We start from the raw sequence: 115,343 nt of genomic DNA, 5'->3' as shown, positions 1-115,343 counted from the left end.
TCCGCGTTTGCTGTCACGTACGCTTGAAGATAGCGCAACACTTACATCGGCATTAATACCATGGAATACCTGTGGTGCATTTATGATGGGTGCGCTTGGCGTAAGCCCATGGATTTATGCGCCGTTTGCATTCTTTAATTGGATAACCCCATTAATCGCATTATTTTATGCCTACACAGGTATTCGTATATTGCGTTTACCAGCGCCCAAAAGCGCCACTTAAATTAGTCAGAATATAGGTCGTTATGACAATAACAGCAGCAAAATTCCGGAGCGATTACCGCGCTCCGGAATTTCTAATTCAGAGTATTGATTTAACCTTTGAACTTGATGAACAGTGCACACGGGTAACGAGTCGTATGCGTGTTGTACCGCAACAACAAAGCGCCATGCTTCGTTTGCATGGTGAGCACCTGTCATTGCAAACGGTTATTATTAATGGCGACGCGTTAAGTTCAGATGAGTATGTTGTTAGCGATAAGTATCTTGAGATTCGTCAAGTGCCAGACTCGCCATTTGAACTAGTGATTACCAATACGATAAATCCAGCTGCTAACACAGCCTTAGAAGGGTTGTATAAATCAGGTGGTGCATTCTGTACGCAATGCGAAGCGGAAGGTTTTCGACGTATTACCTATTACCTCGATCGTCCGGACGTACTAGCTGAGTTCACCACAACAATCATTGCGAACAAGCAAGACTATCCTTATTTACTGAGTAACGGCAATAATGTCGAACAAGGTAATAATAACGACGGCACGCATTGGGTGAAATGGCATGATCCACACCCAAAACCGGCATATTTGTTTGCGCTCGTTGCCGGTGATTTCGATGTATTAAAAGATACGTTTAGAACACGCACCGGTCGCGACGTTAGTCTTGAATTGTTTGTTGATAAAGGGAATCTCAAACAAGCCGATTACGCCATGCTCTCGCTCAAAAATGCGATGCGTTGGGACGAACAACGATTTAATCTCGAATACGACCTCGATATTTATATGATTGTCGCGGTGGATTTTTTCAACATGGGTGCCATGGAGAATAAAGGGCTGAATGTGTTCAATTCGCGCTATGTATTGGCCGATGCTAAAACCGCGACAGACCAAGACTTTTTAAACGTTGAGTCGGTGATAGGACACGAGTATTTCCATAACTGGACGGGGAACCGAATTACTTGCCGTGATTGGTTCCAGTTAAGTTTAAAAGAGGGCTTAACCGTCTTTCGAGATCAAGAATTTAGTTCTGATTTAGGTTCACGCTCAGTGAATCGTATTGACGCTATTCGCATTATGCGAACGCATCAATTCAACGAAGATGCGAGCCCGATGGCGCATCCAATTCGACCTGACAAAGTGGTTGAGATGAATAACTTTTATACGGTGACGGTATATAACAAAGGCGCCGAAGTTATTCGAATGTTACACACTTTGCTTGGGGAGGGTGGTTTCCAAAAGGGCATGCGGCTATATGTTGAACGTCACGACGGACAAGCGGTAACGTGTGATGATTTCGTGGCCGCCATGGCAGATGCGAATCAGGCCGACTTACAAACGTTTAAGCGGTGGTATAGTCAAGCCGGCACGCCGACTGTTCGCGTTGAGCAAGTATATGATGAGCACGCTCAAACATTAACGTTAAACTTCAGTCAGACAACGCCACCAACGCCAGGCCAAGCAACTAAACTACCAGTTCATATCCCAGTACTTTTAAGCGCCTACTCAAAAGAGGGAGAAAAACTCACGCTGGTAAGCAACCAGCTACGAGAGCATGAATCTGGTAGCACATTGTTTGAATTCACCGAAGCGCAAGCAACCGTTGTTATTCCGAATCTGCCTGAGCGCCCAGTGGTGGCCTTATTAGAAAACTTCAGCGCTCCAATTAAATTAGATGCCGTACAATCTTTTACAGATAATCTGGTTTTATTAAGCCACGCGGATCAGGAAGTTTCTCGTTGGGAGGCTGCACAGCATATTTATGTAAAATTAATTTGCGACGCAGTGGCGCAACAATCACCATTGGTATTGCCGGAGTCAGTGGCTGAAGCGTTTACAAAATTTGCGCAAGCGAATGTAGATCCTGCGTTGAAATCGTTCGTGTTTACACCACCGACCGTTGAAGAAATAGCAGAGTATTATTCGACAGAAATTCCGTTGGATGCAATTTTTACTGCTGTTCAAGAATTACGCCAACAGTTAGCTGCAAAGCTATTTGATGTTTTTAAAGGCGTTTGGGATGCTAGAAACATCGCAGAATATCAATTAACTGGCGCTGAAATTGGGCAGCGTAGCTGGTTGCACACGTCACTGTACTATATCGCTTTGCATGCGCCTGCACAGTATAGTGCCGTGGTCGCCGAGTATTATCATCAGGCAGATAATATGACCGCACAACAAAGTGCATTGCAGATAGCCGTTCACTTACAGCTGTCCTGCCAACAACAATTGCTTGATGCTTTTGAAAAGCAATGGCAGGACACCCCGTTAGTTTTAGATAAATGGTTTGCCATTCAGTCCAGTGCACCACAACCAGAAGTGGTTGAACGTGTTGCGGAGCTACAACAACATGCGAAGTTCGATCGTAACAACCCGAACCGCCAATACGCATTAATGGCCAGTTTTGGTCGTAATATGACGCAGTTCCATCGTCAAGACGGAGCAGGGTATAGAATGACAAGTGCCATGATTCGTTATTTGAACGATAAGAATCCGCAAGTTGCAGCGCGTCTCGTGACACCGTTAACACAATGGCGCCGATTTGATTCGCATCGACAACAGTTGTTAAAAGCAGAACTAGAGCAACTACAAAAAATACCCAATTTAGCGACCGATTTAGACGAAAAAATCAGTCAAAGTTTAGCGACAAATTAGACTAATAATTGGCGCTTTTGTAATAAACATGCAAAGCATCTTCATAATCATGTTCAGACCCCGAATTTCGTGGTCTGAACACTGATTTTTTCATGACAATAAGCATTGAATAACCAACCTAAATGTCCGACAATGATAGTAATTATTTCGTTGGGTAATAGTTACGCTTGGTAACTATTGCAGCTTCGTTATATCTATCACGTAAAAAGGACACCATCATGAATGCGTTTGGCGAAGGCCAGATCCCCGTTGTATTGCAGAAGGTGGCTGATCTGATTCAGCAGCGCGCCACCAATCGAGCCGATTTGATCACCGATTTTGCGATGAGGTTATTCCGCAATATCTCACCGGATGATCTGTCGCTGCGCAATGACAGCGATATGTATGGTGCGGTGATGGGGTTGTGGCATAGCTTCAACGATTACATTCCTGGTGAAAAAGCACTCATCAAAATTTATAACCCAGAAGTGGCACGTCACGGCTGGGAGTCAGCGCATACCATCATTGAAATTATTCAATCGGATAGTCCATTTATGGTGGACTCAATTCGTATGGCGTTGTCACGCCTAGGCATCACTTCGCATTTATTGTTGCATTTACCAATTAGCCACAAGCGTGATGCTGATAACAATATTGTTGAGTTATTAAAAGCCGGCACGCGTAATGACGACAATGAAGTCGATACGGTATTTTTGATTGAGGTTGATCGCCAAACCAGTAAAGAAGCAATTACCACGCTTAAAAAAGAATTAGCGTCGGTCATGGATGAAATTAATTTATCCGTTTCAGACTGGTTACCAATGCGTGAGCGCTTGAGTGAAATAGCGCAAAGTCTCAGTGACATTAAATACCCTGGCGACCAACAGCAATTAAAAGAAGCGCAGCGTTTTTTAAGTTGGTTAGCGCAAGATAATTTCACCTTAATGGGTTATCGTCGTTACGATTTGAAGCCAGTTGAAGGCGATTACGTTATTCGCCAAAACGTTGAATCTAGTCTTGGCTTAATGCGCAAGAGTGCAACCAACAAAGACCGTTTGGTTTCTTCATTGCCAGAAGTTGCGAGAGATATGACGTTTGATGAGAATATTCTATTACTCACCAAAACCAACACCAAATCACGTGTACACCGTCCTGCTTATTGCGACTACATTGGTGTGAAACGCTTTGATAAGAACGGTAAAGTTATTGGCGAAGATCGTTTCATTGGGCTGTATTCAAGCAGCTTCTACAACAATAGTGCCCGCGATGTTCCATTAGTTGGCGATAAAATCCGTCGCGTCATGGAAGATTCAGGCTTCGCTCCAAACTCGCATGCAGCGAAAGCACTGCTAAATATTCTTGAAACTTACCCGCGTGACGAAATTGTTCAAGCTTCTGAAGATGATTTGCTCGAAGTAGGGCTGGGCGTTTTGCAGATGCAAGAGCGCGATATGACGCGCGTATTCGTGCGTCGCGATATTTTTGGTCGCTTCGCTTCGTGCATGGTCTACGTTCCGAAAGAGCGCTACAACACTTTGTTACGACAAAAGACGCAGCAAATTCTTGCACGCACGTTAGCAAGCAACAGTGAAGTCGATTTTACCACCTATTTCTCAGAATCATCGCTGGCTAGAACGCATTATACCGTTCGCCTTGGCGCACACGTACAGGACATTGACGTGAAAGAACTTGAACAGAATCTAATTGAAGCGGCACGTACTTGGGAAGACAATTTCGAGCGTATTTTAAGTAGTACTTTCGGTGAAGCAAAAGCGAATGCATTAAATAAAAAGTATGCCAACGCGTTCCCACGCGCCTATAAAGAAGAAGTTTTGCCTTCTGTCGCAATTGCCGATATTGCGCAGGTAGAAGCACTCGATGACGATCACAAATTGGGAATGTTGTTCTATCGTTCGCGTGAAGAGAACGAAACAAGCAAAAAGATTCGTCTGAAATTATTCCATAAAGACGAGCCAATTCACTTGTCTGACGTACTGCCAATGCTCGAGAATTTCGGGTTACGCATTATCGGTGAAAGCCCATACCAAATTAAAACCTCGGATGGTGGCGTTTTCTGGATCCTTGATTTCCAAATGCTACACAGCAATGCCAAGCTTGATTTGGAAGCCAGCCGTGACGTGTTCCAGAATGCATTTGCTCAGGTTTGGGATGGTCACTACGAGGACGATGGTTTCAACCGGTTGGTATTAAGTGCTGGTTTAACAGGTCGCCAAGTTGTTATTTTGCGTATGTTCGCCAAGTACATGCGCCAAATTGGCACCACATTCAGTCAATCATACATTGAAAGCACGTTCAGCAAATACCCATTGATTGCAAAATTAATTGTTAAACTGTTTTACTCAAAATTCGATCCGAAAGAAAAGAGCCGAGACAAGAAAATTGAAGCGTTGGAAGCTCGTATTAGTTCTGAGCTAGAAAACGTCGCTAACCTCGATGACGACCGTATCATTCGTCGTTATGTTGAATTGATTTTGGCGGCACTTCGCACCAACTTCTTCCAAGCCGATGCACAGGGTAACGAGAAACCATACATTTCTGTGAAATTTATGCCAGAAATGATTCCAGAAATGCCTTTGCCATTGCCGAAGTATGAAATTTTTGTCTATTCACCACGCGTTGAAGGTGTTCATTTGCGCGGTGGTAAAGTTGCTCGTGGTGGTTTGCGTTGGTCAGACCGTCGTGAAGATTTCCGTACTGAGGTGCTTGGGCTAGTTAAAGCGCAACAAGTTAAGAATACGGTGATTGTACCAGTAGGCGCGAAAGGTGGTTTCTTCTGTAAACACTTGCCAGAAGAGCGTGATGCGTTTTTTGAAGAAGGTAAAGCATGTTATCGCACCTTTATCCGCGCTTTACTTGATATCACCGATAACATTGTCAACGGCGAAGTTGTGCCACCAACCGACGTTGTTCGTCACGATGAAGATGACACCTATTTAGTTGTTGCAGCCGATAAAGGTACCGCAACGTTCTCAGATATCGCGAACGGTATTTCGGCTGAGTATAATTTCTGGTTGGGCGATGCTTTTGCCTCTGGTGGTTCAGTTGGCTATGACCATAAGAAAATGGGGATTACCGCACGCGGTGCATGGGAGTCAGTTAAGCGTCATTTCCGTGAAATCGGAATTGATTGCCAAACAACTGATTTTACAGCGGTAGGTATTGGCGACATGGCAGGTGACGTATTTGGCAATGGCATGCTGCTATCAAAGCATACGCGCTTAGTTGGTGCGTTTAACCACATGCACATTTTCGTGGACCCGAACCCAAATGCGGAAAAAACTTATGCTGAACGTCAGCGTATGTTCCAATTGCCACGTTCATCGTGGGAAGATTTCGACAAGTCATTAATTTCAGAAGGCGGTGGTATCTTCTCGCGCAGCGCAAAAGCGATTGAGCTGTCACCTGAGATGAAGAAGCTGTTTAATACGCAGAAGAAATCATTCACGCCAAATGAATTAATCAAAGCATTATTAACGCTGAACGTTGATTTGTTATGGAACGGCGGTATCGGTACTTACGTTAAATCAGCCAAAGAAAGTGACAGTGACGTTGGTGACCGCGCTAATGATGCTTTACGTGTGAATGGTAAAGAACTGCGCGCGAAGATCGTGGGCGAGGGCGGTAACCTAGGATTCACCCAGTTAGGCCGTATTGAATATGCACGTACCGGTGGACGTATCAATACTGACGCAATTGACAACGTTGGTGGTGTCGACTGTTCAGATAACGAAGTTAACATTAAGATTTTGCTGAACGGTTTAGTTGCGAATGGTGATTTAACTCGTAAGCAGCGCGATCAGTTACTTTACGATATGACCGACGAAGTATCGCAAATTGTAATCAAAGATTGTTTCCGTCAGTCCCAATCAATTTCAGTGACCGCGATTCGTGGCTCTGATCAGGTGAAAGAATTACAGCGCTTTATTCATCATTTAGAACGTGAAGGGCAGTTAAATCGTGCCTTAGAATTCTTGCCAGATGACGATGAGCTAGCTGAACGTCAGGCGCAAGGCAAGGGCTTTACCCGTCCTGAGTTGGCTGTTATTACAGCCTACGGCAAAATGGTTCTAAAAGAGCAGTTGCTTGATGATGCGATTATGTCGGATCCATTCCACGCGCGCTCATTGATTAATGCGTTCCCTAAACCGTTACAAGAGAAGTATGCAGATGCAATGGAAAATCACCCATTGCGTGCGCAGATTATCGCAACGCGCTTAGCGAATAACATCGTTAACGACATGGGGCCTAACTTTGTTTACCGCAAAGTAGATGCGACCGGCTCAACTGAAGCTGAAGTTGCCTCAGCCTACGTGGTTGCGCGTGAATGTTTCGATTTGCGCGGTTTGATGGAACAAATTGAAGCTGGTAATAACAAGATCCCTGCTGACGTACAGAATAACATGTTATTCCAGTTACGCCGTGTCGTGCGTCGCGCGACGCGTTGGTTCCTGCGTCATCGCAACCCGAATTTGACAACGATTCAAGAGCATTTGGATTTCTACAAGGCAAGTTTTGACGACTTGCGTAAGAATGTGCTGAATTATTTGGTCGATGATGAACGTGCGCAAATCGAAAAACAAATCGATAAGCTGCAAGCGCAGGGCGTACCAGCAAAATTGGCGCATAATATTGGCACCTTAAGCACTTTGTTCTCGGCGTTGGATATTGCTGACATTACCAATGAAACTGGACGCAAAGTGGGCACCGTTGCACAAGCGTACTTCAATCTGGGTTCTCGCGTGTCGTTACACTGGTTCCTTGATCAAATTAATAGTCAACCGGTGGATAACCATTGGCAAGCACTTGCTCGAGCGGCCTTCCGCGAAGAGCTTGATTGGCAGCAACGCTCATTGACCATGAGTATGTTAAAAGCTGCAGATGCCAAGAGCGATGCTGTTGAAATAGTTGAATCATGGCTGTCTGACAACAAAGTGTACGTCGACCGTTGGTTAGTTATGTTGTCAGATTTCCGCACAACAAAAACGCATGAGTTCGCCAAGTTCTCGGTCGCGTTACGTGAGTTAATGTTATTAAACCATAACTGTACGGCGGTCAGCGCTTAATATGTATGGATTAATGCGCAAGTGGCTGTTCAGCAAAGATGCTGAACAGTCACATGACTTCACGCTAAATATGCTCAAACGGTTTGCGCACACGCCTGTATCATTGGCATGGCGCCAACGGTTGCAAAGCAAACCGGTTCGCGTAATAGGTATCGATTTCCCGAATCCGGTTGGATTAGCTGCCGGACTGGATAAAAATGCCGAGTGTATTGATGCGTTTGCACAAATGGGCTTTGGTTTTATAGAAGTAGGAACCGTGACACCGCGACCTCAGCCGGGGAATCCAAAGCCTCGTTTATTTCGCATTGTTGAAAAGGAAGCCATTATTAATCGAATGGGTTTCAACAATTTAGGTGTCGACCACCTAGTAGAGCAGGTGCAATTAGCACAGTACAAAGGCGTGTTAGGTATCAATATTGGTAAAAATAAGGATACCCCCGAAGCCGAAGCCGTTCAGGACTATTTGCATTGTATGCGCAAAGTATATTCACTGGCGAGTTATATCACCGTGAATATATCATCGCCGAACACGCCAGGATTACGTGAGTTTCAACATGGAAGTGCGTTACACGATCTACTTTCGGCGTTGAAAGAAGAACAGAATCAGCTAGCTCAACAGCATGATAAATATGTACCTATTGCAGTTAAAATTGCACCTGATTTAACTGATGAAGGCATTCGAGCAATTACAGACGCACTCATTACACACGAAATCGATGCAGTTATCGCGACCAATACGACCTTGAGTCGCGATGCCGTGGCTGGCTTGCCTTATGCTGATGAAGCGGGTGGCTTAAGTGGTCGAGTGCTATTTGATAGCAGCACGCATGTTGTAAAAATTATTGCCGAGCATGCGAACGGCAAACTGCCGATAATTGCTGTTGGCGGTATTGATAGTGCAGAGGCTGCGCAAGCGAAGTTACAAGCGGGTGCTAGTTTAGTACAAATCTATACTGGCTTTATCTATCATGGTCCGCAATTAGTTCGCAATATTGTGAATGCCTTGTAAAACGAATTAGATTTCGATATTTTAACGGTTATCTAACAACACATAGCTAATTACAACTATAAAGGTAATCGTGTGCACACAACTTCGCAATGGCGATGGATTTACGATCCAGAGCAACAACAATTGCAAATAGAGCTTGAACAAGGCGTATTTCATAATGCGCCTTACAAGCCTTCGAAGTTGGTTCCGTTGTATGCCATGAATGCTGCATTTTCCATGGAGGATGCGGCAACTTTTCAAAGCTTTTTTGATGCATTAGAAGCATCCAACTGCCTATCACCGACGGTCATTCTTGCTGCGGCACTAAATCACACCATTTATCAACGCTTCGGGCGGCCGCAAATGCCGCAAAGCTGGTATTTTCAAACAGCTGAACATCCCCTTGATAGCGCGTTAGAAATTGGCACATTAGTTCGGCTTAACTCGGGTTTGGCCGATGTTCTTTGTGCTATCAGTTCAATCGAAGGCGAGTTTGTCGAATGTCTTGTATTAGCCGACGAATTTCCGCTGTCAGACATTAAAGTATTACGTCAATACGATGTGATTAAAGTAATGCCCAATCGTCTTCAACCTGCATTGAGTCAATCTCAATCGACTACTGACACCCTACGACAAGCTTAATTTGCTATGTGGTATCGCAGTTTAATCGCCGGAATTTGCTGTATGACCAGTTATACCGTCAGTGCTGAATCAATCACTCTTCGCATAATGGCAACCAGTGATGTGCATGGTCACTTCACCGGATATAACTATTTCACTCGGGAACGTGAGTCGAAAGGACTCGTTCATACGGCTGCTTTAATCGACCAACAACGAGCATCCGCAGATATCAGTCTATTAATTGAAAACGGTGATTTAATTCAAGGCTCACCGTTTACAGACTATATGGTTGCTGCAGCGACTTCTGAAACACAGTTGCCATTAGCCGAGTTGCTGAATCGAATGCAATATGATGCCGTTAATCTGGGGAATCACGAGTTCAATTATGGCTTAGAATATTTGTCGCGTGCATACTCTGGTGTATCAGCGCCCATTTTAAGTGCCAATTTAACAGCTACCTCAGAATTCGCTAAGCAACATTTAAATCATCAACCATTTGTTGTGATTCCGAGAACGGTATCCACAAGTGTTGACGATACCGCACAAGCATTCACCGTTAATATAGGTTTAGTCGGTGTTTTACCACCGCAAATCATGCAGTGGGATGCCCATCATTTGCGCAATCATGTCAACGTCGAATCGATGGTCGCTGCCGCCCAGCGAGCAGTTGAAGGAGCGCGCCAAGCAGGTGCGGACGTCGTTATTCTGGTGGCACATACGGGAATGCCAAAGCAAACTTCAAACGGGCAAGATAGTGAACAGGGCGTTTGGGGGCTTGCTCAGTTAGACGGCATAGATGCGATTATATTCGGCCATCAACACGAAATATTTCCTGGCACGGATAGCTACGATTTACTCGCGCATGTTAATAGCGAAAAGGGAACGATCTTTGGGATTCCGGCCGTTCAACCTGGCTTACATGGCGAGTATTTGGGTGTTATCGATTTCGTGTTTCATTACGCCGCTGCCGAAAAGCGTTGGGTAGTGAAATCTAAATCGGCATCAGTAAAACCGGTGACAGCTGAACGCGATGGGGAACTCACTGCACAGTTAGAGCCTGCGCATCGAGCGACTTTAGCTTTCATGCAACAGGCCATCGGGCAAACTCAAGCGCCTTTGAGTCAAGAGTATGCGCGATTAGAGCCTACGTTAGCGATGCAGTTTATACACGATGCTCAACTTTGGTATATCGAGCGCTATGCACATACAAACGCCGAACTGGCGTGGACAAATTTACCACGATTAAGCGCGGTCGCGCCGTTTCATGCGGCTATTAATGAAGCGACAAGTGCTAATGGTGCCTACACTGCAATTGAAGCTGGGCCAGTAACCCTTGGCGACATTGGCGATTTGTACCGTTATCCCAATACATTGGATGTCGTTGTGGTTAGCGGAGCAAATCTAAAACAATGGTTAGAACAATCAGCAAAAGCGTTACAATCTGGCAATCAAGACGACCCTTGGAGCTGGCTTGACTCTGAGATTCCGTCTTATCAATTCGATACATTTAGCGGGATCAATTACCGTATCGATCCAACCCAGCCAATTGGTAAACGCGTGCAGACAATTCCTGCTTTGAATGACGAGCAACAGTACGCTGTAGTTACAAATAATTATCGCGCGAATGGCGGTGGCGATTTTGCTGGGTTAAATGGTAAGCAGATTGTTTATAGTAGCCCAGATCAAATTCAGCATATTTTGATTGAATATATGCGGTGGTTAGGCGAGGAGGGCTATGCCGCCACGCTAAATAAAAACTGGGAAATTGAAAAGCAAGAGCGTTATTAGATATTGGATATTGGATATTAGATATTGGAAAGTGATGTTTGGATTTAGCTAATATCTAATATCTAATAGCTAATATCTAATATCTTATTTTGAGTATTCGAAAGGATTGGTTGCGGGGGCAGGATTTGAACCTACGACCTTCGGGTTATGAGCCCGACGAGCTACCAGACTGCTCCACCCCGCGTCCGATGCTGCGCATGTTATAGCGTGATATAGGCAAACGCAAGTAATGATTGAATCGTTCGCCTAATAAATAAACGATTCCCGTTCAACCGCTTAATAAACCATCAATTCCGATAATACACACAATACATGGCAGTGTGAGTCCGTTATAATAAGGGCATGTTACACAACTTAGAAACATCCATGACCACAACGTCAACGTCACTTCGCTTATTTGCAACTTGCGCCAAAGGGCTTGAACCTCTTTTATTTGATGAATTAAACCAACTTGGTGTCAACGAAGTTCGGCAAACTGCCGGCGGTTGCTGGTTTCAGGGTGTTCTAACAGATGCATATCGTGTTTGTTTATGGACACGTTTAGCTAACCGCGTGTTATTGACCCTTGGCGAGGCGTTTATAAAACGTGCACAAGATATTCCTATTGCAGTTGCGCAAACGCCGTGGGAGCAAGTCTTTCGCTCAGATCAAACCTTCGTAATCGATTTCAGTGGACGTAGTCATGAAATTCGCCACACACAATTTGGTGCACAGCTGATTAAAGATGGCATTGTTGACCGTTTTCGTGAGCAAGAATTATCGCGGCCGAATGTATCCAAAGAATTGCCAGACATTCGAATTAACGCACATATTCAAAAAGATAAATTAACCTGGTATCTGGATCTTTCTGGTGAAAGCTTACACAAACGTGGTTATCGCCAGCAGCAGGGAACGGCACCGCTACGCGAAACACTTGCCGCAGCTGTGGCTATACGTAGCGGCATGACGCAAAACACGAATGTGGTACTTGACCCGTTTTGTGGTTCAGGCACCATTCTGCTTGAAGCGGCCATGATTCGCCTTGACCGTGCACCTGGTTTAACTCGCGCCGAGTGGGGGTTTCAACAGTGGGCGGGTCATGACGAATCAGTGTGGCAGCAGGTATTAAGCGCCGCGCAGCAACGCTTTGAAACAGCACTTGCGCAATCTAAAGCGCGTTTTATTGGCTATGACAGTGATGCCAAAATGCTTGCCATCGCTGAACAAAACGCAATGCGACTTGGCATTGAAGAATTATGTCATTGGCAAACGATGAATGCCGAACAAGTAACTGCACCGCTTGAATTAACTGCTGGCGACAGCACGCCACTACTTATTTGTAACCCGCCTTATGGTGAACGATTAGGCGAGGAGATAGAAACGCTTCTATTATATCGGCGTTTCGGTGCACAACTGCGTGAGCATTTCCAAGGTTGGCAGGTAGGTGTGTTAGCGGGAGATGATACGCTGTTAAAACGCATGAAGTTACGAAGTCAGCGTAAATATAAGCTGTTTAATGGTGCTATCGAGACCACTTTAGCGCTTTATGACTTAACTCAAGAGCAACCAGAGTTTACTACAACGCAATCCAGCGATTTGGCGAATAGACTCCGTAAAAACTGGCAAAAATTCGAAAAATGGGCGGCAAAAGAAGGGGTTAACGCATGGCGGCTATATGACGCTGATCTCCCTGAATATAACGCGGCCGTTGATGTTTATGATGATTGCTTGGTTATTCAAGAGTATGCAGCACCCAAAGATATTCCTGAGGCGGTCGCGAAGGATAGACTGTGGTATTTGATCGATACGCTTGCGCAAGAATTACCATTTGCGGCTGAAAATATGACATTGAAAGTCCGTCAGAAGCAATCGGGTAAGCAACAGTATCAAAAACAAGAGCCGCGCGGCTTGGTTCGTGTCGTTCATGAGTACGATGCGCAATTTGAAGTGAATTTAAGCGATTACCTCGATACTGGTCTATTTCTTGATCATCGCTGGGCTCGTCGTGAACTCGGTAAACTGAGCCATGACAAATCGGTACTTAATTTGTTCGCTTATACCTGCTCAGCTTCTGTGCATGCCGCTTTAGGCGGCGCAAAAGACGTCACCTCGGTTGATTTATCAAAGACTTATTTGGCATGGGGGCAGCGTAACTTTACCCTCAATAAACTATATGGTCGCCAATATCAGTTCGTACAAGCAGATTGTCTACAATGGCTACGCGAACAACGTCCGCAACAACGTTACGATGTAATTTTTCTTGATCCGCCAACATTTTCTAATTCAAAACGTATGGAAGATGTTCTCGATATTCAGCGTGATCACGTCATGCTGCTTAAATTAGCCGCACGTTTATTAAAAGATAACGGAGTTATTTTATTTTCGAATAATAAACGGCGTTTCAAGTTAGATGAAGAATTGCTATCGGAGGCTTATCTGGTCGCAGATGATTTAACCAAGCGCTCAATCTCTCCTGATTTCGCGCGTCACAAAGGCATCCATCATTTGTTCAAGGTACGCCAGAGTGACTGATTTTTATTTATTAACCAAACCGAATTGTCCGTTGTGTGATGAAGCTCTACGAATGCTACATCAAGCACAGCCAGAGCACCCGATTCGATTGCATATCGTAGATATTTCAGAGCAACAAGAGCTCCAACAGGAATATGCTTGGTTAATTCCGGTATTAATTCGCGCCCGCGATGACGCCGAAATGCGCTGGCCGTTTGCACAACCGCTCGAGGAATTTTTGAATTCATGAATTTAGTCCGTTTACATCAAGCACAACTGGCCTTTGGTAACGATCCAATTCTCGATCACGCCGATCTTGTCATCGAATCAGGCGAACGGGTCTGTATTGTTGGCCGTAATGGGGCGGGCAAATCAACTTTATTGAAAGTTATCGCCGGCGAGGTGTTACTTGACGACGGTGAAGTGCAGGTGGTCGGCGAGACCGTTGTAGCGCGCTTACCACAAGATCCACCGGCCAATTCATCGCAATCAGTTTACGACTATGTAGCTGAAGGACTGGCTGATGTTGGCGCTGTGCTACAGCAATACCATCATGCAGTGCTTGAGTTAAATGAAAATCCGACCAACGACGCGATATTACAGCGCATGGCGAGCTTACAAACGGCAATCGAGGCCGCGGATGGTTGGCAATTACAGTCGCGAATCGAGAGTATTTTAAGCCAACTGGAGTTACCGGAGGATGCGACCATGGATTCGCTCTCGGGTGGTTGGTTACGCCGTGTTGCTTTGGCTCGTGCGCTTGTCGTGAATCCAGATTTGCTATTGCTTGATGAGCCAACCAACCATTTAGATGTGGAAATGGTGACATGGCTTGAATCAATAGTGAAAGAATTTCGTGGTGCGGTGCTCTTTATTAGTCACGACCGAGCATTTATTCGTAACTTAGCAACGCGCATCATTGACCTTGATCGAGGTAATTTAACGAGCTTTCCAGGTAACTACGAAAAGTACTTAACAGCGAAACAAGAACAGTTAGAAATCGAAGCCAATCAAAATGCTGAATTTGATAAAAAATTAGCCCAGGAAGAAGCTTGGATTCGACAGGGTATTAAAGCGCGACGTACTCGTAACGAAGGCCGGGTTAGGGCACTCCAAGCGTTACGTAAAGAGCGTCAAGCTCGCCGTGCGCAGCAAGGTTCTGCCAAATTAGCAGTTCAAGAAGCTAATCGTTCAGGTAAGTTAGTATTTGAAGGTGAAAACCTACAACTTCAATTTGATAACAAAGTTATTCTTCGTGATTTTAATTTAACCCTACAGCGGGGCGACAAACTTGCACTAGTTGGTCCGAACGGCTGTGGTAAAAGTACATTAATTCGTGTGTTATTGGGTCAACAAGAGGTTGATTCAGGCAAGGTCAAGCATGGTACGAATTTAGAAGTTGCATACTTTGACCAACACCGCGCGCAATTGAATCCTGAACTTTCAGTTGCCGAAAATATCGGTGATGGTAAACAGGATGTGACCTACAACGGTAAAACTCGCCATATATTAAGTTATTTACAGGACTTTTTATTTTCTCCCAAGCAAGCGCGGACACCGGTCAAAGCATTGTCTGGTGGTGAGCGAAACCGAGCATTATTGGCGCGATTATTTCTGCAACCGAGTAACTTTTTAATTCTGGACGAACCAACCAACGATCTAGATATTGATACGCTTGAACTGTTGGAGCAAATTGTCGCCGATTATCAAGGAACAGTTATTCTGGTTAGTCACGACAGAGAGTTTGTTGATAACACCGCCACCAGCGTGCTGCTTTTTGAAGGCGAGGGCGTTATTACAGAGATTTTTGGCGGCTTCACTGAAATTAATCATTATCTCAATGAAAAGCAGGGAACTAAATTATCGGAAACTCGGTCAGACAAGCCAGAATCGAAGCCGCGGGCTTCTGCTGAGCCAAAGAAAAAGTTATCCTACAAGTTGCAACGTGAGTTGGATATGCTTCCCGAACACATTGCAGCGCTTGAACAAGAACAAGAACAATTAGAGCAACAAGCAAATAAGCCTGATTTTTATAATCAGCCGCATACGGTAACTGCGCCTGTGCTAGAACGCTTAGGTGAGTTAGAGAATGAGCTGATGGCAGCGCTAGAGCGCTGGGATGAATTAGAAAATTTACAACAAGAGAGCAGTTAAGCCGTCTATGAAACAGTTTAAAACCCAAATACTTGTCGCAACCATTGCCGCATCATTAAGTGGTATGGCTGCGGCTCAAAATTACACCGTTCAACGGATTACCACACCAGACACAGTGCAAAATGCCTATGGCGTTGCAATCAATGATCAAGGCTTAACAGCTCTACATATGCGTATGCCGTTGGCGGCAGAGCTTGATTTCAATTTAATTAGTGACTCGTTACTGGCTGAATCTGGAATTTCAACCGAATTCGACCCGACGACTGATGAACTGACATATCGCCAATACTTAGCGTTAGTGCAACGGTTAGACGATCGGTTTAATGGTGCGTTAACATCGCTGCGATTAGCGGTTAATTTTGCCGGTGATTACGATGGACAATCCGTATCCATGCCAGCATTGCTCAACACCGCTGGTGATGGTGCATCAAGCCAATTAAATTCGGCTGATCATCAATTTTTGGGTTTGAATCAAAATAATATTCGCGTTGGCATCGCTAGTGCGCCGTATACGCGCTTTGATCATACCTATCAACCAGAAGCACAAGAAGGGCAAGAAACGCCTGATCCGGTAACCATTAATTACGCAAGACGTGACTTCACCAGCCGTGCTTTATGGTACGACGGTACCAATCATCAATTGCTAGAACCAACTGAGCAAACACTTTTAGGTGGTGAGTCAGGGCTTTTCGATATTAATGAAAATAACGTTGCGGTTGGTTTTCAAAGTGTTGCATTAACGCCACAGGCACAAACACGTATTGCGTCGTGTTTAGAGCTTGAGAGTGACCCATCATCGGCGGCAACGCCTTATACCTGTGCATGGGGGGCTTGGCATACTTATCAAAATGGAACGGCAAGTAACTTAAGTTCATTTAATGGCGCACAGTTATCAACAAATAGCACGATTTATGACGTTCACGCCACAGTTTGGCAACTTGATGCGCAAGGCGGTGTTGTGAGTCAAACAACTTACGCCCCGTTAATGGAACGTCTTGAAGACGATGAGTTTGTATGGTCGACCTACGCGTACGCAGTAAATAACAACGGCATTGCTGTTGGCCAGAGTTGGACCTACTTTGGTGCGGAACCAGTAGTTGGTGGGCGGATTAAAATGCCGGCGATATTTGTCGACGGTGAGACACGCCCAGTAACTACGAATGAGGATTACCTGTGGGGTGCAGCGACCGATATTAACGATGACGATATTGCCATCGGTTATGTGTTGCAGAACATCCAAGGCACGCGTCGTGCGGTTCCGTTCACTTACTCAGTACAAGATGATACGTTTACAACGTTACCAACCTTATTTAACGGGTCAGCAACGTATCCAAATGCGATTAATAATCAGGGCATCATCGTTGGCAGTGCTGAAGTTGATACGCAGATTGATTCGACACGTCGCCGAGCTGGTTACTATTTTGACCTAAATAACCCTGAACAGGGGTTAATTAATCTTAATGAAGCTATTGGCTGTGATTCGGATTACTTTATTGTATCGGGTGATTCAATCAACGAACAAAACCAGATTTTGGTCACGGCGACAACCGAGCGCGAATATACCGATGAAAATGGTGATGTTCGCCGCGAGCAGGTTGCTGAAACACTGATTTTGAATCCTGAAAGTGGCGAGTTTACGGGTTGCACAACCGAAGAAGATAAGATTGTTCGTCAAGGTGCGGCAGTGAGTCCTTGGGGTATCTTTTCTATGTTATTGATTGGTGGTCTTATTACACTTAGACGCAAATTTACCGCCTAACTAAACAAGTTATTCTAAGTAATTTATCATTAATAAACGGCGTGTTTTCATTGACTTAAAAGGTCGCTCGAAAATACGTCGTTTTTTTCGTTTGAACTCCCGTACAGAATTGCTATCTATTAAATAGAGCGTCAAAAAATCTCGCGAACTTTCTAAGAAATATTGCTAACAGAAACATCGTCGACGCTCTCTTAAAAATAGTTAGATGAACAAAAACTGGACGAGGAAGTGAACTATGAAACGACAAAAACGCGATCGCCTAGAACGTGCGCATGCACAAGGTTTTAAAGCCGGAGTATCTGGTCGTTCAAAAGAACTATGTCCCTACCAGAATCAAGACGTACGGTCACAGTGGTTAGGCGGTTGGCGAGATGCCATGGAAGCGCGAGGTGGCGGTTTATTCCGCTAGAACCAGAATCTAAAAAATCCTAAATGAAAGCCCGCGAAGCGGGCTTTTTACATTTTTGAATCAATTAAAATGTTGAGGTGTCGGTGAATAAACCAACTTTGAGATCTTTTGCGGTGTAAATTGTTTTCCCATCAACTTCCACACGTCCATCAGCAATCCCCATATACAAAGAGCGCTTGAGTACGCGTTTCATATCAATGAAATAGCTGACTTTTTTGGCGGTTGGCAAGATTTGCCCAGTGAATTTAACTTCACCCACACCCAGCGCACGACCACGGCCAGGACCACCCAGACAAGCTAAAAAGAAACCAGTGAGTTGCCACATTGCATCCAAACCTAAACAGCCAGGCATAACAGGATCGCCAATAAAGTGACAATCGAAGAACCATAGGTCTGGATTGATATCCAATTCTGCATGAATATAGCCTTTACCATAGGCGCCGCCGTCTTCCGTAATTTCAACCACGCGATCCATCATCAGCATGTTAGGTGCGGGGAGTTGGCTATTGCCTGGACCAAACATTTCGCCGCGGCCACAGGCAAGGAGTTCTTCGCGAGTAAAGCTAGATTGTTTCATAAATACCTTGTTGAGTGTTGCGTTTCACAGATCTAACGCCTATCGAGTGATACGGATAGGCGCTAGATTAGCGAACACGTGTACGCTTAACAAGTCCGACTAGTATTAAGATGACCTAAAGATATCACTATCCTTAAAACCAACGTCGCCACCAAGACACTTCGCGCTCGATTTGTTGGAGCTCGTTTAACCGTTGTTCGATACGCGCATATAATTGTTTTTGCTCAGCTTGTGTCAACAGTTCAAGCGCTTCGCCAACGTGTTCAATCGCGTATACGTGAAATATTTCGTTATTCACAGCCTGAATAACATCGTCAGAAAGATTGAGCTGACTCAAATTCGCTGCAGGTATGATAACGCCCTGTTTGCCCGTTAAACCACGCGTACGGCACAACTCGAAATATCCCTCGATTTTTTCATTTACTGCACCAATAGCTTGGACTCGACCAAACTGGTCGACAGCACCAGTGATGGCCAAGCCCTGCTGAATGGGGGCTTCGGCAAGCGCTGATAACAAACAGCACAACTCCGCCAATGAAGCGCTATCGCCATCGACTTCATGGTATGACTGCTCAAATACAATAGTCGCTGAAAGCGCCATCGCTTCATTGCGTGCAAAAACATTGGCGATATAAGCGCTTAAGATCATCACGCCTTTGGTGTGAATACTACCGCTTAACTCAGACTTTCTATCGATATCGATAATGTCGCCGTCACCATAATGAACGGTGGCGGTGATGCGCGTCGGCTCGCCGAATTCATGACCACCTGCGGTAATCACGGTAAGCCCGTTAATTTGACCAACCACTTGGCCTTCAGTCGCAATATAAACTTGGCCTTCTATAATCGCGCGTCGACTCAACTCGGCAATATATCCGTCACGTTCGTGGCGTTGTTTCAAGGCTTGATGAATGTCTCGTGCCGAAATTTTGTCATTCCCGATCGCTTGCGCAAGCGCACAGGCTTCGCGCATCAGTTGCATGATAGCTATCGTATCGAGTGATAATTCAGTTTGAAAATCGGTGATACGCGTGACAAATTTAAATAATGCTGCGTACGCATCAGGCTCTAGCGGCAATACGGCTGATTCACGTTCAACATAGCTCAAGTAATCAAAGTAGGGGGCTAGTGGCGCGTTTTGTAACGAGTAATGACTCGAAAAATCAGCCAAATATGGAAATAAATTATCAAAATCGCGATCAAGCTCGCGTAATTGGGCATAAATATCGCGCTCACCCAATAACAGTACTTTAATATGCACCGGAATAGCTTCCGGTTGATAATAAGCTGCAATATTAGCGTCGCCTGGCTGTGGCCAATGAAATTCGCTGGTGCGCAAGATGTACTTTAGCTTTCGCCATAAACCTGGCTGAATTAATAACTCTTCCGCATCAATCGCAAGAACACCACCATTGGCTTTCAAAACCGCACCAGCTTCAATCAAGTGTAAGTCGGAAGAGATTGTGCCTTCCACACTTTGGAGTCGAATACTGCCAAATAGGCTGGCTTCAGTAACGCGATCGCACAAAATAAAAGGCTCATTTTCGCTGTGCGTCACAATGATTGTTGCCAGTTCAGAGCCAGGTAAATCTTCGAAAGTTTTATCAATCACCAACGCGATGTATTTGGCGACTCGCTCGCTTGGAAATGTTTCTAGTATGAAATCACGTAAAGGGCTACGAATAGAAACATCTGCTTGCAATAACTCCCATAATTTCACTAAAAAATCGTTGGCTTTACCACTCGGTAAATTAACGCATAGCGGTTCATATGCTGATTCTGGATTGGCAACGTATACCCAATCGAATTTATTTGCGTGTAACCATTGTTGTTTCGATTCAACCTCATTGAGAACGTCATACGTGCGCATGCCGGCGGGTGTGACGACAAACCCATGAGCGTAACGTCCGCCAATGCTCAATGCTTGTTGTAACGCAGACAATGCCCGCTGTTGGCCCACTAGGGCGCTTGGCGACGTTGTCGAAGGGCGTTGGCTTGCCCATTCATTAATTTGTGGCTGTAGTGCTGTAGCAGCAATGCGCATATCTAATCTCCCTTATATGCTCTCATGATACCACCGTACGCGACTGAAGCCATGCTTTGCGTTTATTGCTGCGGAATAAATTCAAGCGGAATTGGCGTGATGTCATAGCCTTGCTGACGTAACAAGCTCAATAAACCATCAGTACCGCTTAAATGCCCAGCACCAACAGCAATAAACGTCGATTTTGCTGCAATTAGCTCAGGTAAATCCATCATCCAATTCTTATTTCGCTGGCTCAAAAAAGGTTGCTCGAACGTATCAAAATCATCTTGGGAGCGCATTACCTGAAAAAGTTTTTCACTATTATCTTCGAGATAAATCGCTTGTAGTTGTTGCAAATCTTCACGACTTTGCGAAGGTTCTACCGCCATGTCATATAACGCTTGAACTTGCTCTTGAAGCGGGATGCGGTCAAATAATGCGAGTTGCATGGCGACTGTTTCGAGCCCAACAATTGGTTTTTTAGTCACCTGAGCTTGTTGTATAAACAGTTCATCTAACAACAACGGATCTTGCTGGCAATTTAAAAAATGTTGGAGAAATAGGGCGTTGATAAAGATCGGCCGTAAGCTTTTGATTTGTTGATACCTATAACCCAGTTGATCTTCAATGATTGTCTTTAAGCGCTGTTGTTGTTCATTACTTAGGTGCTTCTCAAGGTAATTTGCTGGATGTTGTGCAACATTTTGCTGTAAGAAACGTTGTTGCTCATGATCCGTTAAATCAATTTCAACGACCAGTTGCTCGGAGTCGGCAAATGCGTCAATAACAGAATCGGGTATTCGAACATCGGCATTGCAAATCATATGCATGGTGCCAAATAGATAAGCTGTTGGTTGCGTCTGATGTTCAACTTTAAAAAAGACGTTCGCAAAACTACAAGAACTAACAAACACAAACACTAAACCAATCACATATCTCATAACTGCGCTCCAGCTTTAAATTTAGCAATTCAATATAACTGACAGGGCTCAGATTTCGAATACGAATCCTCACCCAAATACCTTTATTATCCATTTCGCATAATGTATATTATGTTAAATTAATAGTTATTAATTGCTATTAACGAATGTGATGACTCACATTTATCTGTAATTCCTTGCGTAATTTTAAAAAATAGACAGCTCACCACGCAAAACCCTCTCAGATTTTACGTAGCGAACGATTTTTGAAATGAATTAAGTTAAGCGCTCAAGGAAAGCTTTTGTAATCGATGAAACAATGCAATATATCGTTTCTGTGCAAGTGTATTAAATCCCATCTTTGCCAGCAGCGCATTTGGTAAAATATCGAACCAGTAAGTTTTAAGCCAAACCCGTCTCGCGTGACTCAATTGATTAATACGCCGTACGATTGTTGGAGCTTCAGCATAATACTGCTCAATGAGTTCTCTACCGAGAACAGTTCGTTTCATGACGTTATCACGAAACGCACGTAATTGCGTGAGCTCCCAGCAGTCATCAGCTAACCCAATTGTATGCACAGCAGCTGTGGTAAAAAAGCATGCGTAATCTGCTTGGCACTGCCCAGCAATATATTTATCAAATAATGATAATGCATCTCGCTCCATGACATTTCCAAACTTCGCCCAATTCGACGCCAACATTTGTATTTCGGTAACAAACGCCTCGTCAGTTATTTGTAGCGAAATGCTTGTCGGTTCGCCCTGAAGCCAAGCGGTTGAAGATGCGTGAGCGAATGCGGCCGTCATTGGATATTCATAAAAATTATTGTACGGTATTTGGGGTTCGACTTGATAAACATACTGTTTCTCGCCAACCGCAATTTGGTTTATCTTCGCAAACCGCTGAAGTTTTTCGCCCGCGGCGTTTGTATTTGAGTAGCTCGGCAATAAAAAATAAGCTGATTCAAATCGATACGTTCGTTCGCCCTGCTCATTATCGCCAATATACATTTGGAAGTGAAAGGATGATTGATTCACAAACTTCTCGATAAACGCCATGTTTTGCTCATCTGAAGTCATGATCTTGGTGTCTTGAGATAACACACGTTGACCATCAATAGAAAGATAAACACTTCCCATATCATCTTCGAAAAGAGTTGCTTTTAGAGAGAACGGCAACAAGGTAGCTTCTGCTTTGCAGGTCGGTAGTGATTTGCTGTCGTCGGCGGCTTGTGCATGAACGACGCCAATACCGCACAAAGCGAGAGCGGCTGTTAATCTTGGAAGTTTGTGTAAAAACATAATTGCACTCGGCTAAGAAAGTATTCATTAACCTTACGCAATATTTAAAAAAAAACCAAATAATCAAAAGTATTCGGCGAAATTATCGAGCTCCCAAATCATTTTCAACAAAAGTTTTCATGGCTGCCATTTGCTGTTGCAGAACGCTTTCAACCGCAGGAGCCCATTGGCTTAAATCATTTGGCGTATAACCACCAACACGATAAAACACAGTGAGCTCGGTTGACGTCTCCGCAAGATTATTGAGTCGCCACTCCATAACACCGCTCACACCCTCACCCTGCAACGGCCCTAAACCACCGAGTAAACGCACCAATTGATTCGGAATAATCATCGCAACTTGCAAATGCTGCGCTTGTGAATCGCCAAAAATCTCACAAAAGCAACCACCAGCTCGTGCATCGAGTTGCATGTTCTGACCATTACCAAACCAGGTATGGTCATCGAGCCACCATTCTCCGACATTTTCAGTCAAGCCACTATATACATCGACAACGGAAGCATTGATGGCCTGCTTGAATTCAATGGTAAAGCCCTGCTTTGAGCTGTCTACAACCTCGGCTACTGCGCTTGGCACAAAGCTAGCGCCAGTAATTGCGAATGTTCCATACAACAATGCTTTAACCAAGTGACCCATTATAGCTCCCCTGCTCGTTTCATCTCACTCTCAAGGCGATTCGTTTCGTCAGCACGTGGTTTGGTGAAACGTGCAATCGCTAAGTATAGAACCGGTGTTAAATAAAGGGTAAATAAAACCGCAAAAGCTAACCCGCCAAACACCACCCAACCAATGGCATTGCGTGATTCCGCGCCTGCACCAATTGATAGAATCAGCGGCAGTGCCCCGAGTAGCGTTGAAACGAGCGTCATCATAATTGGGCGTAATCGAATTTCGGCTGCATTTTCAATCGCTTCACGCACTGATTCACCTTGATCTCGGAGCTGATCGGCAAACTCCACCAATAGAATCGAGTTTTTCGCGATCAGACCAATCAACATCACTAAGCCGATTTGCGAAAAGATATTGATCGAGGTTCCGGTAATATATAGCGCAAAGAATGCGGCGGCGATTCCGAACGGTACCGTTGCCATTACGACGATTGCTGAGTTTACGCTTTCAAACTGAGCTGCCAACACTAAAAATACAATCAAAAACGCTAATATATAAGTTAACGCAACTTCGCGTGAAGTTTCTTCGTAGGCTTCAGCTTCACCAAGTAATACGAGGCCAACGCCGTTAGGTAGTTCTTCTGCTGCCAACTCTCGCAAGCGCTCGACAACTTGCTCAAGCGGAATCGACGTTGGCAACTGCATATCAACTTGAATGGCACGGCGTTGTGAACGACGCTCCAATTCGGCTGGAACCCCTTCTTCCGTCAGAGTCGTTAAACTAGACAGCGGCACCAAACCCGTCGCTTGAGAACCTACGTATAAATTCATGATATCGGTCGGATCGCGAATCAAATCACGTTGCGCTTGCAACATGATCGGAACCGCTTGGTCACCGATATTCAAATCAGTCACGTCGAGTCCGTTAATCGCTGCACGCAAGGTTGTTGAAATGTCATTTAACGGAACACCTAACTCTTCGGCACGTTTACGATCAATATTTACGCGCAGTTGCGGCTGTGTTGGTTGATAACCGATACGCGGATACCCTACTTCTGGCAATTCTTGCTGCAAACGAGCAGTGAATTTTTGCGCCGCACGGAAGATATCAGCATATTCTTCCCCGGTTAATGCAAACTCTAAGCCGCCACCTTGGCCGCGAAGATTCAAACTATTCGAGCCAAATGCACGAGCCGGCGCCCCTGGTATTTCACCCAACGGGCCACTGATTTCATTAATAATATCTTGTTGGCTTTGCTCGCGTTCTTCCCAATCAGTTAACCGTACGGTGATAAATACTAAATTTGGGTCCCATTGACCGACAACGGTATTAATACTGTCAACAGCCCCGCCATTAACATAAGGCAGAAGTATTTCTTCCATCTTCTGCGCTTGACGGTCCATAAAATCAATCCCAACACCATCTGGCCCGCGTGCAAAAATACGAATAGTGCCGCGGTCTTCGGTAGGCATTAATTCATTATCAACTTGGAAATATAGGTAACCAGCAACGCCAGCTATGATGCTACTACCAACAAAAACCCACAGCGCTTTATCAAGTGCGAAATGCAAGGTACTGCGATATATCGTGCGGAGTCGTCCACCGAAACGCTGTAACGCAGATTCTTTTGAGGTTTCTTTTAAAGGTAAGCGAGCCGTTAATGCGGGTACCAGTGATAACGCGACAAACGAAGATATAATGACGGCCGCTGCCAATACACCACCAAACTCCCTAAATAAGCGCCCTGCAGTAGAAGGCAGAAACGCAATGGGGACAAATACTGCGACAAGTACGGCTGTTGTTGCAACGACGGCAAAGAACACTTCACGTGTACCAACCACTGCCGATGCACGCGCTCCCAGGCCTAATGCTCGACGTCGCTGAATATTCTCGGAGACCACAATGGCATCATCGACAATCAGGCCGGTAGCCAATACCAACGCGAGTAACGTAAGAATATTAACTGAGAAACCCAGCAGCCAGATCACCGCAATCGAACCAATCAAGGCAACTGGAATAGCCAATGCCGGAATGATGGTCGCACGGCCAGAGCCAATAAATACCCAAAGCGTGACAATGACTAAGGCAATCGTTAATGCTAGAGATACAAATACTTCTTCAACTGAACTGCGGATAAATTTTGCATCATCTGACGTCACTTGAATCTCAAGTTCTGGGTACTGCAGCTTGAGACGTTCGACTAGCGTCAATACTTCATCAGAAATCTCAATGGTGTTGGAGCGCGCTTGACGGATGATGCCAAGACCAATAACGGGTTTACCGTCTAATCGAACCATACTATTTGCATCGGCTGGCCCGAAAAATACCGTCGCGACATCACCAACACGGGTGGTATCGCGAATGACGATGTTTTCGACATCATCAACTGTCACAGAACTCGCATCCGCTCGCACGATGAGTTGCTGGTCTGTTGATTTTAAGCTACCAGCCGGAACATCAAACGGCGCTTGGCGCAGTACATTCGCCACATCGGTTACTGTCAATTGGAAGCTCGCCAAGCGAAGTGGATCCAAAATGACTCTGAGTACGCGCTGACGGTCGCCATTTAACCGCACATCAGCAACGCCAGGAACACTCAAAAAGTTTGGCGCTAAATCAGTTTCAACTCGCTCGGTTAGCGATTCCAGATCAAGCGTGCTGCTCGATACGGCCAACGAGACCACCGCCTGTGCATCATTATCGGCTTTGATAATCGCGACGTTTTCAACTTCTTCCGGCAGTCGACGCTGTACTTGGCTGACAGCTTCACGCATTTCATTCGCTGCGCTATCTAAGTCAATTCCTGGACGAAACTCAACGACAATACGTGAGCTACCTTCTTCACTTGAAGCTCGAATTTGTTTAACGCCACTAACTCGCGCCGCAGCACCTTCTAGAATACTTGTTACTTCAGTGTCCACCGTTTCCGGCGCGGCACCGGGGAAACTTGCCGAAATCGTCACGATTGGACGGTCAACATCCGGTAGTTCACGAACCTCAACGCCATTAATTGCGGCATAGCCAGCAATAATGATCAATAGATTAAGAACGACAATTAAAATCGGTCGACGAATCGCCAGTGATGGCAAGTCATTCAACTGCGGCGAAAACTTCATAGCTGCGCCTCCGCTGTCGCTTCTCTAACTGACTGCCCATTTCGTAGAGTTTGAACACCTTCAACAATTAAATTGTCGCCAAGCTGCAGTTCGCCAGACACTAAAATACGACCTTCAAGACGTTGCTGGATATTGACGTTAATCCGTTGCGCTTTACCTTCTTTTTCCACCCATACATAGGCGCCATCAGCACTCCACATCAGCGCGGCTTCCGGTACTACCGCATAACTGTCGCCTTGATAAGCAAGCGCGACACGAAAACTCATGCCGGGACGATACATATCATTGCGGTTATCGATTGCGGCACGAACTCGGATTGTGCGATTGGTTATATCCACGCGAGAATCAATTTCAACGATTTCAGCATCGACTTCCGTATTGCGGCTGGTCCAGGGTCTGACAACTAATTCAGCACCATTCTGAAGCAGCTCAATAGCAGCCTCAGGAGCGTTAAAGTCGATATACAATTGCTGACGTTGATCAATCGTGGTGATGAGTGTCTGTGTGGTAATTCTATCGCCAGCTTCAACGTCGGTAATACCAACCACACCATCAAATGGCGCTCGCACTTGGCGATCTTCATAAGCCACTTCAGCTTCACGCACAGCAACTTTCAAAAGATCACGTGCGGTTATCGCCACATCCAACTCACTCTGTGCAATGGCGCCTTGTTGGCGGCTGGTGGTAAGGCGCTTTACCGTGCGCTCTGCGTCCTCAAGTTGAATACGAGCACGTTGCAAATCAACTTGTTGTTGACGATCGTCAAGGCGAACTAAAACATCACCTTTCGCAACTTGTTGTCCAGTTTTGAAATTAACCTCTAAAACCAAATCACTGACGGCAGGATATAACTCAACAGATCGTTCGGCTTCGGCGTAACCAACCGACTCAACGTAACGCTGAACGCGTTCAAAGCCAACCGGTTGCATGACAACTAATGCTGCGCGATCACCACCGCCCCACTGTTGCGCGTGAGCAACTGAAGCTCCGCCTGCACATGTGACAAGCGTTCCGATGATAACCAACCGATTTAACCACTGCATGAATAGAGTCCTGTTTCAAAAAGTTACTGTTGTGTAAGTAGGTAAATTTTCTCAAATTTGATCACAAAAGGTCGTCCATCTTCGATGAACGACCTTTTAATTACGCCAGTTAGATTATAGCGGGTCAGCTTTTCTTCTTGATGATTTCAGTCAAGCCGGCGACAGCACTGCCAATATCAGCAAGTTGAGCAGGTAAAATGAGGGTGTTTGACTCTTTCGCTAAGTTACCGAATTCTTTCACATATTGTTCGGCAACGCGCAGGCTAACAGCATCTTGCCCGCCTGGTTGTTGAATCGCTTGGGCTATTTTGCCAAGCCCTTCAGCGGTAGCTTCGGCAATTAATTCAATTTCTCGTGCACGGCCTTCAGCTTCATTAATTTGCTTCTGTTTTTCTGCTTCTGACAAATTGATGACTTCTTGCTTATGACCCTCAGAAACGTTGATCATTGCTTGTCGTTCACCTTCTGACTTAGCAATTGCCGCACGACGCTCACGCTCAGCGCGCATTTGTTGCTCAAGCGCATCCTTAATACTCATCGGTAATTCGATGTCAGAAATTTCGTAACGTAAAACTTTAATGCCCCATGGTGCCGCTGCCTCATCTAGCGCCTGAACCACAATTTCATTAATTCGTGCTCGTTCTTCGAAGGTTTTATCAAGATCCGTTTGACCAATCACTGAACGCATTGTTGTTTGTGCAAGCTGCGACGCCGCATAACGATAATCGTTGATACCATAACTGGCTTTATGCGCATCAACGACTTGAATGTAGAGCACGCCGTTGATACCAACTTGAATATTATCGCGGGTAACACACGCTTGTCGTTCAACATCGATAACTTCTTCTTTTAAAACGTGCTGATAAGCTACTTTATCGATAAACGGAATAAGAATATGGAATCCCGAATCGAGCGTACGACTGTACTTACCCAGCCGCTCAATCACGTAATTCGAGCGCTGCGGCACAATTCGTGCCGATTTTAAAATGATAATGACGACGGCTAAGGCAAAGCCGACGGCTAGAATTGTTTCGATATTCGTGGCGTTCATGATTTATTGTTCTCCTTAGATTGGATGCGTTCTTTTTGCACCGTAAGCTGAATTCCTTCGTTTGCCACGACCCAAGCGGTATCTCCCACCTGCAGGTCATCTTCTGAAAAGGCATCCCATTGAACACCATTCAAAACGACGCGCCCAGCGCCGTGATTAAATGCTTTTACAACAGTTACCCGTGCACCTATATCGCGCTGGAAATTGGGTTTTGTTTCGTCTTCATCAGCCGTATAGCCAGTAAACCAGCGCTTTATACGGCCTCTTGCCAATAACAGGCTAACCAAGCTAACAATTCCGAAAATCGCAAATTGCATTGCCAAATCATCAACCAAACCCCAGTGTATTAACAACCCTGTTACGATTGCACCAATCCCCAAAAACACCGCAACGACACTGGTCAGTAATAGCTCCGAAATAATCAGCGCAACACCAACTAAAATCCATATTAAAGCGATAGACATGTAGCCACCTTGTTAAAATTGTTACCGAAAAAACTATAGCATGCAGTTAAATTTGACACTTGTATTAATTGTTTCAATTGGTTTCAGTCATGAATTGAAAAACATAAACCCCACGCGCTGACGTTGCGGTGTTATACCAAGGCACCGTGACCTGCCATTGCATTTGCGGATCACTACATGCGCCCAACCATACTTGGGCCTGCCATTCGCTTGCCGTAATCTGTTCGATAACCAGCGGAATACTCCCCATATACATAGAGATACCTTCAATTTTCCCATTTTCCAGCTGCACATCTGTTGGCGCCGTCAAAGTGATGACAAAGGGCTCCTCTACCCGAGGTTGATCCGGATCAAACTTATGGAAGATTTCTGCTTTTGTTCTATGCTGTTGAAGTGGTTGTTGTTGTTCACAACTACTTAACATGAAAACGCTCAAAAGCGCGAAAATAAAGACCTTAGCTTTCATGCGGGTATTTTTTTACCTTAAAAATGGAATTAAATGAACTGTATATTATTTCACCAATCGCCTGTAAACCGCCTATTTTTCCTGTTTTCAGCCTATTTTTCTTGGTTTAAAACTCGTAAAATAACTGCGTTTGTCAAACTACCGATAAGGGAACGGACAGGCAACCTATTATTTGTCACGTTACTCTGTCTTAATTTTTCAGAGCATCAACGCGGAAAACAAAAATGAGCCAAACGAATCCACAACAAATCGAATATAACCTGAAGGTCGTACGGCAGTTTGCCATTATGACCGTTATTTGGGGAATCATTGGCATGACAGTCGGCGTATTTATTGCTGCGCAGCTGATCTGGCCAGAATTAAACTTTGACACGCCATGGCTAACCTATTCGCGGTTACGTCCATTGCATACTAATGCAGTAATTTTTGCATTCGGTACGTCAGCTCTGATGGGAACATCGTTTTACATCGTTCAAAAGACATGTAAAACAGCATTATTCTCAGACAAGTTAGCTAGCTTTGTATTCTGGGGCTGGCAAACGGTCATTGTCCTAGCTGTTATTACTTTGCCGTTAGGTTTAACGAGCTCGAAAGAGTACGCCGAGCTTGAATGGCCCATTGATATTCTGATCGCCCTTGTCTGGGTGGCTTATATCATCGTCTTCTTCGGTACGTTGGTGCAGCGTAAAACGTCGCACATCTATGTTGCGAACTGGTTCTATGGCGGTTTCATCGTCACTATCGCCGTGCTACATATTGTCAACAGCATGGCAGTACCGGTGTCATTCACGAAATCGTACAGTCTTTACGCAGGCGCAACCGATGCCATGGTGCAATGGTGGTACGGTCATAACGCAGTAGGCTTTCTGCTAACTGCTGGCTTCTTGGGCATGATGTATTATTTCGTGCCAAAGCAAGCTGAGCGTCCGGTATACTCATATCGCTTATCTGTGGTGCACTTCTGGGCTCTTATCTCGCTATATATATGGGCTGGCCCGCACCACTTGCACTATACCGCGCTACCAGACTGGACTCAGTCATTAGGCATGGTAATGTCAGTGATTCTCTTCGTTCCTTCATGGGGCGGTATGATCAACGGTATCATGACATTGTCTGGTGCATGGCATAAATTGAAAACCGACCCTATTCTGCGCTTCTTGATCGTGTCGTTGTCATTCTATGGCATGTCAACGTTCGAAGGCCCAATGATGTCGATTAAGTCGGTGAACGCATTATCACACTACACCGACTGGACCATTGGTCACGTGCACTCTGGTGCTTTGGGTTGGGTCGCAATGATTACTATCGGTTCATTGTATTACCTGATTCCACGTTTGTGGAACCAAACTCAAATGCATAATGTTCGTTGGATCAATATCCACTTCTGGCTACACACTATTGGCGTTGTACTCTATATCGTTGCCCTGTGGATTTCTGGTGTTATGCAAGGTCTTATGTGGCGTGCAGTTAACGCAACTGATGGTACGTTAACCTACAGTTTCGTTGAGAGTGTCGTTGCTTCTTATCCGTTCTGGTTTATCCGTTTTGTTGGTGGCGTATTCATTGTCGCTGGCATGGTGTTGATGGCTGTGAACGTTTATCGCACGATTCGCGCTGGCAAACCAACAGTCGAACATGTTGGTGGCGCTTCTACACAAGCTAGCCCTGCTCCAGCAGCAACTCAGTCAGCCTAAGGAGTCGATATAATGAGCAAGAACGTTAAACACGCATTTCTTGAAAAACGTGTTGGTTGGCTGGCGGTAGCCATGACAATCGCCATTTCAATCGGCGGTCTCGTGGAAATTACCCCGCTACTGTTTCAGAAGCAGACAAACGAGCCGGTTGTCGGTTTAAAACCATATACTGCGCTTCAAATGGAAGGTCGTGATATTTATATTCGTGAAGGTTGTAACAACTGTCACAGTCAAATGATCCGCCCTTTCCGTTCGGAAACTGAGCGTTATGGTCACTACTCACTTGCAGGTGAGCATGTTTGGGAACGCCCATTCTTATGGGGTTCAAAACGAACTGGTCCTGATCTCGCACGTGTTGGTGGTCGTTATAGTGACGAATGGCACTATGTTCACTTGATCAATCCACGTGACGTCGTTCCAGAGTCAAACATGCCAGGCTTTCCATGGCTCGCTGAAAACACCCTTGATGGTGAGTTGACAGCGAAGAAGATGGAAGTATTCCGGTCATTTGGAGCGCCTTACACCGACGAAGAAATTGCTGGTGCGAAGGCTGCAGTTGCAGGCAAGACAGAAATGGAAGCCTTGATTGCATATCTGCAAGTGCTTGGAACTGGTTTGACGCAGGCTGAGTAAGATGGATTACATCACTTGGCGTAGTTTTTACACCGTATTAGTTTTCGTACTGTTTATTGGTGTAGTTTGGTGGGCATACAGCAAAGGTCAAAAAAAGAACTTTGATCAAGCCGCTAACTCTATTTTTGACGAAGATAAACAATCGTCAGTAACCAAAGACAGTACCAAACAGGAGTCGAAGAATAATGAGTAGCTTCTGGAGTGCATGGATTATCGTCCTAACTTTAGCCTTCTTGGTGGTTATTATCTGGCTATTACGCTGGAATATGACGAACTACACTGGTATTAAAGAAGGTGAATTAATGGACCACGAATTTGACGGTATCGTGGAAATTAACAACCCAATGCCGAAATGGTGGACCATTCTATTTTGGATCACGATTGTATGGGCCTTCCTCTACTTAGCTTTATATCCTGGTTTAGGTAACTTCGCAGGCCTACTCGGCTGGAGTAGCTCGAACCAAGACGTTCGTTCATTAGAGGAATCAAAACAAGCAACCGAAGCGGCTCGTGAAGCTGGTTTGATTGTTGAATACGATCGTCAAGTTGACCAGGCTGAAGAGAAATTCGGTCCAGTTTTTGCAGCGTTGTCTGAGCGTTCAATTGAAGAGTTGTCGCAAGATCCTGAAGCGGTGAAAATCGGTCAACGTTTGTTTATCCAAAACTGTGCACAATGTCATGGCTCGAATGCGATGGGTGGCAAAGGTTTCCCTAACCTAACTGACGATGATTGGTTATACGGTGGAAGCCCTGCGGCCATTAAGCACACATTAATTGCTGGTCGTAATGGCGTCATGCCAGCGCAAACGCAATTTAATGACCAACAAATCACGGAATTAGCGAATTACGTGATGAGCTTAAGTGGTCGTAAAGTAGACCCTGAGTTAGCTAAAGCCGGCCAAGCAAACTTCGCCGTTTGTTCAGCCTGTCATGGCGCTGACGGTAAGGGTAATCAAGCACTTGGTGCACCAAACTTAACCGATAACATTTGGTTATATGGTGGTTCACAAGACGCAATTGAGGAAACCTTACGTAACGGTCGTAATGGTGTCATGCCAGCGTGGAAAGATATCCTCGGAGAGGATAAAATCCATGTTATTAGCTCGTACGTTTACGGACTATCGCAGGACTAATCGAAAAGCCCCGCTCCTGCGGGGTTTTTTCTTTAAAACACATTGATTGGGGTTTCAGTCGCATGGAAAAACCGTGGTATAAGCAGTTTTGGCCTTGGTTCTTAATGCTCATTCCGTTTTCAGTCATTATTGCCATGATTATTACGCTGACCATTGCTAGTGGTTACGGTGACAATGCAATGGTAGTCGATGATTACTACAAGAAAGGTCGAGGCATCAATGCCCAAGTAGAAAAGGTTCAAGCGGCACAGGCATTAAATATCGAATTTTCATTTAAACAAACCGATAAAAGCTTCGCGTTAACCTATACCAGTGGCGCGCCAGAGCAATTTAGTGCATTGAAAGTTAATTTTTATCACACCACGCTTGCTGAAAAAGATTTCACGGTAACATTAACCGCTGATGCTCAAGGAATTTATCGCGGTACGCTTCCGGAAAATGAATCTGGCAAATGGACGTTAACAATAACGCCATTCGATAATAGTTGGCGAGTAACTCAACAAGTACAACTGCCAGCTTATCGTGAGCTTGCCATCAAACCGTTAACCTACGGCGTTTAAACAATGACGCAGACCAAGTTGCCGGATGTCCCTGACGGACAGTGTTTTCACTGTCTTCAGCCATTGCCTGCCGACGGTGGCTATCGTGTTGTGTTGAACAACCAACAACACCAGGTTTGTTGTTACGGTTGCCAAGCTGTTGCTGAAACTATCGCGCAACAAAATCTTTTGCATTTTTATCAATATCGCGACACAAGCAATCCACTTCAAATACCGCTCATTCCGGAAGAATTGCAGCAATTAACCGCCTATGATGATGAGCAACTACAACAGCAATTCACCCGAGTTGACGGCGACGCTCGCAGTATTAATTTATCCATCGAAGGTATGACTTGCACGGCCTGTGCATGGCTTATTGAGCAACATGTCAGTCGCTTGCCCGGTATTTTGCAGGTTCAAGTCAATGCTACGACCGAGCGTGTCAACGTACGTTGGTTACCGAGCACGGTAAAACTAAGTGCAATATTGCAAGCTATTGCTGAACTTGGCTATCGTGCGCTACCTTTTCAAGCGGCCAACCAAGAACAAGAATTTAAACAACGTCGCCGCTACTTTGTGACCCGCCTTGGTGTTGCAGGCTTAGCAACAATGCAAGTGATGATGCTTGCCGTCGGCTTATATTTCGGTGTGGTGAGCGACCTTGATCCACAATTACGCCAGTTCATGTGGTGGATCAGTCTGTTTATGGCGACGCCAGTATTGCTGTACAGTGCCCAGCCCTTTTATATCAGCGCCATTCGCAGCATTCAGGCTGGCCAGCCCAATATGGATGTTCCGGTTACCTTTGCCTTGTTATCAGCATACGGCGCCAGTGCTTATGCAACCTTTATCAATGAGGGTGAGGTTTATTTCGAATCAGTAGCGATGTTTACGTTCTTTCTGCTCGTTGGTCGTTACTTTGAATTATTAGCTCGTCAAAAAGCAGTTAGCGCAGCATCAAATTTAGTTAAATTATTGCCAGCCATTGCGCAACGCGAGACTGCAGTCGGCGAAGCCGAGTCCGTTGCAGTCAGCCATTTACAAGTTGGTGATGTTATTCATGTTATGCCCGGTGCCACAGTTCCTGCCGATGGCGAACTATTAAGCTCAAGCGCTGGCGTTAATGAAAGTATTTTAACCGGGGAAAGCCGAGTCGTTAATAAGCGACAAAGCGATACGGTGTTAGCCGGCAGTATTAATCAAAACCAAGCAATCCGCGTCAAAGTGACGGCGATTCAACAAGAAACCGTACTGGCTAGTATCATTGAATTACAAGACTTGGCTTTATCGCGCAAACCGAAATTAGCGCGAGTTGCTGAGCGTATGGCAAGCAAATTTGTCGTGCGTATTTTGATGTTGGCTGCAGCAACGTTTTTGATCTGGACGGTGATTGACCCGGCTGAGGCGTTTTGGGTGACGTTATCGGTGCTCGTTGCAACCTGTCCATGTGCCCTGGCTCTAGCGGCACCAACTGCAGTGACAGGCGCAATTCATAAACTTAACAAAGCTGGCATTTTATTGCGAAACGCCGATGTGTTGCAGATTTTACCAGACGTGAAAACCGTGTTTGTGGATAAAACTGGAACGCTAACAACCGGTGAGTTCAAACTTCAAGAATTTTATATTCACCACCAACCCGATTCTCAACGCTTCTCTGAAAGCAAGCTAAAAGCGCTAGTGCAAGCGCTTGAAAATCACTCTGAACACCCGATTGCCACCGCACTTCGTCAACTCACTTCAGAGCGAACAACGGTAACTAACATCACGAATGAAACGGGTTTCGGTATCGATGCGACGTGGGAGTATGAGTCAGATAAATCTGTACCCGTTCGAATTGGTAGCTTGCGCTATATTCAACAGTGGCACCCAGACTTTAAACCTTCTTTAAATCAGTGTCAGGTATTCCTTGCAACTGACGATAAGGTGCTCGCTGAATTGGATGTAGGTGATAAACTTCGAGAAGATGCCAAAGCCACAATATCAGCAATGCAAGCAGTTGGAATAGAAGTGATTATGCTCACCGGTGATCGGCTTGAACTTGCCGAGGTCGTCGCGTCTGAACTCGGTATTAAGCAAGTTTTCGCGAATCTACTGCCAGCCGATAAGCTTGAAAAGCTGTCAGCAGCCCAGGCGCATGGCGCCGTTGCAATGATTGGTGACGGCTTGAATGACGGCCCTGTTTTAGCGCAGGCAGATGTGTCAATTACCTTTGGCCACGCAGCAGATTTAGCACGAACAGCTGCTGATGTAGTGTTACTGAGAAACCAGTTCAGTGCATTAGACCAGTTCCGTACAATTACGTTAAAAGCCCGAAATATTCTACGCCAAAACATTCTTTGGGCGTTAATCTATAATATTGGTATTCTGCCCGTCGCCATGGCCGGCTTCGTGACACCTTATATAGCGGCTATTGGCATGTCATTGAGTTCATTAATCGTGTTAGTCAACTCGTTAAGGTTATACCGATAATGGAAAGTTTATATGTTCTGATACCTATCGCTTTATTATTTGTCGTCATTGCGGTTGCCGTGTTCTTTTTTGCGGTACGCAGCGACCAATTTGAAGATTTAGAGCGCCAAGGTATGAATATTCTTCTGGACGACGAAGCAACGAATAAATCCTCTCCCAAAGACGGTCAAGCGAATACTGAAAGCAGTGATAATGCCAATGAACGTTGATTGGTTCGCGGCACTACTCATGGGGTTAGCCGGCGCCGGTCATTGCGTGATGATGTGCGGCGGTATTGCCAGTGCTTTTGCAGGACAGGTTAATACTGGTCAACTGTTTATTTACAACCTTGGTCGGATCATTTCTTATAGCATTGCTGGGGCTATCGTTGGCGCAGCTGTCGGTAGCACTGCTGGCTTAGCTGATAATGGTTTGATTGGGCTGCGAATTATCGCCGCACTGGTGTTAGTTGCATTCGGTTTGTATCTTGGTCAGTGGTGGTTTGGTTTACGTCACCTCGAACGTTTAGGCCAACCTTTCTGGCGTCGCTTGCAGCCGTTGGCAACAGCATTACGTCAGCGGCAAGCGAGTTATTCAAGCCTATTCATGGCTGGTATGCTATGGGGCTGGCTACCCTGTGGTTTGGTTTATAGCGCACTAAGTTGGGCGGCAATTAGTGGTTCAGCTACCCAGGGAAGTCTTTACATGCTCGCGTTCGGTTTTGGTACCCTACCAGCGATGTTTGCCTTTGGTTGGTTGAACCATAGCCTACAACAACTGCTTAAATCTCAAGGGTTTCGAAAACTGATGGGCGCTTTAATGATTGTCTACGGTTTGTGGACAATGATTATTGCCTTGCGTCAATTACAAGTTATTTAATCACTTGGCTGTTTATCAAATAGTTGGCTAAACTCAAACCATATTTATTTATTAAAGCCAAGGTGATTTATGACTTGCGTGAAAAAAATATTAGCGGTTTTAGATGCTGACCGACAACCACAAAAAGCGTTAAATCGTGCCCTTCATTTAGCTCGGATCAGTCAATCACACGTTACGTTTATGGTCTCGATTTATGATTTTTCGTATGAGATGACCACCATGTTGGCCGTCGACGAACGCAACGTGATGCGTGACAGTTTAATTAATGATCGTAAAGTATGGATCAACGATCTTCTCGAAGACTACAACACCCGTGATATCAATTTCGATATTAAAGTGCTTTGGCATAATCGACCATTTGAAGCCATTATTGAAACAGCGATTGAAGGTGAATATGACATCATCGTTAAAGCAACCCATGAGCGTGAAGGTTTAGCTGCCCTACTCTTTACGCCAACCGATTGGCACCTATTACGCAAAGCACCTTGTAAGGTATTACTGGTAAAAGAGCATGAATGGCCCGAACATGGCAAAATACTCGCCGCAATTCACACAACGGGAGAAAATGATCATCACCGTTCGTTAAACCGACAAGTAACTGAAGCAGCACTTAGTTTCGCTAACTGTCTACAAAGCGAGGTGCATCTGGTGAACGCATTTCCAGGGGCGCCGATTACGATTGCAGCTGAAATACCAGAATTTGATACCACCAATTATCGGGAAACGATTGAAGAAAATCATAAGATTGCGTTAGCGGAGCACGCGATGCCCTATCATATTCCGCCAATGCAGCAACACGTACTCGAGGGGCTGCCCGAGCAAGTGATTCCAGAGCTCGCCGAAGAACTCGATGCTGAATTAGTGGTACTCGGTACGATTGGCCGTACGGGATTTTCGGCTGCACTTTTAGGAAACACTGCCGAACATGTGATTGAATCGATTAATTGCGATTTGTTGGCCGTAAAACCTGAGGGATTTGTGTCGCCAATTAAGTTATAATCGCGCCCGTTTTTCTCGAATCAACGTTAAGTAGTTAGGTAGACATGAGCGCAGCAACCATCACGGCGCAAGCCAAAAAGCAACAATACAACTTTAACAAGTTAAAAAAACGCCTCCGCCGTACTGTCGGTGAAGCCATTCAAGACTTTAATATGATTGAAGATGGCGACAAAATTATGGTGTGTTTGTCAGGCGGCAAAGACAGTTATACGTTGCTTGATATCTTGCGTTTCTTACAGCGCATTGCGCCCGTTAAGTTCGAGATTGTTGCAGTTAATCTCGATCAGAAACAACCTGGTTTTCCTGAGCATATCCTACCGGAATATTTAAGCGCTGAGGGCGTTGATTTCCGTATTATCGAAGAAGACACCTACAGTATCGTCAAAGAGAAAATCCCTGAAGGTAAAACAACGTGTTCACTCTGCTCACGATTACGCCGTGGTATTTTGTACCGTGTTGCTGAAGAGCTCGGCGCAACTAAAATAGCGCTTGGGCATCATCGCGACGATATGGTAGAAACGCTCATGTTGAATATGTTTTACGGCGGCAAAATGAAGTCCATGCCACCAAAGCTGGTCAGTGACAACGGCAAGCATGTCGTGATTCGTCCGTTAGCCTACACGCGTGAGAAAGACATCGCGAAATACGCTGAGCACATGAATTTCCCAATCATTCCGTGTAACTTATGTGGTTCGCAGGAAAACTTGCAGCGTAAAGTGATTAAAGACCTACTCAAACAGTGGGATCGTCAATATCCCGGTCGTATTGAAAGTATGTTTACGGCACTGCAAAACATCGTGCCATCGCACCTTGCTGATCCGACGTTGTATGACTTTAAAAGCATTCAAGCGACCGGCGAAGAGAATGCCGATGGTGACCATGCTTTTGACCACAGCACCCCGACTGACTTTTTAAATTATCGTGATGAAGAAGATGCTGCCGAACAAGAAAATGCCGGCAGCAATGGTGTTATTCAGGTGCTGAATTTGAGCTAGGCTCTAACACATCAATAATAATCGGGCGATTGACGCGTATCATCGAATTTAATTCGTAGATATATTCTTCGCCCCGCTCTGAATAGCTTAACAAGCCGGGCGTTAAATCAAGTGCACGAACATCGGCACCCGCCGCTCGTTTTTCAGCACGCAACCGACGCAACTCGAAGTACGCTGGATGGGTATTAATGTTGCGTAAATAGCTTCGTACCGAGGCGTTAACCGAGGAAAATTTACGTACTTCATGGCTCATGTCATCAGCACGCGCGTCGGGCACTAGGCCACAGCCTTTGGTAAAACACCACTGACCAAAGAAGTTAAGCGCTTCAGTTGCAAAACGCGAAGTTCCCCAGCCTGACTCATTCGCTGCTTGGACTAAAACGAGAGCTTCTGGAACCACATCAACGCGACGCAACAAAACGCCAAACGTTGCTTCATAATCGCTACTATCGACATCTACATTGTAGCGTTCAGCTATAGCTGTCAGTTGTTTCGATTGCTGGCTCGACAATTTATTGCCTGCCAATAAATGTTGCTGAATACGTACAACTCGCTCCCGCTCTTGCTCAATCGATGCATTTTCCACTTGAACGATAGGCGCCAAGAAACCAAAGAATGCTTGTTTCTTGTTTCGAACATCAGCGAATTGTTGAAAGTTTGGAACCTCAGTAATTATTTCTACTTGCAGTTCTTGTCGTCTGTCGTTGCTTTGCTCATCCATACTGTCTGGTTGCACGTTCAATTGTGTTGGCAACCAAATTGCCAACACAACTAAAACGACGGCGACAAACCAGCCTAAAAATCGCATAGTTACTCCGTTAATTCGTGACTTGGATGTTGGCTATCGTCAGAACAACCTACGAGCGCATTATAAACAACGCCTAACGCGTTAAATGCCATTGGGATGGTGAAAATTAGGCCCAACAACAACGGCAATGCACTAATAACGACAATAACGCCAACGAGTACCATCAGTCCAAGTACGGGGAACATCGCTTTATTGATCACCAAAAACGATGCGATCAGAGCCCGAGTGGCACTTAATTGACGGTCAATCACTAAAGGTACAGCTAACATCATCGCAAGCTGGAGATAAATGGCTGCCAAAACGCCTAATAAAATCGCCAAAGCGACACTTAAAAATGAAGCGACGGCAATAATAATGCCAACGCCTAACGCCATAACGACTAGCTTCAGCACAGCAACCAACATTAATTGTGGTGCAAATTTTAAAACGCCTCGTAATTTGGCAACGCTTGGTTTTTGGTCAATCGCATTGAGCATACCAACAAACACCAGCATGGCAGTAAACGGGGCTAATATTAATTCTTGTAACAAGCTACTTAGCACGAGGTTACCAAGATTGACTTGCTCCCAATCAATCGCTTCCGGATTCGCCATAGCTTGCTCATCGTAAGGAAATACAGCCATTAATATTTCAGACACGACGGCGCTCAATGCTAAAACACCAATAAACACAATGAGCATCCACGGCAATGATCGTAAGGTAATGTCCCAAGAGCGTTGTAATAATGGACCAATTGTTAATTTGATCTCACCACGTAACGCTCGACTAAAATCGCCAGCAGCTAACTGAGGTGCCGTATTATTTGAGTTATTTGACACGCGTTTAATCTCCAAGTTGTGTTTCAGCGCCAATTATACGGCAACGCCGCAACGCTTACCAATGTCATTTATGTGAAGTTGTGGGATAATGGCGCCATATGTTTGAGTTAATTCAAGGAGTTCTTGTGAGCACGGGCAAACCGCAACGTCGATTTTCACGCCGCAAAACAACACCAAGTCGCCCGCGGCCCGCTAACCCAAAGCTCGTACTCTTGAACAAGCCCTATGGTGTATTGAGCCAATTTTCCGGTAGTAACGACGAACAAACTCTCAAGGGTCTCGTACCCTTTAATGACGTATACCCTGCCGGACGCCTTGATAAAGATAGTGAAGGTTTGTTGTTACTGACGAATGACGGCGAGCTTCAGCACAAGATCAGTCATCCCAAACATAAAATGACCAAAACCTATTGGGTTCAAGTTGAGGGCATACCAACTGAAACAGCCTTACAACAATTACGTCAAGGGATTGAACTTAATGACGGTATGACGTTACCTGCTGAAGCTTTCATAATGGACGAGCCAATGAACCTGTGGCCACGCAACCCACCAGTACGCGAACGTAAAAGCGTACCAGACTGCTGGCTCTGCATTAAGATAAGTGAAGGTCGGAATCGTCAAGTTCGGCGCATGACAGCGGCGATAGGTCATCCAACCCTGCGGCTTATCCGAGCAGGAATTGGTAAGTGGTTATTGCGCGGTTTACAGCCAGGTGAGTGGCGCGAAGAGCCTCCTGTGTGGTAAAATCCTGCGCCTTTATTAACTGTGAGTGTATTTGAAGTCGATGTCTGAAATGCCAAGCGAAAACGCCAATAAAAAAGTGATCGTCGGAATGTCTGGTGGAGTTGATTCATCAGTGTCTGCCTACCTACTTATGCAACAAGGTTATCAAGTTGAAGGCCTGTTCATGAAAAACTGGGAAGAAGACGACACCGATGAATACTGCGCTGCGGCTAGTGATCTGGCTGACGCAGAGGCGGTTTGCGAAAAACTAGGAATTCTGCTTCACACAGTAAACTTTGCTGCCGAGTATTGGGATAACGTGTTTGAGTACTTCCTCGAGGAGTATCGTGCTGGTCGTACACCAAACCCTGATATTATGTGCAACAAAGAAATTAAATTTAAAGCATTTCTTGAATTTGCTGCAGTCGCTCTCGGCGCTGATTACATTGCCACTGGGCATTATGTGCGACGCCGCGAACACAATGGTAAATTCCAATTGTTGCGGGGTCTAGATAGTAACAAAGACCAAAGCTACTTCTTATATACGCTGGCGCATTCACATGTTGCCCAAACCTTGTTCCCGGTTGGCGAGCTGGAGAAACCAGAAGTACGCCGTATTGCAGAAGAACAAGGGTTGGTGACCGCTGATAAAAAGGATTCTACAGGTATCTGCTTTATTGGTGAGCGCAAGTTCAAAGACTTCTTACAGCAGTATCTGCCGGCGCAGCCGGGTCCCATCGAATCAGTTGATGGTGTTGAGTTAGGTCAGCACGAAGGGTTGATGTACCACACCCTTGGACAGCGCAAAGGTTTGCATATCGGCGGTCTTGCTGAGGCCAGCGATGAACCTTGGTACGTCGTCGATAAAGACGTCGCCCGCAACGTGTTGATTGTTGCTCAAGGCAAAAATCATCCGCGTCTTTATTCAACTGGATTGATTGCCGGCCAGTTACATTGGGTCGACCGCGAGCAACCACAACAAGCATTCAATTGTGTGGTGAAAACACGCTATCGCCAGGCTGACATTCCTTGTCGGGTAAGCCCGATGCCAAATGGTTCAGTACAAGTTGAATTTGATACACCGGTTGCGGCGGTCACCCCAGGGCAATCAGCGGTGTTTTATCAAGACGAAGTATGTCTTGGTGGTGGCATTATTGAACAACGCTTAGCTGATCACGAGGTATTACTCTGATGTCAGCGTTACCACGCGATCAATGGTTTGAACGAGTTGTCGCCCTAGCCGCGTTGGCACAAGCTGCCGCAGCAGTAAAACAGGTAGCTCGGTTTGGCAGTATCCGCGAAGTAAACGCCGGACGCGTGCTCATCGACAGCGTGTTGAACCAGAACCCTGAAAGCCTACAAACGTTGTATCCTAACCTAAGTGAATTAAGGCTAGGCCTAGAAAGCTTGCTGCAACAAATTGGCGCAACCCGTGATAAGGATGTTGAAGTCACACGTTACGTGGTTGGCATGCTGGCATTAGAGCGACGTCTAACTCGCTCAGCCAAAGCACTGCAGCAATTAAGCCAGCGCATCACCCAAATGCAGCGACAAAAAAACGACTTTCAATTCAGTGACGATACTGTTATCGCCAGTATGGGTAGCGCCTACAGTGACTTAATATCGCCTTTGGGACAGCCATTAAAAATTAATGGCAAACAAGAGTTTTTACAGCAACCTAGTAACCAGCATTTAATTCGTGCTCTACTCCTAGCTGGGGTGCGAAATGCCGTGTTATGGCGGCAATTGGGCGGCAAACGTCGCCATTTCATTTTCAATCGGCAGCGTATGGTACGCATTGCCCAGCAACTTTTACGCGAATTACGTGAGCACTCGGAGCCTTTATCATGATGAACCTTTCTGCATTAACTGCCCTCTCGCCTGTCGACGGTCGCTACGGTAGCAAAGCGGCTGCTTTACGCCCTATCTTCAGCGAATACGGACTTATTCGAAACCGCGTTATTGTAGAAATTCGTTGGCTAGAGCAACTCGCTAGCGTTGCAGAAATCAGCGAAGTTCCGGCACTTTCGTCATCTGCAACGAAGTTTTTGCAGGACATTATTGATAATTTTTCAGAGCAAGATGCACAGCGCGTCAAAGATATTGAGCGCACCACGAATCATGATGTAAAAGCTGTTGAGTATTTCTTGAAAGAAAAAGTGGCTGAGAATGCCGAGCTCAATGCAGTGAGTGAGTTTATCCACTTTGCTTGTACTTCAGAAGATATCAACAACCTTTCTCATGCATTGATGTTACGCGAAGCACTAAATGACGTGATGCTTCCAAGCATGCAAGAACTCACAGCCGCCATCAAAGCTCTAGCGGTTGAGCATAAAACGGTACCGATGATGGCCCGCACACATGGCCAACCGGCAACACCGACAACCATGGGTAAAGAAATGGCGAACGTATTTGTTCGCTTGCAACGCCAATTAGAGCAACTTAGTGCGGTACCATTGTTAGGCAAAATCAACGGCGCAGTTGGTAACTACAACGCGCACTTGGCCGCCTATCCAAACGTCGACTGGCACCACGTTTCTGAGCAATTCGTAACCTCTCTCGGAATAACGTGGAACGCGTACACCACCCAGATAGAGCCACATGATTACATCGCGGAGCTATTTGATGCAGTCGCACGTTTTAATACGATCGTGATCGATTTCAACCGTGACGTATGGGGCTACATTGCACTGAATCACTTCAAACAGCGCACCATCGCTGGTGAAGTCGGTTCATCAACTATGCCGCATAAAGTGAACCCAATTGACTTTGAGAATTCAGAGGGCAATTTAGGTCTAGCTAATGCAATTATGGCGCACTTAGCCCAGAAACTACCGGTTAGTCGTTGGCAACGTGACCTGACCGACTCAACGGTTCTACGTAATTTAGGGGTCGGGTTTGCCTACGCGTTAATCGCTTATCAAGCGACATTAAAAGGTATTAGCAAACTTGAAGTGAATTCTGAAAACTTATTACGTGAGCTAGATTCTAACTGGGAATTGCTGGCGGAGCCGGTACAAACGGTCATGCGCCGCTATGGTATCGAAAAGCCATACGAAAAATTAAAAGAACTCACTCGCGGTAAACGTGTTGATCAAGCAGCTATGGCGACATTTATTGATAACCTCGATATGCCAAAAGCCGCCAAAGAGGAATTAAAACAGTTAACGCCTGCAACTTATATTGGCCGCGCGGTTGCGTTTGTCGATGAGTTGGACGCATGAGCTTAACCCTGAACCTAAATTCCCATGAGTTTTTACGCGAGGCGTGGCAAAAACAGCCACGTCTTATTCGTGGCGCGTTCAAAAATTTTAATGATTTAATCGAACCCGAAATTCTTGCCGGTCTGGCACTTGAAGAAGGCGTCGATTCGCGCGTTATTGAAAACCACGATGGCAAGTGGAACGTCGTACACGGACCTTTTGAGTCATACGATGCGTTTGGCGAAGATGGTTGGACGTTATTGGTACAATCGGTCAACGAATGGGTACCCGAAGTTCAACAACTTATCGCGCCGTTTCGCTTTCTGCCAGATTGGCGTATTGATGATGTCATGATTAGTTTTGCTACCGAAAATGGTGGTGTTGGTCCGCACCTTGATCAGTATGATGTATTTATTATTCAAGGCTTAGGCCGTCGCCATTGGCAAGTAGGTGCACGCGTGACTAACGCTAATGAACATTGTCCACATCCTGATCTCAAACAATTAGCTGATGCTTTTGAACCGATCATTGATGCGGTACTTGAGCCTGGTGATATGCTCTATATTCCCGCGGGCTGTCCCCACAACGGTGTTGCGCTTGAACCTAGCTTGAATTACTCAGTCGGCTTTCGTGCGCCTAACACTGCCGAGCTCGGCGCTGCAACAGCAGATATGTTAAGCCAGCTTAACGATATCAAACTACCTCGTTATCGCGATGCAGAATGCGATGATTTTGGTCCAGCTTATATTGTTGATGCCGAACAGCTGGCCCACGCGCGCAATTTTTTAGTGCAGTCGTGGCAACAGCTTGACCTTGACCATGCATTATTACTAGTCATGTCACAAAGTAAACGTCCGTTGCCGCAGCCTGAAGGTGATATCAGCCCGGAAGAGCTTTTGTCACTGGCACAAGATAATGAAACGTTACTGGTTCGTACGCCTGGTGCACGTATATTACTGAGTCCTCAACGCGATATGCTCTACAGTAACGGCGATGCTTGGCCTATTGATAACGAATTACTGCCATTTGCTAAGCTTCTTGGCGAATTATGGGATGATCGTCCGGTAGCGGAATTCATTGAGCAATTGAGCAATAAAAAGGCCACAACACTATGTTGCGACCTGATTAATGCGGGTGTTTTAGATGTGGTGGCGCAGTCGGATTAAGCTTCTTGCTGCTGCCATAAATCGTTACTCGTGCTGAGCTGATATAAATTTTCAGCACGATTGACAAGATAGTGCGCATAACGTTGCTTTTCTGGATCGTTTTGCGCCTGTTGTAACACGCCTTCAGCCTGCATTTGCCAACGTAGAGCAAAATAACGCATGGCGTCACGGGCATCTTTTGCCGCTTTATCGCCAATCACGTCGGTTGGCACATCACCATTGATAACCCACAAAGTTTTCTTATCTTGTGTATTGAACTTCCACACCGCAACGTGCGGAGCTAGATAACGGCTATCTTTTGATAAAATTTGGTCGCTAATAATTCCCTGCTCGGCTAAATACTTGTTAGCGGCTTGAAAATGCTCACGAACCCAAGCTGACACTTGTTCGTCGGTCATTGCTTCAGGTTGTTGTTCTGCCATAGTTATTCTCGCTTTACTACTTATTATTCGTTGTTAAAAAAGTCTAAACACCCAGTAATACTACCGCTTTCAAGCGCAAACGCAACGGTTTTTCGAGGTGTAAACTTTGCTTGCAACAGTTGACGTAAACGTTAACAGTTTATTTCAGTAATTCACTAGCGAAATACCCGTCAAAATGATAATGTTCGCGCAATTTTTGGGATGAACGAGGAATACCTAGAATGTCTCTATTCGAACACAAAGAGTTCGACCAACACGAACAAGTCGTGTTTTGTCATGATAAAGAAACGGGTTTGAAAGCAATCATTGCCATCCACGACACCACGCTTGGTCCATCCTTGGGCGGAACTCGCTTGTGGAACTATGCATCATCTTCAGAAGCATTGACCGATGTACTTCGTCTGTCACGCGGCATGACCTACAAAAGCGCCCTCGCCGGCTTGCCACTTGGTGGCGGTAAAGCGGTAATTATTGGTGACGCTAAAACAATCAAAACACCAGAATTAATGCGAGCTTACGGTCGCTTCGTTAACTCATTGAGCGGTCGTTATATTACCGCTGAAGACGTCAACATTCGCACCAGCGATATCGCATACGTTGCTGAAGAAACCAGCTACGTTGCCGGTACAGCAGAAAAAGCCGGTGACCCGTCACCACAGACAGCGCTGGGTACTTATTTAGGTTTAAAAGCCGCGGCAAAACACAAATTTGTTAACGATAACCTCAACGGTTTGAAAATCGCGGTACAAGGCCTAGGTGCAGTAGGTTATGACTTTGCTGAGTACTGTGCCAAAGAAGGTGCTGAACTTTTCGTTACGGATATTAATGAAGAAGCTTGCCAACGTGCAGCCAAAGAACTGAACGCAACTGTTGTTGGTTTAGACGAGATTTACGGCTTAGACGTTGACGTGTACGCACCATGTGCTCTTGGTGCAATCATCAATGATGAAACGCTGAAGCAAATTAAAGCCAAGATTATTGCCGGTAGCGCAAACAACCAGTTGGCGACCCCTGCTCACGACAAGATTGTCATGGACATGGGTATTTTGTATGCACCAGACTACGTCATCAACGCTGGTGGTGTCATTCATGTCTGTAGCGAAGCTGCCAACATGAGTCGCGAAGAAACCGACAAGCGTGTACGCGATATTTACGATACCTTAGATCAAATCTTTACCCGCTCAGCTGCTGAAAAGCGCCCAACCGGTGAGATTGCGGATCAAATGGCTCGTGAAGTTATTGCCAAAGCGAAAGCTGCGCGTTAAGCGCAGTTTTGAGCTAACCATTGAAGCGGGTGTAATGCCCGCTTTTTTGTGCTCATTCGTTTCACTTGCGAACGACAAGAAAAGCCTGTTGCCAAGGTCACAACGTCAGCTCTTTCAACCTTATCCCGCCAGCTCATATCATACAGTTTCTGGCTAACCTGCTGATTCTCTAATTCATGACCAAAGGTTCCAGCCATACCACAGCAGCCTGTCGCTTCAACCTGCAATGGAATTTGCCAGAAATTAAAGATCTGTTGCCATTCTTGAGCGGCTTTGGGCATCGCCGTCTGTTCTGTGCAATGACTTAACAATTGCAACTTGCGAGTTGGCGACTTCATCGCAAGCGCCGAAGCGCGTTCCGGCAAAACTTGCAAGAGCCACTGTTGCACCAACTGAACGTTGTAGTGTAATGACTGCTTGGAATAATCGCGGTATTCATCATGCAAACAAAGTACAGTAGACGCATCTAACCCGACCATCGATACTTTTAGAGCAGCCACTTGGTTCAACTGTCGTACAACGGTTTCAACCGTTTGGCTAAACTCTTTTAAGAAGCCTTTAACATGCTGCGCTTTGCCATTTCCTTTAAATGCAAGCAATACAGGCGTGTAGCCCATTTGTGAGGCGATTTTTCCAAACGCCTCTAATAACGCCGCATCGTAAAAACTAGTAAATGGATCTTGTACCACCACAACACACTGTTGACGCTGATCAGGGCTTAATTCAGCCAGTTGCTTTTCGTTCAGTTGAGGCCAATTATTTGCCTGCCAACGTGTCGCTGCTGACGGCACCGATAACTTCGGCGCATCCACATAACCGAACCCTTGACGCGTTACCCAGCGGCTTAACGGATTATGACTGAGAAAATTACTCAACCTTGGCCACTTGGCCATCATCGCCCCTAGCGATTCAACATTCTTGACCAGATAATCTTTGCTTGGGCGGCGATATAAATTGTAATACCACGCTAAAAACTTCGCGCGAAAGCTCGGTACGTCGACTTTGACAGGACACTGACTGGCGCAAGCCTTGCACGCCAAGCAACTATCCATTGCGGCTTTAACTTCATGATTAAAATCAAACTTTTCAGCGCTCGGTACCTGCTTGAGTATTTCAAAACGCGATTTTTGTGGAAATCCAGATGGATCAAATTGTTGCGCTGCATTTAATCGCAACCATTCGCGAATCAACGTCGCTCGACCCTTTGGTGAATTACGCCGATTGCCCGTTGCTTTAAACGAAGGACACATTGTGGAGTCAGCGGCGTAATTAAAACAAAGCCCATTCCCGTTACAGTTCATCGCGGCTTGGTAGTCGTCACGAACAGTTATCGGAATCTGACGATCATAGTATCCACGTTTAGTGGCATCCACTGAAACCAATTGATCGTTTGAGCCCCACGGGGTACAGATTTTACCTGGATTGAGGCGATTATCCGGATCAAATACCGCCTTAATCTTTTGTATTTCTTTATATAACGCCTCGCCGAAGAAACTTGGCGCATACTCCGAGCGATACCCTTTGCCGTGTTCGCCCCACATGAGACCGCCATATTTTGCGGTTAATGTCGCAACACGATCACTGATTTGACGTAATAGCTGTTCATCTTCAGGATCGGTCATATCGAGCGCCGGCCGCACATGAAGCACACCTGCATCAACATGGCCAAACATGCCATAATGCAAGTTATAAGAATCAAGTAACGCTCGAAATTCAGCGATAAAATCAGCCAACTTCTCAGGAGGAACTGCTGTGTCTTCTGCAAAAGCTACCGGTTTGCGACGGCCCTTGGTTGCTCCAAGTAATCCCACGGCTTTTTTGCGCATCGTATAAATCGTTTGAATACTGTTAGCGTCTTCGCAGACCTGATAACCAATCACGCCCAACTCAGGCTGTTCGGCAATTAAGTTATCCAGTGTTTTAGTAAGCCAATCAACTTTATCTTTGATTTCGGCTTGATCAACGGCGGTGAATTCCACCATGTTAATGCCACGCATCGGCTGTTCTGGCACATCTTGCAACTGCTCAGCGACCTGATGCCAAATGATATCATTACGCGCTAACTCTAAAACATTACTATCGATGGTCTCAACCGATGTGGCGCGGGCTTGAACTAAAAACGGAGCGTTGCGCAGCGCTGCTTGAAAATCACTATATTTCACGTTCACCAGTACTTTGTAACGCGGAATTAAGGTGAGATTCAGTTTGGCCTCAACGATACAAGCCAACGTTCCTTCAGAACCAGCCAGTAAGCGTGAAATATCGATTTCTTGACGTTCAGGGTTATAACAATGTTTTAGATCATACCCCGTTAAAAACCGGTTGAGTGGCGGGAATTTATCCTCAATCGCCGCCCGCTGCCCCACACAGGTGGCAATAGCTTGCCGATAAATCGTGGCTTCTAGAGTCGTCCCAGCAGCAATTTGCTCCGCTTCAGCGAGGCTTTTAGGCGCCGTGGTAATACATTCGCCATTTAATAACACCGCAGTGAGCTCAAGAATATGGTCACTGGTTTTACCGTAAACCAAAGAACCCTGCCCCGATGCATCGGTATTAATCATGCCGCCAATTGTGGCACGATTACTAGTCGATAGATCTGGCGAAAAGAACAAGCCATGAGAGCGCACGGCGTCATTTAGCGCATCTTTGACGACACCGGTTTGGCATCGAACCGATCGCGCTTCTGCATCAACTTCGTAAACGTTATTAAAGTAGCGGCTTAAGTCGACCACAATGCCAGCGGTAAGTGACTGGCCATTAGTGCCGGTGCCACCGCCTCGTGGTGAGAATTTAATTGAGCGAAATGCCACTTGCTGCGCGAGAGAAAACGCCTGTTGAACAGCTGCCGTGGTACGAGGATATAGTACCGCTTGAGGTAATTGTTGATAGACGCTGTTATCCGTAGCGGCGATTAAACGGCCGCTATAAGAACCATCGATGTCACCATCAAACCCAGACTGCTCTAATGCAATTAAATAATTCTGGTATACGGTTTCGACGCGCGTTTCACGCCGTTCAAATGCTGTAAATACCGGTAATACTTGATCCGAATTCGACATAAAACGCGCTCGTCTACCTTACTTCAGTGAATTACGCATGATGCTCAGCGAGATACAGCCAAGTTTCAACAACTGTATCTGGATTCAACGATACTGAATCGATACCCTGTTCAACCAACCAAGCCGCGAAGTCAGCATGGTCAGACGGACCTTGACCGCATATACCCACATATTTGCCTTTCTTCTTCGCTGCCTGAATGGCCATAGCTAACATAGCTTTGACCGCTTCGTTACGCTCATCAAATAAATGTGCGATCACACCAGAATCACGATCGAGACCTAAGGTTAACTGAGTTAAATCGTTCGAACCGATCGAGAAACCATCAAAAATATCAAGGAACTGCTCAGCCAACAGCGCATTTGATGGTAATTCGCACATCATAATCACGCGTAAGCCATTCTCGCCTTGCACTAATCCTTGCTCGGCAAGCAATTCAATCACCTTACGACCTTCTTCGAGGGTACGCACGAATGGAATCATAACCTCAACATTGGTTAAACCCATATCATTGCGGACACGCTTAATGGCATCACATTCCATCGCAAAGCAATCACGGAATTCTTCCGAGATATAACGTGAAGCGCCTCGGAAACCGAGCATTGGGTTTTCTTCATGTGGCTCGTATTGGCGCCCACCAACCAAGTTGGCGTATTCGTTCGATTTAAAATCTGACATCCGCACAATCACACGCTCTGGAGAGAATGCCGCGGCAAGGGTGGCGATACCTTCGGTTAATTTACCCACATAATATTCACGCGGGCTCTCGTAGCCAGCCATATAGCCGCGAATCTGCTGTTGCAATTCAGGGCTTTGTTGATCGAAGTTCAACAAAGCTTTTGGATGCACGCCAATCATGCGGTTAATAATGAATTCTAAACGCGCCAAGCCAACACCAGCGTGCGGTAAGCTTGCAAAATCAAATGCGCGATCAGGGTTACCGACGTTCATCATAATTTTTAGCGGCAGTGCTGGCATATCACCAACATCCGAGGTCGTTACATCAAACTCTAACTCGCCGTTATAAATATAACCGGTGTCACCCTCTGCACACGAAACAGTGACAGGCGAACCAGCTGCAATTTTGTCGGTTGCATCACCACAACCGACGACTGCAGGAATCCCAAGTTCACGCGCAATAATCGCCGCATGGCACGTACGCCCACCGCGGTTAGTGACAATTGCTGAAGCGCGCTTCATGATTGGTTCCCAATCAGGATCGGTCATATCAGTGACGAGCACATCGCCTGGCTGAACTTTGTCCATCTCTGAAATATCATTGAGAACTCGAGCGACACCAGCGCCAATCTTCTGACCGATTGCACGCCCTTCTGCCACCACATCGCTTTTAGCTTTCAGTGCGTAACGTTCCAACGCTTGACCAGACTTATTCGATTGCACCGTTTCTGGACGAGCTTGTACGATATAGAGCTTGCCGTCGATACCATCTTTTGCCCATTCGATATCCATCGGACGGCCATAATGTTGTTCGATGATGACTGCTTGGCGTGCTAACGCCTCAACTTCAGCGTCAGTAATTGAAAACTTCTCAGATAATTCTGCAGGGATATCAACAATCGATGTTTGTTTGCCGTGATCGACCGCATCCGAATAAATCATTTGGATTTTTTTACTACCTAAATTACGGCGCAAGACAGCTGGACGCTTAGCCTTCAGCGTTGGTTTGTGTACATAAAACTCGTCAGGGTTGACGGCACCCTGCACCACCATCTCGCCTAATCCGTACGAAGATGTAATGAAGACAACTTGATCAAAGCCTGACTCAGTATCAATAGAGAACATGACCCCTGATGAGGCAATGTCACTACGTACCATGCGCTGGATACCAGCTGAAAGCGCGACACCGCGATGGTCATAACCTTGGTGCACACGATACGAGATAGCACGGTCATTAAATAATGATGCGAATACGTGCTTAATCGCTTCCATAATGGCGTCAATGCCACGTACGTTCAAAAACGTTTCTTGCTGCCCCGCAAATGATGCATCAGGCATATCTTCTGCTGTGGCCGAGCTACGTACGGCGAAACTCACTTCGTCGTTACCACCGCTTAGCTGTTCATAGGCCGCGCGAATCGCTTCGTCTAACGCTGGTTGAAATGGTGTTTCAATAACCCATTGACGAATCTTTTTGCCAGCTTCTGCCAAGGCTTTAACATCATCGGTATCAAGATCATCGAGAATTTCATGAATGCGTTCATTCACGCCACTTTGCTCGAGAAACTCATTGAATGCTTCTGCCGTGGTCGCAAACCCATTCGGCACATCAACACCAACGCCTGCCAAATGGCTTATCATTTCACCGAGTGACGCGTTCTTACCGCCAACACGGCCAACATCATTCATCCCTAATTGATCATACCAAAGCACATAATCTTGAACGTTATTCTGCACGTTGAGTTCCTCGTGGAGTTTTAGCGTGACACAGTCAGTTAATTGACTGCCCGGATGGCAATGTATTTTACACATTGGGGCGTCACAAGTTAACATCTTATCCACTTTTATCTGCAAGGATTACTGCCAAGATGCGCACAATTTTTTATATTTCTGATGGTACAGCCCTTACCGCTGAAGCATTTGGGAAAGCAATGCTGTCGATGTTTCCGCTAAAAGTTATCCATAAAACACTCGCGTTTATCGATACCATTGAAAAAGCTGAACTTGCGGTTAATAAAATAAACCAAGCATATCAAGAGTCTGGAGAGCGTCCGATTATCTTCCATACCTTTGTCAGCATCGATATTAAGCGCGTCATTACCTCATCAAAAGGCAGTTGCTATGACTTTCTCGATTACTTTGTCGCGCCATTGAGTAAAGAACTGAATATGGCCGCGCAGCCCAAAACCCATCGGACTCACGGTATTCAAGAAAATAATGACGTACGTGATAATTATGATTTTCGTATTGATGCGGTGAATTATACGCTGGCCAACGATGACGGCAGTAATATTTCAGACTATGACGAAGCCGATATTATTCTGCTTGGTGTTTCACGTACCGGGAAAACGCCTACAAGCCTCTATTTGGCTCTGCATTATGGTATTAAAGCGGCCAATTACCCGCTCACTGAAGACGATAATATGGAAAACTTGCAATTACCTAAGGTACTTAAGCCGTTTCGCCATAAAATCTATGGGTTAACACTTGATCCGCAGCGTTTACATGAAATTCGTAGTAAGCGCCGGGAAGGTAGTCGCTACGCATCTATGCAACAGTGTCGTTTTGAATTGCAGGAGGTCGAGAAAATGTACCGCCGCGAAGCGATTCCTTTTCTCGACTCTACCCGATTTTCTGTGGAAGAGATTGCCGCGAAAATTCTTGCTGAAACCAATCTCGAACGGCACCGCTTCTAAACGTTGCCGTCTTGCTCTTGAGCATCAGTGCGCGCATCACTGCGTGCGTTGGTGCTTTCGAAGATTTTATCCGCTGAAGCCGCCACAAAGCCAGTGTATAGCTGATTCGGTGCAACTTCATAACGTTTCGCAAACTCATAGAAACAGCTTGGAACAACTTTTTCCATATCACTGAAACGCACTGGTGTGTGATCAGCCATGGTTGACGACTGTTCTAAGAAAACATCGCGTGAACCTTTGATTTCACCACCTGAGGTGTTCAAGCGAAAACCTGCTTGTTTCAAAGTCTCGTTCACCTGCTCCAACGATTCATAATCCGGCAATTCATTGACGTTGACGGTAAAGTGATTGGCACGGAAACCAAACGCTGCCATCCAGGCTGCATACTCACTTTCTTCAAGTAACTGCTCATAATCGGTGCTGCTAATTTGCCAATGTGCGCCTGAGTACAAAAACTCTGGTTTGGCGACTTCTGCGGCATCAATCTGTGCAACCAATGACTTTACAATTCGCTGTAATTCCGGCGAAAACTCTTCAACCAATAATTCAGAGATAAAGATTTTTGGTAATTGCGGGTCAGCGTGCTCAAAGTGCTTCGCAACCAGCTTCTTCGCTTCAAAAGCATAATCGCCACACGCTTTATAGCCCATTGCTTCAAAATGCTTTGCAAGCGTTTCCAAGCGTACTGGCGCTATATTGAAGGTACGAAATGCAACGTGATCGTTAATGATCGAACGACCTTGACCGAGTACTTGATGTACTTTTGCAGCCGAAGGCGTTAACTTGATGTAATCATTCCATAAATTGTCAAAAAACTGCTCAACAGAGTGTGACATATACCACTAAACCTCGAAAATGTCAGAGTTAACCGCGACCTTGTCGTGCTTCTTTCAACGACTCAGCAACAAGAAACGCTAATTCTAACACTTGATCGGCGTTCAAGCGAGGATCACATTGTGTACGATAGCGTTGGGTTAGATCATGTTCGCTGATCTGGTAAGCACCACCGATACATTCAGTGACATCTTCGCCGGTCATTTCCAAATGAACACCACCAGGGTACGTGCCTTCGGCTTGGTGTACGGCAAAGAACTGGCGTAACTCTTGATGAATCGCATCAAAGTTACGTGTTTTCAATCCGTTTTCTGCTTTTACGGTATTACCATGCATCGGATCGCTTGACCAAACCACATGACGTCCTTCAGCTTTAACGCGTCGCACAATTGCCGGCAGCGCATCAGCCAAGGTATTTGCGCCCATTCGCGTAATCAACGTCATGCGCCCTGCTTCATTGCTTGGGTTCAACACATCCAATAGCCGAATCACATCATCAGGATGCGTTGTTGGCCCAATTTTCACACCAAGAGGGTTATGAATACCGCGCATAAACTCCACGTGTGCATGGTCAATTTGACGCGTACGTTCGCCGATCCAAACCATATGCGCCGAGCAGTCGTAAGGTAAGCCCGTTAATGTATCGGTGCGGGTCAGTGCCTCTTCGTAGGGAAGTAACAGCGCCTCGTGCGAGGTGAAAAGTTGGGTTTCATGGATTGTTGCATTGCTTTCCGCGTTGATACCAAGCACTTCCATAAACTTCAATGCCGATTGAATTTGTTCCGCAACACGCAAGTATTGCTCTTTCAGCGGATTCGCTTCAACAAAGCTCATGTTCCACTTATGCACTTTATGGAGGTCAGCCAAACCACCTTGAGCGAACGCGCGCAGTAAATTCAACGTCGCAGCTGAGTGATGGTAGGCATTAATCATACGTTGCGGATCCGGTTCACGGGCTTCAACCGTGAAATCCGCACCATTGATAATGTCACCACGATAACTAGGCAGAGCGATGCCATCCACCGTTTCAAAATCGCTCGAACGTGGTTTAGCGTACTGACCAGCCATTCGAGCGACCTTAGTCACCGGACAAGATCCAGCAAAGGTTAGCACCACCGCCATTTGTAGAATAACCTTAAAGGTGTCACGAATTTTAGGTGCGGTAAAATCACTGAAGGTTTCAGCACAATCGCCACCTTGCAACAAAAAGCCATGACCTTGACTAACGCGTCCCAATTGACTCCGCAACGCACGAATTTCTTCCGCAAATACCAACGGTGGGAAGGTTTTCAATTGTTGCTCAACCTGCTGCAATGCCGGCTTTGAAGCATAGTTAGGTTGTTGCTGAATGGCTTTATCCCGCCAGCTACGGGCACTCCAATTAGTCATGTCTTTCCTTAAATTATTATAAATTTTCCAGCGCTCGAATCCGTTTCGCTAACGGCGGGTGACTCATAAACAACTCACTAAAGCTGCGTTTACTTTGAATACCAAAGGCCATCATGGAGCCATCAAGCGTTGATTCCTGCGCACCTTGTAAACGGCGCAATGCGGCAATCATTTTCTGCTTACCGACGATACCCGCTGAACCGGCATCAGCGCGGAACTCTCGTTGACGTGAAAACCACATCACAATGATGCTTGCGAGAATACCGAATACCAATTCGAGCACCATCACGATGCCAAAATAGGCAAGACCACCAAGGCCTTGACCATTTTGCGAATTGCTACGCGTCGCGTTATCAATAACTCCGGCAATCACTCGCGCAAAAAAGATAACAAAGGTGTTCACCACGCCCTGGATAAGAGTCAAGGTGACCATATCACCATTAGCAATATGGCTCACCTCATGCGCCAATACCGCCTCTACTTCGTCTTTCGTCATCGAACGTAATAGACCAGTACTCACAGCTACAAGCGAGCTCTTTTTACTTGCACCAGTAGCAAAGGCATTCGGCTCCGGCGAGTCATAAATCGCCACTTCAGGCATTGGAATACCCGCTTTTCGCGCTTGCGCAGCAATGGTATTCACTAGCCATTGTTCGGTGCTATTGCGCGGTTGATTAATGACCTGTGCGCCAACAGACCGCTTCGCCAGCCATTTCGACATAGCCAGAGAGATAAACGCACCACCAAACCCAAATAGCGCTGCGAAAATAAATAACCCTTGGTATTGCGTCGGTTCGACACCCAATGCTGGAAGCACGAGATTCATCACCACGCCTAATACCAATAAAATTGCTAAGTTCGTTGCTAAAAACAAAACGATCCGCAACATTTTCTGTAACCTCACAATGACTTCAACGGATACCCGATTTATAAGGGCGTTAGCCTTTAAATACAAGGCTTTTGGAATGTTTTTTAAGAACTATTTTGGTACCCTACTGCCTTTGCATCCATTGCCCGCCTACACGAGGAGAAAAATCAATGGCCGATGCTCAAATTTTGTTACTCAGCAGTTCACGAGCTGGCGATAGCGATTATCTCGCGCCTTGTATCACGCCAATCGCTGAACATTGCGGCAAGCGCCGTATTTTATTTATTCCGTACGCCGGCGTAGGTTTTTCAAACGCCGACTACACCGAAAAGGTACGCATCGCTTTGTCTCCGGCTGGTATTGAGGTATACGGCATTGAATCGGAATCGGATCCGGTTGCCGCTATCAACAACGCAGAAGCGATCATGGTGGGGGGCGGAAATACCTTTCAGCTTCTTTCTAAGCTCTACCAAAACCAGCTAATTGCCCCCATTCAAGTCGCGGTGCAGTCAGGCGTGCCTTACGTGGGTTGGAGTGCTGGCTCTAACATTGCAGGCTTAAGTATTCGCACCACGAATGACATGCCCATTGTTGAGCCACCTTCTTTCAACGCGCTACAACTGATACCCGTGCAGTTAAACCCGCATTACACCGATTATCAACCGCCTGGTTTTCATGGTGAAACGCGAGACCAGCGCCTTGCTGAGTTCATGGCGTTGGCACCTGAAACGCCGATTATTGCGATTCCAGAAGGTAGCTATCTGCGTATTATTGGGACCAATATGCAGTACCATGGCAACGCGAATGGTTATGTCTTTCTAGCCGGCGAAAAACACTCACTTGCGCCTGCACAAGACTGTTCTCGTTGGTTACAACGGTAAACTTTGTACATCAAGATATTGTGCTAATGCCGTCTCATCTGCATGCGGAAGAAATGGCACGACACCTAAACATGGTGCTTTCAGCAAGCGTTGCAAGGTCGCTAAGTTTTCTTCGTAACACGCCATTGTTGTTGGCTGCGGTTGATTTGCAATCCAGCCAACTATATTCAATCCGCGTCGGGTAATCGCCTCCGCGGTTAACAGCGCATGGCTTAAACAACCTAATTTCATGCCAATCACCAAAATAACTTGAGTTTGCAGTTGTTCGGCGACATCGGCTAACGATTCGTTACTATTAAGTGGAACCAACCAACCGCCAGCCCCTTCGATAACAACCAATTCATTGGCTTCGAGGGGTGTCATGGTTATCTTTTCGACAATACCAGCAACACTCGGTTCTCCCCCCACTTGTGCAGCGGCAATGTGCGGTGCAATTGGTGGAGCGAAGCAATAAGGATTTACCTGCAGATAGCTGTCATGGGTTACATCAATAGCGCATGCCCGCATCAATTTTAAGGCATCGCTATTGCGTAGCTGTCCATCAACCAATTCAGCGCCAGCCGCCACCGGTTTATAGGGTCGGACACGCCAGCCAGAGCCACGTAAAGCATGTATCAAGGCCACAGCACATGTAGTTTTCCCGGCATCGGTGTCAGTACCCGTTATAAACAGCGGCGGCTGGATTTGAGTTTCCATTTATGCAACCATACTTAATCTTTTGTTAACTTAATAAAACCCACCACCCAGTGCAACGGTAGATTTCCCGTTCTATCCCGATGCGATTCCATCGCAGCTTCGACGCAAGCTAACTGGCTTCGCGTTAGTGGTTGTTGGCGCTGTTGTTGATAGTTCGCCCCGATTCCTTTGAGGTCGTAGAGCATGGCTCGCACGGTTAGATAAGGAATGGTGATCTGTTCAACCTCAAATTGTACCGTTGCCCCACTCACGTTGCTTAAAATCTGCTGCAGAGTACTGGCCGAATAAAAGTGATTATGCCGCGGTGCACCGGTATATTGCTGAAAACAATCCGCTAATGGTGTCAGTGAACCAGCAAGAATTGTGCTTATCACAACTGTTCCCGACGGACGCAACACACTCAGCCAGTGGTTCAAAGTCGCTGTTAAATCATCGGCCCATTGCACCGCTAAGTTCGCATACAGCGTATTAATACTAGCCGCTGCAAATGGTAGTGCTTCGAGATCAGCACGCAACCAACTTTGATTCGGATAGTTACGTTGCGCTTTAGCTAACATGCCGCTAGCAATGTCGATACCAATGTAATGTTTCGTTCGCGCCAGCAATGCCTCAGTATTTACCGCTGGTCCGCAGCCAATATCTGCAGTCAGTCCAGTAGCCGCCGGTAACCATTCGATTAATCGTGCCGCACACCAGCGTTGCAATAAGTTGTGATGTTCATAACTCTGCGCCGCACGGCTAAAATGCGACGCGATTGCTACTTTATGTTGTTGCTTCAACACCTCTTGTATCGCTCTCATGCGGTAACGTTAGCCTTTTCAACCAAATCTCGCGTGATTATTAACGCTGTCACTAATGCATCAATGTCGGCGGTACTGTGGGCAGCGGTAACCGTTATGCGCAGCCTTGAACTGCCTTGTGGTACGGTTGGTGGACGAATAATCCCGCAGTAAATGTTGAGTGCTCTGAGTGATTGCCCCCAGGCAATTACCCGCTCCTCCGAGCCGAGAATGAGCGTTTGGATAGCATGTTGATTCGCACCAATGGGTAAACCTTGCGCAACGCATTGCTCACGAAAATACTGAATATTGTCACGTAAACGCTGTCTTAAAGACTCACCTTCAGCGCTCTGCACCACATTAATCGAAGCACTGACTGCCTGCGCTTGAGCCGCAGGCATAGCAGTCGAATAGATAAAATCACGCGCCTGATTCATGAGGTAATCCGTCATCACCGATGAACCGACAATTGCAGCGCCCATAACACCCAAGCCCTTGCCGAAGGTTATCGTTAATAACGGTGCTTGTGCCGCTGACAACGTGGCGCCAGCGCCACGCCCACTTTCACCGCTTATACCGATACTATGCGCATCATCTATCCAGACATCGGCCGGCAACTCAGCGAGCTGGTTAAGGGGCGCATGGTCACCATCCATACTAAACACACTCTCGGTCACTAATAGATTCGCCACGTTTGGCAACAAGAGCTCTTGAGCATGCGCAACATCGTTATGGCGAAACCGTTTCCAGTGCTTAAAGTGCCGGACGCCATCGATTAACGACGCATGACTTAACTTGTCCAAGACAATGCGCTGATACTGACTACCAAGCGTTTGTAACGTACTTTGATTCGCCGCAAACCCACTACTAAACAATAATGCGTCTTCACGTTCTAACCATTGCGCGAGTTGCTGGCGCAAATAAGCATGAGGGGCCTGATAGCCGCTCACCAATGGCGATGCACCGCTACTTGCACCATATTGTTGAACACCTTCAGCGTATGCAGCCTTTACGCGCGGATGCATCGACAGCCCTAAATAGTCATTACTGTCAAACTGCAGGTGTTGTGCTTGACGTTGCACCAGCGTGCGATAGCGATGTTGCTGACGCAATTGTTCTAATTGGGCTGACAATTCATGGGTTATTTGCATAATAAAAGCGTTTCGAATCAACTCACTTCGTAGTAGCGTACCGGTTGCTGTTGTTCGGCTACCGCATCAGAAATCACCGCTTCATGTACATCATCACTATAATCTTCATGTGCAAGCGGATTTAAGCCTAAACGCTCAAACAAAGCGAGGTCACGATTGGTTTCTGGGTTGGCAGTGGTCAGCAAACGTTCGCCGTAGAATATAGAGTTGGCACCTGCCATAAAACATAACGCTTGTAACTGGTCATTCATAGATTCTCGGCCAGCTGACAAGCGCACGAAGCTTTGCGGCATTAAGATTCTCGCAACGGCGATTGTTCGTACAAACTCAAACGGATCAAGATCATCAAGTTCAGCGAATGGTGTGCCCTGCACTTTCACCAACATATTCACTGGAACACTCTCTGGGTGTTGCGGTAAATTGGCTAGTTGTGCCAACAAACTCGCGCGATCGCGACGGCTTTCGCCCATACCAACAATACCGCCAGCACATACCTTCATGCCCGCATCGCGTACATTTTGTAGTGTCGAAAGCCTATCCGCGTAGGTACGCGTGGAGATAATTTCGCCATAAAATTCAGGTGATGTATCGAGGTTGTGGTTGTAATAATCGAGACCAGCTTGTTTTAGAGCTTGAGCCTGTTGCGGACTCAACATACCTAATGTCATACAAGTTTCTAAACCAAGCTCTTTCACGCCTTTAACCATTTCAATCACATACGGCATATCGCGATCTTTTGGATTACGCCAGGCGGCCCCCATGCAGAAGCGACTAGCCCCCTGCGCTTTCGCTGCACGCGCTTCTTCGAGAACTTTTTCGACCGCCATTAAGCGCTCTTTATCAACGTCAGTTCGATAATGCGCACTCTGTGGGCAATATTTGCAGTCTTCTGGGCAAGCGCCAGTTTTAATCGATAGCAAGGTACTTACTTGCACAGCGTTGGCATCGAAGTTAGCACGATGAACTTGTTGCGCTTGAAACAGCAAATCGTTAAACGGAAGTGCGAAAAGTGCCTCGATTTCATTGAGTTGCCAGTCATGGCGGATGACAGCCGACATAAGTTGATCCTTGGTATATCGTTTAATGAGAGTAATTTGATATTGCACAGGGTACGGAGTTTACCTAGACTGTCAACTTTATTCGGCTTGATATAATTACAATCGGTTATTATTTAATCAATGATTACAAATAGCGACTTGCAGTTTGATCGCCAACACATCTGGCACCCCTACACTTCCTTTAATGAACCGCTGCCGGTGTATCCGGTTGTTGCCGCTGAAGGCTGTGAATTAATCCTTAATGATGGTACGCGATTGATTGACGGTATGTCGTCTTGGTGGGCCGCCATTCATGGCTATAACCACCCACAACTCAACCAAGCGGCAACTGAGCAACTGGCAAAAATGAGTCATGTCATGTTTGGCGGTATTACGCATGAACCAGCAATTCGGTTATCACAGAAGCTGGTAGAGCTAACGCCTGCGGGATTAAATCGTGTATTTCTCGCCGATTCAGGCTCTGTTTCCATTGAAGTCGCCATTAAAATGGCCGTGCAATATTGGTTTAGTCGCGATCGACCGAACAAGAATAAAATGGCGACCATCCGCGGTGGTTATCACGGCGATACCTTCGCCGCTATGTCGGTCTGCGATCCGGTTAACGGCATGCATAGTCTATTTAAAGGAAGTTTACGTGAGCAATTGTTCGCCCCTGTCCCTGACATCACGCCAACACAATCATGGCATGCCAAGCACTTAGCGTCACTAGCACAGCTTTTAGAGCAGCATCAACATGAACTCGCCGCATTAATTCTTGAGCCCATCGTGCAAGGTGCTGGGGGGATGCGTTTTTATCACCCTGAATACCTGCGTGGAGCACGCCAACTTTGCGATCAACATAACGTGTTATTAATCGCCGATGAAATTGCTACAGGATTTGGTCGCACCGGCGAATTATTTGCCTGCAATCACGCCAACATCACACCAGATATTATGTGTTTGGGCAAAGCATTAACTGGCGGTTATCTGACCCAAGCAGCTGTACTGTGTCGTGATGAAGTTGCCGACACCATCAGCCAGGGCCCTGCCGGCGGTGCGTTTATGCATGGACCAACCTTTATGGGCAATCCCCTCGCCTGTGCTATTGCCTGTGCCAGCATTGATGTTTTGCTTGATAGCCCATGGCAACAACGAATCAACACTATTAACGCGCAGCTAATCGCTGAACTTGAACCAGCGCGACAACTACCGAACGTAGCTGGTGTGCGATGCTTTGGTGCCATTGGCGTCATCAAGATGAAGCATGCTATTGATGTTGCCACCGCGCAGCGCCTATGTGTGCAACACGGCGTGTGGATACGGCCGTTTGGGAAATTAATTTATGTCATGCCACCATTTGTCATTCGTCCCGATCAACTCAGTAAAATAACCCAAACCATGTGTTTACTGGCGGCTTCAGTGTGATTTTCTCTTGAGTCTGGCGCAAAGCAAGGTAACATATCAGCCTATTTTATTCTTATACCTTAACTAACGGAGTTTGTAGGCCCATGTCCTTCGCTACAATTGTCGATGTTTTATCGGGAAAAGTTGCCGTTGGTGATGAAGTAACTGTACGCGGTTGGGTTCGTACCCGTCGCGATTCAAAAGCAGGCATTTCATTTATCAACGTGCATGATGGTTCGTGTTTTGACGCTATTCAGGCGGTCGTACCGAATAATCTCGATAATTATGACAATGAGGTTCTCAAACTAACCACAGGTTGCAGTGTTGCTGTCACCGGCGTGGTTGCTGAAAACGCTGGCAAAGGTCAAAACTTCGAGATCCAAGCGACAGCAGTTCATGTGTTTGGCTTTGTTGAGGATCCTGACACCTATCCGATGTCGCCGAAACCACATTCAATGGAATATCTGCGTGAATTCGCGCATTTGCGCCCGCGTACCAATATTACTGGTGCCGTTATGCGAGTGCGTAACTGTTTATCGCAAGCTCTGCATCGCTTCTTCCATGAGCGTGGGTATTTGTGGGTCGCAACCCCAATTATTACAGCATCAGACGCTGAGGGCGCAGGTGAAATGTTCCGCGTATCCACGCTGGATTTAATGAACCTGCCGCACACAGATAATGGCGGTATCGATTTCAGCAAAGACTTTTTTGGTAAAGAAGCCTTTTTAACGGTTTCAGGCCAGCTAAATGGTGAAACTTACGCCTGTGCACTCTCCAAAATTTACACCTTTGGTCCGACCTTCCGTGCAGAGAATTCCAATACAAGTCGCCACTTGGCTGAGTTTTGGATGGTGGAACCTGAAGTCGCATTTGCTGACTTAAATGATATCGCCTACTTAGCCGAAGACATGTTGAAATACTGTATCAATGCCGTTCTCGAAGAACGCGCCGACGATATGGCATTTTTCCAACAGCGTGTGGATAAAGGCGTCTTAGATCGCCTCAATCACGTGGTCAGCAACAAGTTTGTGCACATGGATTACACAGATGCGGTAGAAATCTTGCAAAACTGCGGCAAGAAATTCGAATACCCGGTTGAATGGGGTATGGATTTGCAGTCTGAACACGAGCGCTACTTGGCTGAAGAACATGTTGGTGCGCCGGTTGTGCTGAAAAACTATCCGAAAGACATCAAAGCCTTCTACATGCGTCAAAACGACGACGGTAAAACGGTCGCAGCAATGGACGTGTTGGCACCAGGCATTGGTGAAATCATCGGTGGTAGTGCGCGTGAAGAACGTTTAGAGCGCTTAGATGCACGTATGCTCGAGCTTGGCTTGCCAATCGAAGATTACGGTTGGTACCGCGATTTACGTCGTTACGGTACCGTGCCACACGCAGGTTTCGGGTTAGGTTTTGAGCGCTTGGTCACCTATGTAACCGGTATGGGCAACATCCGCGATGTAATCCCGTTCCCACGAGCGCCAAAAACAGCGGACTTCTAAGTAACGAGATCATAATCCCTACTATGTAAAAAACCAGCCTTTACGGCTGGTTTTTGGGTTTTGTTGGCACTGTTTTAAAACGCCAAACTAAGGACTTCCCTAGCCCCAATATTGAACTTTATCAGCCAGCTCTTTGTTTGGTTTGATCGGCGTTGGCACCGCGGGTGTTCCGACATACAAGAAACCAACGATGGCATCTTCTTCACGCAGGCCAAGCTCCGCTTTTACAAAACCCGATTCGGCCAACCATCCAGTGCGCCAAATAGCACCTAAGCCCTGCGCAAATGCAGCTTGTTGTAGTAACAAAGTTGCGCAAGCAGCACTGGCAAATTGTTCATCGCGCGGTACTTTTTCATGCGCTTGATATTTCATTGCTACGGCAATTAGCATGGGCGCACGTAACGGCAACTGACTTGCCTGAACACATTGCGCTTCGGCTTGCCCCTGCGCGGCGGCGGCTCGTTGAAATATCTCGCCTAATTGCTGCCGTTGCTCATCTTTAAATACAATGAAGTGATACGGCATCAATGCCATATGGTCAGGTGCGCGCGCTGCTGCTTGTAACATTAATTGAAACTGTGCATCACTAGGGCCAGGCTCGATTAACCGTGGCATAGAAGAGCGTGTTGTTAAAAGTTCTAATGCCTGCATAACATCCTCAAAAGGTGAGATTTGACTATCGCGTCAAAGGTTTCGATAGCTTAGCAAATGATCACGCTCTGTTACATTGTCTTACTAGTTTCTCAGTGATTTCTGCGGTAATCTCCTTGCATCGTTACTTAATTTGGGATTGTTTTATATGAGCGGGATCGCTTCAGTCTTCAAAAAACTCTTTAGTCTCATCAACGTCATTCGCAAAATTATTGTGAATATCGTTTTCTTCTTAATTTTATTGGTTTTCATTGGTCTATTTGCTGCTGAAGAAGAGCCAATTCAAGTTCCTGAGAACGGTGTGCTGGTGTTAAACCTCAATGGAGCCTTGGTTGAAGAAAAAACCTGGGTAGACCCAGTCGATGCTTTCTTTGATGAAATGTTAGGCGGCAGTGGTCAGCCAGCAGAAGTTCTTTTAAGCGATGCCGTAACAGCCATTGAGCAAGCAGCGACAGACGAGCGCATTAGTGGGATTCAATTGAATCTCGGCCGCTTTACTGGCGGCGGTTTGAACAAGATGAACGTGCTAGGTGAGGCACTTGTCGCATTTCGTGAAAGCGGTAAGCCGGTCGTAACTTATGCCGATGCATACAGTCAAGATCAGTACTACATTGCCGCTCACGCTGACAAAATCTATTTAAACCCGCTTGGTATGATGATGTTTGAAGGTTACGGTTCATATCGTCTGTACTTCAAAGAGCTATTGGAGAAGCTGAAAGTCAGCACGCATGTCTTCAAAGTTGGCGCCTATAAATCAGCGGTAGAACCTTACACACGCAATGACATGTCTGCTGAAGCTCGTGAAGCTAACAAAGTTCTGTACGATGAACTTTGGCAAACCTATGTCACTGATATCGCGGCCTTACGCGAGTTAGATCCACGTGTGCTGTCTGGTGAAATGGATGATTTTTTAGCCACCGTTGCAGAAAACAATAATGATTTCGCGCAAATGGCCGTAGGTACAGGGCTTGTCACTGATTTGTATTCACGTGAACAATTCCGCCAAGAAATGATCACCTTAACCGGTCTTGATGATGAAGAAAAAAGTTGGCGCCAGATTGATCATGACGATTATTTGGAATCACTCAACGGTCATGCATATGAAGAAGAGACCAAAGAGCGCGATAATATCGCCATAGTCGTTGCCCGTGGTGTGATCGTTGATGGCCATCAGAAAGCCGGCATGATTGGTGGTGATAGTACCGCTGAACTATTACGCAAAGCGCGTTTAGACGATCAAGTTAAAGCTGTAGTGTTACGCATTGATAGTCCAGGTGGCAGTGGCTTCGCCTCGGAAGTAATTCGTCAAGAAGTGCTTGAGTTACAAAAAGCAGGTAAGCCGGTTATTGCATCTATGAGTAGTGTTGCGGCATCGGGTGGCTATTGGATTGCGGCAAGCGCCGATGAAATTTGGGCCGCTCCAGAAACCATTACGGGTTCAATTGGCGTGTTCGGTATGTTCTTCACCTTTGAGAATTCATTGGCTGAAATTGGCGTGTATAACGATGGTTATCACACCACTAACCTGCCTGTACTCGACGTAACGCGAGGTTTAGATGAAGGTGGTAAACAAGTTGTTCAAATGAGCATCGAGAAGTTCTACCGTGACTTTGTGAGCATGGTTGCTGATAGTCGCGATATGACTTACGACGAAGTTCATGCAGTGGCTCAAGGTCGTGTATGGACTGGCAGTCAGGCACAGCAATTTGGTTTAGTTGATCAACTTGGTGGGCTTGACGATGCCATTCGAGCTGCGGCACAAAAAGCTGATGTCGTTGAATACGACGTTGAAGTGATTGAAGCTGATTTGTCAGCTCGTGACAAGTTCATGCGTGATTTATTCGGTCAAGCGAGCGCATGGGTACCAGCTTCTGTATTTGAAAAAAATCACTCGCCAATCGAAATGGAATTGCAACGCGTGTGGCAGGAAGTTAAATTACTGGATAAATTTAACGACCCGAACGGTGTGTATGCACTGTGCGAACTTTGCCCACTGCAGTGATTCATGACTAAAAAACGTATTTATGTTGCCTACACAGGCGGAACAATTGGTATGCAAAAATCGACACAGGGTTACATCCCTGTGTCGGGCTTTTTAACCGAATGTGTCAAACGCATGCCCGAGTTTTATCGGGAAGAAATGCCAGAATTTACTATTCACGAATATGACCCGCTGATGGATTCCTCCGATATGTCGCCTGCCGACTGGCAACACATCGCTGAAGATATCCAGAATAACTATAACGACTACGATGGTTTTGTGATCTTACATGGTACCGATACCATGGCTTATACGGCCTCAGCTTTGTCGTTCATGTTTGAAAATTTAGCGAAACCAGTAATTATAACGGGATCGCAAATTCCATTGGCGGCATTGCGTTCCGATGGGCAAACGAACCTGTTGAACGCGCTCTATATTGCCGCAAATTACCCTATTCATGAAGTCAGCTTGTTTTTTAATAACACGCTTTATCGCGGTAACCGAGCGACTAAAGCTGATGCCAATGGTTTTAATGCATTCGCCTCGCCTAACTTCGCACCGTTGCTTAAGGCAGGGATTCAGATTACCGTGGACGCTGGCACTATAAAAGAAAATGGTCGGGAACCACTTCGGCTCACGTCAGTGACGCCGCAAGCAATTGGTGTCGTCACCTTGTATCCGGGTATCTCGGCAGCAATTTTCGATAATATGCTCCAGCAACCGGTCAAAGCGTTAATAATGCAAAGTTACGGGGTCGGTAATGCTCCGCAAGACCCACAACTATTGGCTAGCTTACAACGTGCTATCGAACAAGGTACGGTTGTCCTCAATTGCACGCAGTGCTTTAAAGGCAAAGTGAATATGGGCGGTTACGCAACGGGTAACGCGCTTGCACAAGTTGGTGTCGTAAGTGGCCACGATATGACCATTGAAGCAGCACTGACAAAATTACATTATTTGTTGTCACAGAATTTATCGCAGCGTGAAATAAGTAATCTCCTTGAAACTAACTTACGTGGTGAACTCACCGCGTAAGTAAAACAACCACAGAACAACAAGAATAAAAATATGGCTCTTAAATCTCCCGCTTTTTCGTCTCGTATCGGTTTTATTTTAGCTGCGGCAGGCTCCGCAGTGGGTGTCGGTAACATTTGGGGTTTTCCCACACAAGCTGCGCAAAACGGCGGCGGTGCCTTTCTTTTAGTCTATTTACTCATGGTCGCCCTACTCGCTTATCCTATGCTGGTTGCCGAGTTGACCATCGGCCGTATGCGGCAACGTAACCCAGTTGAAGCCTTGCGCTCGTTAAGCGAAAAACCGTTTTGGCGCGGCTTTGGTGCTTTCACCGGTATTGTTGGTCTCGTTGTCTTGTCACTTATTCTAAGTTTTTATGGCATCGTTTCCGGCTGGCTCTTAGCCTTTATGTTTGCGCCATTGGCTGAATTACTTGGCTTTCATAGCGCGGCAACTTGGTTAACTGAATTCAGCGTTGAACGCAATTTGATCATGATGGTGTTGTTCCTCGTGCTCACCATTCATGTTGTTCGTTCTGGCGTAACCGATGGTATTGAGCGCTGGTCACGTCGCCTCATGCCATTATTATTTGTACTCTTGATTGCCATGGCGCTGTACATTCTCACCCTGCCGGGTGCCATTGATGGCTTAAAAATGTATCTCACCCCTGACTTTGAGCAAGTGACCAACCCCAATCTTGTTATTCGTGCCATGGGCCAAGCATTCTTCTCATTGTCGCTCGGCGTTTGTTGCATGATGACGTACGGCGCCTATCTGTCAAAAGATGAGCATTTACCTAAAACCGCTGGTTGGGTTGCTGGTTTAGATACCTCCGTTGCTTTTTTAGCAGGCCTACTGATTCTGCCAGCGATGTTCGCAGCACAAGAGCTCGGTGTTGTGATTTATGATCAGGCCGGCCAATTATTGTCCAGCGACACGTTAGTTTTTAATGTGTTACCAGCCATGTTTGAATCCATGGGCCAAGCTGGGTTATGGGTTGGCTTAACCTTTTTTGCGCTCATGGTGATTGCAGCAATTACTTCATCAATTTCTATGCTTGAAGCACCGGTAAACGCACTCGTTGAAGAAACAGGTCAATCACGTTCACAAATGGTTTGGGTAGTTGGCGCAACAATTGGTCTAATCTCAGCCATTATTATTTACAACTTCTCTAGCTTATTTGGTGCAGTTGTGACTTTTACAACGGTTTACATGCAACCATTGTTAGCACTTGTATTTGGTTTGTTACTCACCTGGATTTTGCGCCAACACTTTTTGTTGAAAGCACTTCAAGAAGGCGCACCAGAAATTGACAAAACTTGGTTCTGGAAAATTTGGCCATGGTACGTCAAATTTATCTGTCCAATTTTGATTTTACTGGTTATCTGGCGCGGTTAAATCAAGCTAATCACTTGTTTTTATTAACTAAATTTCAGGCAAAAAAATGCTCGGGACGAATCCAAGTTGTCCCGAGCTTAGGGGAATGGCTCAAGGGATTGAGCCGTGCGCTAACTCGATAAATTTCGAGGGTAAGATTTAGTTTAGATGGTTATTTTAAAAATGCGAATTTTTTGTGTAAAAAACGTACAAATTTATGTTCGCACTCGCTTGAATAACGAATAAAAGTTATGCGTGGTGACTTCCGCTACTTCAGCTAAGCTAACACCTTTCACATCTGCGACACATTTTGCCACTTCAGTCACAAAGGCCGGCTGGTTTTCTTTACCTCGATGGGGTACCGGAGCCAGCCATGGACTATCTGTTTCAATGAGCAGCCGCTCCAGTGGCAAGGCTTTCACCACATCGCGTAATTCAGTCGCATTGCGAAATGATGCGATACCAGAAATCGAAATATAAAAATCAAGTTGCTCAATTGCTTGCTGCGCCATTTCTAACGATTCGGTGAAGCAATGCAACACACCACCGCAGCGATCAGCATGCCCTTCTCGTAACATCGCAATGGTGTCATCACGTGCATCACGGGTATGAATAATCAATGGCTTGTCTAGCTCATTGGCAAGATCAATATGAAAAGCAAAGCTCTCTTGTTGAACTGGGCGACTCTCTGGATCGTAATAATAGTCCAAGCCTGTTTCACCAATGGCTACTACTTCAGGTAAAGCAGCCCACTCTTTCAGTTGCTGCTTCGCAAGCGGATGCTTGGCAACATACAGCGGATGCACACCACAAGAAATACTAATATCGCTATAGCCTGAAACAAGTTCACGCATGGCGGGAAAGTCATCGAGCGTAACACCAATACATAACATGTGCTCGACTTTGGCAGCGCGTGCGGCCTCGACTATCGCCGCGAACTCGCCGTTAAAATTTGCTAAATCAATTTTATCAAGATGGCAGTGGGAATCGACAAACACAACAACTCCAAACTTTAAGGTTGCTTACATCGTGGCGGTTGGTGTGCCAGTGTTGCCGATAGCGGCTAGCTTAGATTCAATCATGTTCTTTAACATGGCCTTATCATCTATAAATTGGACACCAACGCCCTGTTGTTCGGGACGGCCAGGCTTAGAGGGAGCTAACCAGACAACTTTACATTTCACCAAAACGGAGTTTTGCTCGCCAAATAAACGCACTTCCAGTAAGAATGCATCACCAATTTTTAACGGTTCATCGGTGGTTAAAAATAATCCACCGCCCTTAATAAACGGCATATAATAGCGACGTAATTGCGCTTCAGTTCCTAGCACAATGCGTTTTTTCGGTAACTCTGCTTCAGCGTCAGCTGCTACGGTCTTTGTTTCCATTGTAACCACTGTTGTTGTAATAATAATGGTAGGTTTAAGCCGGACTGTTCACGTGTAATTTTGCGCAAATTGTAACATAAAGCCAGCCATCCGTTTAATCTTGTAACAGATATCTGCTCGCGTTGCAGCCATTGTTCCGCCACCTGCGTGAGCTGCGGATAATGTAAGCGTTGTTGTGCCACGCGTTGGCGAATACGAATGAGCTCTTGTAACCAAGCCAACGACGCTTCCAGCCACTGTTGTACGTCGTCCTTTTTCGGTTGCGGCCATGGCCTATTCTGAATTGTGGCAGATGCGAGCTCCGTAACAAAATCCGCCGGATCAGCGAAGTTACCCTTCAAAGCTGCTAAGGCCGTTAATGGCGCTCCCGGAAATTGTTGGCTTCGCACACGCTCCGCTTCGGTTAGTGAGCGTCCTAATTGCTGAGTAAGCCAACTTTGAGTGGTTGCTTGGTTTGGTTCAGAAAACGTATGTAATCGCATTCGGCTGCGCAATGTCGGTAGTAAATCACTGGTTCGCTCTGGGCTTAAGATTAAGTAGGTATTAGCGCTTGGTTCTTCTAAAGTTTTCAGCAATGCGTTGGCGGCTTCTGTCGTCATACGCTGCGCATCTTTAATCCAAGCCACTTTGCTGCCGTGCTGACTCGCAGTTTGTTGCAACTGTTGCGTTAACTCGCGAATTTTATCAACGCCAATAGCGCGATTATCCTCACTCGCTACTTCATAATAATCAGGATGAGTTCCGGCTGCCATGAGCAAACAGCTTTTACATTTGCCACAAGCTTGCTGGCTTGGCTCTATACACAGCAAAAACTTAACCAAAGTTTCTGTATACGTTGGCGCACCTAAACCGATTCGATTTGGCAGGCAATGTGCATGACCAAAGCGTTGGTTGTTATAATCCGCGACCAGTTGCCGCCACGGTTCGCGTAACCAAGGTAAACTCATATTTTATCCATACTCATGAAACAAATTTTGTTCAAGCTGATTCAATAAGTCTCGGTGCACGTCTGCCATGGTCTGATTGCTATCAACAACACAAATGTTTGGCTCGGTTTGCGCAATCTCTAGATAGCGCTCGCGTGTCCGCTCAAAAAAAGCTAGGTCTTCTTGTTCAATTCGATCAAGCTCGCCGCGCTCGCGCGCACGTTGCAAACCTTGCTTCGGATCAACATCCAACAGTAACGTCAAATCTGGCACAAAACTACCAAGCACCAATTGTCTCAGCGTGGTAAGTTTTTCATCACCAAGTTGGCGACCACCACCCTGATAAGCCCGTGAAGATAAGTCGTGACGATCTGCAATGACCCATTTGCCCTGCTTCAATGCTGGCTTTATCACGTTTTCGACGAGTTGAGCGCGGCTGGCGTACATTAGCAAAAGCTCAGTTTCGGCAGTTAAACGCTCTTCCCAGTCTTGCTTTACCAGATCCCGAATCGCCTCTGCCAATGGTGTTCCGCCTGGCTCGCGAACGGTTTGAGTCACAATACCTTTTGCATTCAAATGAGCAACAACACTGGCAATTGCTGAACTTTTGCCGGCGCCTTCTAGACCTTCAATGACAATAAATTTGCCCAGTGGCATTAACCTTGATTCCTTTGGTAACGATTCACCGCGCGATTGTGCTCCGCCAGCGTTTTGGAAAAAACATGCCCGCCAGAACCATCCGCGACAAAATAATAATAATCAGTTTCAGCAGGGTGCGCGGCAGCTACCAGACTCTCGCGACTCGGCATGGCAATTGGCGTTGGCGGTAACCCATTTATTCGATAGGTATTAAATTCGGTTACCTCGCGCAAGTGCGCGCGCGTCAAATTACCGTCGAAATTCTCAATGCCATAAATTGTTGTCGGATCAGACTGCAAACGCATGCCTTTGCGTAAGCGATTAACGAAAACCGAACTCACTTTACTGCGCTCACCACCTATACCTGTCTCTTTTTCAATTATAGAAGCCATAATAAGCAACTCGTAAGGCTTTTCATAGGGTAAATCTCGACTTCGTTGCGCCCAAATTTCTGTCAGTTCGGAGGCCATACGCGTGTATGATTTCACTAGTATTTCCATGGCCTTAGTACCCGCCATATATTTATAAGTATCGGGAAATAGTAATCCCTCAAACGATTGGTGCGTAGTTCCTAACCGTTGGTTTAACGCCTTTGTAATCGTGTCTTGCTCCGCGTTCATTGCGGCTAGTGTGAGGTACTGTGAACTAGCAAGAATCTTCAACCATTGCGCAAACGTTTGCCCCTCAACTAACGTCACCTGAAATAGGTATTGTTCGCCCTGACGAAGTTTACGCCAAATGTTGGCGACACTGTCCTGTGGCTGAATCTCGTAAAAACCCGCTTGCAAGTGCTGCGGCACATCAAATACACGACTCGCAATATAAACCGGCGTAACCGAAATCGCCGCACCTTGCGTATTAAGCTGCTCAAGAATCGTACGCGCGTGCATGCCGCGTTTGACTTCAAATACCAATGGCTGGGATAAATTTAAAGGTTGTTGTAATTGCTGATAGCTATACCATAATCCGGTCGCAATAACGCCAGCGAAAACAATACTTAAGCTCAAGAAGATTTGGATAAAACGTTTAAATACCACGTGTTAACAACCTCTGGTAATACTTGCTGCGGTAATTGCCGTGCGCCTATCTGACCGATTGGGCGTGGACCTAAAACAGTATTACACAAAAAAGCCTGTTCAGCCGATACTAAATCGTCCCAAACCGCTATTGAGGGTATCGCATTAGGCAGCACCGCAGCACAGATTTCTGCTTGCATAATGCCGGCGATGCCGGCGTTTTTTAACTGCGGAATCCGCCAGTTAGCGCCATCATACCAGAATAAATTGCTACTGATCGCCTCTACAATGTGAAGGTGATTATCGCAGACAATTAAATCATCAACGTGACGTTCCAGACGTTCTTGAGCGAGCAACACTTGTTCAAGACGATTTAACGTCTTCAGGCCAGCAAGGCGTGGTTGCATAGCCAATTGCAACTCAGCTTGGTCAACCAATAGAGTGTTCGGCTGCCATTCAGGCAAGCTGGCGGTGGTGACATACCAGTTAACAGGTGCCGCAGGTGATGGTGCATAGCCACGATTGCTAAAGCCACGGGTGATGATGATTTTCACGACGCAATTGGGCTGTTGTTGGCGAATGGATGCCAGTAGTTCTTCAACTTGGTCTCGTACAGGCATCGCCATCGCTAGGCGTTGACTCGCTTCCGTTAACCGTTGCCAATGACGCGGCCAAAATTCCAGTTGGCCGTGGCGAATAACAAGTGTAGTGAAGTGTCCGTCGCCAAATTGTAGGCCACGATCTAGATTAGGTTGGGTAAGGGGTTGACCGTTGTACCACATACAAAAAAGGGCGGAATTTTCATTCCGCCCTTCTCGTTATCACTGCTTAGTCGTTTGAGTGGTTTTTAACGTACTCAATCGCTGCTTCAACAGTTCTGATTTTCTCAGCTTCTTCGTCTGGAATCTCAGTTTCAAATTCTTCTTCGAGAGCCATTACTAACTCTACGATATCAAGTGAATCTGCACCTAGGTCATTTTCAAAAGAAGCTTCTGGTTTCACTTCTTCTTCTTTAACACCTAGTTGTTCAACGATGATTTTTTTAACGCGTTCTTCAATAGTGCTCATTGTATATATGTCCCTTGATTTTAGGTCATGAGTTCAAAATTGGGCTTAGTGTAGTGAAAGCGACGACAATAATAAAGTAAAAAATGGTCCAACCTTGACAGGTCATACCCCTTGGCTAGTCAGCCTCGGTAAATATTGTCGTCTATTCCACTTATACCATGGCCATTCCGCCATTAACGTGAATGGTTTCGCCCGTAATATACGCTGCCCCTGGCGATGCTAAAAACACCACAGCGGCCGCAATTTCATCAGGTTGTCCTAAGCGTGCTGCCGGAATATTGGCAAAAATCGCTTGTTTTTGATCTTCTGTCAACGCTTTGGTCATATCAGTATCGATAAAACCTGGCGCAACGCAGTTCACGGTTATACCGCGCGCCGCAATTTCCTTTGCTAAGGCTTTGGTAAATCCTGCTAATCCAGCTTTGGCTGCACAATAGTTAGTCTGCCCAGGATTACCGGTAGTTCCCACGACCGATGAAATATTGATGATTCGTCCTTGACGACGCTTCATCATGCCGCGCATCACACCCTTACATAAACGATAAACCGACTTAAGGTTGGTGTCCATGACACTATCCCACTCGTCATCCTTCATGCGCATCAACAAATTGTCGCGGGTGATACCAGCATTATTCACTAAAATATCGAGTTGTCCGTAAGTATCGTCAACATGCTTTAATACCGCAGCGACACTTTCTTCGTCAGTGACATTTAGTGCGAACCCAGTGCCATTGACACCCAAGTAATCACTAATCGCCTGAGCACCACTTTCAGTTGTCGCAGTGCCAACTACTTTTACACCACGCGCAACAAGCTGTTGCGCAATCGCTTTACCAATCCCGCGGCTCGCACCGGTAACTAAAGCGACTTGGCCTTCAAGATTCATTAAATCAGTCATATTATTTCCTTGCTGCAATTGCGTCGACCGTATTCACGGCATCGCCTTGAATTGCTTTATCAATGCGCTTTGTTAGCCCAGTTAATACTTTACCTGGACCAATTTCATACATCTCTGTCACACCCTGGCTCGCTAAATACTGAACGGTTTCGGTCCAGCGAACCGGTGAGTACAATTGACGTACCAATGCATCCCGAATTTCGGACGCTTCACGCGGCGCTGTAACATCCACATTATTTACCACTGGCACTTGTGGTGTATTGACGGTTAACTTACCAAGCTCTACTGCGAGTTGCTCGGCTGCTGGCTGCATCAAAGAACAATGCGACGGCACGCTTACCGGTAATGGTAACGCTCGCTTTGCTCCAGCTTTAATACACGCATCGCCAGCACGTTCTACGGCTGCTTTGTGGCCAGCTATAACCACTTGTCCTGGCGAGTTATAATTCACCGCCGAGACTACCTCGTCAGCGGCCGCTTCGGCACAAGCTTGCTCAACTAATTTGTCGTCCAAGCCAATAATCGCAGCCATAGCGCCAACGCCGGCAGGTACAGCGCTTTGCATAAACTCACCACGCTTTGCAACTAACGCAACAGCGTCTTCAAACGCTAATGCTCCGGCACAAACCAGCGCAGAGTATTCACCTAAGCTATGCCCAGCCATCCATTCAGGCGCTGGTACACCAGCCTGCTCTAGCACACGATACAATGCCACACTTGCAGTTAGTAACGCAGGCTGCGTACGGTGCGTTTCATTCAGTTGTTCTGCTGGTCCTTCTTGCACCAACTGCCACAAGTCGTAGCCTAATACTTTGCTCGCTTGGGCGAAAGTTTCTTCAACGACCGGATACTCCGCGGCAACGTCTGCCAACATACCAACGGTTTGTGAACCTTGCCCTGGAAATACATAAGCTCGCATGAATGCTTCCTTATTAATAATCGATCAGTGCAGAGCCCCAGGCGAATCCACCGCCAAAGGCTTCGAGTAATAATTTTTGTCCACGTTGAATACGACCATCACGAATCGCAACATCAAGTGCTATCGGCACCGACGCTGCCGACGTATTGCCGGTGTATTCTAACGTGGTAATAACTTGCTCCATCGGCATTTTCAGCTTCTTTGCAGTTGCTTTAATAATGCGCAAATTAGCTTGATGTGGCACGAGCCAATCAAGATCAGCCGCCTGCATGTTATTGGCCGCTAACGTATCAACCACCAACTCACTGAGTTTACTCACCGCAACTTTAAATACTTCGTTGCCTTTCATGTACATCCACGCTTCACCGAGCTGCTCAGGTGAATGACGCGACAAATGATTGACGCCGAGTAAATCAGCGAATTCCCCAGCACTATTTAAATGCGTTGACATAATACCCGCGCGGTCACTCGCTTCGAGCACTACGGCTCCAGCCCCATCACCAAATAATACGAGCGTATTACGATCATCCGGATGACACAAACGTGACAAGACGTCGGTTCCAATCACCAATACCTTTTCATACATACCGTTACGGATATATTGATCAGCAACACTTAAGGCAAAAATAAAACCCGAACACGCCGCCGCGACATCAAACGCTGGCATCGTATTTTCAGTAAGCGCGGCTTGAATTTCGCAAGCAACACTTGGAAAAGCGCGCTCACCTGAAGTTGTTGCAACAATAATTAAATCGAGATCGTCGGCTTTGATGTTTGCTGACTGCAATGCTTGGCGAGCCGCAGCCACGCCCATGGTTACCGCATTTTCTGTCGGTTCCGCAATGCGTCGCTCATGAATTCCGGTACGCTCAACAATCCAATCATGGCTGGTGTCGACACGCTGTTCTAGCATGGTATTCGTCAGGCGCTGAGCCGGTAAATAATGGCCAGTTCCTGCAATAACTGATGGCATAATAACGTTTATTCCTGCTCTAACAGAACTTGTTCTACTCGGTCACGAATTCGTGTAGGTAGATCGCGTTGAGTTTCTTCCACAGCTTGCTCAATTGCACTAAAAAACGCTCGTGCATTGGCATCGCCATGGCTTTTTATAACTACTCCACGCAATCCTATCAAACTCGCGCCGTTGTAGTGGTCGGGCTTCAGCCAATCCCACGAGCGTTGTAAACGTTGATAGAAAAGTTTCACAAACCATCGGGTCATCCAATGGGCATGAATATTTGCTTTGATATTATTCAGTAACAGGTCGGCTAACCCTTCACAACTTTTGAGCGCGATATTGCCAACAAAACCATCGCAAACAATAACGTCGGCTTTGCCAGCGAATAAATCATCGCCTTCAATAAAGCCAATATAATTGATTTGTTTCGACTGCTGGAGCAAGGCGGCAGTTGCTTTGACGGCATCGTTGCCTTTAATTTCTTCTTCGCCCATGTTCAGCAAAGCCACTCGTGGTTTCGCAATCCCCAATACTTCTTGCGCCGCAACAGAGCCCATCACGCCGAATTGAAATAAGGTATCCGAATCACATACTGGGTTTGCGCCAAGATCGAGAACAAATGCCGAACCGCCCTGTTGTTGCGGAATAGCCGACATGAGTGCCGGACGTAATACACCGGGTAACGTTTTGAGGGTGAAATACGCTTTGGTCATGAGCGCCCCGGTATTTCCCGCACTGACACAAGCTGCAGCTTCTTCTGCCGCAACAAGCTCAAGCGCAACACGCATCGATGAATCTGGTTTCGCGCGCAACGAATAGCCCGGTTTATCCGTCATTGTGACGGTTTGACTCGCGTGTTTTAAGGTAATACGGGAATGCTTAGCTAACTTAGCTTGGCTAAGTAGAGGAAGAAGTTCTTCTTCGTCGCCAACGAGCATGAACTGCACGTCAGGAAATGCATCTAACGCCCTTTGCAGGGCGTCTATAACAATTGAGGGGCCATGATCGCCCCCCATTGCGTCAAGTGCCAGAGTTGTCAGTGTGGCCATTGCCTCACTTCCAGTGCTGGTTACTTGTTAATTACTTTACGGCCTTTATAGAAACCATCAGCTGTTACATGGTGACGACGGTGCGTTTCACCAGAGGTAGAATCAACCGACAGTGTAGGGCCGCTCAGTGCATCGTGAGAACGACGCATGTCGCGCTTAGAACGACTTTTCCGATTCTGTTGTACAGCCATTTACGCTATCTCCTAAGTTTATTTACGCTTTAATTCTTGCAATACCGCAAAAGGATTATCCTTTGTTTCCGGTGTATCATCAATGACACCCCATTGCATTGCATTACTATCTACCCGACATTCGCGCTCGTCGTGTTTAACCACCACTGGCATCGCCAATATCAGCTCATCTTCTACTAGTGCATGCAGATTAACTTCGCCAAGTTCATCCAGCTCAATCGGTTCGTATTCCTCTGGCATATCGGTGGCCGTTTGTCTTCGCGTTAACGGAGCATAAATAAATGTGCTCTGTAACGGAACTGTCATCGGGTCGCCACAGCGCTCGCAACTTGCCTGCACAGTAACCTGTGCTTCGCCACGAATGCGTTTAATGCCCTGCTCATCTGTATCAAAGCTAAGTGATACATCAATATCAGGACATGCTTCCACTAACAGCTCTTGCAAACGAACAAGCGACTTCCCCGGAACTAATCCGATATAAGTCAATTGCTTGCCGGCACTTTTAACCGGATCTACCGTAATCGGTACTCGAACCTTCTGCATAGGGCGCGAATGTTAAAGGATTAAGAGACTGAACACAAGTGGTTTTATTGGCTTTGCTCGCTGTTTTCGTCCAGTAGCGGATTAATTCCCCAGTTCCGTAACATTGCTAGCAACCGAATTAACGGTAACCCCACTAACGTGTTTGGATCATCGCCATGTAACCTTGAAAATAAACTAATACCGAGGGCTTCACTTTTAAAACTCCCCGCGCAGTTAAGCGGTTGCTCACGTTGCACGTAGGCTTCAATTTCTGCGTCAGTGATATCACGAAACGTGACATAAAACGGTTCCACCGCAGCTTGCAACTTATCTTCAGCACTATTGTACACGGCTAAACCAGTCAAAAATGTTACCGTTTTACCACGCATCGCTTGCAGTTGCTGTTGTGCCTTTTCAGTGGAGCCAGGTTTACCCAAAATAACGTCATCAACTACCGCAACTTGATCAGAGCCAACTAAAACGTGCGCTGGATATTCTTTTGCTAGTGCTTTGGCCTTGGCAACAGCCAAGCGTTCTACTAACTGCTCAGGCGATTCATTCGGCTCTGGTGTTTCATCCACAAGTGGCGCTGCAACGGTAAAATTTTGCACCACTTTTTTCAGCAATTCGCGACGAAACGGTGATGTCGAGGCTAATACTATCGATACGCTCATAGGTTTCTCTTTGATTCCTAGTTACCGTGTTTGGGTTACACGTAATGATTCAATTCGCTGAGCTGGTCAATAATCGCTACCGGTTGATGCCCAGTCAAACGAGCCGCATCATGGGCGCCGAAACTTACACCAATACGCGCCATCTTGGCATTTTCGGCCATCCGCATATCATGTACCGAGTCGCCTACCATCACGGCCTGTTCAGCTTTAAAGCCGGTTTCGGCAAGAATGTCCAATAGCATCTTTGGATTTGGTTTAGATGCGGTTTCATCCGCACAGCGCGAGGTGTGGAATAAATGACGAATGTCGGCTTCTTCCCAAACTCGTTCTAAACCATGACGTGCCTTACCGGTTGCCACTGCCAGCGTATAACCACGTTCACGTAGTGATTCCAACAAACTGCGAGCACCATTAAACAATGGTGAAGGCGTGATATCATCATGCACGTATTGCTGACGGTATACTGTCATAAATTGCTCGAACTGCGCAGCCGATAAGCGACCAAACAAGGTCTCGATTGCCGGCTCTAAACTGATACCGATAATCTCACGAACCGCGGTCACCGAAGGTTGCGGCAACTGTAAAATAGCCGCAGTGCGTTGCATTGACGATACAATACGCCCCACTGAATCCATCAAGGTGCCATCCCAATCAAAAATAACCAGTGGATACTTCATATAAACTGCCGTCCACCTAACTTTTTCAAAGTATTTCGCAAGGCTTCATCAAGCGGTGCATTCACCGTAATATCTTTACCAGTTTGCGGATGTTTAAATGTGAGTTTGTGTGCGTGTAAAAACAAACGATTCAAGCCAACTTGTTGCATCGCCAGATCAAACTCGCTGTCACCGTACTTCGGATCACCGGCAATCGGATGTCCTGCATGCAACGCATGCACCCGTATCTGGTGAGTTCTACCAGTAATTGGTGCGGCTTCAACTAGTGTGCATTGAGTAAACTGTTCGACAATTCGGAATCGTGTTTCCGACGGTTTACCTTCAGCATCCACGCGTACCACCCGCTCACCCGACTTCAGCGTATTTTTCAGTAACGGTGCGGCAATCAATTTTACATGCTTTTGCCAATGCCCACGCACGAGTGCAAGGTACTGCTTGTCCATTGTTTTACTGCGTAATTGTTCGTGCAAACTACGCAGCGCTGAACGTCGCTTAGCAATCAAAATACAACCGCTGGTTTCACGGTCCAGGCGATGGACTAGTTCCATTTGTTTCGCATCAGGTCGCAGTGCACGTAAACTTTCAATTAATCCAAATTGTAGCCCCGAGCCGCCATGTACAGCCAAGCCAGCAGGCTTGTTCATTACCATCAACACCTCGTCTTCGTACAAAATTTGGTGCTGTAAGGCCTGCACTTGATCAAGGTTCGCGGATGGTAACGGATTCGACTCAGCCACCCGCACCGGCGGAATACGAATAACATCGCCAACCTGAAGTTTATATTCAGGTTTGACACGTTTTTTATTTACCCGCACTTCGCCTTTGCGCAGAATGCGGTACACCAACGACTTGGGTACGCCTTTTAGCTGCGCAAGTAAATAATTGTCGATGCGTTGGTCTTGATAGCCAGATTCGACCGTCTGAAAACGCACACCTTGTGAAATAGTTGTTTGTTCGCTCATAGGCCGCGGATTTTAGCATGAGCTCTTGACAATGTTCATCTTGTATTTACACCGATTTTCGTGGGATAATCAGGCACCGGAAAAATCCGCACCGGTTAAACAGAGAGCGGTACATCATAAGCAGCTTGAAAAAGCTGGCGTTGGTGCAAGAACAGAAAAAAATTTAACGCGTGGTTTGAGCGGAAAGCATCGCTGCCAATTCATCCACCTCAGCTTACGAAAGTTCGTTCATGTAAAACGGCATCGAGAAGTTGATGGCACGGAATATCGTTGGCTCATCTTCACCGAATAGTGTTTTGAAGATTGATTGAGTGCACCGCCTGTTATAAATCAAACCAAATTGAAGAACCAATGCTGCAACGCAGTATGGCCTTTACAAGCGCATTTCGGCTTGGTAACAAATTGCAAGTCTCACGTTTATACCATGTAGTCGTAAAACGGGGGATGTTAGGTGTTAGTTAGTAACCCTAATAGAAAACAATTCAATCTCGAAATAGCGATGGCGAACGCCTGTCGTACTGTGTTGTAGCCCGACATAACGAGCTACATACAATGAAAAGAATGTTAATTAATGCAACGCAGCAAGAAGAATTGCGCGTTGCGCTGGTCGATGGCCAGCGTCTTTATGATCTGGATATTGAAAGCCCAGGCCATGAACAAAAGAAAGCGAATATCTACAAGGGTAAAATTACCCGCATCGAACCAAGCTTAGAAGCAGCATTTGTTGACTATGGCGCAGAACGCCATGGCTTCCTTCCCCTCAAAGAAATTGCAAAAACCTACTTCCCTGATGGCTACTCCTTTTCAGGTCGTCCGAATATCAAAGATGTTATTTCTGAAGGCCAAGAAGTCATTGTTCAAATCGATAAAGAAGAACGCGGTCAAAAAGGCGCTGCGTTAACCACGTTTATCTCACTAGCAGGCAGTTATTTGGTATTAATGCCGAACAACCCACGTGCGGGTGGCATTTCGCGTCGAATTGAAGGCGAAGAGCGTAGTGAATTAAAAGCGACATTAGATGCACTTAATTTGCCAAGCAGCATGGGGCTGATCGTCCGTACCGCTGGTGTTGGCAAATCGCAAGAAGAATTAGAATGGGATCTCAACGTACTGTTGCACCATTGGGATGCAATCGAAAAGGCAGCAAACTCGCGTCAAGCACCGTTTTTAATCCATCAAGAAAGTAACGTTGTATTCCGCGCAATTCGTGATTACCTGCGTCGTGATATCGGTGAAGTGCTGATTGATAACCAGAAAGTTTTTGATCAAGTACGAGATCACGTGACCTTGATTCGTCCTGACTTTGTCAATCGCGTTAAAATCTACCAAGGTGATGTGCCGCTATTCAATCACTACCAAATTGAAAGCCAAATTGAATCAGCATTTCAACGCGAAGTACGTTTACCGTCGGGTGGCTCGATTGTTATTGACCCGACCGAAGCACTAACCTCAATCGATATCAACTCGGCGCGGGCAACCAAAGGCGGTGATATTGAAGAAACTGCGTTTCAAACAAACTTAGAAGCAGCCGAAGAAATCGCGCGCCAGTTACGATTACGCGACGTTGGCGGCTTAGTGGTTATCGATTTTATTGATATGACCCCTACCCGTCATCAACGCGAAGTTGAGAACCGCTTGCGTGATAGCCTGAAACAAGACCGCGCTCGCATCCAAGTGGCTCGTATTTCACGTTTTGGTTTGTTAGAAATGTCACGCCAACGTTTGCGTCCTTCACTCGGTGAAGCCTCGAATCATGTGTGCCCACGTTGTAGCGGTCATGGCACCATTCGCTCTGCTGAGTCGCTTGCGCTGTCTATTTTACGCCTTATCGAAGAAGAAGCGTTGAAAGACAATACTATTCAGGTTCAAGCACAGGTTCCGGTAACCGTAGCTACCTATTTACTGAATGAGAAGCGCCAATCGATTTTTGATATCGAGAAGCGTCATAATGTTTCTGTACTCGTCATTCCAAATCCGCATCTCGAAACACCACATTTTGATGTGAAACGTCTGCGTAACGACGAAGTCGATGAAGCAAATAGCTTCACGTTGATTGAGAAGCCAGAAGATACCAGTACTGAAATTGTCCTGAATAAAGACAAGCCAAGTTTTGAAGAGCCAGCGCTAAAAGGTCTACAAGCACCGGCTACACCAGCGCCTACACCAGCAGCTAAACCTGTTGCGAAGGCCGATGCCGGCCTAGGTTTGTTTGCTCGTTTAGGCAAGTGGCTAGCAGGCTTATTTAGTAGCGACGATGACAGCAAAGATTCTGACAAGAATAAGAAATCGAATCAGCAACGTCGTAATAATAACCAACGCCGTAACAATCGTGGTAATAATCGCCGCCGTGGTAACAACCGTGGTCGCGGCCGCGAGCAAGATAAAGACAGCAATGCTCCGGAAGCGACGAAAGCGACTGATAACAAACCGGCGAATAAAGACGATCAGAAAGAGCAACGCAATGAGCGCGGCGGTCGTCGTCGCGGTGGCCGTAATCGCAATAAGCAAAACGCTGAGCAAGATAATAATGTGGCAGCGAAAGCCGCGGACGCGAAAAGTGCTGATACACCAACAGAAGAACGTAAAGCAACACCAAAACCGCGTCGCCAACGTCGCAAATTGGATCAATCAGTACGCTTAACTGGTGAAAACGCAAACGAGCAAGCGGTTGCGCAAGAGCCTGTAGTAGAGCAACAGAAAGTACAGCAACAGAAAGCACAGCAACAGGAATCGGCTGCGACGGAAACAGATGTATCAGCAACAACGCCAAAAGATGCAACTGGTACTGAAGTTGAAAGCAAAGCAACTGCTGAGGCTACCAACGAGAATGTCACAGAAGAAGTAACAAACAACGTTGAATCAAACACTGATGAGAGCAACACAACTAGCCGTGGTCGTAACCGTAGCCGTCGTTCACCGCGCCATCAAAGGGCCGCAGGTCAACGTCGCAAAGCTGAGCAAGATAATGCAGAAGCAACCGACGTTGTCACCGAAGAAGCTGTAACCGAAACCAAACAGGCTGAACAAGCAGAACCTGTTGACGTTGTTTCAGCTGAACCTGAAGTGTCTGCACCAGCTGCAGTAGCTGAGGCTGAAGAGACCATGCCGGCAGTTGCGACCGAGTCCACCGACAACGTACCGGAGGCCGAGGTTAAAGCGAATGAAGAGCAAACTGAAGTTACCACCAAAGCAGAAGTGACTGAGAAAGCAGAGGTAGATACCGAAGTTAAAGTTGAAACTGAAGCGAATGAAGCACCAGAAATAGTAGCTTCTGCGCCGGCACCAAGCGCTAGTAAAGAACCGACCAAAGTAGCTAAGCCGAAAGCCGCTAAAGCTACACAAGCAGTACGCGGGCATGTGACTTCGGCACCAATGGCAAAAGCTAGTGCGGTGCAACGCACCGATAGCTTTACACCATTAGCGGTTGCTGCGGCTGATGTTCGCCTGCCGTTTAATAAAGATGCGCGCGCGGCAAGCTTTGCTGAAGCACGTTCAACAACCTATGCGGAAATGACGAAAACTCAATAATTGGCTTTTCATCGTCGTCCAATAAAAAATCCCAGCTTGTGCTGGGATTTTTTTATTTCGCCGGCTGTTTGTTTCGCGGAGAACCTGCAATTACTTCAAGTTCTCTTCAAACAACTTAAAGATACGGCGATATTCATCTAACCAACTTGATGGCTGGCGGAAACCATGCGGTTCCACAGGGAAAATAGCTGTTTCAAAGTCTTCTTTTTCATGTTCAATTAAACGTTGCACAAGGCGCACGCTATCTTGGAAGAATACGTTGTCATCAACCATAGGTGAATTAATCAACAAAGCATCTTCTAAGCCTTCTGTGAAGTAAATTGGCGAGCTACGACGGTAGGCAATAGGATCATCATCTGGCAAGTTCAGAATATTCGACGTATATCCTGTATTGTAATGCGCCCAATCACTTACCGGACGTAATGCTGAGCCAGCTTTGAATAGCCCAGGTTCTTTAAATAGCGCCATAAATGTTAGGAAACCACCATAAGAGCCACCGTAAGTACCCATGCGATTTGTATCTACATTGGTGTTCTCACCTGCCCACTTCACCACATCAACTAAATCTTCCACTTCGGGCGTGCCCATTTGACGATAAATTGCTGTACGCCAATCTCGACCATAACCTTTAGAGCCGCGATAATCTAAATCGAGTACCACGTAACCTTGCTGAGTCAGAAACGTGTGGAACATAAACTCACGCTGATACCCTGACCAACCCGCATGCGCGTTTTGTAAGTAACCGGCACCATGAATAAACACCACCGCTGGATACTTTTCAGCACGATTTGGATCATAGTCTTGTGGGTAATAGACCCGCGTATAAATCGGATCAGCCACGTGACTTGATGGTACTGGGACAATTTCAGGCGCAACCCAGTCGAAACTCATGAATTGCTCAGTTGCCGTATGGGTAAGACGCGTTGCCGTATCGCTACCGATTACTTGAACATATAGCTCTTCTGGCTGTAATGCGGTTGAATGCTTAACCAATAGACGGTCTTCTTGTGGGCTTAATTCATAATTATTAATACCACCTAATTTCGTCAATTGCTCAAGTGCCGCATTGTCGGTACGCACGCGGTAAATTTCATAATTACCCGGGTGTGGTTTATTCGCACTAAAGTAAATGAATTCGCCATTGCTACTAATCGTCGGGTCTTCAACAACAAATTTACCCTGAGTGAGCTGCTTAGTTTTGCCATTTAACGGCTTTACATACAAATGCGAATAGCCATCGGCTTCTGATTGGAACCATAAAGTTGAGCTATTCGGCAAGAAGCCGAACTCATTATGGGTGTAATTAATCCAAGCATTATCGTGCAAACGGTCTTGGCTCACTAAACGTTTACCAGCAAAATCAACTGAAGCAATCCAGCGGTCTTTGTTATCCCAAGCTTCCAACATCAATGCGACTTGTTTACCATCATCGGTCCAGCGAATCGCACCGGCTTGCCAGCCCCAATCTTGCATTAAGGTGATCGGACGTGGCTTCTTCTCTGATTTGTAGGTTTTACCTTCAGCCGCATAGTTTTCACGGTGAACCTCAGCTAAAACATCTTCGTTCCAGCCTGGCAATGTGTTGTAAGTTAGGGTTGTTTGCTCACCAGATTCCAAGTCCAACACGAGGATTTCATGTTCCACTGGCTTTGCGTCAGCGACCCGTGAACGCACAGGCTCGGCGGCAACACGACCATCTTCTGTGACATAATTTGGCATGATGTCGCCGTCTTCACGCCACTTTTGTGGTGCGCTGATTGCAACAATCAACTTATCGCCCGCAGTTGACAAACTTGTTGCGACAATTTGCTTACCCTCGCCTAAATAGAATGGTTCTGGCGCCAACGAAGCATTATTGGCTTGTAGTTGTTGCTGTTGCGCAAAGCGGTCCGCTTTGTTTTTGCGTTCAACTTGAACAAACTCAATTAGTTGCTGTTGTTCTCGCGCAACAAAATCTTTCGGCTCGCTGTTTGCGGTTGGAGCTTTGCGCAAAGCAAGCGCAGCAATTTGTTTGGTCAGCCCCGTACGTGGGTTAACGCTAAAGAAGTCATTGCCTTGACGGTAAGCTAGTTCACCGCTGGTTAAGAATACCAGTTGTGATTGGCGTGCTTCATCGCGTGTCAGCTGTCGTGTTTCATTATTGCTTAAATCACGAACAAAAATGTTACCTTCGAAGGTGTAGGCCAACATCGACTTATCGGCATTATAAACACCGTCGTTATAGGCATAGTTGTGTAGCTTTTCTAACGGTACCTGATGCGCTTCTTTGTCGAGTGGTTGATGAAACCAATCACTGATTTGTGAGCCTTCGCGTTTTTGTTGATACAGCACGCCACTTCCATCGAGCATCCAATAAGCATTAGTTGGCGAGCGCGCCACCCAGTCTTGATCGGACATAATTTGCTTTAACGTCAGCTCTTGGCCCGCAATGGCCTGGCTATTCTCGGCGGTTGCTAGCACCGCTGGCGGCGTTGTCTGAGGAGCTGCGGAAGGTGCCTCTGTCATGGCGCAAGAAGCGCTCATCAAGGCTGCGGCAATCGCGATTGCAACTTTCGTTTTCATTGTTATGATCCTTGTTAATCAAGCCTTTCTAAGGTCTTTTATTTCGCTAAATGTGCCCTATTAAAGCAAAATGCCCAGCAACTTACGAGCTGGGCATTCATTTTGTGCGATGAAATTCAAGGTAATTGCGGTTAGCTTTCAGCATCCGGTTGTTGGCTCGGATGTGCATTGGCAACCCACGGCAACTCAATTAATCGCTGATAAACTTCACGCAACAACGGATAATTCTCTAAAGCGATGCCGAACCGCTCTGCACTGTACACTTGCGGAACCAAGCATACATCAGCCATAGAGAACTCATCGCCGACGCAAAACTTGCCGGAAACTTCCTCTAAATTACGCTCAAAAGCGGTAAAGCTCTGACTAAACCAATGTTGCAACCATGCTTGCTTTGCTTCGTCATCGGCACCCAATTCGCGTACCAAATATTGTTGCACCCGCAAGTTGATCAACGGTTGTAGTTCGCTAGCAATATCCAACGATAACGCGCGAATCGCACCACGTTTCTGTGCATTCCCGGGCAATAGCGAAGGCTCTGGATATTTCTCATCCAGATACTCCATAATAGCCAGAGACTGATGCAAAATAACGCTTCCATCAACTAAGGTCGGCACTAAACCATTCGGGTTTAACTGACGATACGATTGCTTATGTTGCTCGCCACCCTCTTTGATTAGGTGTACCGGAATGTAGTTATAGTCTAACTGCTTATAGTTGAGCGCAATTCGCGCCCGGTAACTGGCGCTTGAACGCCAGTAGCCGTAGAGCTCCATAATCAACTCCGCAATTATTCGTCAGACGGCGAATACTGCACCACTTTTTGGTCAATGCTGCCAAAAATACTGTGGCCTTGCGCATCTGTCATTTCAATCTTAATAGTGTCACCAAATTGCATAAACCCAGTGCTCGGCTGACCGTCACGAATGGTTTCGATCATTCGTACTTCAGCGATACAACTGTAGCCCACACCACCTTCAGCAATCGCACTACCATGCTCAGTGCCTTGCTTATTAGAAACAGTACCAGAGCCAATAATAGCGCCAGCACCTAAATGGCGTGTCTTCGCCGCGTGTGCGACTAGCTGAGCGAAATCAAAGGTCATATCTTCGCCAGCATTCGGTTTACCAAAAGGCTTGTTGTTATAGTAGCTCAACAATGGCAAATGCACCTTGTTGTCGCGCCATTTTTCACCCAACTCATCCGGCGTGACGGCAACCGGTGAGAACGCCGATGATGGTTTTGACTGGAAGAAGCCAAAGCCTTTGCCTAACTCATTTGGAATCAAACCACGCAATGACACATCATTGACCAACATCAATAAGCGGATATACTGGCCTGCTTCTGCGGCTTCAACACCCATTGGTACATCGTCGGTAATAACGGCAATTTCGCCTTCAAAGTCGATACCCCACGACGTATCGGCCATTTCGATGTCATCTTTTGGACCCAGAAAATCATCCGAGCCGCCTTGGTACATCAGCGGATCAGTCCAAAAACTCGGCGGCATTTCTGCATTACGGGCTTTGCGAACCAATTCCACGTGATTGACATAAGCACTGCCGTCAGCCCATTGATAAGCGCGTGGTAGCGGTGATTCACACAAGCTTTCGTCAAATTTTTCAGCGTCGCTCAACTCACCATTATTCAGTGCTTGGTACGCTTTTTCTAACTGCGGCGCAACGGCGTCCCAATCATCTAATACTTCTTGTAACGTTGTAGCGATGGCTGGCACCGCTACCGCTTTCGCTAAATCGCGACTAACCAACATTAACTGGCCATCACGTGTTCCATTTCGATACGTTGCAAACTTCATAAATCGTTATGCCTTATTGTCGTCTTTAGCTTTCCAGCTATTTACGTAATCAGGGTTTTCTACACCGGTACAAACATCACCCATTTCTAGTGCATGGCGCGTATCGAGCATCACCGCCACTTCGTCAGTAAACTTTTTACGATACTCTAAACCTGCTTGAAATGCCTTCGGGTGCGGCCCGTGTGTAAACCCAGCTGGATGGAAGGTTACCATACCTTTGTCAATGTTATCACGGCTGAAGAAATCGCCCTCATGATAGAACAGCACTTCATCGTAATCATCGTTGTTGTGGTAGAACGGTACTTTCAAAGCGCCTGGATCGGATTCAATTGGGCGCGGCACGAATGTACATACAACAAAACCATCAGCCACAAACGTGGTATGCGCTGACGGCGGTAAATGGTAACGGTGGCTCATCAACGGACGAATATCTCGCCAATTAATCCGTACCGGTGCTAAATCACCATGCCAACCAATGGCATCCAGCGGATTAAATGGATAGGTAATCGTTGAGATTTTGCCATGGCGTTTGACCTGTACCTGCCAGCTATCTTCGCTATATTGTGCTTTAAAGGCGTCGTCGATGTCTGGTGTATCAAGGCAAGCTGGGTCAAAGATAGCGTGATTACCAACGAGCCCTTTCTCTGGCAATTGATAAGCACTATTCGTAGCCTCAATCATCACAATTTGCATCGGTTCTATTGGCTCGAGACGCCATGAGGTTGAGCGTGGAATCGCGAAATAGTCGCCTTTCTCAAGCGTAATGTGACCATAGTCACAGAATAGCTCACCACGTCCTTCATGAACAAAGAGCAATTCATCACCGTCAGCATTACGCACCAAAAAGTTCATGCGCTCCTGGCAATGCCAAATACGGAATTTACACTGAGCATTATGCAGCAACATCGGTACTTGCCATGGTGATTCCGTGGCAACATTATCTAGTTTATTGAAGTCGAAGTTACGTGGACGTAACTCGCCTTCCCAATCACTCCAACCGGTTGGAGCATGGCGATGATGGAAGTGCGTTGCGGGCCCAAAGAAACCACTACGCCCTACTTCGCGTTCAAAGATCGCTTGCTCCGGAAAATCAGCGTGGGCCTGCTTAGAGGCCACACCGACTTGTTTCGGAAAGCTAATCCATTTACGCATCGCTTAATACTCCACGACGGATTTGATCTTCTTCAATCGATTCAAACAAGGCTTTGAAGTTACCTTCACCGAAGCCTTCATTACCTTTACGTTGAATGATTTCGAAGAATACTGGGCCAATAACGGTTTGCGTGAAAATCTGTAGCAAAATACCGTCTTTCATTGGCGCGCCATCAATGAGGATCTGCAGTTCGCGCAATTTATCAACGTCTTCTTCATGACCTTCGACGCGTTCATCAACTTTCGCATAATAGGTATCAGGCGTCGGCATGAAGTCCATCCCGATAGCACGTAAGTCACGGACCGTTTTGTAAATATCGTCAGAAGTTAATGCAATGTGCTGAATGCCTTCGCCGTTGTATTCACGCAAGTATTCTTCGATTTGCGATTTGTCATCATGAGACTCGTTGATTGGAATACGAATCTTGCCACAAGGCGCAGTCATTGCGCGGCTTAACAAGCCAGTTAACTTACCTTCAATGTCAAAGTAACGAATTTCGCGGAAGTTACCGATGCGCTCATAGAAGCCAGCCCAAGTGTCCATGTTGCCACGGAATACGTTGTGCGTTAAATGGTCGACTTCATACAAACCGGCGGCGTGATCTTTCATTTTCGCTTCCCAGTTTTCATAGAAGTCGAAGTCATTGGTATAAATATCTTTATCCACGAAGTACAGCACGCTCTCACCAATGCCATAGACACCTGGGAATTGCTCTTCGCCTGAGCCAGTATGACGCTGGAACGGCTTGGCACCATTTGCTACCGCATGCTCAAATGCATGTTTAGCGTCCTTTACGCGCCACGCCATACCACAGACACTCGGGCCGTGTGCTTTAGCAAATTCTTCGGCTTGACCGCCCGTTTCCGCATTCACAATAAAGTTAATGTCATTTTGCTTAAACAACCAAACTTCTTTGCTCTTGTGCTTTGCAACTTCAGTAAAACCAAGCTTGGTGAACAAATCTTTTAATGCCGCAATACCGGCTGCATCTGGCGCTGAGTATTCAACAAACTCGAAGCCGTCGGTTTGTAATGGGTTGTAATTAATATCAGTCATAATGTCCTCGTTGTTCGCATTTCGTGCGTTCTGTTCTAAATAAAGTGACGCACATCAAAGAATGTATCGATACTACTATGCGCACTGTTGCTCTTCAGCGCCAGCTGCAACCCACAATCAATGGGGAGGTCAGAAAAACAGCAAGGTGTAAACTAATTGATACAGTTGAAGAAAGGCTGGCACGTGGAGTCTGTGCTGTCATGATTTCATTACAGAAGCTAGAAACACTGTAAAGAAAACAATACAAAGGCAAGTGCGCTATTAGCTCTTAGATATTAGATATTCGTAAAAACCCGAAACCAAAAGGATTGAATCCTCATCGACGCCCTCTAATATCCAACAGCTAATATCGTTTTTGATTTCAGCGTTTGCGGGTTTTGCCGATGCCGTAGTCACGCAACTTATTTGCTACCGCCGTATGCGATAATCCCAACTTCTTAGCCAGTTGCCGCGTGCTCGGATAACTTGGATAAAGCCGACGCAGAATCGTCGCTTCGAATTTTTTCACCGCCTCGTCTAGGCTTCCTTCTTCCAGATCAATAGCGACATTCTCTTGTAAGCTATCAGCGCCTGGTAAATGAATATCGCTAACATCGAGGGTATCTCCCTCAGTCATTGAAATGGAACGAAACAACACATTTTCGAGTTGGCGAACGTTGCCCGGCCATTGATAGCGCTGTAAGGCCTCACGCGCAGTCCGAGTGAGCATCACTAAACTGCGTCCTAATCTCTGGCAAGCTTGCACGGTGAAATGCTCGGTTAACAAATTAATATCCGATTTGCGCTCGCGTAAAGGTGGAACTTGCAACGTTAAAACGTTCAGGCGGTAAAATAAATCTTCGCGAAACGTTCCAGCTTCCACACGCTCAATCAAATCATCTTGCGCAGAGCAAATAATACGCACATCGACAGTCACTTCTTGCTCTTCGCCAATACGTCGAAAACGACCGTCCTGAATAAAACGTAGTAATTTCGCTTGCAGACCATTGGACATCTCACCAACAGCATCGAGTAATACAGTACCGCCATTGGCCTGTTCAAAGATGCCTTTCTTAGCTTCCGTATACGGCCCTAAACTACCTTTGCCGTGGCCAAACAATTCGCTTTCGGCCACATTGTCCGGTAACGCAGCGCAGTTAATGGCTAAGAAAGGCTTGTCAGCTCGCTGACTGGCTTGATGGCAGGCACGCGCTAATAACTCTTTACCCACGCCTGTTTCGCCCTGAATCAGCAAGGGTACGTTGAGCTCAGCCATACGTGCAGCTTCTTTCACTAACCGCTTCATACTGGCATGTTCACCGAGTACTTGCGTAAACACATCATGATTTCCGCCGCGTTGCCATTGCTCGACTAACGGCTGTGGTTTACAGGTAATCACGGCACCAGCAAAGCTATTTTTGCCCGAGTCATCGGCAACCCAAATGGGTAACAAATCAGCAAAGTATTTCGAACCACCTGCACTTATTTGCTGTACGGTTGGGTCTGTGGGTTGCTTCTCAAGCCATCGTTGAACGGCAAAACCAGTAAGCCACTGACCTATCGAAGTGCCCACTAATTCGGTTCGGTTATCGCTAAGAACTTGCTGTGCAGCATCGTTGGCGATATCGATCATACCGCGGCTATCAACTGAGAGAATTGGATCAGGTAGCTTGCTCAGCAATAGTTTAAATTCAAAGTGCTCGCGTTCAGACGGCATTATTGCGATCGTTTTTACGTCTTTCACATTCGGGATGCGACGGATCTCCGGCATCAGGTGTTGGAAATCCTTAAACTCTAACTCAGGGAAGTTAAGAAAGATCTTTCCTTTCGGATCGACTTCTATACCACGTAGGTCAATTTCGTGGTCGCGCAGAATCTGTAGCACGTCTTGAGCAATGCCCAGACGATCATCGCAGGTTATTTCCAAACGCATAAATAGCCGCTTTATTAGTCTATGTGTAAAGCAAAGTATACACAAAAAAGCCCTTGGGATAACCATCCTCAAGGGCTTTTTTTAGTCGTCCGAGCAGTTCTGACCGACTCGTTTTTTGTTGCGCATCAGGTATGCATCAATCAAGCGTCGTTCAATACAGCGTCCGTACGTGCTGCCATAATAAAATCATTCTTATGTAGACCATTGATTGCATGCGTCCACCAAGTAACGGTTACCTTGCCCCATTCAGTCACCAGAGTCGGATGATGAAATTCAGCTTCGGCAATTTCGCCGACTTTATTAGTAAACGCCAGCGCCAACTTGAAGTTCTTAAACTTGAACTCACGCTCTAATTGCATCACACCGTCACGAACAACCGGCGTCCATTCAGGAATTTCACGAATTAATTCAGCCAATTCAGCATCACTTACTTTCGGTGCATCGGCATTGCAGGCTTCACAAGTTTGTTGTTTTAATTCTGACATTCTGTCCTCGATTTAACTTTATTTATCAAACAATAATTAAGCAGCGTCAGTTTTCGGTTTTGGCGGAAACTTCGGTTCAAATAAACCAAGTTCCATTGCCTCACGAACTAGCGCCATAATATCTAAATCGGCGATTTCAAATAACCGGTCGGTACTTTCAATGGTGTAGTAAATCGGTTGCATAATATCGATACGATAAGGTGTTCTTAGCGCATCCAAAGGCACCAGCGGTTTACGTTCTGGTTTATCGCTGTATATTGCGTATTCCGTCTCGCCTGGTGAAGATAAAATTCCGCCACCATAGATACGCAAACCATCTTCGGTTTGTAACAACCCGAACTCAACTGTGAACCAATATAATCTGGCCAGATATACGCGCTCTTTTGGCGTCGCGTTTAATCCCAATTTACCGTATTGATGGGTAAAATGAGCGAACGCTGGATTCGTTAACAACGGGCAGTGACCGAAAATCTCATGAAAAATATCCGGTTCTTGCAAGTAATCAAATTCTTCGCGCGTACGAATAAATGTCGCAACTGGAAATTGCTTATTCGCCAATAGACGAAAGAATTCGTCAAACGGAATTAGCGCAGGCACTTGAGCAACTTGCCAACCCGTCGTTGCTTGCAACACTTCATTAATTTCATGAAGTTGTGGAATACGATCATGCGGCAGATTGAGTAAATCGAGACCATGCATATATTCGTCACAGGCTTTACCCGGAATATGCTTAAGTTGGCGTTCTACAAGGTCATGCCAAACCGCGTTTTCTTCATCACTCCACGCGATAATACCGTTATCGTCCGGTTGTCGTGAAACATAGTTGCTTTGTTTACCCATAGCGTACTTGTTCCCCTGTTGTTGTCATTTGGCTGTTACTGCAGGCAGCAAATGCCTGTTCCAAATCAGCAATAATATCTTCTACCGCCTCAAGCCCAACTGAAATTCGTATCAGTGTATCCGTAATACCCGCAGCGGCTCGAGCTTCCGGTGTATACGGAGAGTGTGTCATTGACGCCGGATGCTGAATTAACGTTTCAGCGTCGCCTAAACTCACCGCTATCGTGATCAATTGCAAACTATCTAACAATTGACGCGCGGTATTGATATCACCATGCAGCTCAAATGCGATGACCGCGCCAGCCCCGTGCATTTGCGTACCCATCAATGCTTGCGCTGGATGATCAGCAAAACCCGGAAAATAGATTGTTTTAACCAAGTCTTTTGCACGCAAATACTCAGCTACTTTGACTGCATTCGCGCAATGACGTTCCATACGAACATCTAGGGTTTTTAGACCACGCAAGATCAGCCACGCGTCGTGCGGGCTCATGGTCGCGCCCATATCTTTTAGCGTAGTGAGTTTAATCAGCTCAATATCATCTTCGCTACCACAGACAATACCGGCCACCACATCACCGTGTCCGTTGAGATATTTGGTTGCGCTATGCAAAACCAAATCAGCGCCCTGTTGGCGTGGCTGCTGCAATAATGGTGTCATAAACGTATTATCGACCACTAGGCGCGCGTTCACTTCATGTGCAACATCAGCAATGGCTTGAATATCAATCACCTTCAAATGCGGATTTACTGGCGATTCAAGAAATACCAACTTGGTATTTGAGCGTATCGCAGCCCGCGTTTTCGCGAGATCTGCCATATCAACAAAGTCGACTGTGATGCCAAACTTGGTGAACAAATGCGAGAACAACGCAAAACTGCAGCCGTAAATCGCATCAGATACCAGCACATGATCACCTTGCTCAACGAATGCCAGCATGGTTGCTGATACCGCCCCCATTCCGGTGGCGGCCGCAGCTGCAGCTGGAAAGCCCTCCAACGCAGCAACGCGCTCTTCAAGCTCGGTGACGGTCGGGTTCCCTAACCGGCTGTAGATATAACCGGCTTCTTCACCCGCAAAACGAGCTGAACCTTGCGCCGTATTTTCAAACGAAAACGTCGCTGTTTGATAAAGTGGTGCAACCAAAGCGCCATGTTCATCACGGCGCTTACCGCCGTGAATCGTCACCGTCGCTGGCTGCCATTGCGATTTATCTTTGTTGTTAGTGCGCATTGGCAGAATATCTCCTTGTAGTTGCGCATCAGATTGCATTTCTGCTGAAGTGAACGCAACAGCTAACTTTGATGTTGATCATGTTTTGCTGTAACGGAAATTTGCCACTGACATAAAAAACCCCGTTGCCGGCAAATCCGAACAACGGGGTACTCACGGTGTATTTGTGCGCTGTGTCGTAACTTATTCGGTACGATTACAATCGATCGAGTTCACGATCAATTTTATAGGCGTTTGAGGTAATGTAGCGTTCAATGCGCTGCAATGATTGCTCGAGTTCACTGAACTCTTGGTTTATCTCTCGAAACGCGCGTTGCGGTGGTTCACCAGCCTGCCAGACCTTCGTTTTAACGCCAAGATGATGCGACGGCTGGGCGGCTGGATTCGGCTTTTTTTCGTCAAGAATAAACCACATGGCAATATAAATGACGGCAACAAAGCTCGAACTAAAAATAAGTGCTGTTACCGCGATAATGCGAACCAACCACACCTCAATATTAAAATATTCAGCGATACCTGCGCATACCCCGGCAATTTTGCCTTTGGCTTTATCGCGCATTAATGTTCTGCGTTGACAGTTATCCTGGTTCATACGCGGTCTCTCCACTTTGGTGACTCCGCATCTAGAATTGACTCTAGCGTTTTTATCCGATCACGCATGCGCTCAGCTTGATGAGCAAGCTCCTGTAGCTGCAGCAATTCATCTTGGCTTAAGCCTTGACCAATTTTACGCTGGCTACGGTAATGCATGATGATCCAAATCGGCGCCACAAAAATCATAAATAAAATAATCGGTGCGCCAATCAGTGGGGCTATAATATCCATATGCTTCTCGTCTCTCGTCGTTCAAAAGGTTCGGGTGTCAGGTTCGACACCCGCTCACTTAGTGCCACTCATTACGCGTTCTTATCAGTTTTATCTTTTTTAACGCGAGCTTTTAATGCTTCTAGCTCATCGGTAATCTTGTCGTCAGTTTCTAACTGCGCAAACTCATCGCGCAATGTCTTCTTGCCAAGATCGTAAGCTTCAACTTGCGACTCTAAGTCATCAATTTTTGATTCAAATCGCTCAAAGCGCAACATCGCGTCATCGATTTTTCCGCTATCAATGCGTTTTTTAACTTCCAAACGGCTGCTAACAGCGCGTTGACGCATGATAATGGTTTTCTGGCGCGCTTTCGCGTCGGCCAATTTTTCTTGCAACTGCCCTACTTCTTCACTTAAACGATTCAAGTGCTCATCGATACGAGTGATATCAGCTTGCAAGCTTTCCGCATCTGCGGTTGCTTTTTGCTTCTCAACCAACGCTAAGCGCGCTAGGTCTTCACGTTCTTTACTTAAGGCGAGTTCAGCTTTCGCTTCCCATTCCGCAACTTCTTTTTCAAAGCGTGCGAGTTGGCGTTCAGTGTCTTTCTTCTCAGCAATAAGACGCGCTGATGTTGAACGAACTTCAACCAATGTGTCTTCCATTTCTTGGATAATCAAACGAACCATTTTTTCTGGATCTTCTGCCTTATCCAATAAAGCATTCAGGTTTGAATTTACGATATCTGTAAAACGTGTAAAGATACCCATGTTTGTGTCCTCATAAAGCGTCAATAGAAATTTAGTTATTGTTCGCTGGAATATTATGCAGATACCGTGCCAACTTTTTAAAAATGCTCTAACCTATTTAAATATATTGATTTTTCCGTTTTGAGCAAAAAATAATTTGACGCAACCTGCTTATGAAATACACTAATAATTAGTCAAATTCACCAATAACGATAATAACAGCGTGGTGCTAACCATGAGCCGCTTCCGCGAAGCTGATAATTTAATCGGACAAGCCAACAGCTTTCTCGCCGTTCTTGAGCAAGTTTCTCAAATCGCTCCTTTAAACAAACCAGTACTCATTATTGGCGAACGCGGTACCGGTAAAGAACTCATAGCCGCGCGCTTGCACTTTCTTTCGAAGCGTTGGGAGCAAAACTACATTAAGCTTAATTGTGCTGCCCTGAGCGAGAGTCTGCTCGAAAGTGAACTGTTTGGTCATGAGGCGGGAGCTTTTACCGGCGCCCAGAAACGCCACGAGGGTCGATTTGAGCGCGCCGACGGCGGTAGCTTATTTCTTGACGAGTTAGCCAACACCTCGGCGTTGGTGCAGGAAAAAATCTTGCGCGTTATCGAGTACGGTGAATTTGAGCGCGTTGGCGGCACTAAAACAGTCCGCGTTGATACGCGCTTAATTGCAGCAACCAATGAGGATCTCCCAAGCTTGGCAGATTCGGGAAAGTTTCGAGCCGATTTACTTGATCGCTTAGCTTTTGATGTGATTACCTTACCGCCACTGCGTGAGCGTCGTGAAGATATTTTGGTACTCGCTGAACACTTTGCCATACAAATGGCGCGTGAACTTGACTACGAACTGTTTAGTGGCTTTACCGAACAAGCGCGCAAAACGTTGCTCGATTATCAATGGCCAGGCAATGTCCGTGAATTAAAAAACGTTGTCGAACGCTCTGTTTATCGAATCGGTAACGGTCATGTGCCAGTAAATGACATTGTTATTGATCCATTTCATAGCCCCTACCGCCCAGCTGCTGCGCCGCATCGTGATGCCACCCCGCAAACTGAAACTAAGGTTACAAAAGCCGAACCAGATACGCGAGTACCTGCACCTGTGGCAAGCGCGAATAACGGCTCAGAAGCGGTTGGTGTCTGTGTTGATTTTGATAACGGCGGCATTGATTTCAAAGAAATTACCGCTGAGTTTGAAATCGAAGTTATTCAACGTGCACTGCAACATGCGCAATTTAACCAAAAGAAAACAGCAGACCTGCTGGGACTCACCTATCATCAATTGCGTGGTTACTTAAAAAAGTACGCGTTGCTTGAGGGACAAGGTTAATGCTTAAACAGCTCATGATAGCGTCAAGTACGTTAGTACTGGCCGCATGCGGCCCAGTGCAAACAGACAGTGAAGTTTATCAAGATGGCTTAGTCTATTGCTCAGAGGGTAATCCGGAAATCTTTAACCCTCAATTAGTGACTTCGGGTACCACCGTTGATGCGACTTCGGCGCAGCTTTATGATCGACTCTTAGATTATGATGCCAAGCAACAACAATTTGTGCCAGCGCTTGCACGCGGTTGGCAGGCATTTGAGCAAGGCCAACGCTATCGCTTTAACTTGCGTGAAAATGTCCAATTTCATACTACCGAGTGGTTCACGCCAACACGCACATTTAATGCTGACGATGTGCTGTTTAGTTTTCAACGTTGGCTCAATGAACAACACCCTTATCATCAAGTAAATGGCGGGCGTTATCCGTTTTTTCGCTCGAGCGGCTTGATCAAACTCATTGAAAAAGTTGAAAAAGTAGACGATTACACCGTCGATTTTCATTTAACTCAATCGGATAGTTCATTTTTAGCCAATTTAGCCACTGACTTCGCCGTTGTATTATCGCAGGAGTATGCCGAACAGCTACTTGAAACGGGGAAGCCTGAGCAAATTGACCGCCTACCAATTGGCACAGGCCCTTTTGAATTTGAGCTATTTCGAAAAGATTTCGTGATTCGTTACAGCGCTCACGAAGGCTATTGGCGCGAACAGCCTGAAATCAAAACCTTAGTTTATGTCATTACGCCAAACGCTAATAAGCGTATGCTCAAGCTAGTGACTGGCGAATGCGATGTCATTCCTTATCCATTGGTCGATGAATTATCACAACTTGATCAAGGCGCAGAAATTCAAGTCGGTAGTTCAGTCAGTCCGAACGTATCATTCTGGGCGTTCAATACTCAGCATCCGCCCTTCGATAACGTGTTGGTACGGCGGGCTTTAGCTCTCGCTATTAATCGCCCAGCGATTATACAAACCATCTATAACGGTAATGCGCGTTTAGCGACTGGCATGTTACCGGAAACCTCATGGGCATATAGCCCAGTGCAGCAAACCTATCCTTATAACCCCGGCAAAGCACGAGAGTTGCTCGCTGAAGCCGGCTATCCAAATGGTTTTAGTATGGATATTTGGGCGATGCCGGTGCAGCGCGCGTACAACCCCAATGCGCAACGCATGGCTGAATTAATCCAGTCTGATTTGGCCCAAGTCGGTGTTCAAGCGAATATTGTCAGCTATGAATGGAATACATTTCGCCAACGGCTGGTTGCAGGACAACACGACAGCGTATTGATTGGCTGGGTCGCTGATAATGCAGACCCGGATAACTTTTTTAGACCAACCTTAAGTTGTGCCGCCGCTCGCTCGGGTAATAACCGCGCACAATGGTGCAATCCGCTGTTTGACCAACTATTGATTGATGCCATTACTGAAAGCGACCTCGACCAACGCAAGCACCTGTATCAAGCGATTGAAGACTTCGTGATGCAGCAAGCACCTCTTGTGCCCATTGCTAACTCACTGCGTTTTCAAGCGCACCGCGGCGATATCGAGGGCGTTGAACTACCACCTTACGGTGGCATTAATTTTCGCTATGCGCGGAGGGTAAGTGATGCTCCGTTATAGCTTGCGCCGTATCGTATTATTATTGGTTACCTTATGGTTGTTATCGCTGTTAATATTTTCGCTGAACTACTGGTATCCAGGCGATACGCTTACCAACATGACGGGCATTGCCGACACGCATTCTCTGGCGTATCAAGAAGCCTACGTTGCGCGTGGTTTTAACGACGGCTTGATGACGCAATATGGCGAGTTTATTCGGCACTTATTGAGTAGCGATTGGGGTCTGTCGCTGGTCACTCAACAACCGGTGTTTGCAGAGATAAAGCCATTGTTAGGAGCGACCATAGAGCTTGGTTTGCTAGCAATGTTGCTAGCAATGGTATTAGGTATCCCGCTGGGCGTCTATGCTGCAGCGCAACAACGCGGCCCTATCGATCGCATTATTATGGGGATTAGCTTAAGCGCGTATTCGATTCCAGTGTTTTGGCTGGCTCAGCTCTTCATTTTATTATTCGCAATCAAACTCGGTTGGAGCCCTATTTCGGGTCAAATTAATCCGCTTTATGCGATTGAAACGCAAACTGGTTCCATACTGATCGATATTTGGCTCAGTGACTCGCCATTTAAATCAGCGGCATTCTACGATGCCCTCAATCACTTATGGGTACCCGTCATTGTATTGGCGATGATGCCATTAACGATGTTAATTCGTATTATGCGTAACGCTGTACTCGATACCCTGCAACAAAACTATATCAAGGCAGCGCGCGCGCGGGGCTTGAGTGATTCAACGATTATGCTTCGCCATACCCTGCCCAACGCTTTGCAGCCTGTTGTACGGCAACTCGGCCTACAATTTAGCGTACTGATGACTAATATCGTAATTACCGAAGTTATCTTTAATTGGCCAGGGCTTGGCAGTTGGTTGGTAAAAAGTATTTATGAGCGAGACTTCCCTGTTATTCAGGCTGGCTTGTTAATCCTAGCCTCGTTAATTCTTCTCGTGAATGTTCTTGTCGATTTATTACATGCCTGGCGTTATCCGCAAGTGAGGAAAGAGATCGATGCCGAATAATCGCAGCATCTATTATCAATATCGCGAACCCTCGCCATTGCGGGCGTTGTGGCTGCACATGAACACCAATCCATTTGCCGTCGCAGCATTCTATATTTTTAGTTTTTTGCTGTTGATTATGGTGTTATCACCACTTATTGCGCCATACAGCCCAGATGCTCAGTTTAGTGATGCGATTTCTCAACCACCGGCTTGGCATGATGACGGGCAAATTCGATTTCTATTTGGTACCGACGACTTAGGTCGAGATTTGCTTTCGCGGGTAATTAGCGGCGCAGTCTATAGTCTTGGATACCCGCTTATTGCAACCGCTACAGCTGCAATCATCGGCATTGCTATCGGCGCCTGGGCTGGTATGAGCCGAGGAGTACAATCCTCTACTCTCAACCACTTGCTCGATGTGGTATTGTCGATTCCTTCATTATTATTAGCCCTGATCATCATTGCGATTCTTGGGCCAGCTTTACATACCGTGATGATTGCCATCACTTTGGTGTTGATTCCACAATTTATTCATAGCGTCCATAACGCCTTTTATGAGGAACGTAGTAAAGAATATGTCATCGCATCCAAACTCAACGGGTGCTCGCGTTGGTATATCCTTACACGGGTTATTTTCCCGAATATTACCTCCGTTGTGGTTATGCAAGTCACTTTTGCATTATCAACTGCAATTCTCGATATAGCAGCACTTGGATTTCTCGGTCTCGGCGTTCAAGCTCCAGCCCCAGAATGGGGAACGATGCTTGCACGCAGCCTTGATCAGGTCTACCTGTTACCATGGACAATGGTGCTTCCTGGTGTAGCATTATTCTTAACCGTGCTTTCCATTAACGTACTCGGCGATAGTTTACGAGCAGCGATTCAAGAACGGATACGTGGCACATGAGCAATATTTTAGATATTCGCAATCTAACCATTGAACTCGAAACCAGTGCGGGCACCGTGAAAGTTCTGGATAAATTGAGTTTACAGCTTGCTGAGGGCGAAATTCATACACTGGTCGGTGAGTCAGGTTCCGGTAAGAGCTTGCTCGCCAAAGCAATTATGGGATTTATCAATCCGCGCTGGAAAATAACCGCCGACCGACTGTGGTGGCGACACTATGACTTATTGGCGCTCAATCCCGTTCAAAGACGCTTGGTTACTGGGCGTGATATGGCCATGATTTTTCAAAATCCAGGTAGTTATCTCGATCCCAACACAAAAATCGGCGAACAATTACGCGAAACAATTCCACAAAGCGAACTGAAGGGTGTTTACTTACGTCGCAAGGCAACGCGTACGGTTCGCGCCGAGCGCTTATTACATCGCGTTGGCATTAAAGATGCTGAAAAAGTAATGAACAGCTATCCACAACAACTCTCGGAAGGTATTGCGCAGAAAGTCAGTATTGCCATGGCAATTGCTCATAACCCCAAGTTATTAATTGCCGACGAACCGACTACTGCAATGGAGCCCAATACCCGTAATCAAATTTATCGGTTACTCGCCAAGCTAAGTTCTAGCCAAGGCATGAGTATTCTCATGATTACACAGGATTTAACGGCAATCATTCCAGAAACTCAGCGGATGAGTTTGGTTTATTGTGGTCAGTTGATGGAAACGGGGCCCACAGAAAAAATCATGAGTGAGCCCTTTCATCCCTATACCGATGCAATGTTGAAAATGAGCTTTTTCAATCAGGATGTCGCGCCGAAAACTCGTTTGCCAACGCTTACCGGAGCGATACCGACGTTGCAACATATGCCAATTGGTTGTCGTCTCGGGCCACGATGCCCCAATGCGCGACGTGCATGTATTCATTCACCGCGTTTGAGCAAATTAAAACAACATCAATATGCATGTCACTTCCCACTAATTGAGGTGGAAACGCATGACTGATCTACTGGAAGTTCGCAACTTAAGTAAATATTACAGCTTCAAAAATGGTTGGTTGCGCCCGACTCGTGCTTGCGCACTGGAACCAATTAATTTTTCGGTCAAGCGTGGTGAAACGATTGCAATCATGGGTGAGACTGGCTCGGGTAAATCCACGTTAGCAAAACTCATTGCTGGCGCCGAAATTCCCAGTTCTGGTGAAATTTTCTTAAATGGTGAGCGCCTCGATCCAACTAACTACCAACAACGCTGCCGTGAAATACGTATGATTTTTCAGGACAGTTTGGGGTCATTAAATCCGCAACTGACGATAGGCAAGCAGTTACTCGAACCATTGCGGTTCAATACCGCTTGGACGCCTGCGGAAAAACAAGAACACGTTTACGTGACGCTGCAAAAGGTCGGCTTACTCCCTGACCATTTTGATTTTTATCCACATATGCTCTCAAGTGGGCAACAGCAGCGCGTGTGCATTGCCCGTGCAATTATCCTCGAACCGCAAATTATCGTGGCAGATGAAGCATTCGCCTCATTGGACCCATCAATTAGAGCTCAAATTATTAACCTAATACTCGATCTTCAAGAAGATATGGGTATTTCATTCATTTTCGTGTCACATTCGCCGGAGATCGTGCGTCACCTAGCTGACAAGATCTTAATAATGCATCGTGGTAAAATGATTGAGTTTGATTCGACACAGGCGCTACTAACAAATCCGAAAGAGCAATTAACGAAAATATTGCTGCAGTCGGAACAATTGAATAAAGCGCTTAAACACACAACAACACAGGAGTAAGGCTTTGGAAACAGGTACGCTCGTTTCATTAGCACTCTATTTTATTGTCATGTTAGGCATTGGTTTATATGCCTATAAAAAATCAACCGATGATGTTTCCGGCTACATGCTTGGCGGAAGAGCTTTAGGTCCCGGTGTCACTGCACTTTCGGCGGGTGCATCGGACATGAGTGGCTGGATGCTCATGGGTCTTCCCGGTGCAATTTATGTTTCCGGCGTTTCACAATTGTGGATAGCCGTTGGTTTATTAATCGGCGCCTATTTAAACTATTTGATTGTAGCGCCGCGATTACGTACTTACACCGAAGTTGCCAACGATTCGATTACGATTCCGGATTACTTCGCGAATCGGTTTGATGATAAAACGCGGGTGTTACGCGTGTTCTCGTCAGTCGTTATCATCATTTTCTTTACGCTTTATACCTCGGCCAGTTTGGTTGCCGGTGGTAAGCTTTTTGCGAGCTCAGCGTTCGGCCTTGATTACAGCTTAGGGCTTTGGGTCACTGCTGGTGTGGTTTGTGCCTACACCCTATTTGGTGGCTTTCTCGCAGTATCTATGACTGACTTTGTGCAAGGCTGCATCATGTTTGTCGCACTTGTGCTCGTGCCTATCGTCGCAATTTTCGATTTGGGCGGTATGACACAGGTAACAAGCACGGTGGAATCAATTAACCCAGACTTCCTTGAGTTCTTCCGAGATGCGTCGATTGCCGATCCAATGCTCAATCAGCTATCCTTTCTCGGTATTATTTCTTTGTTGGCGTGGGGTCTAGGTTACTTTGGTCAGCCACATATTATTGTGCGCTTTATGGCCATTCGTTCAGTGAAAGACATTCCAACGGCTCGCCGCATTGGTATTAGCTGGATGCTCGTTTCAATTATCGGTGCCATGGTGACCGGTTTTGTTGGTATTGCGTACGTCGCAGAAACCAAAATGCAACTGAAGGACGCGGAAACTATCTTTATTATTTTCTCGCAGTTCTTATTCCATCCGCTAATTTCAGGTTTCCTGTTAGCCGCTATTTTGGCCGCGATTATGAGCACCATTTCATCACAACTATTGGTGACATCAAGCTCGTTGACTGAGGACTTCTACAAGGCCTTTTTACGTCGCGACGCGAGCGACCGAGAGCTTGTTACTGTCGGTCGTATTTCGGTATTGGTGGTCTCGTTAGTAGCCATTGCACTTGCATGGGATCCAAACAACACCATTTTAGGCCTAGTAGCTAACGCTTGGGCAGGATTCGGTGCAGCCTTCGGACCAGTTATCATACTAAGCCTGTTCTGGAAGCGTATGAACCGCCACGGCGCACTTGCTGGAATGGTGTTAGGTGCCGCTACCGTACTGTTCTGGATTTATGCGCCAGTATTAGCCGATGGTACAGCATTAAGCAGCGTCGTTTATGAAATTATTCCAGGCTTTATCGTTTGTAGTTTAGCGGTTGTGGTGGTTAGCTTGTTAACAGCTGAGCCAACCAGCAACTTACAAGAAACTTTCGATGAAATGGAAAAAGTTATTCACTCATAAGTGCGAGAGCGATAATAGCTATTAGATATTGGATATTAGCTAAAAACCCAAAACAAAAGGCGCCGAAAGGCGCCTTTTCTCTGTCTAATATCCAATATCTAATAGCTAATATCGTATTTGCCTTTTACACGCCGCGACGTTCAGCAAAGAGTTGCAATTCGGACAAAATGAAATCTTTCATTCGCATCGTCGTTTCATAACCAACATCAATCGCCTCATTGCCGCGCTCAAATTCCATAAGACTAATATGACCAAGCTTCGGCTGAATTAAGATATCTGGGGGATCACCGGCTAAGCGCGCTTTCGTAATACGTTCCTGCATAATATCGATCGAGCCTGCCATCACACCTAACATGCCTGGCGATTTATAGGATTGTCCATTGAATTTGTCTTTCATTGAATCCCAGTATTGCTGGCTGCTCGAAAGAAAACTCTTAAAGAAGCCCTGCTCGGCTTCGTCGGTTGGCCGTGTGCTCTCGTCAGACGCTTCTGTCGTTGTTGGCGTATTATGACCATGCACGTCAGCTTGCGGCTCTGCTTGTTGATTATCAAGCTGCTCATGCCCAGGGGCAACGTACTTATTACGTGCTTCAATAGCCGTTGTGGTAAGTTGTGAATTCAAATTCACTGCAATAACAAAGTCAGAGCCAAGGGCTCGACATAATGAAACAGGCACCGGATTCACAAGACCGCCATCGACTAACCAACGCCCTTTTACCCCCGTAGGCGCTAATAAACCTGGCATCGAACAGGACGCACGAGATGCATCGTAGACATCGCCTTTACGTAGCCAAATTTCACGACCAGTAAATAAATCGGTAGCCACAGCGCCATAGGTGATTGGCATGTCTTCAATATTAATGGCGCCGAATAATTCTCTGGCATGACTGAAAACTTTTTCGCCTTGAATTAAACCACCATGACTGAAGCCAAAATCTAATAAATTAAAGACTTGCCAACGCCCCATATCGCGAACCCATTCCTCAAGCTCGGTTAGTCGCCCAGAAGCAAAACCGGCTCCCACAAGGGAGCCGATTGATGTGCCTGCGACCATGTTAATTTCAATGCCCATATCTTGTAGGGCTTTGATCACACCAATGTGTGACCAACCGCGGGCTGCGCCGGAACCAAGCGCTAATGCGACTTGAACATACTGACTCATGGTGACATTGTCCTGAAAAAGAGAATTAGATGAGATCGTCGTCCATCATAACATCATCTTTCTCATCAGCAACTTCCGCCGCTGCCGACTTACTACCTTTTACCGGCTTCGCTAATAATTGCTCGCGGATCTGCTGTTCAATATCAGCTGCAACAGCTGGATTTTCTATCATAAACTTCATGGCATTCGCTTTACCTTGGCCAATCTTGTCACCTTTGTAGCTATACCATGCGCCAGCTTTGTCAATGATCTTCTGCTTCACGCCAAGATCAATCAACTCGCCCTCTTTTGAAATGCCAGCGCCATACATAATTTGGAATTCAGCTTGCTTGAATGGCGGTGCAACTTTGTTCTTCACAACTTTCACGCGCGTCTCATTACCAACTACCTCGTCGCCTTCTTTCACTGCACCAGTACGACGAATATCCAAACGTACTGACGAGTAGAATTTAAGCGCGTTACCACCAGTGGTAGTTTCTGGGTTACCAAACATCACACCAATCTTCATACGAATTTGGTTAATGAAAATACACATGCTGTTTGATTTTTTGATATTTGCAGTCAATTTACGCAATGCTTGCGACATCAGACGCGCCTGAAGGCCAACGTGACTATCACCCATTTCACCTTCAATTTCAGCTCGAGGTGTTAATGCCGCAACAGAGTCGACAACAACAACATCAACAGCACCTGAACGCACTAACATGTCACAAATCTCAAGCGCTTGTTCACCGGTGTCAGGCTGTGACACAAGCAATTCATCAACGTTAACACCGAGCTTTTCCGCATAGATTGGGTCAAGTGCATGCTCAGCATCAACGAACGCACAAGTTTTACCCTTCTTCTGCGCTTCAGCAATGACTTGTAAAGTTAGCGTGGTTTTACCGCTAGATTCAGGACCGTAAATCTCAACGACACGGCCAAATGGCAGACCGCCAATACCAAGGGCGATATCCAATGTTAATGAACCGGTTGAAACTGACTCGATGTCCATTGCTTGGTTATCACCTAAGCGCATGATGGAACCTTTACCGAATTGACGTTCAATTTGCCCTAATGCGGCGTCGAGTGCTTTTTGTTTATCGTTGCTCATGTTAATGTCCGTTCTGTTGGTCATGTTGTAACTAAGTGTACTGTAAATTTATACAGTATCAAGTAATTTTTTCAAAACTTCGTAAAGCCGCGTGAATTGTGGCCTTGCGAACTTGTGTTCGACTCCCTTCAAACACTTCGTGCCAAGTTATACAGTGGTTTTCCCAAGCTAAACCAAACCAAACTAAACCGACCGGTTTATCCGGCGTTCCGCCATCTGGCCCAGCAATACCGGTTACCGCAATAGCAACGTCCGCACCACTATTTGCTAATGCGCCAGTTGCCATAGCCGCCGCTGTTTCACTGGAAACCGCACCGTAGCGAGCCAAAGTAACAGTAGGCACATTAAGTAATTCGTGTTTTAACGTATTGGTATAGGTAATAAAGCCACCAGCAAACCACGCTGAGCTTCCTGGAATCGAGCTGATAGCATAACCGATTCCACCACCAGTGCAGGACTCAGCAGTAACGATTTGCCACTGCCGTTGTTGCAACCACTTGCCTAAATCTACTGCTAAATCATGACGTGTTTGTGATACCATCTGACTATTCCTTTATACGCGGTATATCGACTCTATACGGATAATAACAGGCATGTCGAACGCACAAAATAACTCACAAAAAATTTCAACTCATACGCCCATGATGCAGCAATATCTGCGTATTAAAGCAGAACATGCTGACACCTTGTTATTCTATCGTATGGGGGACTTTTACGAACTATTCTATGATGATGCCAAACGTGCAGCAGAATTGCTCGATATTTCACTCACCGCACGGGGCAGTAGCAATGGTCAACCGATTCCCATGGCTGGAGTGCCCTATCACGCCGCCGAAAACTACTTGGCGCGTTTACTCGAGCTCGGTGAGTCGGTCGCCATTTGCGAGCAAATTGGCGATCCGGCGACCAGTAAGGGCCCAGTAGAACGGCAAGTCGTGCGCATCCTAACGCCAGGTACACTCACCGATGAAGCGTTACTGCCCGCAGCGCAAGAAAATTTGTTAGTTGCCGTTAATCCAGGTGACAACTTCGGTATTGCCTGCTTGGATATGGCTAGTGGTCGTTTTAGTGTGCTCGAGGCCAACGGTCGTGAACAATTACGTGCCGAACTTGAACGTTTACAACCGGCCGAAGTGTTGTATCCCGAAATGTGGCAATTTAGCGAAAAGGAGTTGAATTGCAGTTGTTGTCGACGTCGTCCGGAATGGGAATTTGACCAGGCGAGTGCTAAACAACTGTTGTTACGACAGTTTCAAGTTGCCCATCTTGATGGTTTTGGCATTAATCACTTGCACAGCGCCATCGGTGCAGCTGGCGCTATCTTAAACTACGTTAAAACGACGCAGCGGGCAGCGCTCCCGCATATCACCTCAATCATTGCCGAGCGTTACGACGACGCTATTATGCTCGATGCCGCAACACGTCGAAATTTAGAGCTGGTACGTTCGTTAAGTGGCCAGAAAACCGCATTACTCAATGTTCTTGATAGCACCAGCACAGCAATGGGGAGCCGTTTGTTGCAACGTTGGTTACAGCGCCCGTTACGCAATCAGCAACAATTGAATCAACGCTACAGCGCAGTGAGCGCCCTACAACAACTTGATTACAGCGAATTGCACCAGCAACTGCGTCATATTGGCGATATCGAACGCATTCTCACGCGCATTGGTTTGCGCAGCGCTCGCCCGCGCGATCTCGCACGATTGCGTCTCGCACTACAAACGCTTCCTACGCTTCAACAGCTTACTGAACACTCGGATTTAGCGCCATGGCAAGAATCGATTGCGACCTTTCCAGAGCTTGCTGACTTGCTCGAGCAAGCGATTGTTGAGCAACCGCCCATGTTGATTCGTGATGGCGGCGTTATTTGTGATGGCTTTGACGACGAGCTCGATGAGCAACGACAGCTTGCTGCTGGCGCAACTGATTTTCTACAGCAAATTGAAGCACGTGAACGGCAACGTACCGGCATCATGACGCTTAAAATCGGCTATAACAAAGTTCACGGTTACTATCTGGAAGCAAGCCGAGCGGCAAGCGCTCAGATCCCAGCTGACTATCAGCGTCGACAAACTTTAAAAAATGCTGAACGCTACATTATTCCTGAGTTAAAGACTTACGAGGATAAGGTGCTACAAAGTCAGAGTCGAGCGCTGGCGCGTGAAAAATGGTTGTATGACAATTTAATTGAGCAAATTGCTGAACAACTCCCGGCGTTACAGCGCACAGCCACGGCTTTAGCTGAGTTGGACGTGCTCCGTAGCTTTGCTGAACAGGCCATTACCTATCAGTATCAGCGCCCTGAATTAGTTGAACACATCCTGATTGAGCTCAGTGAAGCACGGCACCCAGTCATTGAACGCTTGCAGCAAGAGCCGTTTATTGCCAACGACATGAGTTTGACACCGCAGCAACGCTTACTGCTGATTACCGGCCCCAACATGGGTGGTAAATCCACCTACATGCGCCAAGCTGCACTGCTTACGATTATGGCGCACTGCGGCAGTTTCGTACCAGCGAGCAAAGCGATATTTGGTCCAATTGACCGCATTTTTACGCGTATCGGTGCTTCTGATGATCTTGCCTCGGGCCGTTCAACCTTTATGGTTGAAATGACGGAAGCGGCGAATATTTTGCATAATGCGACTGAACAGAGTCTGGTATTAATGGACGAAATTGGTCGCGGTACATCAACCTATGATGGCTTAGCCCTCGCCTGGGCCTGCGCTGAAGCTCTATTAGATAAAAACCGCGCACTCACGTTATTTGCCACCCACTATTTTGAGTTGACACAAACCATCGGCGAGCATCATGGTGCGCTAAATGTTCACGTTGAAGCTACGGAGCACGGCGACACTATAGCTTTTCAGCATAAAGTAAAAACTGGTGCTGCCAGCCGAAGCTTTGGTGTGCAAGTGGCACAACTTGCCGGGCTACCGAGCTCAGTATTGCAGCAAGCCAAGCAATACCTGCGTCAACTTGAGCATGACCATCATGGCATTGTCACGAAAGCAGATTCAAGTAAGGTAGCTGAACCGGTTCAAACGCCTTTATTTGAAGCGCAACCGAGTGCATTAGAACAAGCTTTAGCAGATTTAGATGTGAACCAACTGACACCGATAGAAGCGTTGACGTGGTTGGCACAATGGCAACAAAAAGTGCGCACCAACAAATAAGTTGGTGTCGCATTTTGTTCAATACAACGGATTAATCCCGGTGAAATAAAGAATCAAGGCTCAGCCCTTGCTGTCTGAGCATATCTCGTAAACGACGCAGCGCTTCAACTTGTATCTGGCGAACCCGCTCTCGAGTTAACCCAATTTCACGGCCAACATCCTCAAGTGTGGCTGGTTCGTAACCCAACAAGCCGAATCGACGCGCTAGAACTTCACGCTGTTTTTCATTGAGATTTTCTAGCCAAGTCATGATGTGATCACGCACGTCTTCTTCTTGCATGTCACCTTCCGGACCATAATCACTATCGTCCGTTAGCATGTCTACTAGAGCTTTGTCGTTATCGCTGCCACCCATTGGCGTGTCTACCGACGTGACACGCTCATTCAGCCTTAGCATCCGGCTCACGTCAGCAACAGAAACATCTAACTTTTCAGCTATATCTTCAGCGGTTGGTTCATGATCGAGGGTATGCGCGAGTTCGCGCGCGGCACGTAAATAGCTGTTTAACTCTTTGACCACATGAATCGGTAATCGAATCGTGCGCGTTTGATTCATTATGGCGCGTTCAATGGTTTGACGAATCCACCAAGTCGCATAAGTCGAGAAGCGAAATCCGCGCTCTGGATCGAATTTTTCAACGGCGCGAATTAGGCCAAGGTTACCCTCTTCCACTAAATCAAGTAACGCCAAGCCACGATTGGTATAACGACGAGCAATCTTCACGACAAGACGTAAATTACTCTCGATCATCCGTGCACGTGCTTTAGCATCGCCTTTACGAGCGAGTCGCGAAAAATGTACTTCTTCTTCGGCACTCAAAAGTGGTGAGTAACCAATTTCGCTCAAATACAGCTGAGTCGCGTCCATCTTCTTTTGATAATTGACGCGATTAGCGAGAATTTCTTCAAACGCCTCATCACTATCTTCGGACGCGGATTGCTCCATTGATAGCAGTTCTTGCTCATCAACTTCGTCTATGTCTTCCTGATCTCGACTCACTGTGTCCCCCGAGGCAAATAATGCCGTGGGTTAACCGATTTGCCACGAAACCGCACTTGAAAATGCAATTTCACACGCTCTGCATCGGTATCCCCCATGGCGGCGATTTCATCGCCTTTGTTAACCCATTGTTGTTCTTTCACTAACAGCTGCTGGTTATGGGCATAAGCAGTAATATAGTCATCGTTATGTTTCAAAATAATTAATTGACCATACCCTTTCAATGCATTCCCTGCATACACTACTTTTCCAGCTGCTGCGGCATAAATCGGATCACCGCGGCTTCCCGCAAGGTCAAGCCCTTTACTGCCGGTTTCAGCAGTAGAAAACTCTCGCAATACACGACCACCTGAAGGCCACTGCCATGCTATATCTTTACTTGCTGGTAGTGTTGGCTCGGCTTTTTGCGGTGGTAACGGTCGGCTTGCCACCGCCTGTTGCTTTACTGTTAACGGTTTGCTTTTATTTTGTTTAACCTGTTGGTCACGATACCCTGTCTTTGGCGCTGACGCAACGGTTTGTGTTGTTCGAGATGGTCTGGTCGGCGTTGTTCGAGAAGTCTTTGCTACGAGCCGTAATTCTTGCCCAGGGACAATCGTGTAGGGCGCAGAAATGTCATTCCACTGCGCGAGTGTTCGCACATCTTCGTTCGCGCGAAAGGCGATTGAATAAAGCGTATCCCCTGGTTCGACCGTGTAGGTCTTGGCAGACAAGCTAGCCGGTTCGAAGTCGTGGATTGATTTACCTTTGTACAACTTCGTTACTGGTGCTGGCGCGGTGCGCTGGGCACAACCCGATAGCACTAATAATAGCGCGAAGGCCAATACACTAAGCTGTTTAACGCGTCCACACATAGGCAATGATGGCCACAATCACCATCCCCCAACCAATTCGATCAACATAAGTTCGCAAGTGCACAGCCATTTTCGGACCGCCAGTTTTTAACAACCATGCGACAAGGAAAAACCGTAACCCGCGACTAATCACTGACCCCATCACAAAGGGGATAAACGCGACACTAAGCATGCCTCCAGTAACCGTGAATAATTTATACGGCAACGGTGAGAAGCCAGCAATGAAAATAATCCAAAACCCATAGGCGTGAAACCACGCCGTGACGCGTGCTAATTTATCCTCATAGCCAGCCCACTCCACCAGTGGCAATACCACCGGGTCAAATAAGAAATAACCCAGCCAATAGCCGGCGATACCACCGAGCACGGATGCAATGGTCGTAATCCAAGCAAATTGCCAAGCCCGTTGCGGTTGTGTCATCGCCATTGGGGCTAACATAACATCGGGTGGAATTGGGAAAATAACCGATTCTGAGAAACTCAAGCCGGCGAGAATAGTTGGCGCACGACGATGCTGCGACCAACTTAATACTTTGTCATAGAGCCAACCAAAGATTTTCATATGGTCGCTCCAGGTACGAGCGGTACAAATTTCACTTCACCCAATTCCTTTTGCTCAAATTCGTCGCCAAAACGGCGCACCACAATTAAACGTTGTATTGTGGTACCGACAGGAATCACCATAACCCCCCCATCAGTCAATTGCTGTAATAATTCCATTGGCATCGAGCTTGCCGCTGCTGTCACGATAATACCATCAAAAGGCGCTTTACTTGCCCAGCCCTGCCAACCATCGCCATGGCGCATGGATACATTGTGTAAATCAAGCTTCTTCAAACGACGTTTGGCTTGATATTGCAATTCAGCAATACGCTCAACTGAATACACGTGATTGACCAACTGTGCCAAAATTGCCGTCTGATAACCACTACCTGTACCAATTTCTAACACTTTTTGGCAATGATGCTGCATTAACAACTGAGTCATTGATGCAACCATCAACGGTTGAGAAATGGTTTGCCCTTGCCCAATCGGCAAAGCAGTATTCTCGTATGCTTTATGCGCTAATGATTCAGGCATAAATAAATGCCGCGGTGTCGATTGAATCACATCGAGTACTGCCGCATTGGTAATCCCTTCAGCACGTAATTTGTCAGCGAGCTTACGCGCCATACCTTGAAAATTCTGAATCATGTTGTCGTTTTCGTTAACCAGTTAGAAAGCGTGTCTTGGTGACTTCGTGCGGTCATATCTAAGCTCAGTGGCGTGATTGAAACATAACCTTCACGCACCGCATGAAAGTCAGTGCCTTCTGCATCATCTTGATGACCGCCAATCGGGCCATACCAAAAAATGTCACGGCCGAACGGATCTTTGCTCTGGACCATGGTTTCTGCGCGGTGGCGACGCCCCAGACGGGTAACCTTATAGCCTTTCAGCTCTTCAAACGGTACCGCTGGTACATTAATGTTTAAAATCGTATCTAAGCGTAACGGTTGATCAGCCATACGGTTCACGATATTAGCAACGACCAAAGCGGCAGTATCATAAAACTCATCGCTACGCGAACCCATCGAGACGGCAATAGCAGGTAATCCCATGAAACGCCCTTCCATCGCTGCAGCAACAGTACCGGAATACAGAACGTCATCGCCCATATTCGGGCCATCGTTAATTCCGGATACAACCAAATCAACATCATCAGCAAGTGGCGAATTAGTACCGAGATGAACGCAATCGGTTGGCGTACCGTTAAGCGAATAAAAGCCATTCGGTAAGCGTTGCATTCGTAGCGGATTGTGTAGCGTTAATGAATTACTCGCACCACTACAATTTCTGTCTGGTGCAATAACGCGCACTTGGGCAATATCTTTTAAGCGCATATAGAGTGCTTCGATGCCCGGAGCATGAACACCATCGTCGTTACTAACTAACAACTTCATCATGGGTTTAATTACCTTGTATTGATTCACTATTTAGGTCGTTACTCAAATCATTATTTAATTCAAGGACGAGCTCACGTAACACGCTGGTCGCAAAAGCGCCACGCGGTAACGTGAATTCGAGCTCGGCGCAATCCTCTGCTAACCAGCGCAACTGCGGCGTTTGGAGTTTCAGTAATAGAGGGCGCCGTGCATGATCAACACGTTGCTTGACTAAGCCACTCATCAAGTCCTGATGCTGCTGGCAAATCGCCTGTTCAAATTCTGCAATGGCACCGGAACTCGCCCATTTGTCGCTTCCTGGCAACGGTGCTGTCAACATAATATCACCCTGCGAGTAGCGCTCAAGCAAACTTGCATCGACCGCTTCTACCACGAAAAACGATTGGCTACCACGGAGCATAACGGCATCGCCAACTTCTGGTGTTAACCGCTGCTGAGTAATCCGTTCACTCACCACTTGGTTAAACAAA

The 115,343-nt window shown here is 46.3% G+C and carries 103 protein-coding genes and 1 tRNA gene (2 of these 104 cut by a window edge); 43 read left to right on the top strand and 61 right to left on the bottom strand.

The annotated features are described in order from the left end of the window. The 6 genes from nhaC to CWI82_RS05890 form a co-directional block, all read left to right on the top strand. A protein-coding gene (gene nhaC / locus CWI82_RS05915; protein WP_092854980.1) for a Na+/H+ antiporter NhaC crosses the window boundary here: on the top strand, positions 1-223 show its 3' portion. The gene continues 1,241 nt to the left of window position 1, outside the view; only the last 223 of its 1,464 coding nucleotides appear in the window; its start codon lies off the left edge, out of view; its stop codon occupies positions 221-223. A gap of 22 nt (positions 224-245) precedes the next feature. After that, positions 246-2,867 carry an aminopeptidase N gene (pepN, locus tag CWI82_RS05910; RefSeq protein WP_130202923.1) on the top strand — a complete coding sequence of 874 codons (2,622 nt, stop codon included), beginning with the start codon at positions 246-248 and terminating at the stop codon, positions 2,865-2,867. 218 nt (positions 2,868-3,085) lie between these two features. After that, on the top strand, positions 3,086-7,930 hold the full coding sequence (locus tag CWI82_RS05905) for an NAD-glutamate dehydrogenase (RefSeq protein WP_130202922.1): 4,845 nt from the start codon (positions 3,086-3,088) through the stop codon (positions 7,928-7,930). A gap of 13 nt (positions 7,931-7,943) precedes the next feature. Further along, a complete protein-coding gene (gene pyrD / locus CWI82_RS05900) occupies positions 7,944-8,939 on the top strand; it encodes a quinone-dependent dihydroorotate dehydrogenase (protein WP_233340196.1) in 996 nt (331 codons plus the stop codon). Positions 8,940-9,011: 72 nt separating this feature from the next. Then, positions 9,012-9,560, top strand: coding sequence for a cell division protein ZapC domain-containing protein (locus CWI82_RS05895; RefSeq protein ID WP_165383884.1), 549 nt, complete (start codon positions 9,012-9,014; stop codon positions 9,558-9,560). A gap of 42 nt (positions 9,561-9,602) precedes the next feature. Beyond that, on the top strand, positions 9,603-11,327 hold the full coding sequence (locus CWI82_RS05890; protein WP_165383883.1) for a 5'-nucleotidase C-terminal domain-containing protein: 1,725 nt from the start codon (positions 9,603-9,605) through the stop codon (positions 11,325-11,327). A 107-nt stretch (positions 11,328-11,434) separates the two neighbouring features. Here the strand turns inward: CWI82_RS05890 and CWI82_RS05885 are convergent. Then, a tRNA-Met gene (locus CWI82_RS05885) sits at positions 11,435-11,511 on the bottom strand. 182 nt (positions 11,512-11,693) lie between these two features. Between CWI82_RS05885 and rlmKL the strand changes: the two genes are divergently transcribed. From rlmKL to rmf, 5 genes are all read left to right on the top strand, one after another. Continuing rightward, on the top strand, positions 11,694-13,838 hold the full coding sequence (gene rlmKL, locus CWI82_RS05880) for a bifunctional 23S rRNA (guanine(2069)-N(7))-methyltransferase RlmK/23S rRNA (guanine(2445)-N(2))-methyltransferase RlmL (RefSeq protein ID WP_130202919.1): 2,145 nt from the start codon (positions 11,694-11,696) through the stop codon (positions 13,836-13,838). Next, positions 13,831-14,067, top strand: coding sequence for a glutaredoxin family protein (locus CWI82_RS05875; RefSeq protein ID WP_092854994.1), 237 nt, complete (start codon positions 13,831-13,833; stop codon positions 14,065-14,067). The genes rlmKL and CWI82_RS05875 overlap by 8 nt, the downstream gene beginning before the upstream one ends. Then, positions 14,064-15,971, top strand: coding sequence for an ATP-binding cassette ATPase Uup (gene uup, locus CWI82_RS05870; RefSeq protein ID WP_130202918.1), 1,908 nt, complete (start codon positions 14,064-14,066; stop codon positions 15,969-15,971). Before CWI82_RS05875 ends, uup begins: the two co-directional genes overlap by 4 nt. Before the next feature lie 7 nt (positions 15,972-15,978). Further along, positions 15,979-17,730, top strand: coding sequence for a DUF3466 family protein (locus tag CWI82_RS05865; RefSeq protein WP_130202917.1), 1,752 nt, complete (start codon positions 15,979-15,981; stop codon positions 17,728-17,730). 235 nt (positions 17,731-17,965) lie between these two features. Then, positions 17,966-18,139 (top strand): ribosome modulation factor, encoded by a 174-nt coding sequence (gene rmf, locus CWI82_RS05860; protein ID WP_092855000.1) that lies wholly within the window; start codon positions 17,966-17,968, stop codon positions 18,137-18,139. Between the two features lie 64 nt (positions 18,140-18,203). On the opposite strand, the gene fabA is transcribed toward rmf, so the two are convergent. The 10 genes from fabA to CWI82_RS05810 all read right to left on the bottom strand — a co-directional run bounded on the left by fabA (position 18,204) and on the right by CWI82_RS05810 (position 29,674). Further along, positions 18,204-18,716 carry a 3-hydroxyacyl-[acyl-carrier-protein] dehydratase FabA gene (gene fabA / locus CWI82_RS05855; RefSeq protein WP_092855002.1) on the bottom strand — a complete coding sequence of 171 codons (513 nt, stop codon included), beginning with the start codon at positions 18,714-18,716 and terminating at the stop codon, positions 18,204-18,206. A gap of 133 nt (positions 18,717-18,849) precedes the next feature. Continuing rightward, entirely contained in the window at positions 18,850-20,760 is a 1,911-nt protein-coding gene (locus CWI82_RS05850) for an AAA family ATPase (RefSeq protein WP_130202916.1), read from the bottom strand. 62 nt (positions 20,761-20,822) lie between these two features. After that, positions 20,823-21,683: a TraB/GumN family protein gene (locus CWI82_RS05845; RefSeq protein ID WP_130202915.1), complete on the bottom strand. Its 861-nt coding sequence runs from the start codon at positions 21,681-21,683 to the stop codon at positions 20,823-20,825. A gap of 260 nt (positions 21,684-21,943) precedes the next feature. Continuing rightward, positions 21,944-22,966, bottom strand: a complete 1,023-nt coding sequence (locus CWI82_RS05840; protein WP_130202914.1) for a CFI-box-CTERM domain-containing protein — start codon at positions 22,964-22,966, stop codon at positions 21,944-21,946. An 82-nt stretch (positions 22,967-23,048) separates the two neighbouring features. Then, complete coding sequence (locus CWI82_RS05835) at positions 23,049-23,603, bottom strand: hypothetical protein (RefSeq protein ID WP_092855010.1); 555 nt, start codon at positions 23,601-23,603, stop codon at positions 23,049-23,051. Then, positions 23,603-26,692: an efflux RND transporter permease subunit gene (locus CWI82_RS05830; RefSeq protein WP_092855012.1), complete on the bottom strand. Its 3,090-nt coding sequence runs from the start codon at positions 26,690-26,692 to the stop codon at positions 23,603-23,605. The genes CWI82_RS05835 and CWI82_RS05830 overlap by 1 nt, the downstream gene beginning before the upstream one ends. Next, positions 26,689-27,735, bottom strand: a complete 1,047-nt coding sequence (locus tag CWI82_RS05825; protein WP_130202913.1) for an efflux RND transporter periplasmic adaptor subunit — start codon at positions 27,733-27,735, stop codon at positions 26,689-26,691. Before CWI82_RS05825 ends, CWI82_RS05830 begins: the two co-directional genes overlap by 4 nt. Positions 27,736-27,859: 124 nt before the next feature. Further along, positions 27,860-28,786, bottom strand: a complete 927-nt coding sequence (locus CWI82_RS05820; protein WP_092855016.1) for an SPFH domain-containing protein — start codon at positions 28,784-28,786, stop codon at positions 27,860-27,862. Beyond that, a complete protein-coding gene (locus CWI82_RS05815) occupies positions 28,783-29,250 on the bottom strand; it encodes an NfeD family protein (RefSeq protein WP_092855018.1) in 468 nt (155 codons plus the stop codon). Before CWI82_RS05815 ends, CWI82_RS05820 begins: the two co-directional genes overlap by 4 nt. A gap of 73 nt (positions 29,251-29,323) precedes the next feature. Then, complete coding sequence (locus CWI82_RS05810) at positions 29,324-29,674, bottom strand: hypothetical protein (RefSeq protein WP_130202912.1); 351 nt, start codon at positions 29,672-29,674, stop codon at positions 29,324-29,326. 266 nt (positions 29,675-29,940) lie between these two features. Here CWI82_RS05810 and ccoN point away from each other — a divergent pair, with 266 nt between their 5' ends. The 10 genes from ccoN to ttcA all read left to right on the top strand — a co-directional run bounded on the left by ccoN (position 29,941) and on the right by ttcA (position 39,036). Then, complete coding sequence (gene ccoN / locus CWI82_RS05805) at positions 29,941-31,410, top strand: cytochrome-c oxidase, cbb3-type subunit I (protein ID WP_130202911.1); 1,470 nt, start codon at positions 29,941-29,943, stop codon at positions 31,408-31,410. 12 nt (positions 31,411-31,422) lie between these two features. Continuing rightward, positions 31,423-32,043, top strand: coding sequence for a cytochrome-c oxidase, cbb3-type subunit II (ccoO, locus tag CWI82_RS05800; protein ID WP_130202910.1), 621 nt, complete (start codon positions 31,423-31,425; stop codon positions 32,041-32,043). Between the two features lies 1 nt (position 32,044). Beyond that, positions 32,045-32,236, top strand: a complete 192-nt coding sequence (locus CWI82_RS05795; RefSeq protein ID WP_130202909.1) for a cbb3-type cytochrome oxidase subunit 3 — start codon at positions 32,045-32,047, stop codon at positions 32,234-32,236. Then, positions 32,229-33,176, top strand: a complete 948-nt coding sequence (ccoP, locus tag CWI82_RS05790; protein WP_130202908.1) for a cytochrome-c oxidase, cbb3-type subunit III — start codon at positions 32,229-32,231, stop codon at positions 33,174-33,176. The genes CWI82_RS05795 and ccoP overlap by 8 nt, the downstream gene beginning before the upstream one ends. A 62-nt stretch (positions 33,177-33,238) precedes the next feature. Then, positions 33,239-33,736 (top strand): FixH family protein, encoded by a 498-nt coding sequence (locus CWI82_RS05785; RefSeq protein WP_092855030.1) that lies wholly within the window; start codon positions 33,239-33,241, stop codon positions 33,734-33,736. A gap of 3 nt (positions 33,737-33,739) precedes the next feature. Further along, positions 33,740-36,184 (top strand): heavy metal translocating P-type ATPase, encoded by a 2,445-nt coding sequence (locus CWI82_RS05780; protein WP_130202907.1) that lies wholly within the window; start codon positions 33,740-33,742, stop codon positions 36,182-36,184. Then, positions 36,184-36,393 (top strand): cbb3-type cytochrome oxidase assembly protein CcoS, encoded by a 210-nt coding sequence (ccoS, locus tag CWI82_RS05775; RefSeq protein WP_130202906.1) that lies wholly within the window; start codon positions 36,184-36,186, stop codon positions 36,391-36,393. The genes CWI82_RS05780 and ccoS overlap by 1 nt, the downstream gene beginning before the upstream one ends. After that, the gene (locus CWI82_RS05770) at positions 36,377-37,042 is read left to right on the top strand and encodes a sulfite exporter TauE/SafE family protein (protein WP_165383882.1); all 666 of its coding nucleotides are present in this window, start codon (positions 36,377-36,379) and stop codon (positions 37,040-37,042) included. The genes ccoS and CWI82_RS05770 overlap by 17 nt, the downstream gene beginning before the upstream one ends. 69 nt (positions 37,043-37,111) lie before the next feature. Further along, entirely contained in the window at positions 37,112-38,041 is a 930-nt protein-coding gene (gene uspE, locus CWI82_RS05765; RefSeq protein WP_130202905.1) for a universal stress protein UspE, read from the top strand. Between the two features lie 44 nt (positions 38,042-38,085). After that, entirely contained in the window at positions 38,086-39,036 is a 951-nt protein-coding gene (gene ttcA / locus CWI82_RS05760; RefSeq protein ID WP_092855038.1) for a tRNA 2-thiocytidine(32) synthetase TtcA, read from the top strand. On the opposite strand, the gene CWI82_RS05755 is transcribed toward ttcA, so the two are convergent. Next, complete coding sequence (locus CWI82_RS05755) at positions 39,011-39,844, bottom strand: glucosaminidase domain-containing protein (protein ID WP_092855040.1); 834 nt, start codon at positions 39,842-39,844, stop codon at positions 39,011-39,013. The two genes, ttcA and CWI82_RS05755, sit on opposite strands and share 26 nt — an antisense overlap. 2 nt (positions 39,845-39,846) lie before the next feature. Beyond that, positions 39,847-40,662, bottom strand: a complete 816-nt coding sequence (locus CWI82_RS05750) for a DUF2189 domain-containing protein (RefSeq protein WP_092855042.1) — start codon at positions 40,660-40,662, stop codon at positions 39,847-39,849. A gap of 125 nt (positions 40,663-40,787) precedes the next feature. Between CWI82_RS05750 and CWI82_RS05745 the strand changes: the two genes are divergently transcribed. The 5 genes from CWI82_RS05745 to CWI82_RS05725 are packed head-to-tail and all read left to right on the top strand — an operon-like array spanning position 40,788 to position 45,753. Next, entirely contained in the window at positions 40,788-41,405 is a 618-nt protein-coding gene (locus CWI82_RS05745; RefSeq protein ID WP_325049920.1) for a pseudouridine synthase, read from the top strand. A 40-nt stretch (positions 41,406-41,445) separates the two neighbouring features. Next, on the top strand, positions 41,446-42,576 hold the full coding sequence (gene mnmA, locus CWI82_RS05740; protein WP_130203214.1) for a tRNA 2-thiouridine(34) synthase MnmA: 1,131 nt from the start codon (positions 41,446-41,448) through the stop codon (positions 42,574-42,576). Beyond that, on the top strand, positions 42,576-43,235 hold the full coding sequence (hflD, locus tag CWI82_RS05735; protein WP_130202904.1) for a high frequency lysogenization protein HflD: 660 nt from the start codon (positions 42,576-42,578) through the stop codon (positions 43,233-43,235). The genes mnmA and hflD overlap by 1 nt, the downstream gene beginning before the upstream one ends. After that, positions 43,235-44,608 carry an adenylosuccinate lyase gene (purB, locus tag CWI82_RS05730; protein ID WP_092856869.1) on the top strand — a complete coding sequence of 458 codons (1,374 nt, stop codon included), beginning with the start codon at positions 43,235-43,237 and terminating at the stop codon, positions 44,606-44,608. The genes hflD and purB overlap by 1 nt, the downstream gene beginning before the upstream one ends. Next, a complete protein-coding gene (locus CWI82_RS05725; protein WP_092855050.1) occupies positions 44,605-45,753 on the top strand; it encodes a cupin domain-containing protein in 1,149 nt (382 codons plus the stop codon). Before purB ends, CWI82_RS05725 begins: the two co-directional genes overlap by 4 nt. Here CWI82_RS05725 and CWI82_RS05720 read toward each other — a convergent pair. Beyond that, the gene (locus CWI82_RS05720) at positions 45,750-46,175 is read right to left on the bottom strand and encodes a DUF4826 family protein (RefSeq protein WP_092855052.1); all 426 of its coding nucleotides are present in this window, start codon (positions 46,173-46,175) and stop codon (positions 45,750-45,752) included. The two genes, CWI82_RS05725 and CWI82_RS05720, sit on opposite strands and share 4 nt — an antisense overlap. 221 nt (positions 46,176-46,396) lie before the next feature. Here CWI82_RS05720 and CWI82_RS05715 point away from each other — a divergent pair, with 221 nt between their 5' ends. Next, complete coding sequence (locus CWI82_RS05715) at positions 46,397-47,440, top strand: Glu/Leu/Phe/Val dehydrogenase dimerization domain-containing protein (RefSeq protein ID WP_130202903.1); 1,044 nt, start codon at positions 46,397-46,399, stop codon at positions 47,438-47,440. On the opposite strand, the gene ydiJ is transcribed toward CWI82_RS05715, so the two are convergent. Continuing rightward, a complete protein-coding gene (ydiJ, locus tag CWI82_RS05710) occupies positions 47,437-50,499 on the bottom strand; it encodes a D-2-hydroxyglutarate dehydrogenase YdiJ (protein ID WP_130202902.1) in 3,063 nt (1,020 codons plus the stop codon). The two genes, CWI82_RS05715 and ydiJ, sit on opposite strands and share 4 nt — an antisense overlap. 31 nt (positions 50,500-50,530) lie before the next feature. Next, positions 50,531-52,912 (bottom strand): phosphoenolpyruvate synthase, encoded by a 2,382-nt coding sequence (gene ppsA / locus CWI82_RS05705; RefSeq protein WP_267899169.1) that lies wholly within the window; start codon positions 52,910-52,912, stop codon positions 50,531-50,533. Positions 52,913-53,043: 131 nt separating this feature from the next. Here ppsA and ppsR point away from each other — a divergent pair, with 131 nt between their 5' ends. Beyond that, positions 53,044-53,871: a posphoenolpyruvate synthetase regulatory kinase/phosphorylase PpsR gene (gene ppsR, locus CWI82_RS05700; protein ID WP_092855058.1), complete on the top strand. Its 828-nt coding sequence runs from the start codon at positions 53,044-53,046 to the stop codon at positions 53,869-53,871. Here ppsR and CWI82_RS05695 read toward each other — a convergent pair. Genes CWI82_RS05695 through htpX form a run of 3 tightly spaced genes read right to left on the bottom strand, consistent with a single transcriptional unit; the run spans position 53,868 to position 56,983 of the window. Continuing rightward, on the bottom strand, positions 53,868-54,707 hold the full coding sequence (locus CWI82_RS05695) for a DUF1338 domain-containing protein (protein WP_092855060.1): 840 nt from the start codon (positions 54,705-54,707) through the stop codon (positions 53,868-53,870). The two genes, ppsR and CWI82_RS05695, sit on opposite strands and share 4 nt — an antisense overlap. Positions 54,708-54,735: 28 nt before the next feature. Next, entirely contained in the window at positions 54,736-56,094 is a 1,359-nt protein-coding gene (locus CWI82_RS05690; RefSeq protein WP_130202901.1) for a class II 3-deoxy-7-phosphoheptulonate synthase, read from the bottom strand. 16 nt (positions 56,095-56,110) lie between these two features. Next, complete coding sequence (gene htpX, locus CWI82_RS05685; RefSeq protein ID WP_130202900.1) at positions 56,111-56,983, bottom strand: protease HtpX; 873 nt, start codon at positions 56,981-56,983, stop codon at positions 56,111-56,113. A 149-nt stretch (positions 56,984-57,132) separates the two neighbouring features. Between htpX and pepE the strand changes: the two genes are divergently transcribed. Further along, positions 57,133-57,843, top strand: coding sequence for a dipeptidase PepE (gene pepE, locus CWI82_RS05680; RefSeq protein ID WP_130202899.1), 711 nt, complete (start codon positions 57,133-57,135; stop codon positions 57,841-57,843). Here the strand turns inward: pepE and bioD are convergent. Genes bioD through bioB form a run of 4 tightly spaced genes read right to left on the bottom strand, consistent with a single transcriptional unit; the run spans position 57,832 to position 61,527 of the window. After that, a complete protein-coding gene (gene bioD / locus CWI82_RS05675; RefSeq protein WP_130202898.1) occupies positions 57,832-58,539 on the bottom strand; it encodes a dethiobiotin synthase in 708 nt (235 codons plus the stop codon). The genes pepE and bioD overlap by 12 nt on opposite strands. 14 nt (positions 58,540-58,553) lie before the next feature. Next, on the bottom strand, positions 58,554-59,339 hold the full coding sequence (locus CWI82_RS05670; RefSeq protein ID WP_092855070.1) for a methyltransferase domain-containing protein: 786 nt from the start codon (positions 59,337-59,339) through the stop codon (positions 58,554-58,556). Beyond that, positions 59,336-60,469, bottom strand: coding sequence for an aminotransferase class I/II-fold pyridoxal phosphate-dependent enzyme (locus CWI82_RS05665; RefSeq protein ID WP_130202897.1), 1,134 nt, complete (start codon positions 60,467-60,469; stop codon positions 59,336-59,338). Before CWI82_RS05665 ends, CWI82_RS05670 begins: the two co-directional genes overlap by 4 nt. Positions 60,470-60,486: 17 nt before the next feature. Beyond that, positions 60,487-61,527, bottom strand: a complete 1,041-nt coding sequence (gene bioB / locus CWI82_RS05660; RefSeq protein ID WP_130202896.1) for a biotin synthase BioB — start codon at positions 61,525-61,527, stop codon at positions 60,487-60,489. A 120-nt stretch (positions 61,528-61,647) separates the two neighbouring features. On the opposite strand from bioB, the gene bioA reads away from it, so the two are divergent. Then, complete coding sequence (gene bioA, locus CWI82_RS05655) at positions 61,648-62,931, top strand: adenosylmethionine--8-amino-7-oxononanoate transaminase (protein WP_130202895.1); 1,284 nt, start codon at positions 61,648-61,650, stop codon at positions 62,929-62,931. Between the two features lie 83 nt (positions 62,932-63,014). Continuing rightward, entirely contained in the window at positions 63,015-64,415 is a 1,401-nt protein-coding gene (gene asnS / locus CWI82_RS05650; RefSeq protein WP_130202894.1) for an asparagine--tRNA ligase, read from the top strand. Positions 64,416-64,514: 99 nt separating this feature from the next. On the opposite strand, the gene CWI82_RS05645 is transcribed toward asnS, so the two are convergent. Continuing rightward, positions 64,515-65,066: a nitroreductase family protein gene (locus CWI82_RS05645; RefSeq protein ID WP_130202893.1), complete on the bottom strand. Its 552-nt coding sequence runs from the start codon at positions 65,064-65,066 to the stop codon at positions 64,515-64,517. 148 nt (positions 65,067-65,214) lie between these two features. Here CWI82_RS05645 and sppA point away from each other — a divergent pair, with 148 nt between their 5' ends. From sppA to CWI82_RS05630, 3 genes are read left to right on the top strand one after another with little or no spacing between them, the layout of a single operon-like run. Then, a complete protein-coding gene (sppA, locus tag CWI82_RS05640) occupies positions 65,215-67,068 on the top strand; it encodes a signal peptide peptidase SppA (RefSeq protein ID WP_130202892.1) in 1,854 nt (617 codons plus the stop codon). 3 nt (positions 67,069-67,071) lie between these two features. Next, complete coding sequence (ansA, locus tag CWI82_RS05635; protein ID WP_092855084.1) at positions 67,072-68,082, top strand: asparaginase; 1,011 nt, start codon at positions 67,072-67,074, stop codon at positions 68,080-68,082. A 33-nt stretch (positions 68,083-68,115) separates the two neighbouring features. Beyond that, positions 68,116-69,459, top strand: coding sequence for a sodium-dependent transporter (locus CWI82_RS05630; protein ID WP_092855086.1), 1,344 nt, complete (start codon positions 68,116-68,118; stop codon positions 69,457-69,459). Positions 69,460-69,653: 194 nt separating this feature from the next. Here the strand turns inward: CWI82_RS05630 and CWI82_RS05625 are convergent, their stop codons facing one another. The 16 genes from CWI82_RS05625 to rluC form a co-directional block, all read right to left on the bottom strand. Beyond that, on the bottom strand, positions 69,654-70,436 hold the full coding sequence (locus CWI82_RS05625) for a TatD family hydrolase (protein ID WP_092855088.1): 783 nt from the start codon (positions 70,434-70,436) through the stop codon (positions 69,654-69,656). Positions 70,437-70,460: 24 nt separating this feature from the next. Beyond that, positions 70,461-70,826 carry a PilZ domain-containing protein gene (locus tag CWI82_RS05620; RefSeq protein ID WP_092855090.1) on the bottom strand — a complete coding sequence of 122 codons (366 nt, stop codon included), beginning with the start codon at positions 70,824-70,826 and terminating at the stop codon, positions 70,461-70,463. Continuing rightward, positions 70,808-71,773, bottom strand: coding sequence for a hypothetical protein (locus tag CWI82_RS05615; RefSeq protein ID WP_092855092.1), 966 nt, complete (start codon positions 71,771-71,773; stop codon positions 70,808-70,810). The genes CWI82_RS05620 and CWI82_RS05615 overlap by 19 nt, the downstream gene beginning before the upstream one ends. 3 nt (positions 71,774-71,776) lie before the next feature. Next, positions 71,777-72,409 (bottom strand): dTMP kinase, encoded by a 633-nt coding sequence (gene tmk, locus CWI82_RS05610; RefSeq protein WP_092855094.1) that lies wholly within the window; start codon positions 72,407-72,409, stop codon positions 71,777-71,779. Next, a complete protein-coding gene (mltG, locus tag CWI82_RS05605; RefSeq protein ID WP_092855096.1) occupies positions 72,409-73,428 on the bottom strand; it encodes an endolytic transglycosylase MltG in 1,020 nt (339 codons plus the stop codon). The genes tmk and mltG overlap by 1 nt, the downstream gene beginning before the upstream one ends. Continuing rightward, the gene (gene pabC / locus CWI82_RS05600; RefSeq protein WP_092855098.1) at positions 73,395-74,189 is read right to left on the bottom strand and encodes an aminodeoxychorismate lyase; all 795 of its coding nucleotides are present in this window, start codon (positions 74,187-74,189) and stop codon (positions 73,395-73,397) included. Before pabC ends, mltG begins: the two co-directional genes overlap by 34 nt. Before the next feature lie 46 nt (positions 74,190-74,235). Next, positions 74,236-74,475, bottom strand: a complete 240-nt coding sequence (acpP, locus tag CWI82_RS05595; protein WP_092855100.1) for an acyl carrier protein — start codon at positions 74,473-74,475, stop codon at positions 74,236-74,238. 151 nt (positions 74,476-74,626) lie between these two features. Further along, positions 74,627-75,373 carry a 3-oxoacyl-ACP reductase FabG gene (gene fabG, locus CWI82_RS05590; protein ID WP_092855102.1) on the bottom strand — a complete coding sequence of 249 codons (747 nt, stop codon included), beginning with the start codon at positions 75,371-75,373 and terminating at the stop codon, positions 74,627-74,629. 1 nt (position 75,374) lies between these two features. After that, entirely contained in the window at positions 75,375-76,292 is a 918-nt protein-coding gene (fabD, locus tag CWI82_RS05585) for an ACP S-malonyltransferase (protein ID WP_130202891.1), read from the bottom strand. A gap of 13 nt (positions 76,293-76,305) precedes the next feature. Continuing rightward, positions 76,306-77,265, bottom strand: coding sequence for a beta-ketoacyl-ACP synthase III (locus tag CWI82_RS05580; RefSeq protein ID WP_092855106.1), 960 nt, complete (start codon positions 77,263-77,265; stop codon positions 76,306-76,308). Between the two features lie 8 nt (positions 77,266-77,273). Next, a complete protein-coding gene (gene plsX, locus CWI82_RS05575) occupies positions 77,274-78,302 on the bottom strand; it encodes a phosphate acyltransferase PlsX (RefSeq protein WP_092855108.1) in 1,029 nt (342 codons plus the stop codon). A 20-nt stretch (positions 78,303-78,322) separates the two neighbouring features. Further along, positions 78,323-78,493: a 50S ribosomal protein L32 gene (gene rpmF / locus CWI82_RS05570; protein ID WP_026862145.1), complete on the bottom strand. Its 171-nt coding sequence runs from the start codon at positions 78,491-78,493 to the stop codon at positions 78,323-78,325. Positions 78,494-78,511: 18 nt separating this feature from the next. Beyond that, positions 78,512-79,036 carry a 23S rRNA accumulation protein YceD gene (yceD, locus tag CWI82_RS05565; protein WP_092855110.1) on the bottom strand — a complete coding sequence of 175 codons (525 nt, stop codon included), beginning with the start codon at positions 79,034-79,036 and terminating at the stop codon, positions 78,512-78,514. A gap of 44 nt (positions 79,037-79,080) precedes the next feature. After that, positions 79,081-79,689, bottom strand: coding sequence for a Maf family protein (locus tag CWI82_RS05560; protein ID WP_092855112.1), 609 nt, complete (start codon positions 79,687-79,689; stop codon positions 79,081-79,083). Between the two features lie 35 nt (positions 79,690-79,724). Further along, positions 79,725-80,366 (bottom strand): HAD-IIIA family hydrolase, encoded by a 642-nt coding sequence (locus CWI82_RS05555; RefSeq protein ID WP_092855115.1) that lies wholly within the window; start codon positions 80,364-80,366, stop codon positions 79,725-79,727. After that, a complete protein-coding gene (gene rluC, locus CWI82_RS05550; protein WP_130202890.1) occupies positions 80,363-81,328 on the bottom strand; it encodes a 23S rRNA pseudouridine(955/2504/2580) synthase RluC in 966 nt (321 codons plus the stop codon). The genes CWI82_RS05555 and rluC overlap by 4 nt, the downstream gene beginning before the upstream one ends. 552 nt (positions 81,329-81,880) lie before the next feature. On the opposite strand from rluC, the gene rne reads away from it, so the two are divergent. Further along, on the top strand, positions 81,881-84,856 hold the full coding sequence (rne, locus tag CWI82_RS05545; protein ID WP_130202889.1) for a ribonuclease E: 2,976 nt from the start codon (positions 81,881-81,883) through the stop codon (positions 84,854-84,856). A 90-nt stretch (positions 84,857-84,946) separates the two neighbouring features. On the opposite strand, the gene CWI82_RS05540 is transcribed toward rne, so the two are convergent. From CWI82_RS05540 to pspA, 12 genes are all read right to left on the bottom strand, one after another. Beyond that, positions 84,947-87,418 carry a S9 family peptidase gene (locus CWI82_RS05540; protein ID WP_130202888.1) on the bottom strand — a complete coding sequence of 824 codons (2,472 nt, stop codon included), beginning with the start codon at positions 87,416-87,418 and terminating at the stop codon, positions 84,947-84,949. 131 nt (positions 87,419-87,549) lie between these two features. Continuing rightward, positions 87,550-88,191 (bottom strand): maleylacetoacetate isomerase, encoded by a 642-nt coding sequence (gene maiA / locus CWI82_RS05535; RefSeq protein WP_092855126.1) that lies wholly within the window; start codon positions 88,189-88,191, stop codon positions 87,550-87,552. 14 nt (positions 88,192-88,205) lie between these two features. After that, a complete protein-coding gene (locus CWI82_RS05530; RefSeq protein ID WP_092855128.1) occupies positions 88,206-89,231 on the bottom strand; it encodes a fumarylacetoacetate hydrolase family protein in 1,026 nt (341 codons plus the stop codon). Positions 89,232-89,237: 6 nt separating this feature from the next. Continuing rightward, positions 89,238-90,383 (bottom strand): homogentisate 1,2-dioxygenase, encoded by a 1,146-nt coding sequence (locus tag CWI82_RS05525; protein ID WP_130202887.1) that lies wholly within the window; start codon positions 90,381-90,383, stop codon positions 89,238-89,240. Beyond that, positions 90,376-91,440 carry a 4-hydroxyphenylpyruvate dioxygenase gene (hppD, locus tag CWI82_RS05520; protein ID WP_092855132.1) on the bottom strand — a complete coding sequence of 355 codons (1,065 nt, stop codon included), beginning with the start codon at positions 91,438-91,440 and terminating at the stop codon, positions 90,376-90,378. Before hppD ends, CWI82_RS05525 begins: the two co-directional genes overlap by 8 nt. 361 nt (positions 91,441-91,801) lie before the next feature. Beyond that, positions 91,802-93,352, bottom strand: coding sequence for a transcriptional regulator TyrR (gene tyrR / locus CWI82_RS05515; protein WP_092855134.1), 1,551 nt, complete (start codon positions 93,350-93,352; stop codon positions 91,802-91,804). Positions 93,353-93,492: 140 nt separating this feature from the next. Then, entirely contained in the window at positions 93,493-93,837 is a 345-nt protein-coding gene (locus tag CWI82_RS05510) for a 4a-hydroxytetrahydrobiopterin dehydratase (protein ID WP_092855136.1), read from the bottom strand. A gap of 36 nt (positions 93,838-93,873) precedes the next feature. Further along, the gene (phhA, locus tag CWI82_RS05505) at positions 93,874-94,677 is read right to left on the bottom strand and encodes a phenylalanine 4-monooxygenase (protein WP_130202886.1); all 804 of its coding nucleotides are present in this window, start codon (positions 94,675-94,677) and stop codon (positions 93,874-93,876) included. Further along, entirely contained in the window at positions 94,670-95,911 is a 1,242-nt protein-coding gene (locus CWI82_RS05500; RefSeq protein ID WP_130202885.1) for a trans-sulfuration enzyme family protein, read from the bottom strand. The genes phhA and CWI82_RS05500 overlap by 8 nt, the downstream gene beginning before the upstream one ends. A 196-nt stretch (positions 95,912-96,107) precedes the next feature. Next, positions 96,108-96,503, bottom strand: coding sequence for an envelope stress response membrane protein PspC (gene pspC, locus CWI82_RS05495; RefSeq protein ID WP_092855142.1), 396 nt, complete (start codon positions 96,501-96,503; stop codon positions 96,108-96,110). Beyond that, positions 96,500-96,736 carry an envelope stress response membrane protein PspB gene (gene pspB / locus CWI82_RS05490; RefSeq protein ID WP_092855145.1) on the bottom strand — a complete coding sequence of 79 codons (237 nt, stop codon included), beginning with the start codon at positions 96,734-96,736 and terminating at the stop codon, positions 96,500-96,502. Before pspB ends, pspC begins: the two co-directional genes overlap by 4 nt. A gap of 71 nt (positions 96,737-96,807) precedes the next feature. After that, positions 96,808-97,485 (bottom strand): phage shock protein PspA, encoded by a 678-nt coding sequence (pspA, locus tag CWI82_RS05485; RefSeq protein ID WP_092855147.1) that lies wholly within the window; start codon positions 97,483-97,485, stop codon positions 96,808-96,810. A 214-nt stretch (positions 97,486-97,699) separates the two neighbouring features. On the opposite strand from pspA, the gene pspF reads away from it, so the two are divergent. Genes pspF through putP form a run of 7 tightly spaced genes read left to right on the top strand, consistent with a single transcriptional unit; the run spans position 97,700 to position 105,642 of the window. Beyond that, entirely contained in the window at positions 97,700-98,800 is a 1,101-nt protein-coding gene (gene pspF / locus CWI82_RS05480; RefSeq protein WP_130202884.1) for a phage shock protein operon transcriptional activator, read from the top strand. Next, positions 98,800-100,422, top strand: coding sequence for an ABC transporter substrate-binding protein (locus CWI82_RS05475; protein WP_130202883.1), 1,623 nt, complete (start codon positions 98,800-98,802; stop codon positions 100,420-100,422). Before pspF ends, CWI82_RS05475 begins: the two co-directional genes overlap by 1 nt. Further along, positions 100,409-101,437, top strand: a complete 1,029-nt coding sequence (locus tag CWI82_RS05470) for an ABC transporter permease (protein ID WP_130202882.1) — start codon at positions 100,409-100,411, stop codon at positions 101,435-101,437. Before CWI82_RS05475 ends, CWI82_RS05470 begins: the two co-directional genes overlap by 14 nt. Beyond that, positions 101,427-102,326 (top strand): ABC transporter permease subunit, encoded by a 900-nt coding sequence (locus CWI82_RS05465; RefSeq protein ID WP_130202881.1) that lies wholly within the window; start codon positions 101,427-101,429, stop codon positions 102,324-102,326. Before CWI82_RS05470 ends, CWI82_RS05465 begins: the two co-directional genes overlap by 11 nt. Further along, complete coding sequence (locus CWI82_RS05460; protein ID WP_130202880.1) at positions 102,323-103,321, top strand: oligopeptide/dipeptide ABC transporter ATP-binding protein; 999 nt, start codon at positions 102,323-102,325, stop codon at positions 103,319-103,321. Before CWI82_RS05465 ends, CWI82_RS05460 begins: the two co-directional genes overlap by 4 nt. Further along, positions 103,314-104,114: an ATP-binding cassette domain-containing protein gene (locus tag CWI82_RS05455; protein ID WP_130202879.1), complete on the top strand. Its 801-nt coding sequence runs from the start codon at positions 103,314-103,316 to the stop codon at positions 104,112-104,114. The genes CWI82_RS05460 and CWI82_RS05455 overlap by 8 nt, the downstream gene beginning before the upstream one ends. Before the next feature lie 4 nt (positions 104,115-104,118). Further along, the gene (gene putP, locus CWI82_RS05450) at positions 104,119-105,642 is read left to right on the top strand and encodes a sodium/proline symporter PutP (RefSeq protein WP_130202878.1); all 1,524 of its coding nucleotides are present in this window, start codon (positions 104,119-104,121) and stop codon (positions 105,640-105,642) included. 124 nt (positions 105,643-105,766) lie between these two features. On the opposite strand, the gene CWI82_RS05445 is transcribed toward putP, so the two are convergent. From CWI82_RS05445 to CWI82_RS05435, 3 genes are read right to left on the bottom strand one after another with little or no spacing between them, the layout of a single operon-like run. Then, positions 105,767-106,804, bottom strand: a complete 1,038-nt coding sequence (locus CWI82_RS05445) for a patatin-like phospholipase family protein (protein WP_130202877.1) — start codon at positions 106,802-106,804, stop codon at positions 105,767-105,769. A gap of 25 nt (positions 106,805-106,829) precedes the next feature. Next, complete coding sequence (gene recA / locus CWI82_RS05440) at positions 106,830-107,897, bottom strand: recombinase RecA (RefSeq protein ID WP_092855165.1); 1,068 nt, start codon at positions 107,895-107,897, stop codon at positions 106,830-106,832. Between the two features lie 58 nt (positions 107,898-107,955). Continuing rightward, positions 107,956-108,438, bottom strand: a complete 483-nt coding sequence (locus CWI82_RS05435) for a CinA family protein (RefSeq protein ID WP_092855168.1) — start codon at positions 108,436-108,438, stop codon at positions 107,956-107,958. Between the two features lie 52 nt (positions 108,439-108,490). Between CWI82_RS05435 and mutS the strand changes: the two genes are divergently transcribed. After that, a complete protein-coding gene (gene mutS / locus CWI82_RS05430; RefSeq protein ID WP_130202876.1) occupies positions 108,491-111,073 on the top strand; it encodes a DNA mismatch repair protein MutS in 2,583 nt (860 codons plus the stop codon). 31 nt (positions 111,074-111,104) lie between these two features. On the opposite strand, the gene rpoS is transcribed toward mutS, so the two are convergent. The 6 genes in view from rpoS to truD are tightly spaced (at most 4 nt apart) and all read right to left on the bottom strand, a layout consistent with a single transcriptional unit that may run on beyond the window. Continuing rightward, a complete protein-coding gene (gene rpoS / locus CWI82_RS05425; RefSeq protein WP_092855172.1) occupies positions 111,105-112,073 on the bottom strand; it encodes an RNA polymerase sigma factor RpoS in 969 nt (322 codons plus the stop codon). Next, on the bottom strand, positions 112,070-112,927 hold the full coding sequence (locus tag CWI82_RS05420) for a peptidoglycan DD-metalloendopeptidase family protein (RefSeq protein WP_130202875.1): 858 nt from the start codon (positions 112,925-112,927) through the stop codon (positions 112,070-112,072). Before CWI82_RS05420 ends, rpoS begins: the two co-directional genes overlap by 4 nt. Beyond that, positions 112,911-113,489 (bottom strand): YqaA family protein, encoded by a 579-nt coding sequence (locus tag CWI82_RS05415; protein WP_092855176.1) that lies wholly within the window; start codon positions 113,487-113,489, stop codon positions 112,911-112,913. The genes CWI82_RS05420 and CWI82_RS05415 overlap by 17 nt, the downstream gene beginning before the upstream one ends. After that, a complete protein-coding gene (locus tag CWI82_RS05410) occupies positions 113,486-114,121 on the bottom strand; it encodes a protein-L-isoaspartate(D-aspartate) O-methyltransferase (protein ID WP_092855178.1) in 636 nt (211 codons plus the stop codon). Before CWI82_RS05410 ends, CWI82_RS05415 begins: the two co-directional genes overlap by 4 nt. Next, a complete protein-coding gene (surE, locus tag CWI82_RS05405; RefSeq protein WP_092855180.1) occupies positions 114,118-114,873 on the bottom strand; it encodes a 5'/3'-nucleotidase SurE in 756 nt (251 codons plus the stop codon). The genes CWI82_RS05410 and surE overlap by 4 nt, the downstream gene beginning before the upstream one ends. Positions 114,874-114,877: 4 nt before the next feature. Next, positions 114,878-115,343 carry the end of a tRNA pseudouridine(13) synthase TruD gene (gene truD / locus CWI82_RS05400; RefSeq protein WP_165383881.1) on the bottom strand. It continues 605 nt past the right edge of the window, so 466 of the gene's 1,071 nt are visible here — the last part of the coding sequence; its start codon lies beyond the right edge, outside the window; it ends in the stop codon at positions 114,878-114,880.

It is taken from the genome of Pseudidiomarina tainanensis (assembly GCF_004214835.1).
Taxonomy (GTDB): domain Bacteria; phylum Pseudomonadota; class Gammaproteobacteria; order Enterobacterales; family Alteromonadaceae; genus Pseudidiomarina; species Pseudidiomarina tainanensis.
The sequence above is the reverse complement of the archived record's forward strand: the minus strand, read 5'-3'. Positions and strand labels throughout refer to the sequence as shown.

Bases quoted from the DNA above. Each gene is read 5' to 3' on its own strand.
- pepN (WP_130202923.1), top strand. From the start codon at position 246: ATGACAATAACAGCAGCAAAATTCCGGAGCGATTACCGCGCTCCGGAA.
- CWI82_RS05905 (WP_130202922.1), top strand. From the start codon at position 3,086: ATGAATGCGTTTGGCGAAGGCCAGATCCCCGTTGTATTGCAGAAGGTG.
- pyrD (WP_233340196.1), top strand. From the start codon at position 7,944: ATGCGCAAGTGGCTGTTCAGCAAAGATGCTGAACAGTCACATGACTTC.
- CWI82_RS05890 (WP_165383883.1), top strand. From the start codon at position 9,603: ATGACCAGTTATACCGTCAGTGCTGAATCAATCACTCTTCGCATAATG.
- rlmKL (WP_130202919.1), top strand. From the start codon at position 11,694: ATGACCACAACGTCAACGTCACTTCGCTTATTTGCAACTTGCGCCAAA.
- uup (WP_130202918.1), top strand. From the start codon at position 14,064: ATGAATTTAGTCCGTTTACATCAAGCACAACTGGCCTTTGGTAACGAT.
- CWI82_RS05865 (WP_130202917.1), top strand. From the start codon at position 15,979: ATGAAACAGTTTAAAACCCAAATACTTGTCGCAACCATTGCCGCATCA.
- rmf (WP_092855000.1), top strand. From the start codon at position 17,966: ATGAAACGACAAAAACGCGATCGCCTAGAACGTGCGCATGCACAAGGT.
- fabA (WP_092855002.1), bottom strand. From the start codon at position 18,716: ATGAAACAATCTAGCTTTACTCGCGAAGAACTCCTTGCCTGTGGCCGC.
- CWI82_RS05850 (WP_130202916.1), bottom strand. From the start codon at position 20,760: ATGCGCATTGCTGCTACAGCACTACAGCCACAAATTAATGAATGGGCA.
- CWI82_RS05845 (WP_130202915.1), bottom strand. From the start codon at position 21,683: ATGAGATATGTGATTGGTTTAGTGTTTGTGTTTGTTAGTTCTTGTAGT.
- CWI82_RS05840 (WP_130202914.1), bottom strand. From the start codon at position 22,966: ATGTTTTTACACAAACTTCCAAGATTAACAGCCGCTCTCGCTTTGTGC.
- CWI82_RS05835 (WP_092855010.1), bottom strand. From the start codon at position 23,603: ATGGGTCACTTGGTTAAAGCATTGTTGTATGGAACATTCGCAATTACT.
- CWI82_RS05830 (WP_092855012.1), bottom strand. From the start codon at position 26,692: ATGAAGTTTTCGCCGCAGTTGAATGACTTGCCATCACTGGCGATTCGT.
- CWI82_RS05825 (WP_130202913.1), bottom strand. From the start codon at position 27,735: ATGCAGTGGTTAAATCGGTTGGTTATCATCGGAACGCTTGTCACATGT.
- CWI82_RS05820 (WP_092855016.1), bottom strand. From the start codon at position 28,786: ATGAACGCCACGAATATCGAAACAATTCTAGCCGTCGGCTTTGCCTTA.
- CWI82_RS05815 (WP_092855018.1), bottom strand. From the start codon at position 29,250: ATGTCTATCGCTTTAATATGGATTTTAGTTGGTGTTGCGCTGATTATT.
- CWI82_RS05810 (WP_130202912.1), bottom strand. From the start codon at position 29,674: ATGTTAAGTAGTTGTGAACAACAACAACCACTTCAACAGCATAGAACA.
- ccoN (WP_130202911.1), top strand. From the start codon at position 29,941: ATGAGCCAAACGAATCCACAACAAATCGAATATAACCTGAAGGTCGTA.
- ccoO (WP_130202910.1), top strand. From the start codon at position 31,423: ATGAGCAAGAACGTTAAACACGCATTTCTTGAAAAACGTGTTGGTTGG.
- CWI82_RS05795 (WP_130202909.1), top strand. From the start codon at position 32,045: ATGGATTACATCACTTGGCGTAGTTTTTACACCGTATTAGTTTTCGTA.
- ccoP (WP_130202908.1), top strand. From the start codon at position 32,229: ATGAGTAGCTTCTGGAGTGCATGGATTATCGTCCTAACTTTAGCCTTC.
- CWI82_RS05785 (WP_092855030.1), top strand. From the start codon at position 33,239: ATGGAAAAACCGTGGTATAAGCAGTTTTGGCCTTGGTTCTTAATGCTC.
- CWI82_RS05780 (WP_130202907.1), top strand. From the start codon at position 33,740: ATGACGCAGACCAAGTTGCCGGATGTCCCTGACGGACAGTGTTTTCAC.
- ccoS (WP_130202906.1), top strand. From the start codon at position 36,184: ATGGAAAGTTTATATGTTCTGATACCTATCGCTTTATTATTTGTCGTC.
- CWI82_RS05770 (WP_165383882.1), top strand. From the start codon at position 36,377: ATGCCAATGAACGTTGATTGGTTCGCGGCACTACTCATGGGGTTAGCC.
- uspE (WP_130202905.1), top strand. From the start codon at position 37,112: ATGACTTGCGTGAAAAAAATATTAGCGGTTTTAGATGCTGACCGACAA.
- ttcA (WP_092855038.1), top strand. From the start codon at position 38,086: ATGAGCGCAGCAACCATCACGGCGCAAGCCAAAAAGCAACAATACAAC.
- CWI82_RS05755 (WP_092855040.1), bottom strand. From the start codon at position 39,844: ATGCGATTTTTAGGCTGGTTTGTCGCCGTCGTTTTAGTTGTGTTGGCA.
- mnmA (WP_130203214.1), top strand. From the start codon at position 41,446: ATGTCTGAAATGCCAAGCGAAAACGCCAATAAAAAAGTGATCGTCGGA.
- hflD (WP_130202904.1), top strand. From the start codon at position 42,576: ATGTCAGCGTTACCACGCGATCAATGGTTTGAACGAGTTGTCGCCCTA.
- purB (WP_092856869.1), top strand. From the start codon at position 43,235: ATGAACCTTTCTGCATTAACTGCCCTCTCGCCTGTCGACGGTCGCTAC.
- CWI82_RS05725 (WP_092855050.1), top strand. From the start codon at position 44,605: ATGAGCTTAACCCTGAACCTAAATTCCCATGAGTTTTTACGCGAGGCG.
- CWI82_RS05720 (WP_092855052.1), bottom strand. From the start codon at position 46,175: ATGGCAGAACAACAACCTGAAGCAATGACCGACGAACAAGTGTCAGCT.
- CWI82_RS05715 (WP_130202903.1), top strand. From the start codon at position 46,397: ATGTCTCTATTCGAACACAAAGAGTTCGACCAACACGAACAAGTCGTG.
- ydiJ (WP_130202902.1), bottom strand. From the start codon at position 50,499: ATGTCGAATTCGGATCAAGTATTACCGGTATTTACAGCATTTGAACGG.
- ppsR (WP_092855058.1), top strand. From the start codon at position 53,044: ATGCGCACAATTTTTTATATTTCTGATGGTACAGCCCTTACCGCTGAA.
- CWI82_RS05695 (WP_092855060.1), bottom strand. From the start codon at position 54,707: ATGTCACACTCTGTTGAGCAGTTTTTTGACAATTTATGGAATGATTAC.
- CWI82_RS05690 (WP_130202901.1), bottom strand. From the start codon at position 56,094: ATGACTAATTGGAGTGCCCGTAGCTGGCGGGATAAAGCCATTCAGCAA.
- htpX (WP_130202900.1), bottom strand. From the start codon at position 56,983: ATGTTGCGGATCGTTTTGTTTTTAGCAACGAACTTAGCAATTTTATTG.
- pepE (WP_130202899.1), top strand. From the start codon at position 57,133: ATGGCCGATGCTCAAATTTTGTTACTCAGCAGTTCACGAGCTGGCGAT.
- bioD (WP_130202898.1), bottom strand. From the start codon at position 58,539: ATGGAAACTCAAATCCAGCCGCCGCTGTTTATAACGGGTACTGACACC.
- CWI82_RS05670 (WP_092855070.1), bottom strand. From the start codon at position 59,339: ATGAGAGCGATACAAGAGGTGTTGAAGCAACAACATAAAGTAGCAATC.
- CWI82_RS05665 (WP_130202897.1), bottom strand. From the start codon at position 60,469: ATGCAAATAACCCATGAATTGTCAGCCCAATTAGAACAATTGCGTCAG.
- bioB (WP_130202896.1), bottom strand. From the start codon at position 61,527: ATGTCGGCTGTCATCCGCCATGACTGGCAACTCAATGAAATCGAGGCA.
- bioA (WP_130202895.1), top strand. From the start codon at position 61,648: ATGATTACAAATAGCGACTTGCAGTTTGATCGCCAACACATCTGGCAC.
- asnS (WP_130202894.1), top strand. From the start codon at position 63,015: ATGTCCTTCGCTACAATTGTCGATGTTTTATCGGGAAAAGTTGCCGTT.
- CWI82_RS05645 (WP_130202893.1), bottom strand. From the start codon at position 65,066: ATGCAGGCATTAGAACTTTTAACAACACGCTCTTCTATGCCACGGTTA.
- sppA (WP_130202892.1), top strand. From the start codon at position 65,215: ATGAGCGGGATCGCTTCAGTCTTCAAAAAACTCTTTAGTCTCATCAAC.
- ansA (WP_092855084.1), top strand. From the start codon at position 67,072: ATGACTAAAAAACGTATTTATGTTGCCTACACAGGCGGAACAATTGGT.
- CWI82_RS05630 (WP_092855086.1), top strand. From the start codon at position 68,116: ATGGCTCTTAAATCTCCCGCTTTTTCGTCTCGTATCGGTTTTATTTTA.
- CWI82_RS05620 (WP_092855090.1), bottom strand. From the start codon at position 70,826: ATGGAAACAAAGACCGTAGCAGCTGACGCTGAAGCAGAGTTACCGAAA.
- CWI82_RS05615 (WP_092855092.1), bottom strand. From the start codon at position 71,773: ATGAGTTTACCTTGGTTACGCGAACCGTGGCGGCAACTGGTCGCGGAT.
- tmk (WP_092855094.1), bottom strand. From the start codon at position 72,409: ATGCCACTGGGCAAATTTATTGTCATTGAAGGTCTAGAAGGCGCCGGC.
- pabC (WP_092855098.1), bottom strand. From the start codon at position 74,189: ATGTGGTACAACGGTCAACCCCTTACCCAACCTAATCTAGATCGTGGC.
- acpP (WP_092855100.1), bottom strand. From the start codon at position 74,475: ATGAGCACTATTGAAGAACGCGTTAAAAAAATCATCGTTGAACAACTA.
- fabG (WP_092855102.1), bottom strand. From the start codon at position 75,373: ATGACTGATTTAATGAATCTTGAAGGCCAAGTCGCTTTAGTTACCGGT.
- fabD (WP_130202891.1), bottom strand. From the start codon at position 76,292: ATGCGAGCTTATGTATTTCCAGGGCAAGGTTCACAAACCGTTGGTATG.
- CWI82_RS05580 (WP_092855106.1), bottom strand. From the start codon at position 77,265: ATGCCATCAGTTATTGCAGGAACTGGCCATTATTTACCGGCTCAGCGC.
- plsX (WP_092855108.1), bottom strand. From the start codon at position 78,302: ATGGCCACACTGACAACTCTGGCACTTGACGCAATGGGGGGCGATCAT.
- rpmF (WP_026862145.1), bottom strand. From the start codon at position 78,493: ATGGCTGTACAACAGAATCGGAAAAGTCGTTCTAAGCGCGACATGCGT.
- yceD (WP_092855110.1), bottom strand. From the start codon at position 79,036: ATGCAGAAGGTTCGAGTACCGATTACGGTAGATCCGGTTAAAAGTGCC.
- CWI82_RS05560 (WP_092855112.1), bottom strand. From the start codon at position 79,689: ATGAGCGTATCGATAGTATTAGCCTCGACATCACCGTTTCGTCGCGAA.
- CWI82_RS05555 (WP_092855115.1), bottom strand. From the start codon at position 80,366: ATGAAGTATCCACTGGTTATTTTTGATTGGGATGGCACCTTGATGGAT.
- rluC (WP_130202890.1), bottom strand. From the start codon at position 81,328: ATGAGCGAACAAACAACTATTTCACAAGGTGTGCGTTTTCAGACGGTC.
- rne (WP_130202889.1), top strand. From the start codon at position 81,881: ATGAAAAGAATGTTAATTAATGCAACGCAGCAAGAAGAATTGCGCGTT.
- CWI82_RS05540 (WP_130202888.1), bottom strand. From the start codon at position 87,418: ATGAAAACGAAAGTTGCAATCGCGATTGCCGCAGCCTTGATGAGCGCT.
- maiA (WP_092855126.1), bottom strand. From the start codon at position 88,191: ATGGAGCTCTACGGCTACTGGCGTTCAAGCGCCAGTTACCGGGCGCGA.
- CWI82_RS05530 (WP_092855128.1), bottom strand. From the start codon at position 89,231: ATGAAGTTTGCAACGTATCGAAATGGAACACGTGATGGCCAGTTAATG.
- CWI82_RS05525 (WP_130202887.1), bottom strand. From the start codon at position 90,383: ATGCGTAAATGGATTAGCTTTCCGAAACAAGTCGGTGTGGCCTCTAAG.
- hppD (WP_092855132.1), bottom strand. From the start codon at position 91,440: ATGACTGATATTAATTACAACCCATTACAAACCGACGGCTTCGAGTTT.
- tyrR (WP_092855134.1), bottom strand. From the start codon at position 93,352: ATGCGTTTGGAAATAACCTGCGATGATCGTCTGGGCATTGCTCAAGAC.
- CWI82_RS05510 (WP_092855136.1), bottom strand. From the start codon at position 93,837: ATGTCAGAATTAAAACAACAAACTTGTGAAGCCTGCAATGCCGATGCA.
- phhA (WP_130202886.1), bottom strand. From the start codon at position 94,677: ATGGGTAAACAAAGCAACTATGTTTCACGACAACCGGACGATAACGGT.
- CWI82_RS05500 (WP_130202885.1), bottom strand. From the start codon at position 95,911: ATGCGCACTAACAACAAAGATAAATCGCAATGGCAGCCAGCGACGGTG.
- pspC (WP_092855142.1), bottom strand. From the start codon at position 96,503: ATGAACCAGGATAACTGTCAACGCAGAACATTAATGCGCGATAAAGCC.
- pspB (WP_092855145.1), bottom strand. From the start codon at position 96,736: ATGGATATTATAGCCCCACTGATTGGCGCACCGATTATTTTATTTATG.
- pspA (WP_092855147.1), bottom strand. From the start codon at position 97,485: ATGGGTATCTTTACACGTTTTACAGATATCGTAAATTCAAACCTGAAT.
- pspF (WP_130202884.1), top strand. From the start codon at position 97,700: ATGAGCCGCTTCCGCGAAGCTGATAATTTAATCGGACAAGCCAACAGC.
- CWI82_RS05475 (WP_130202883.1), top strand. From the start codon at position 98,800: ATGCTTAAACAGCTCATGATAGCGTCAAGTACGTTAGTACTGGCCGCA.
- CWI82_RS05470 (WP_130202882.1), top strand. From the start codon at position 100,409: ATGCTCCGTTATAGCTTGCGCCGTATCGTATTATTATTGGTTACCTTA.
- CWI82_RS05465 (WP_130202881.1), top strand. From the start codon at position 101,427: ATGCCGAATAATCGCAGCATCTATTATCAATATCGCGAACCCTCGCCA.
- CWI82_RS05460 (WP_130202880.1), top strand. From the start codon at position 102,323: ATGAGCAATATTTTAGATATTCGCAATCTAACCATTGAACTCGAAACC.
- CWI82_RS05455 (WP_130202879.1), top strand. From the start codon at position 103,314: ATGACTGATCTACTGGAAGTTCGCAACTTAAGTAAATATTACAGCTTC.
- CWI82_RS05445 (WP_130202877.1), bottom strand. From the start codon at position 106,804: ATGAGTCAGTATGTTCAAGTCGCATTAGCGCTTGGTTCCGGCGCAGCC.
- recA (WP_092855165.1), bottom strand. From the start codon at position 107,897: ATGAGCAACGATAAACAAAAAGCACTCGACGCCGCATTAGGGCAAATT.
- CWI82_RS05435 (WP_092855168.1), bottom strand. From the start codon at position 108,438: ATGGTATCACAAACACGTCATGATTTAGCAGTAGATTTAGGCAAGTGG.
- mutS (WP_130202876.1), top strand. From the start codon at position 108,491: ATGTCGAACGCACAAAATAACTCACAAAAAATTTCAACTCATACGCCC.
- CWI82_RS05420 (WP_130202875.1), bottom strand. From the start codon at position 112,927: ATGTGTGGACGCGTTAAACAGCTTAGTGTATTGGCCTTCGCGCTATTA.
- CWI82_RS05415 (WP_092855176.1), bottom strand. From the start codon at position 113,489: ATGAAAATCTTTGGTTGGCTCTATGACAAAGTATTAAGTTGGTCGCAG.
- CWI82_RS05410 (WP_092855178.1), bottom strand. From the start codon at position 114,121: ATGATTCAGAATTTTCAAGGTATGGCGCGTAAGCTCGCTGACAAATTA.
- surE (WP_092855180.1), bottom strand. From the start codon at position 114,873: ATGATGAAGTTGTTAGTTAGTAACGACGATGGTGTTCATGCTCCGGGC.